Source organism: Saccharothrix sp. DSM 118769 (genome assembly GCF_052936295.1).
On sequence record NZ_CP193627.1, the window covers coordinates 1527807 to 1639318 of the forward strand.

General features: G+C 73.6%; 111 protein-coding genes (2 of these 111 cut by a window edge). 61 read left to right on the forward strand and 50 right to left on the reverse strand.

The annotated features are described in order from the left end of the window. Both ctaC and ACRAKJ_RS07365 read left to right on the forward strand, forming a co-directional pair. A protein-coding gene (ctaC, locus tag ACRAKJ_RS07360; protein ID WP_438920632.1) for an aa3-type cytochrome oxidase subunit II crosses the window boundary here: on the forward strand, window positions 1-495 show its 3' portion. Its footprint begins 441 nt before the window's first position; only the last 495 of its 936 coding nucleotides appear in the window; its start codon lies off the left edge, out of view; its stop codon occupies window positions 493-495. A 12-nt stretch (window positions 496-507) separates the two neighbouring features. Continuing rightward, window positions 508-924, forward strand: coding sequence for a cytochrome c oxidase subunit 4 (locus ACRAKJ_RS07365; protein ID WP_438920631.1), 417 nt, complete (start codon window positions 508-510; stop codon window positions 922-924). An 82-nt stretch (window positions 925-1006) separates the two neighbouring features. On the opposite strand, the gene ACRAKJ_RS07370 is transcribed toward ACRAKJ_RS07365, so the two are convergent. The 4 genes from ACRAKJ_RS07370 to ACRAKJ_RS07385 all read right to left on the reverse strand — a co-directional run bounded on the left by ACRAKJ_RS07370 (window position 1007) and on the right by ACRAKJ_RS07385 (window position 3837). Beyond that, window positions 1007-1690: a 1-acyl-sn-glycerol-3-phosphate acyltransferase gene (locus ACRAKJ_RS07370; RefSeq protein ID WP_438924629.1), complete on the reverse strand. Its 684-nt coding sequence runs from the start codon at window positions 1688-1690 to the stop codon at window positions 1007-1009. 230 nt (window positions 1691-1920) lie between these two features. Then, window positions 1921-2976, reverse strand: coding sequence for an anthranilate phosphoribosyltransferase (trpD, locus tag ACRAKJ_RS07375; protein WP_438924628.1), 1056 nt, complete (start codon window positions 2974-2976; stop codon window positions 1921-1923). 5 nt (window positions 2977-2981) lie between these two features. Further along, window positions 2982-3392 carry a hypothetical protein gene (locus tag ACRAKJ_RS07380; protein ID WP_438924627.1) on the reverse strand — a complete coding sequence of 137 codons (411 nt, stop codon included), beginning with the start codon at window positions 3390-3392 and terminating at the stop codon, window positions 2982-2984. A gap of 52 nt (window positions 3393-3444) precedes the next feature. Then, window positions 3445-3837 carry a hypothetical protein gene (locus tag ACRAKJ_RS07385; protein ID WP_438924626.1) on the reverse strand — a complete coding sequence of 131 codons (393 nt, stop codon included), beginning with the start codon at window positions 3835-3837 and terminating at the stop codon, window positions 3445-3447. Window positions 3838-3921: 84 nt separating this feature from the next. On the opposite strand from ACRAKJ_RS07385, the gene ctaE reads away from it, so the two are divergent. From ctaE to qcrB, 4 genes are read left to right on the forward strand one after another with little or no spacing between them, the layout of a single operon-like run. Beyond that, the gene (gene ctaE, locus ACRAKJ_RS07390; protein WP_438924625.1) at window positions 3922-4530 is read left to right on the forward strand and encodes an aa3-type cytochrome oxidase subunit III; all 609 of its coding nucleotides are present in this window, start codon (window positions 3922-3924) and stop codon (window positions 4528-4530) included. A gap of 44 nt (window positions 4531-4574) precedes the next feature. Beyond that, a complete protein-coding gene (gene qcrC, locus ACRAKJ_RS07395; RefSeq protein ID WP_438924624.1) occupies window positions 4575-5384 on the forward strand; it encodes a cytochrome bc1 complex diheme cytochrome c subunit in 810 nt (269 codons plus the stop codon). Beyond that, window positions 5381-6505 (forward strand): cytochrome bc1 complex Rieske iron-sulfur subunit, encoded by a 1125-nt coding sequence (qcrA, locus tag ACRAKJ_RS07400; protein ID WP_438924623.1) that lies wholly within the window; start codon window positions 5381-5383, stop codon window positions 6503-6505. Before qcrC ends, qcrA begins: the two co-directional genes overlap by 4 nt. Continuing rightward, entirely contained in the window at window positions 6502-8175 is a 1674-nt protein-coding gene (qcrB, locus tag ACRAKJ_RS07405; protein ID WP_438924622.1) for a cytochrome bc1 complex cytochrome b subunit, read from the forward strand. The genes qcrA and qcrB overlap by 4 nt, the downstream gene beginning before the upstream one ends. A 66-nt stretch (window positions 8176-8241) precedes the next feature. Here qcrB and ACRAKJ_RS07410 read toward each other — a convergent pair whose 3' ends face one another. Both ACRAKJ_RS07410 and ACRAKJ_RS07415 read right to left on the reverse strand, forming a co-directional pair. Continuing rightward, a complete protein-coding gene (locus ACRAKJ_RS07410; RefSeq protein WP_438924621.1) occupies window positions 8242-8526 on the reverse strand; it encodes an Lrp/AsnC ligand binding domain-containing protein in 285 nt (94 codons plus the stop codon). A gap of 206 nt (window positions 8527-8732) precedes the next feature. After that, on the reverse strand, window positions 8733-10436 hold the full coding sequence (locus ACRAKJ_RS07415) for a DEDD exonuclease domain-containing protein (RefSeq protein WP_438924620.1): 1704 nt from the start codon (window positions 10434-10436) through the stop codon (window positions 8733-8735). 94 nt (window positions 10437-10530) lie between these two features. On the opposite strand from ACRAKJ_RS07415, the gene ACRAKJ_RS07420 reads away from it, so the two are divergent. The 4 genes from ACRAKJ_RS07420 to ACRAKJ_RS07435 all read left to right on the forward strand — a co-directional run bounded on the left by ACRAKJ_RS07420 (window position 10531) and on the right by ACRAKJ_RS07435 (window position 15746). Further along, complete coding sequence (locus ACRAKJ_RS07420) at window positions 10531-11880, forward strand: NYN domain-containing protein (protein WP_438924619.1); 1350 nt, start codon at window positions 10531-10533, stop codon at window positions 11878-11880. A gap of 298 nt (window positions 11881-12178) precedes the next feature. Further along, complete coding sequence (locus ACRAKJ_RS07425; protein WP_438924618.1) at window positions 12179-13219, forward strand: NlpC/P60 family protein; 1041 nt, start codon at window positions 12179-12181, stop codon at window positions 13217-13219. Between the two features lie 34 nt (window positions 13220-13253). Continuing rightward, window positions 13254-14579: a basic secretory protein-like protein gene (locus ACRAKJ_RS07430; protein WP_438924617.1), complete on the forward strand. Its 1326-nt coding sequence runs from the start codon at window positions 13254-13256 to the stop codon at window positions 14577-14579. A 36-nt stretch (window positions 14580-14615) separates the two neighbouring features. Further along, on the forward strand, window positions 14616-15746 hold the full coding sequence (locus tag ACRAKJ_RS07435; RefSeq protein WP_438924616.1) for a glycosyltransferase: 1131 nt from the start codon (window positions 14616-14618) through the stop codon (window positions 15744-15746). Between the two features lie 165 nt (window positions 15747-15911). On the opposite strand, the gene ACRAKJ_RS07440 is transcribed toward ACRAKJ_RS07435, so the two are convergent. The 3 genes from ACRAKJ_RS07440 to ACRAKJ_RS07450 all read right to left on the reverse strand — a co-directional run bounded on the left by ACRAKJ_RS07440 (window position 15912) and on the right by ACRAKJ_RS07450 (window position 22099). Further along, a complete protein-coding gene (locus ACRAKJ_RS07440; protein WP_438924615.1) occupies window positions 15912-16829 on the reverse strand; it encodes a phosphatase PAP2 family protein in 918 nt (305 codons plus the stop codon). 169 nt (window positions 16830-16998) lie between these two features. After that, entirely contained in the window at window positions 16999-19980 is a 2982-nt protein-coding gene (locus ACRAKJ_RS07445; RefSeq protein WP_438924614.1) for a BTAD domain-containing putative transcriptional regulator, read from the reverse strand. A 313-nt stretch (window positions 19981-20293) separates the two neighbouring features. Further along, window positions 20294-22099, reverse strand: a complete 1806-nt coding sequence (locus ACRAKJ_RS07450) for an AMP-binding protein (RefSeq protein WP_438924613.1) — start codon at window positions 22097-22099, stop codon at window positions 20294-20296. A gap of 111 nt (window positions 22100-22210) precedes the next feature. Between ACRAKJ_RS07450 and ACRAKJ_RS07455 the strand changes: the two genes are divergently transcribed. The 7 genes from ACRAKJ_RS07455 (at window position 22211) to ACRAKJ_RS07485 (ending at window position 27455) form a co-directional block, all read left to right on the forward strand. Next, complete coding sequence (locus ACRAKJ_RS07455; RefSeq protein WP_438924612.1) at window positions 22211-22591, forward strand: polyketide cyclase / dehydrase and lipid transport; 381 nt, start codon at window positions 22211-22213, stop codon at window positions 22589-22591. An 11-nt stretch (window positions 22592-22602) separates the two neighbouring features. Continuing rightward, a complete protein-coding gene (locus tag ACRAKJ_RS07460; RefSeq protein WP_438924611.1) occupies window positions 22603-23391 on the forward strand; it encodes a metallophosphoesterase in 789 nt (262 codons plus the stop codon). Window positions 23392-23418: 27 nt separating this feature from the next. Next, the gene (locus tag ACRAKJ_RS07465) at window positions 23419-23853 is read left to right on the forward strand and encodes an SRPBCC family protein (protein ID WP_438924610.1); all 435 of its coding nucleotides are present in this window, start codon (window positions 23419-23421) and stop codon (window positions 23851-23853) included. Then, on the forward strand, window positions 23854-25047 hold the full coding sequence (locus ACRAKJ_RS07470) for a TRC40/GET3/ArsA family transport-energizing ATPase (protein ID WP_438924609.1): 1194 nt from the start codon (window positions 23854-23856) through the stop codon (window positions 25045-25047). It begins immediately after the preceding gene. 5 nt (window positions 25048-25052) lie between these two features. After that, complete coding sequence (locus ACRAKJ_RS07475) at window positions 25053-25466, forward strand: hypothetical protein (protein ID WP_438924608.1); 414 nt, start codon at window positions 25053-25055, stop codon at window positions 25464-25466. After that, a complete protein-coding gene (locus tag ACRAKJ_RS07480) occupies window positions 25460-26431 on the forward strand; it encodes an ROK family glucokinase (protein ID WP_438924607.1) in 972 nt (323 codons plus the stop codon). The genes ACRAKJ_RS07475 and ACRAKJ_RS07480 overlap by 7 nt, the downstream gene beginning before the upstream one ends. 91 nt (window positions 26432-26522) lie before the next feature. Next, window positions 26523-27455, forward strand: coding sequence for an anti-sigma factor RsbA family regulatory protein (locus ACRAKJ_RS07485; protein WP_438924606.1), 933 nt, complete (start codon window positions 26523-26525; stop codon window positions 27453-27455). Between the two features lie 7 nt (window positions 27456-27462). On the opposite strand, the gene ACRAKJ_RS07490 is transcribed toward ACRAKJ_RS07485, so the two are convergent. Continuing rightward, window positions 27463-27951 carry a hypothetical protein gene (locus ACRAKJ_RS07490; RefSeq protein WP_438924605.1) on the reverse strand — a complete coding sequence of 163 codons (489 nt, stop codon included), beginning with the start codon at window positions 27949-27951 and terminating at the stop codon, window positions 27463-27465. 198 nt (window positions 27952-28149) lie between these two features. Between ACRAKJ_RS07490 and ACRAKJ_RS07495 the strand changes: the two genes are divergently transcribed. The 3 genes from ACRAKJ_RS07495 to ACRAKJ_RS07505 all read left to right on the forward strand — a co-directional run bounded on the left by ACRAKJ_RS07495 (window position 28150) and on the right by ACRAKJ_RS07505 (window position 30593). After that, complete coding sequence (locus tag ACRAKJ_RS07495) at window positions 28150-28905, forward strand: 1-acyl-sn-glycerol-3-phosphate acyltransferase (RefSeq protein WP_438924630.1); 756 nt, start codon at window positions 28150-28152, stop codon at window positions 28903-28905. A gap of 38 nt (window positions 28906-28943) precedes the next feature. Next, window positions 28944-29456, forward strand: coding sequence for a polyadenylate-specific 3'-exoribonuclease AS (locus ACRAKJ_RS07500; protein ID WP_438924604.1), 513 nt, complete (start codon window positions 28944-28946; stop codon window positions 29454-29456). Between the two features lie 111 nt (window positions 29457-29567). Next, window positions 29568-30593 (forward strand): 6-phosphofructokinase, encoded by a 1026-nt coding sequence (locus ACRAKJ_RS07505; RefSeq protein WP_438924603.1) that lies wholly within the window; start codon window positions 29568-29570, stop codon window positions 30591-30593. 151 nt (window positions 30594-30744) lie between these two features. Here the strand turns inward: ACRAKJ_RS07505 and ACRAKJ_RS07510 are convergent, their stop codons facing one another. Then, on the reverse strand, window positions 30745-31758 hold the full coding sequence (locus ACRAKJ_RS07510) for a DUF2891 domain-containing protein (protein WP_447008899.1): 1014 nt from the start codon (window positions 31756-31758) through the stop codon (window positions 30745-30747). A gap of 63 nt (window positions 31759-31821) precedes the next feature. Here ACRAKJ_RS07510 and ACRAKJ_RS07515 point away from each other — a divergent pair, with 63 nt between their 5' ends. Then, on the forward strand, window positions 31822-33213 hold the full coding sequence (locus ACRAKJ_RS07515) for a class II 3-deoxy-7-phosphoheptulonate synthase (protein WP_447008900.1): 1392 nt from the start codon (window positions 31822-31824) through the stop codon (window positions 33211-33213). Window positions 33214-33293: 80 nt separating this feature from the next. On the opposite strand, the gene ACRAKJ_RS07520 is transcribed toward ACRAKJ_RS07515, so the two are convergent. Next, window positions 33294-35465 carry a PASTA domain-containing protein gene (locus ACRAKJ_RS07520; RefSeq protein ID WP_447008901.1) on the reverse strand — a complete coding sequence of 724 codons (2172 nt, stop codon included), beginning with the start codon at window positions 35463-35465 and terminating at the stop codon, window positions 33294-33296. A gap of 185 nt (window positions 35466-35650) precedes the next feature. On the opposite strand from ACRAKJ_RS07520, the gene ACRAKJ_RS07525 reads away from it, so the two are divergent. Beyond that, complete coding sequence (locus ACRAKJ_RS07525) at window positions 35651-36016, forward strand: Rv2175c family DNA-binding protein (RefSeq protein WP_438926335.1); 366 nt, start codon at window positions 35651-35653, stop codon at window positions 36014-36016. A 77-nt stretch (window positions 36017-36093) separates the two neighbouring features. On the opposite strand, the gene mptB is transcribed toward ACRAKJ_RS07525, so the two are convergent. The 3 genes from mptB to ACRAKJ_RS07540 form a co-directional block, all read right to left on the reverse strand. Beyond that, entirely contained in the window at window positions 36094-37617 is a 1524-nt protein-coding gene (mptB, locus tag ACRAKJ_RS07530) for a polyprenol phosphomannose-dependent alpha 1,6 mannosyltransferase MptB (protein ID WP_438926336.1), read from the reverse strand. Between the two features lie 174 nt (window positions 37618-37791). Next, the gene (gene crtI, locus ACRAKJ_RS07535) at window positions 37792-39285 is read right to left on the reverse strand and encodes a phytoene desaturase family protein (RefSeq protein ID WP_438926337.1); all 1494 of its coding nucleotides are present in this window, start codon (window positions 39283-39285) and stop codon (window positions 37792-37794) included. Window positions 39286-39287: 2 nt separating this feature from the next. After that, window positions 39288-40355: a polyprenyl synthetase family protein gene (locus tag ACRAKJ_RS07540; protein WP_438926338.1), complete on the reverse strand. Its 1068-nt coding sequence runs from the start codon at window positions 40353-40355 to the stop codon at window positions 39288-39290. Window positions 40356-40459: 104 nt separating this feature from the next. Here ACRAKJ_RS07540 and ACRAKJ_RS07545 point away from each other — a divergent pair, with 104 nt between their 5' ends. Further along, the gene (locus ACRAKJ_RS07545) at window positions 40460-41344 is read left to right on the forward strand and encodes a methylenetetrahydrofolate reductase (RefSeq protein WP_438926339.1); all 885 of its coding nucleotides are present in this window, start codon (window positions 40460-40462) and stop codon (window positions 41342-41344) included. Window positions 41345-41491: 147 nt separating this feature from the next. On the opposite strand, the gene ACRAKJ_RS07550 is transcribed toward ACRAKJ_RS07545, so the two are convergent. Then, window positions 41492-41935, reverse strand: a complete 444-nt coding sequence (locus ACRAKJ_RS07550) for a carboxymuconolactone decarboxylase family protein (protein ID WP_438926340.1) — start codon at window positions 41933-41935, stop codon at window positions 41492-41494. Window positions 41936-41978: 43 nt separating this feature from the next. Continuing rightward, window positions 41979-42629, reverse strand: a complete 651-nt coding sequence (locus tag ACRAKJ_RS07555; RefSeq protein WP_438926341.1) for a DUF3153 domain-containing protein — start codon at window positions 42627-42629, stop codon at window positions 41979-41981. 105 nt (window positions 42630-42734) lie between these two features. On the opposite strand from ACRAKJ_RS07555, the gene ACRAKJ_RS07560 reads away from it, so the two are divergent. Together ACRAKJ_RS07560 and ACRAKJ_RS07565 are read left to right on the forward strand one after the other, a co-directional pair. Then, window positions 42735-44414 (forward strand): DUF885 domain-containing protein, encoded by a 1680-nt coding sequence (locus tag ACRAKJ_RS07560; RefSeq protein WP_438926342.1) that lies wholly within the window; start codon window positions 42735-42737, stop codon window positions 44412-44414. Window positions 44415-44503: 89 nt separating this feature from the next. Continuing rightward, on the forward strand, window positions 44504-45127 hold the full coding sequence (locus ACRAKJ_RS07565; RefSeq protein WP_438926343.1) for a CHAP domain-containing protein: 624 nt from the start codon (window positions 44504-44506) through the stop codon (window positions 45125-45127). 85 nt (window positions 45128-45212) lie between these two features. On the opposite strand, the gene ACRAKJ_RS07570 is transcribed toward ACRAKJ_RS07565, so the two are convergent. Continuing rightward, window positions 45213-45773, reverse strand: coding sequence for a GNAT family N-acetyltransferase (locus ACRAKJ_RS07570; protein ID WP_438926344.1), 561 nt, complete (start codon window positions 45771-45773; stop codon window positions 45213-45215). After that, window positions 45770-46270, reverse strand: a complete 501-nt coding sequence (locus tag ACRAKJ_RS07575; RefSeq protein WP_438926345.1) for a YbaK/EbsC family protein — start codon at window positions 46268-46270, stop codon at window positions 45770-45772. Before ACRAKJ_RS07575 ends, ACRAKJ_RS07570 begins: the two co-directional genes overlap by 4 nt. A 182-nt stretch (window positions 46271-46452) precedes the next feature. On the opposite strand from ACRAKJ_RS07575, the gene ACRAKJ_RS07580 reads away from it, so the two are divergent. Together ACRAKJ_RS07580 and ACRAKJ_RS07585 are read left to right on the forward strand one after the other, a co-directional pair. Further along, window positions 46453-46590, forward strand: a complete 138-nt coding sequence (locus ACRAKJ_RS07580; protein WP_447008902.1) for a hypothetical protein — start codon at window positions 46453-46455, stop codon at window positions 46588-46590. Next, on the forward strand, window positions 46587-47351 hold the full coding sequence (locus ACRAKJ_RS07585) for a maleylpyruvate isomerase family mycothiol-dependent enzyme (protein WP_438925391.1): 765 nt from the start codon (window positions 46587-46589) through the stop codon (window positions 47349-47351). Before ACRAKJ_RS07580 ends, ACRAKJ_RS07585 begins: the two co-directional genes overlap by 4 nt. Window positions 47352-47357: 6 nt before the next feature. Here the strand turns inward: ACRAKJ_RS07585 and ACRAKJ_RS07590 are convergent, their stop codons facing one another. Then, window positions 47358-47963: a TetR family transcriptional regulator gene (locus ACRAKJ_RS07590; RefSeq protein ID WP_438925392.1), complete on the reverse strand. Its 606-nt coding sequence runs from the start codon at window positions 47961-47963 to the stop codon at window positions 47358-47360. A 77-nt stretch (window positions 47964-48040) separates the two neighbouring features. Here ACRAKJ_RS07590 and ACRAKJ_RS07595 point away from each other — a divergent pair, with 77 nt between their 5' ends. Continuing rightward, complete coding sequence (locus tag ACRAKJ_RS07595) at window positions 48041-48970, forward strand: zinc-binding dehydrogenase (protein WP_438925393.1); 930 nt, start codon at window positions 48041-48043, stop codon at window positions 48968-48970. A 9-nt stretch (window positions 48971-48979) separates the two neighbouring features. On the opposite strand, the gene ACRAKJ_RS07600 is transcribed toward ACRAKJ_RS07595, so the two are convergent. Then, window positions 48980-50563, reverse strand: coding sequence for a DUF7800 domain-containing protein (locus ACRAKJ_RS07600; RefSeq protein WP_438925394.1), 1584 nt, complete (start codon window positions 50561-50563; stop codon window positions 48980-48982). Window positions 50564-50586: 23 nt separating this feature from the next. Here ACRAKJ_RS07600 and ACRAKJ_RS07605 point away from each other — a divergent pair, with 23 nt between their 5' ends. From ACRAKJ_RS07605 to ACRAKJ_RS07625, 5 genes are all read left to right on the forward strand, one after another. Then, a complete protein-coding gene (locus ACRAKJ_RS07605) occupies window positions 50587-51300 on the forward strand; it encodes a VOC family protein (protein WP_438925395.1) in 714 nt (237 codons plus the stop codon). Between the two features lie 36 nt (window positions 51301-51336). Then, window positions 51337-52560 (forward strand): MFS transporter, encoded by a 1224-nt coding sequence (locus ACRAKJ_RS07610; protein WP_438925396.1) that lies wholly within the window; start codon window positions 51337-51339, stop codon window positions 52558-52560. Between the two features lie 53 nt (window positions 52561-52613). Continuing rightward, a complete protein-coding gene (locus tag ACRAKJ_RS07615) occupies window positions 52614-53252 on the forward strand; it encodes an FCD domain-containing protein (RefSeq protein ID WP_438925397.1) in 639 nt (212 codons plus the stop codon). A 1-nt stretch (window position 53253) separates the two neighbouring features. Beyond that, entirely contained in the window at window positions 53254-54249 is a 996-nt protein-coding gene (locus tag ACRAKJ_RS07620; protein WP_438925398.1) for a 1-aminocyclopropane-1-carboxylate deaminase, read from the forward strand. A gap of 133 nt (window positions 54250-54382) precedes the next feature. Further along, a complete protein-coding gene (locus ACRAKJ_RS07625) occupies window positions 54383-55678 on the forward strand; it encodes a hypothetical protein (protein ID WP_438925399.1) in 1296 nt (431 codons plus the stop codon). Between the two features lie 52 nt (window positions 55679-55730). Here the strand turns inward: ACRAKJ_RS07625 and ACRAKJ_RS07630 are convergent, their stop codons facing one another. Next, complete coding sequence (locus tag ACRAKJ_RS07630; RefSeq protein WP_438925400.1) at window positions 55731-60335, reverse strand: ATP-dependent helicase; 4605 nt, start codon at window positions 60333-60335, stop codon at window positions 55731-55733. An 80-nt stretch (window positions 60336-60415) separates the two neighbouring features. Between ACRAKJ_RS07630 and ACRAKJ_RS07635 the strand changes: the two genes are divergently transcribed. Then, entirely contained in the window at window positions 60416-62407 is a 1992-nt protein-coding gene (locus tag ACRAKJ_RS07635) for an Hsp70 family protein (RefSeq protein ID WP_438925401.1), read from the forward strand. A gap of 79 nt (window positions 62408-62486) precedes the next feature. Beyond that, a complete protein-coding gene (locus tag ACRAKJ_RS07640; RefSeq protein WP_438925402.1) occupies window positions 62487-63728 on the forward strand; it encodes an MFS transporter in 1242 nt (413 codons plus the stop codon). Window positions 63729-63748: 20 nt separating this feature from the next. Here the strand turns inward: ACRAKJ_RS07640 and ACRAKJ_RS07645 are convergent, their stop codons facing one another. Beyond that, window positions 63749-63874, reverse strand: a complete 126-nt coding sequence (locus ACRAKJ_RS07645) for a hypothetical protein (protein ID WP_438925403.1) — start codon at window positions 63872-63874, stop codon at window positions 63749-63751. 67 nt (window positions 63875-63941) lie between these two features. On the opposite strand from ACRAKJ_RS07645, the gene ACRAKJ_RS07650 reads away from it, so the two are divergent. From ACRAKJ_RS07650 to ACRAKJ_RS07660, 3 genes are all read left to right on the forward strand, one after another. Further along, window positions 63942-64136 carry a DUF3046 domain-containing protein gene (locus ACRAKJ_RS07650; protein WP_438925404.1) on the forward strand — a complete coding sequence of 65 codons (195 nt, stop codon included), beginning with the start codon at window positions 63942-63944 and terminating at the stop codon, window positions 64134-64136. 169 nt (window positions 64137-64305) lie between these two features. After that, window positions 64306-65349 carry a recombinase RecA gene (gene recA / locus ACRAKJ_RS07655; protein ID WP_438925405.1) on the forward strand — a complete coding sequence of 348 codons (1044 nt, stop codon included), beginning with the start codon at window positions 64306-64308 and terminating at the stop codon, window positions 65347-65349. A 102-nt stretch (window positions 65350-65451) separates the two neighbouring features. Then, window positions 65452-65958 carry a RecX family transcriptional regulator gene (locus ACRAKJ_RS07660; protein WP_438925406.1) on the forward strand — a complete coding sequence of 169 codons (507 nt, stop codon included), beginning with the start codon at window positions 65452-65454 and terminating at the stop codon, window positions 65956-65958. A 174-nt stretch (window positions 65959-66132) separates the two neighbouring features. Here the strand turns inward: ACRAKJ_RS07660 and ACRAKJ_RS07665 are convergent, their stop codons facing one another. Continuing rightward, complete coding sequence (locus ACRAKJ_RS07665) at window positions 66133-66822, reverse strand: YqeB family protein (RefSeq protein WP_438925407.1); 690 nt, start codon at window positions 66820-66822, stop codon at window positions 66133-66135. Window positions 66823-66875: 53 nt separating this feature from the next. Between ACRAKJ_RS07665 and ACRAKJ_RS07670 the strand changes: the two genes are divergently transcribed. After that, window positions 66876-67523, forward strand: a complete 648-nt coding sequence (locus tag ACRAKJ_RS07670; protein ID WP_447008903.1) for an HAD family hydrolase — start codon at window positions 66876-66878, stop codon at window positions 67521-67523. A 104-nt stretch (window positions 67524-67627) separates the two neighbouring features. On the opposite strand, the gene eda is transcribed toward ACRAKJ_RS07670, so the two are convergent. Beyond that, on the reverse strand, window positions 67628-68248 hold the full coding sequence (eda, locus tag ACRAKJ_RS07675; RefSeq protein ID WP_438926078.1) for a bifunctional 4-hydroxy-2-oxoglutarate aldolase/2-dehydro-3-deoxy-phosphogluconate aldolase: 621 nt from the start codon (window positions 68246-68248) through the stop codon (window positions 67628-67630). Continuing rightward, window positions 68245-70110 (reverse strand): phosphogluconate dehydratase, encoded by a 1866-nt coding sequence (gene edd, locus ACRAKJ_RS07680; protein ID WP_438926077.1) that lies wholly within the window; start codon window positions 70108-70110, stop codon window positions 68245-68247. The genes eda and edd overlap by 4 nt, the downstream gene beginning before the upstream one ends. Before the next feature lie 223 nt (window positions 70111-70333). On the opposite strand from edd, the gene ACRAKJ_RS07685 reads away from it, so the two are divergent. The 4 genes from ACRAKJ_RS07685 (at window position 70334) to ACRAKJ_RS07700 (ending at window position 74137) form a co-directional block, all read left to right on the forward strand. Further along, window positions 70334-70630, forward strand: coding sequence for a hypothetical protein (locus ACRAKJ_RS07685; RefSeq protein WP_438926076.1), 297 nt, complete (start codon window positions 70334-70336; stop codon window positions 70628-70630). A gap of 113 nt (window positions 70631-70743) precedes the next feature. Beyond that, window positions 70744-71505 (forward strand): hypothetical protein, encoded by a 762-nt coding sequence (locus tag ACRAKJ_RS07690; RefSeq protein ID WP_438926075.1) that lies wholly within the window; start codon window positions 70744-70746, stop codon window positions 71503-71505. Window positions 71506-71514: 9 nt separating this feature from the next. Next, window positions 71515-73386, forward strand: a complete 1872-nt coding sequence (locus tag ACRAKJ_RS07695; RefSeq protein ID WP_438926074.1) for a fumarate reductase/succinate dehydrogenase flavoprotein subunit — start codon at window positions 71515-71517, stop codon at window positions 73384-73386. 1 nt (window position 73387) lies between these two features. Next, window positions 73388-74137: a succinate dehydrogenase/fumarate reductase iron-sulfur subunit gene (locus ACRAKJ_RS07700; protein WP_438926073.1), complete on the forward strand. Its 750-nt coding sequence runs from the start codon at window positions 73388-73390 to the stop codon at window positions 74135-74137. Here the strand turns inward: ACRAKJ_RS07700 and ACRAKJ_RS07705 are convergent. From ACRAKJ_RS07705 to ACRAKJ_RS07735, 7 genes are all read right to left on the reverse strand, one after another. Beyond that, entirely contained in the window at window positions 74040-74429 is a 390-nt protein-coding gene (locus tag ACRAKJ_RS07705; protein WP_438926080.1) for an ADP-ribosylglycohydrolase family protein, read from the reverse strand. The genes ACRAKJ_RS07700 and ACRAKJ_RS07705 overlap by 98 nt on opposite strands. 121 nt (window positions 74430-74550) lie before the next feature. After that, window positions 74551-76107, reverse strand: a complete 1557-nt coding sequence (locus tag ACRAKJ_RS07710) for a hypothetical protein (RefSeq protein ID WP_438926072.1) — start codon at window positions 76105-76107, stop codon at window positions 74551-74553. A 70-nt stretch (window positions 76108-76177) separates the two neighbouring features. Next, complete coding sequence (locus tag ACRAKJ_RS07715; RefSeq protein ID WP_438926071.1) at window positions 76178-76831, reverse strand: hypothetical protein; 654 nt, start codon at window positions 76829-76831, stop codon at window positions 76178-76180. Window positions 76832-76862: 31 nt separating this feature from the next. Further along, window positions 76863-77075 (reverse strand): type II toxin-antitoxin system HicB family antitoxin, encoded by a 213-nt coding sequence (locus tag ACRAKJ_RS07720; protein WP_438926070.1) that lies wholly within the window; start codon window positions 77073-77075, stop codon window positions 76863-76865. A 186-nt stretch (window positions 77076-77261) separates the two neighbouring features. Beyond that, on the reverse strand, window positions 77262-80123 hold the full coding sequence (locus ACRAKJ_RS07725) for a vitamin B12-dependent ribonucleotide reductase (RefSeq protein WP_438926069.1): 2862 nt from the start codon (window positions 80121-80123) through the stop codon (window positions 77262-77264). 143 nt (window positions 80124-80266) lie between these two features. Further along, window positions 80267-80719, reverse strand: coding sequence for a transcriptional regulator NrdR (nrdR, locus tag ACRAKJ_RS07730; protein ID WP_306746924.1), 453 nt, complete (start codon window positions 80717-80719; stop codon window positions 80267-80269). Window positions 80720-80986: 267 nt separating this feature from the next. Further along, entirely contained in the window at window positions 80987-81490 is a 504-nt protein-coding gene (locus ACRAKJ_RS07735) for a LysM peptidoglycan-binding domain-containing protein (RefSeq protein ID WP_438926068.1), read from the reverse strand. A gap of 247 nt (window positions 81491-81737) precedes the next feature. On the opposite strand from ACRAKJ_RS07735, the gene lexA reads away from it, so the two are divergent. Further along, window positions 81738-82409 carry a transcriptional repressor LexA gene (gene lexA / locus ACRAKJ_RS07740; RefSeq protein ID WP_438926079.1) on the forward strand — a complete coding sequence of 224 codons (672 nt, stop codon included), beginning with the start codon at window positions 81738-81740 and terminating at the stop codon, window positions 82407-82409. A 53-nt stretch (window positions 82410-82462) separates the two neighbouring features. Here lexA and ACRAKJ_RS07745 read toward each other — a convergent pair whose 3' ends face one another. From ACRAKJ_RS07745 to ACRAKJ_RS07755, 3 genes are read right to left on the reverse strand one after another with little or no spacing between them, the layout of a single operon-like run. Continuing rightward, window positions 82463-83482 (reverse strand): hypothetical protein, encoded by a 1020-nt coding sequence (locus tag ACRAKJ_RS07745; protein WP_447008904.1) that lies wholly within the window; start codon window positions 83480-83482, stop codon window positions 82463-82465. A gap of 4 nt (window positions 83483-83486) precedes the next feature. Further along, window positions 83487-84932 (reverse strand): GTPase HflX, encoded by a 1446-nt coding sequence (gene hflX / locus ACRAKJ_RS07750; RefSeq protein ID WP_438926644.1) that lies wholly within the window; start codon window positions 84930-84932, stop codon window positions 83487-83489. A 56-nt stretch (window positions 84933-84988) separates the two neighbouring features. Continuing rightward, complete coding sequence (locus tag ACRAKJ_RS07755) at window positions 84989-85483, reverse strand: helix-turn-helix domain-containing protein (protein ID WP_438926643.1); 495 nt, start codon at window positions 85481-85483, stop codon at window positions 84989-84991. A 68-nt stretch (window positions 85484-85551) separates the two neighbouring features. On the opposite strand from ACRAKJ_RS07755, the gene ACRAKJ_RS07760 reads away from it, so the two are divergent. Genes ACRAKJ_RS07760 through ACRAKJ_RS07770 form a run of 3 tightly spaced genes read left to right on the forward strand, consistent with a single transcriptional unit; the run spans window position 85552 to window position 88868 of the window. Next, the gene (locus tag ACRAKJ_RS07760) at window positions 85552-86808 is read left to right on the forward strand and encodes an MFS transporter (RefSeq protein WP_438926642.1); all 1257 of its coding nucleotides are present in this window, start codon (window positions 85552-85554) and stop codon (window positions 86806-86808) included. After that, window positions 86792-88021 carry an MFS transporter gene (locus ACRAKJ_RS07765; RefSeq protein ID WP_438926641.1) on the forward strand — a complete coding sequence of 410 codons (1230 nt, stop codon included), beginning with the start codon at window positions 86792-86794 and terminating at the stop codon, window positions 88019-88021. The genes ACRAKJ_RS07760 and ACRAKJ_RS07765 overlap by 17 nt, the downstream gene beginning before the upstream one ends. Then, window positions 88014-88868, forward strand: a complete 855-nt coding sequence (locus tag ACRAKJ_RS07770) for an SMP-30/gluconolactonase/LRE family protein (RefSeq protein WP_438926640.1) — start codon at window positions 88014-88016, stop codon at window positions 88866-88868. The genes ACRAKJ_RS07765 and ACRAKJ_RS07770 overlap by 8 nt, the downstream gene beginning before the upstream one ends. Here ACRAKJ_RS07770 and dapF read toward each other — a convergent pair. Genes dapF through ACRAKJ_RS07785 form a run of 3 tightly spaced genes read right to left on the reverse strand, consistent with a single transcriptional unit; the run spans window position 88865 to window position 91283 of the window. Beyond that, complete coding sequence (gene dapF, locus ACRAKJ_RS07775; protein WP_438926639.1) at window positions 88865-89668, reverse strand: diaminopimelate epimerase; 804 nt, start codon at window positions 89666-89668, stop codon at window positions 88865-88867. The two genes, ACRAKJ_RS07770 and dapF, sit on opposite strands and share 4 nt — an antisense overlap. Window positions 89669-89677: 9 nt before the next feature. Then, the gene (gene miaA / locus ACRAKJ_RS07780; protein ID WP_438926638.1) at window positions 89678-90595 is read right to left on the reverse strand and encodes a tRNA (adenosine(37)-N6)-dimethylallyltransferase MiaA; all 918 of its coding nucleotides are present in this window, start codon (window positions 90593-90595) and stop codon (window positions 89678-89680) included. A gap of 4 nt (window positions 90596-90599) precedes the next feature. Continuing rightward, entirely contained in the window at window positions 90600-91283 is a 684-nt protein-coding gene (locus ACRAKJ_RS07785; protein ID WP_438926637.1) for a class III extradiol dioxygenase subunit B-like domain-containing protein, read from the reverse strand. A 187-nt stretch (window positions 91284-91470) separates the two neighbouring features. On the opposite strand from ACRAKJ_RS07785, the gene ACRAKJ_RS07790 reads away from it, so the two are divergent. Beyond that, the gene (locus ACRAKJ_RS07790) at window positions 91471-92829 is read left to right on the forward strand and encodes a DUF349 domain-containing protein (RefSeq protein WP_447008905.1); all 1359 of its coding nucleotides are present in this window, start codon (window positions 91471-91473) and stop codon (window positions 92827-92829) included. A 7-nt stretch (window positions 92830-92836) separates the two neighbouring features. On the opposite strand, the gene ACRAKJ_RS07795 is transcribed toward ACRAKJ_RS07790, so the two are convergent. Genes ACRAKJ_RS07795 through miaB form a run of 4 tightly spaced genes read right to left on the reverse strand, consistent with a single transcriptional unit; the run spans window position 92837 to window position 95134 of the window. Further along, window positions 92837-92959 carry a hypothetical protein gene (locus ACRAKJ_RS07795; RefSeq protein WP_447008906.1) on the reverse strand — a complete coding sequence of 41 codons (123 nt, stop codon included), beginning with the start codon at window positions 92957-92959 and terminating at the stop codon, window positions 92837-92839. Next, window positions 92950-93198: a GNAT family N-acetyltransferase gene (locus ACRAKJ_RS07800; RefSeq protein WP_438923430.1), complete on the reverse strand. Its 249-nt coding sequence runs from the start codon at window positions 93196-93198 to the stop codon at window positions 92950-92952. Before ACRAKJ_RS07800 ends, ACRAKJ_RS07795 begins: the two co-directional genes overlap by 10 nt. Then, entirely contained in the window at window positions 93195-93680 is a 486-nt protein-coding gene (locus ACRAKJ_RS07805) for an Rv2732c family membrane protein (protein WP_438923431.1), read from the reverse strand. The genes ACRAKJ_RS07800 and ACRAKJ_RS07805 overlap by 4 nt, the downstream gene beginning before the upstream one ends. Continuing rightward, window positions 93665-95134: a tRNA (N6-isopentenyl adenosine(37)-C2)-methylthiotransferase MiaB gene (miaB, locus tag ACRAKJ_RS07810; RefSeq protein WP_438923432.1), complete on the reverse strand. Its 1470-nt coding sequence runs from the start codon at window positions 95132-95134 to the stop codon at window positions 93665-93667. Before miaB ends, ACRAKJ_RS07805 begins: the two co-directional genes overlap by 16 nt. 57 nt (window positions 95135-95191) lie before the next feature. On the opposite strand from miaB, the gene ACRAKJ_RS07815 reads away from it, so the two are divergent. After that, complete coding sequence (locus ACRAKJ_RS07815) at window positions 95192-96139, forward strand: TAXI family TRAP transporter solute-binding subunit (RefSeq protein ID WP_438923433.1); 948 nt, start codon at window positions 95192-95194, stop codon at window positions 96137-96139. Window positions 96140-96174: 35 nt separating this feature from the next. Here the strand turns inward: ACRAKJ_RS07815 and ACRAKJ_RS07820 are convergent, their stop codons facing one another. Together ACRAKJ_RS07820 and ACRAKJ_RS07825 are read right to left on the reverse strand one after the other, a co-directional pair. Next, the gene (locus ACRAKJ_RS07820; RefSeq protein ID WP_438923434.1) at window positions 96175-97551 is read right to left on the reverse strand and encodes an ATP-binding protein; all 1377 of its coding nucleotides are present in this window, start codon (window positions 97549-97551) and stop codon (window positions 96175-96177) included. After that, window positions 97552-98223 carry a response regulator gene (locus tag ACRAKJ_RS07825; protein WP_438923435.1) on the reverse strand — a complete coding sequence of 224 codons (672 nt, stop codon included), beginning with the start codon at window positions 98221-98223 and terminating at the stop codon, window positions 97552-97554. Window positions 98224-98384: 161 nt separating this feature from the next. On the opposite strand from ACRAKJ_RS07825, the gene ACRAKJ_RS07830 reads away from it, so the two are divergent. From ACRAKJ_RS07830 to ACRAKJ_RS07845, 4 genes are all read left to right on the forward strand, one after another. Further along, entirely contained in the window at window positions 98385-99113 is a 729-nt protein-coding gene (locus ACRAKJ_RS07830; RefSeq protein WP_438923473.1) for an ATP-binding cassette domain-containing protein, read from the forward strand. A gap of 62 nt (window positions 99114-99175) precedes the next feature. Further along, on the forward strand, window positions 99176-100063 hold the full coding sequence (locus ACRAKJ_RS07835; protein ID WP_438923436.1) for a glutamate ABC transporter substrate-binding protein: 888 nt from the start codon (window positions 99176-99178) through the stop codon (window positions 100061-100063). 75 nt (window positions 100064-100138) lie between these two features. Beyond that, on the forward strand, window positions 100139-100813 hold the full coding sequence (locus ACRAKJ_RS07840; protein WP_438923437.1) for an ABC transporter permease subunit: 675 nt from the start codon (window positions 100139-100141) through the stop codon (window positions 100811-100813). Beyond that, on the forward strand, window positions 100810-101661 hold the full coding sequence (locus ACRAKJ_RS07845) for an ABC transporter permease subunit (protein ID WP_438923438.1): 852 nt from the start codon (window positions 100810-100812) through the stop codon (window positions 101659-101661). Before ACRAKJ_RS07840 ends, ACRAKJ_RS07845 begins: the two co-directional genes overlap by 4 nt. Window positions 101662-101736: 75 nt before the next feature. Here the strand turns inward: ACRAKJ_RS07845 and ACRAKJ_RS07850 are convergent, their stop codons facing one another. Further along, window positions 101737-102834 carry an Rv2629 family ribosome hibernation factor gene (locus tag ACRAKJ_RS07850; protein WP_438923439.1) on the reverse strand — a complete coding sequence of 366 codons (1098 nt, stop codon included), beginning with the start codon at window positions 102832-102834 and terminating at the stop codon, window positions 101737-101739. 47 nt (window positions 102835-102881) lie between these two features. Here ACRAKJ_RS07850 and ACRAKJ_RS07855 point away from each other — a divergent pair, with 47 nt between their 5' ends. The 4 genes from ACRAKJ_RS07855 to ACRAKJ_RS07870 all read left to right on the forward strand — a co-directional run bounded on the left by ACRAKJ_RS07855 (window position 102882) and on the right by ACRAKJ_RS07870 (window position 105053). Beyond that, window positions 102882-103586, forward strand: a complete 705-nt coding sequence (locus tag ACRAKJ_RS07855) for an EcsC family protein (RefSeq protein ID WP_438923440.1) — start codon at window positions 102882-102884, stop codon at window positions 103584-103586. Window positions 103587-103887: 301 nt separating this feature from the next. Beyond that, complete coding sequence (locus ACRAKJ_RS07860; protein ID WP_438923441.1) at window positions 103888-104043, forward strand: hypothetical protein; 156 nt, start codon at window positions 103888-103890, stop codon at window positions 104041-104043. Between the two features lie 34 nt (window positions 104044-104077). Then, complete coding sequence (locus ACRAKJ_RS07865; RefSeq protein ID WP_438923442.1) at window positions 104078-104266, forward strand: hypothetical protein; 189 nt, start codon at window positions 104078-104080, stop codon at window positions 104264-104266. 358 nt (window positions 104267-104624) lie between these two features. Beyond that, complete coding sequence (locus ACRAKJ_RS07870) at window positions 104625-105053, forward strand: CBS domain-containing protein (RefSeq protein WP_438923443.1); 429 nt, start codon at window positions 104625-104627, stop codon at window positions 105051-105053. Between the two features lie 26 nt (window positions 105054-105079). Here the strand turns inward: ACRAKJ_RS07870 and ACRAKJ_RS07875 are convergent, their stop codons facing one another. Next, the gene (locus ACRAKJ_RS07875) at window positions 105080-105607 is read right to left on the reverse strand and encodes an ABATE domain-containing protein (RefSeq protein WP_438923444.1); all 528 of its coding nucleotides are present in this window, start codon (window positions 105605-105607) and stop codon (window positions 105080-105082) included. 64 nt (window positions 105608-105671) lie between these two features. On the opposite strand from ACRAKJ_RS07875, the gene ACRAKJ_RS07880 reads away from it, so the two are divergent. Then, on the forward strand, window positions 105672-106325 hold the full coding sequence (locus ACRAKJ_RS07880) for a maleylpyruvate isomerase family mycothiol-dependent enzyme (protein ID WP_438923445.1): 654 nt from the start codon (window positions 105672-105674) through the stop codon (window positions 106323-106325). Here ACRAKJ_RS07880 and ACRAKJ_RS07885 read toward each other — a convergent pair. Then, the gene (locus tag ACRAKJ_RS07885; protein ID WP_438923446.1) at window positions 106309-107073 is read right to left on the reverse strand and encodes an arylamine N-acetyltransferase; all 765 of its coding nucleotides are present in this window, start codon (window positions 107071-107073) and stop codon (window positions 106309-106311) included. The two genes, ACRAKJ_RS07880 and ACRAKJ_RS07885, sit on opposite strands and share 17 nt — an antisense overlap. Window positions 107074-107267: 194 nt before the next feature. Here ACRAKJ_RS07885 and ACRAKJ_RS07890 point away from each other — a divergent pair, with 194 nt between their 5' ends. Both ACRAKJ_RS07890 and ACRAKJ_RS07895 read left to right on the forward strand, forming a co-directional pair. Then, window positions 107268-108203 carry a DUF3500 domain-containing protein gene (locus ACRAKJ_RS07890; RefSeq protein WP_438923447.1) on the forward strand — a complete coding sequence of 312 codons (936 nt, stop codon included), beginning with the start codon at window positions 107268-107270 and terminating at the stop codon, window positions 108201-108203. Then, on the forward strand, window positions 108200-108832 hold the full coding sequence (locus ACRAKJ_RS07895) for an endonuclease V (RefSeq protein ID WP_438923448.1): 633 nt from the start codon (window positions 108200-108202) through the stop codon (window positions 108830-108832). Before ACRAKJ_RS07890 ends, ACRAKJ_RS07895 begins: the two co-directional genes overlap by 4 nt. On the opposite strand, the gene ACRAKJ_RS07900 is transcribed toward ACRAKJ_RS07895, so the two are convergent. Beyond that, the gene (locus ACRAKJ_RS07900; protein ID WP_438923449.1) at window positions 108820-110049 is read right to left on the reverse strand and encodes a family 4 glycosyl hydrolase; all 1230 of its coding nucleotides are present in this window, start codon (window positions 110047-110049) and stop codon (window positions 108820-108822) included. The two genes, ACRAKJ_RS07895 and ACRAKJ_RS07900, sit on opposite strands and share 13 nt — an antisense overlap. A gap of 39 nt (window positions 110050-110088) precedes the next feature. Then, on the reverse strand, window positions 110089-111108 hold the full coding sequence (gene add / locus ACRAKJ_RS07905; RefSeq protein ID WP_438923450.1) for an adenosine deaminase: 1020 nt from the start codon (window positions 111106-111108) through the stop codon (window positions 110089-110091). A gap of 159 nt (window positions 111109-111267) precedes the next feature. On the opposite strand from add, the gene ACRAKJ_RS07910 reads away from it, so the two are divergent. Further along, window positions 111268-111512, forward strand: the 5' portion of a protein-coding gene (locus ACRAKJ_RS07910) for a Xaa-Pro dipeptidyl-peptidase (RefSeq protein WP_438923451.1). Its footprint extends 1603 nt past the window's final position; the window shows 245 of its 1848 coding nt (coding positions 1-245); the start codon lies at window positions 111268-111270; the stop codon falls past the right edge of the window.

The following is a 111512-nucleotide window of genomic DNA, read 5'->3' on the forward strand; positions in this document are numbered from 1 at the left end:
GACTACAAGACGGGGACCTCCGACCTGCCGGTGAGCACCGTCGGCTCGTCCGGCGAGATCCCGCTGCTGGTCCTGCCGCAGGGCAAGTCGGTCCGGTTCCGGCTGGAGTCGACCGACGTCATCCACTCGTTCTTCGTGCCCGAGTTCCACTTCAAGCGGGACGTCTTCCCGCAGCCGAAGAAGAACAACCAGGACAACGAGTTCCAGATCGACCAGATCGACCGGACCGGGTCGTTCGTCGGTCGCTGCGCCGAGCTGTGCGGCACCTACCACGCGGTGATGAACTTCGAGGTCAGGGCGCTCACACCGGAGGACTTCGACCGGTACATGGAACTGCGCCAGGAGACGAACGAGAAGACCGGCGTCCCCTACACCGCGGCCGAGGCGCTCACCGAGATGGACTGCGGCGAGCTGTGCACCCCCTACGCGGTGACCACCAAGCCCTTCGAGACCGACCGGACCGTCCGCGAGGCGTCGTCCGGCGCGGGTAAGTAGGAGGAGGCTGAGATGAAGGTCGAAGCCCGCATTTTCGACTTGGTGATGGCGTTCTCGTTCCTGATGGCCGTCGTGTACGGCTACTGGACCTGGGCGGACACCAACGCCGTCGAGCCCACCGGCACGGTGGCGCTCGCCCTCACCGGTGGCCTGGCCCTGATCGTGGGCACCTACTTCCGCTTCGTCGCCCGGCGCATCGAGGTGCGCCCCGAGGACAACGCGGACGCCGAGGTCAGCGACGGCGCCGGTGAGCTGGGCTTCTTCAGCCCGGGCAGCTACTGGCCGATCGCCCTGGCCGCCTGCGCGGCGACCGCCGGCGTGGCGCTGGCGTTCTGGCACGTCTGGCTGCTGGTGATCGCGGTCGTCATGCTGCTGATCGCCATCGGCGGCCTGGTGTTCGAGTACCACACGGGCCCGAGCCACGAGTGACGTCCCCTTCACGACGACGAAGGCCACCACCCCGCGGGGTGGTGGCCTTCGTCGTTCTCGGGGTCCTGGTCGTTCCCGGCTCTCAGGCGGCCTGCTGCTGCTCGCCGCCGCCGGCGGCCTGGTAGCTGTCGACGTACTCCTGGCCGGACAGTTCCAGGATGCGGTAGACGATCTCGTCGGTGACCGACCGCAGCACCGGCAGCGACTCGTGCATGCCGGCGTACCGGTCGAAGTTCAGGGGCGTGCCGAACCGGATGGTCACGGGCCTGACGCGAGGCAGTTTCGCGTCCACCGGCTGCACCTTGTCGGTGCCGATGATGCCGACCGGCACCACGGGCGCGCCGGACTCCAGCGCCATCCGCGCCACGCCCGTGCGGCCCCGGTGCAGCCGGCCGTCCAGCGACCGCGTGCCCTCGGGGTAGATGGCGAACGCGCCGCCGCCGTCCAGGATCTCCTTCGCGGTGTCCAGCGAGGCCCGTGCGGCCCTCCCGATGCCCCGGCGCACGGGAACGTGCCCCAGCGAGCCGAAGAAGTACCGGGAGAGCGCACCCTTGAGGCCGGTGCCCTCGAAGTACTCGGCCTTGGCGAGGAACGACACCCGGCGCGGCACGACCATCGGGACGACGATGCTGTCGATGAACGACAGGTGGTTCGGGGCGAGGATCACGGGTCCCTCGGCGGGCACGTTCTCCAGGCCCTCGACCCGGGGGCGGTAGACCATCCGCGCGGTGGGCGCGACCACCCGCTTCATCACCGTGTAGAGCATGGACACAGCATGACCGCCCACTGTTGCGGGGCGGTGAAAAGGTGGTCGGCATCTCCACCGGGCGTCCCGAACGCAGAACTCACCCGTCGCGAACGCAGGACTCTCGGGTCCTGAGCGCAGGACTCGCCCGACCTGGGCGTTGGCCTCTCGGGCGAGTCCAACGCTCGCGACCCGCGAGTCCTGCGCTCGCGACCCGCGAGTCCTGCGTTCGGGGGCCTTGAGTTCTGCGTTCAGGACTCGGTGAGGGTGGCCTTCAGCTCCGTGGAGCGGGCCGCCCAGCGGCGCAGGAGGTCGGCGGACGCACCCGAGTCGACCGCCTCGGCCGCCTTGACCAGGCCGGCCGCCAGGTCCGCGTGCAGGTCGCCGGACAGGCCCGCGTGGGCCGCGACGGCCCCCGCCGCGTTCAGCAGCACGGCCTCGCGCACCGGCCCCGGCTTGCCGCCCACCAGGTCGCGCACGACCTCGGCGTTCAACGACGCGTCACCGCCCCGCAGGTCCTCCGGCAACGCGGCCGCGATGCCCAGCACCGACGGGTCGACCCGGTCCTCCCGGACCACGCCGCCGTCGACCACCCACACGGTCGTCGTGGTGGTCGTGGTGATCTCGTCCAGCCCGTCGTCGCCGCGCACGACCAGCGCCGTGCTGCCGCGCCGCGCGAACACGCCCGCGATCAGCGGCGCCGCGGCGGCCCGCGCGCACCCGATCAGGCCGACGGTCGGCTGCGCCGGGTTCGTCAGCGGCCCGAGCAGGTTGAACGACGTGGGGATGCCGATCTCCCGCCGCGGCACGCCCGCGTGCCGGAACCCCGGGTGGAACACCGGCGCGAAGCAGAACCCGATGCCCAGCTCGGCCACCGTCTCCCGCACGCCCAGCGGCGGCAGGTCGATGGCCACGCCGAGCTCCTCCAGCACGTCGGCCGTCCCGCACTTGGACGACGCCGCGCGGTTGCCGTGCTTCACCACGGGCACGCCCGCCGCCGCCGCGACCAGCGTCGCCATCGTGGAGATGTTGACCGACCCGGAGTTGTCGCCGCCCGTGCCGACGATGTCGGCCACGCGCCCCTCCACGGTGAACCGCCGGGCGTGCTGGAGCATGGACCGCGCCAGGCCGTCGACCTCCTCGGGCGTCTCGCCCTTGGCGCGCAGCGCGACCAGGAAGCCCGCGATCTGCGCCGGGGTCGCCGCGCCGGTCATGACCTGGTCCATGGCCCAGGCCGTGTCGGCCTCGCCCAGGTCGACCCGGTCGATCAGCTGGTTGAGCAGTAACGGCCAGGTGCGGTCCACCACGGTGATCAGCCCCGGACGACGGGCAGGGCCGTCGAGCGCAGCACCTCGGCCACGGTCTCGGCGGCGGCCAGCGGGTCGAGCGGGTGCACGAGCACCGCGTCCGCCTGCGACCAGGTGGCCAGCCACCGGTCGTCCTTGCGCCGGACGGCCACCACGATCGGGGGGCAGTCGGTGATCTCGTTCTTCAGCTGGCGGGACAGCCCCATGCCGCCGGTGGGCTGCGCCTCGCCGTCGAGGATCGCGAGGTCGACGCCGCCGTTGTCCATCTCGTAGAGGACGTCGGCGATGCCGCCCACCTCGACGTACTCCACGCGGCCCAGGTCCGGCGCGGGACGGCGGCCCACCGCGGTGATGATCGTCTCACGCACCTCGGGGCGGTGGCTGAACACCAGGATCTTGGTCGTCTGCGTGCTCATGTGCGCGATCCTCCGGCCGGGTCGGGTGCCAGGTGACGGAGATGTTATCCGCCTACCCGCGTGTGACCTGAAGCGCATCCCACCCGATCCAGTCGCCGCCCAGCCGCTGGGCGAGCCCGGCCATCCGCGCCCGCTCCTGGGCGCAGTGCAGCGCGTCCAGCCTCTGCACGCGCAACGCGTGCACGCGCTCGCCCGCGCGCACGGTCCACCCGTCCTGGGCGAGCAGCTCCCGGGCGCGTTCCACCTGGTCAGGCGGCAGCACGAGGTGGTGCCGCAGCACCGCCGGCTCCTCCGCCCGCCACCCCGCCGACCTGGCCAGCACCGCCGAGTCCGCCTCCACGAGGTCGAACGCCTCGGCGACCACCACCAGACCGGGTGAATCGATCCCCGGTGCAGGTACGCCGCGCCGCGTGAAGCGCTCGCGCAACCGGTCCAGCAATCCCATGGCACCCCGTCCCGCCCGTGTGACCCAGATGACCTGCGGCACCGCCCCGGACCCGATGGGCGGAGCGAAAACCTGCAAGCAATAATGCGTCGTGTGACAACGGCAGCGCCCTCAATCGGCCAGCGCGTGCACTCGCTGAACCGCCCGAACATGGTCAGCGTCGGCACGATCGTCTGGCTGTCCAGTGAGCTCATGTTCTTCGCGGGGCTCTTCGCCATGTTCTTCACGGTGAAGGCCCAGAACGAAGGACCGTGGCCCCCAGCGCCCACGCACCTGAACGTGCCCTACGCCCTGTTCTTCACGGTGATCCTGGTCGCCTCGTCGTTCACGTGCCAGTGGGGCGTGTTCGCCGCGGAGCGGGGCGACGTGTTCGGCCTGCGGCGCTGGTACCTGGTGACGCTGATCATGGGCGCGATCTTCGTGGCCGGCCAGGCGAACGAGTACCTCACCCTGGTCGAGGACGGGACCACCATCCCCAGCTCGGCCTACGGCACGGTGTTCTACCTGACGACCGGCTTCCACGGCCTGCACGTGATCGGTGGTCTGATCGCGTTCGGTTACCTGCTGGTCCGCACGAAGCTGAGCAAGTTCACGCCGGCCCAGGCGACCTCCGCGATCGTCGTGTCGTACTACTGGCACTTCGTCGACGTGGTCTGGATCGGCCTGTTCGCCGTCATCTACATCGTGCCCTGACCAGCAAGAACCCCGAACTCACACCAGCAAGGGTTGCCGCACACATGACCACCAACACCACACGGGCCCGGAAGCGCAGCACCAAGCTGCGCCGGCGGATCTCGGGCCTGCTCGCGCTGGGCTTCGCGCTGCTGGCCGCGGGCTTCCTGTTCAGCGCCCTGGCGCCGCAGCCGCAGACCGCCCAGGCGCAGGACGACCCGGCGCAGGTGCGACTGGGCGAGCAGCTCTACAACAACACCTGCATCACCTGCCACGGCAAGAACCTGGACGGCGTCGAGGACCGCGGCCCCAGCCTCATCGGCGTGGGCGAGGCGGCCGTCTACTTCCAGGTCTCCTCCGGCCGGATGCCGATGGCCCGCCAGGAGGCCCAGGCCCAGCGCAAGCCCACCAAGTTCACCGCGGAGGAGGTGGACGCGCTCGGCGCGTTCATCCAGACCCGCGGCGGCGGCGCGACGACCCCCGAGGAGCGCGGCGAGGCGCTGCGCGGCGAGGACCCGGCCCGCGGTGGCGAGCTGTTCCGGCTGAACTGCGCGGCGTGCCACAACTTCACCGGTCGCGGCGGGGCGCTGTCGTCCGGCAAGTGGGCACCCGAGCTCGACGGGGTGACCGAGGAGCAGATCTACACGGCGATGCTCTCGGGCCCGCAGAACATGCCGAAGTTCTCCGACCGGCAGCTCACGCCGGAGGAGAAGGAAGACATCATCGCGTACATCAAGTCGGTGACCGACGGGAACAACAACCCCGGCGGCGCCCCCCTCGGCGGCCTCGGGCCGGTATCGGAGGGTCTGATCGCGTTCATCGTGGGTATCGCCGCCCTGATCGGCGTGACCCTCTGGATCGGAGCCAAGGCATGAGCGGCGAGAAGCCGACCAACGTGCCCAGCGAGGCAGAGCTCGCCGGGATGAGCAGGGACGAGCTGGTCAAGCTCGGCACGAACCTGGACGGCGTCGAGCTGGTCCACTACGAGGAGCGCTGGCCGGTCAAGGGCACGCGCGCGGAGAAGCGCGCCGAGCGCCTCGTGGCCCTCTGGTTCCTCATCGCCGCCCTCGGCGGCATCGGCTTCCTGGTGGCGTTCATCTGGTGGCCCTGGAAGTACGAGGCCCCGAACACCGAGCACCACTTCCTGTACAGCCTGTACACGCCGGTCATCGGCCTGACCCTGGGCCTGTCGATCCTGGGCCTGGGCATCGGCGCGCTGCTCTACACGAAGAAGTTCATCCCGGAGGAGCTGGCCGTCCAGCAGCGCCACGACGGCGGCTCGTCCGAGGTCGACAAGGCCACCGTGCTGGCCGAGCTGGGCGACGCGGGCGCGCGTTCCACGATCGGCCGCCGGTCGCTCATCAAGCGCACCGCGGGCCTGGGCGCCGGCGTGTTCGGCCTGGGCGTCCTGGCCGTGCCGCTGGGCGGCCTGCTGCGCAACCCGTGGGCCGACAGCGAGTCCAAGGACTCGCTGTGGCACACCGGCTGGAAGGCCGAGAACGGCGAGAAGGTCTACCTGCGCAACTACACCGGCGACCCGCACGAGGTCGTCCTGGTGCGCCCGGAGGACCTGGACGCCGGCGGCTACCTCACCGTCTTCCCGTTCCGGGAGTCCGAGCGGGACGACGAGCACGCGCTCATCCTGGCCACCAAGCGGGTCGACAACCCCGTGCTGTTGATCAAGTTCCGCCCGAACCAGCAGATCGTGAAGCGTGCGGGTCAAGAGGACTTCAACTACGGTGACCTGTACGCGTACTCGAAGATCTGCACCCACCTCGGGTGCCCGGCCTCCCTGTACGAGCAGCAGACCGGTCTGCTGCTGTGCCCCTGCCACCAGTCTCAGTTCGACGTCTTCCACTACGGCAAGCCGCGGTTCGGCCCCGCGACCCGGGCCCTGCCTCAGCTTCCGATCACGGTGGACGAGGACGGATACTTGATTGCCCGCAGCGACTTCATCGAGGCTGTGGGTCCGGCGTTCTGGGAGCGTAAGTCATGAGCGGCATCACCACGCCGACCAAGCGGCAGGGAGCCGCCGGCCGCATGGCCGGCGGTGCCGCGAAGTGGGCTGACGACCGGTTCCACATGGCCGGTGGCATGCGGAAACAGCTGAACAAGGTGTTCCCGACCCACTGGTCCTTCCTGCTCGGCGAGATCGCCCTCTACAGCTTCATCATCCTGCTGCTGTCGGGCACCTACCTCGCGCTCTTCTTCGACCCGTCGATGGAAGAGGTCCTGTACGACGGCGCGTTCACGAACCTCCAGGGCATCCCGATGTCCCGGGCGTTCGAGTCGACGCTGGAGATCTCGTTCGAGGTCAGGGGCGGTCTGTTCGTCCGCCAGGTCCACCACTGGGCCGCGCTGCTGTTCATGGGCGCGATCGTCGTGCACATGTTCCGGATCTTCTTCACGGGCGCGTTCCGCCGCCCGCGCGAGATCAACTGGGTCATCGGCATCGTGCTGTTCATGCTCGGCGCGATCGAGGGCTTCCTCGGCTACTCGCTGCCCGACGACCTGCTGTCCGGCACCGGCCTGCGCGTGATGGCGGCGCTGCTGATCTCGTTCCCGGTCATCGGCACGTGGCTGAACTGGCTGGCCTTCGGCGGCGAGTTCCCCGGCACGGAGATCATCCCGCGGCTCTACACGCTGCACATCCTGGTCATCCCGGCCATCATCCTGGCGCTCATCGCCGTCCACCTGGGCCTGGTCTGGTACCAGAAGCACACCCAGTTCCCGGGCGTCGGGCGCAAGGAGACCAACGTCGTCGGCGTGCGCATCATGCCGGTGTTCGCGGCCAAGGGCGGCGGCTTCTTCGCCATCGTCGTGGCGGTCACCGCGATCATGGGCGGCGTCTTCCAGATCAACCCGGTGTGGAACTTCGGCCCGTACAACGCGGGCCAGGTGTCCGCGGGCGTGCAGCCCGACTGGTACATGGGCTGGACCGACGGCCTGATCCGCCTGTGGCCCGCGTGGGAGCTCTACCTGGGCAACTACACGGTGCCCGAGCCGTTCCTGCCGTTCATGCTGGGCCTGCCGCTGCTCACCGGCATCGCGGCCGTGTACCCGTGGATCGAGCGGAAGCTCACCAAGGACTACGCGCACCACAACCTGCTCCAGCGCCCCCGCGACGTGCCGGTCCGGACGTCGCTCGGCGCGATGGCCATCGCGTACTTCATGGTGCTGCTGATCTCGGGCGGCAACGACATCATCGCCTTCAAGTTCGACATCTCGCTGAACGCGATGACGTGGATGGGCCGCATCGGCATGCTGCTGGTCCCGCCGATCACCTACTTCATCACCTACCGGATCTGCATCGGCCTCCAGCGGGCCGACCGCGAGGTGCTGGAGCACGGCGTCGAGACGGGCATCATCAAGCGCCTGCCGCACGGCGAGTTCATCGAGGTCCACCAGCCGCTGGGCCCGGTGGACGACCACGGCCACCCGCTGCCGCTCGCCTACCAGGGCGCGTCGGTGCCGAAGAAGATGAACAAGCTCGGGTCCGCCGGGCACCCGGTGCCGGGCAGCTTCCTGACGCCGGACGCGCCGGAGGAGACCGCGGCGCTGGCCCGCGCCCGCGCCGCCCGCGGCGTGTCCGCGAACGACGCGCTGAGCGGCGAGAACGCGTCCGCCGGCGAGCTGGCCGGGAAGCCGGCCCAGCCGGAGGACTGACCCGCTGACGACGAGAGCCCCCGCACCAGGCCGGTGCGGGGGCTCTCGTCGTCGTGGGGGGTGCGATCAGGCGTCGTCGAGGCCGATCGCGAACGCCGCCTCCGTGTCGCGCTTGGAGTAGGAGCGGAACGAGATGTGCGTGTCGGTGTTGAGCACGCCGGGGACCTTGGAGATGCGGCCGGGGACCAGGTCGGCGAGGTCCTCGTGGCGGGCCACCTTGACCAGCGCGATCAGGTCCACGTCGCCCGCGCACGAGTAGACCTCGGTGACGCCCTCGATGTCGGCGATCGCCTGCGCCGCGTCCGGGATGGTGTCGGCGGCGGCCTGGATCAGCACGATCGCGGTGATCACGGGGGTCCTCCTGGGGGAGTCGGGGTGTCGACCGCCCACATGCTAGTGGCCCGCCCGGCCGACGACCTGCCCAGCCGACGACCTGCCCGCCTGCCCGGCTTGCGTGCCCGGCCTGCCCAGCCCGGCCCGCCTGCCCAGCCCGGCCCGCCCGCCCGGTCGGCCTGCCCGCCCGGTCTGCCCGCCTGCCTGGTCGCGTGCCCGGCCGGTCAGTGGCCGGTGTCGGCCCGGTACTGGTCGCGCCCCGCCTCGGCGCGCGCCACCCAGTCGCGCCAGGCGCCCGCCGCGCCCGCCGGCGAGGTCCACGGCGTGTCGCAGTGCACGAGGCGGGTACCGGGCTGGTCGAGCCAGCGCAGCACGACGGCGGTCTCCTCCGGCGGCGCGCCGCGCAGCGGTCCCGGGCCGGGCACGACGGTCTCGGCGGCGGCCACCAGGGCGTCCACCACCGGCATGGGGCGGACGCCCCGGGGCGCGGTGCCGGCCGAGGCCAGGCGACCGTGCCGGACGACGGCGAAGTGCCAGCCGCCGGAGCCGTCCGGGCGGGCGGCGACGAGTTCGGGCAGGGCGGCCAGGCCCGCCAGGCGCTGGGCCAGGTCCAGGGCGCGGACCAGCGACGACGCCCGGTCGCGGTGGGTGGCTGCGTCCTCGAACCGGTGCGCGGCGGCCAGCTCGTCCAGGTGCGCGGCCAGGGCGGACAGCGGCGCGGTGTCCTCGCCCGCGACGAGGGCGCGGAAGGCCGCGGCGGCGGGCGCGTAGTCGTCGGGGGACTGCTTCCCCGCGCACGGCGCCTTGCAGCGGCCCAGTTCGAGCAGGGCGCACGGGGACCCCGCCGCGTTGCGCGGGATGCGCTGGGAGCACGCGCGCAGCGGGATGGCCTCCTGGAGGGTCTCCTGGGCCGCCTCGGCGACGCGGCGCGTGCGGAAGGGGCCGAAGGCGCCCTCGCGCGGCGTGCGGACCACGGACAGGCGCGGGAACAGCTCGTCGGTCAGGGCGAGCCACCACGCGCCGGCCTGGTTCTTCGAGCGGCGGTTGTAGGCCGGTTTGTGCGCGGTGATCAGGCGCAGCTCGCGGACCTGGGCCTCCAGCGGGTGCGCGCACTCGACGACGTCCACCCGCACGGCCAGGGCGACCATCTCGCGCAAGCGCTTGCGGCCCTCGCTGGCGGTGAAGTACTGGCGGACCCGGCGGCGCAGGTCGGAGGCCGTGCCGACGTACAGGACCTCCTCGGACGGCCCGCGGAACAGGTAGACGCCCGGCGTGGACGGCAGGTCGGCGGCGAGGGTGCGCTTGCGCCGCTGCTCCGGGGTGACCTCGGGCAGGTAGGCGAGCAGCTCCTCCAGCGAGTGCACGCCGAGGTTGCCGACCCGTTCGAGGAGCCGGTGCAGGACCTCGACGGTGGCCTGGGCGTCGACCAGCGCCCGGTGGTTGGGCGTGACGGGCACGCCGAACAGCTGCGCGAGCGCGGACAGGCGGACGCTGGGCGCCTCGTCGCGGGTGAGCACGCGGCGGGCCAGGCGGACCGTGCAGACGACCGTGGGCTTCGGCCAGGCGTAGCCCAGGCGGGCGCACGCGGCCTTGAGGAAGCCGACGTCGAAGCCCGAGTTGTGCGCCACCAGGACCGCGCCGGCGGCGAACTCCAGGAACGCGGGCAGCACGACGCGCAGCGACGGCGCGCCCGCCACCATCACCTGCGTGATCCCGGTCAGGGCCACGACCTGCGGCGGGATGCCCCGCTCGGGGTCGACGAGGGTGCCGAACTCACCGATCACCCGACCGCCGCGGACCTTGACCGCGCCGATCTCGGTGATGGCGTCCTCGTCCGCCCGGCCACCCGTGGTCTCCAGGTCGACCACCACGAAGGTGGTCTCGCGCAGCGGGGTGCCCAGTTCGTCGAACGTGAGCTGAGTAGTCATCAGCCGGGCACGGTAGCCGGGTGGTCCGACACTCCGGGGGCGACCTCGCGTTACCGGATCGGTGGGTGGTGGGTGCGAGCCGTAGCCTGTACGGGTGCAAGACCCGATAGCGCCCCTCGACGAGGACGACGACCTGGAGCCGGAGCAGGCCGTCGAGTCCACCGTGGACTGGTCCTCGCTGCCCGAGCCGCTGCGCGCGCGGCTGGCGGAGCTGAGCGCGGACGCGTTGGGCGACCTGGCCAAGGTCGACGTGCCGCAGTCGCTGCGCGCGGTGGCGCGGTTCGCCCCCACCAAGCGTGCCAGGCTCGGCAGCGGTCCGCTGATCAGCGGGCTGCGGTCGTCGTCGAACTTCCGCGCGGCGGTCGTGGAGTGGTTGCAGCGCAACCGGCCCGCGGCCCTGGAGACCACCTCGCCGGACCCGGTCGCGGCCGGCGCGGCGGCGATCCTCCAGGGCGAGGAGGTCGCGGCGCACTTCGTGGAGCTGGTGGCCCGGCGGGGCGCGGACGCGGCGCTGCGCACCGAGCGGGACGGCGCCTTGCAGCGGCTCGAACGCCTGGAGGCGGAGCTGGAGCGGCTCCGGGCGGAGCGGGTCGCGGCGGGCGGAGCGGCGGAGAAGGTGCGCGAGGAGGTCGAGGTCGAGCTCGACCGGCTGCGCAAGAAGCACCGCGAGCAGGGCGTGCGGCTCAAGGAGGCCAAGGACCGCGCCGAGGCGGCGGCGGCCGAGGTCGAGCGGGTGCGCGCCGAGGCGGCGGCGGAGGTGCGGCGGCTGACCGCGGAGCGCGACCGGGAGCGCGAGCGGGCCGAGAACGAGCGCGCCAGGGCGCGGCGGGCCGCCGCCGACGCCGAGGTGGCGCGGCAGTCGGCCAAGGAGGCCCGCCAGGCCGACGAGGTGCGGCTGGCGCTGCTGGTGGACACGCTGGACGGCGCGGTGAACGGCCTGCGGCGGGAGCTGGCGCTGGGCGGCGCCGGACCGCGTCCCGCCGACCTCGTGCGGGGCGCCAGCGCGGCGCAGGGCGCGGTCGGGCGGGTGGAGGACCCGGCGGCCCTGGACCGGCTGCTGGCGCTGCCCGCGGTTCACTTGATCGTGGACGGCTACAACGTCACCAAGACCGGCTACCCGGAGCTGTCGCTGTCCGACCAGCGCGACCGGCTCGTGCACCAGCTGGCCGTGCTGGCGGCCCGCACCGGCGCGGAGGTGACGCTGGTGTTCGACGGCGCGGGCGTGGTCGCCGTGCCGACGTCCGCGCCGCGCGGGGTGCGGGTGCTGTTCAGCGATCCGGGCGTGCTGGCGGACGACGTGATCCGGGCTCTGGTGACGGCCGAGCCCGAGGGCCGTCCGGTCGTCGTGGTGACGTCCGACCGGGCGGTCGCGGACTCCGTCCGACGGCGGGGCGCGCACCCGGTGCCGTCCGCGGTGCTGCTGGCACGCCTTGGCCGGGTGTGAGACACATCGTATTTTTCACACTGTCGGGTGACACACGACAAGGTCACAGCCGTGCAGTCCGAGCTTCTGTGGCGACTTTGCGTGTTTAGGGGACCCCGGTGGTGGACGCTGACCCCGGTGTTTCGTAACCTAGCCGAGATCTCGTGGCGAGCATGCCGGCCAGCCTGGCCGGCGACACGGGGTCACCGCCGAATCGGCCTGTCGGGGTGCCGAGCCGGACACGAGCTCAGGGCTGCCGGGTCGCGTCACGCGCCCGGAACCGGCTAGGCGGTTCACACTGAAGGAGACTCACGCGACTGTGGCGTCGCAACGACTCAAGCGCGGCCTGCGCGGGGCGATGGCGGCCACGGCGGTGGCCGCTGCCGCGGTGGGCGTTCTGCCCGTACCCGCCGGAGCCCAGCCCAACACGCCCGCGAACGCCTCCGAGGCGCTGAAGAAGTACAACGAGCTGGCCGAGCAGGCCACCAAGCTCAACGAGGAGCTGTTGCGCGCCGAGGAGCAGCGCAACGCCAACCAGACCGAGCTGGACAAGGCCAACGCCGACCTCGCCCAGGCCACCCAGGCGGGTGACCAGGCGAAGGCCGACGAGGAGAACTTCCGCGGCCAGGTCGACAAGCTGACCGAGGCGTCGTTCGAGGGCGCGCGGTTCAACCAGCTCTCGGCGCTGCTGGTGTCCGACTCCCAGCAGGACTTCCTCAACCGCATGTCCGCGCTGGGCGTGCTCGCCTCGGACAACGAGGAGGCCCTCGCGAAGCTGTCCGGCGCGGTCGACGCCGCCGAGGACGCCCGCGCGAAGGCCGCGGACGCCCAGGGCCGCGCGCAGGCCGCGACCGACGAGGCGACCCGCATCGCCGAGGACGTCAAGAAGCGCCAGAGCGAGCTCAACGGGCAGATCGACGAGGTCAAGACCCAGCTCAACCGCCTCACCTCGGCCGAGCGCACCACCCTGGCCGACGCGGGCGAACGCCCGGACGTGGCCATCCCGTCGGGCGCGGCGGGCGAGGCGCTGGACTTCGCGCTCGCCCAGATCGGCAAGATGTACTCGTACGGCGCGACCGGCCCGAACGTGTACGACTGCTCCGGCCTGACCATGAAGTCCTACGCGGCGGCGGGCGTCAGCATCCCGCGCACCAGCCAGGGCCAGGCGGGCGCGGGCCGCGCGGTCAGCCGCGGCGAGGTCACCGCGGGCGACCTGATCATCTACAACGGCGGCATGCACGTCGGCATGGCGGTCGACAACGGCCGCGTCGTGCACGCCTCCACCGACGGCGTCCCGGTCAAGGTCGTCGGTCTCAACGAGCCCGGCTCCATCTACGCGATGCGGCGCATCGCGGGCTGACGTCGGACCTGCGCGGGGCCATCCTGGTAACGGGGTGGCCCCGTCCCGTCTGCGCGGGTCGTCCGCCGGGCACGTCGACTGGAGGTTCGTGAGCCGCTACCGGGTCCTGCTGGCCCTCGTGGTCGTCGTGACCTTCCTGTCCGGCCTCGCGGTGGCCGTCGTGCCGCCGGGCGCGTCACCGCCGTCGGCCACCGCCTCGGCCCCGGTCGACGCGCCGCGCGAGGCCGCCGTCCGCGCGCTGCTCGACCGGCGGGCCAGGGCGCTGCTGGAACGCGACGAGGCCGCGTTCACCGCCGACCTCGACCCGGGCGCCGACCCGGCGTTCCGGCAGCGGCAGCGCGACCTGTTCCGCAACCTCGCCGCCGTGCCGGTCGAGGAGTGGGGCTACCTCGCCTCCGGCGGCGGCGCGGACCTCGGGTCGGTGGCGCTGCCCGCCGCCGACGAGTCGTGGGCACCCGACGTGCGGCTGTCCTACCGGCTGCGGGGCGTCGACGCGGCGGCCGGCAGCCACCCCATGGCGTACCTGTTCACCCGTCACGGCGACCGCTGGTACCTCAACTCCGACACCGCGCTGGAGGCCGTCGGCAAGCGCACGTGGCGCGGGCCGTGGGACTTCGGGCCGTGCCACGTGATCACCGGGACCGGCGGGTTCGTGCTCAGCCACCCCGGTGGCGAGGTGCTGGCCGCGCGGGTGCTCGCCGAGCTGGACGGCGCGGTGCGCGCGGTCACCGAGGTGTGGGGCGACGCCTGGTCGCGGCAGGTCGCCGTCCTGGTCCCGGGCGGCCCGGAGGAGATGCGGGCCCTGGTCGGGCCGGGGTTCGCCACCGGCACCATCGCGGGCGTCGCCGTCGCCGACCGGGTCGACCCCGTGACGCGCACCGCGCTCGGCCAGCGGGTCGTGCTCAACCCCGAGAGCGCGGGCAAGCTGTCGCCGCTGGCGCTGCGCGTGCTGCTGCGGCACGAGATCACCCACGTCGCGGCGCGCGGCGAGACCGTCGACGGCGCGCCGATGTGGCTGCTGGAGGGGTTCGCCGACTACGTGGGCTACCGGCGCAGCGACGTGCCCCCGCGCAAGGCGGCGCCGCTGCTGGCCGCGCAGGTGCGCGAGTCGCCCCCGACCGGGCCGCCCCCGGACGAGGACTTCCGGGGGGCCGGGATGGAACTGGCCTACCAGCAGGCGTGGTCGCTGAACCTGTACCTGGCCTCGACGCTGGGCGAACCGGGGTTGGTGGCGCTCTACCGGCGGCTGGCGCGGGTGCCCGCGTCCGCGGTGGACGCCGTGCTGGTCGAGGAGACCGGCCTGGACACCGCCGGCCTGGTCGCGGGCTGGCGGGAGTTCCTCCGGGCGACGTTCCCGTAGGGATCGCCCGCGGGGGCCTTCCCGTAACGTGGGCGCGTGCGTCGGACCCTGTTGGTGACCAATGACTTCCCGCCCCGGCCCGGGGGCATCCAGGCGTACCTGCACGCGCTGGCCGTGCGGCTGCCCGAGCTCGTGGTGTACGCGCCGTCGTGGACCTCGCCCGCCGGGTCGCACCCCGAGTTCGACGAGGTGCAGCCGTTCGAGGTCGTCCGGCACCCCGGGACGCTGATGCTGCCGACGCCCGACGTGCTGCGGCGTGCGTCCGACATCCTGCGCGGTGCCCGCTGCGACGCCGCGTGGTTCGGCGCGGCGGCCCCGCTGGCGCTGATGGCGCCGTGGCTGCGGTCGGCGGGGGCGGAGCGGGTCGTGGCGTCGACGCACGGGCACGAGGTGGGCTGGTCGATGCTGCCGGGGGCGCGGCAGGCGCTGCGGCGGATCGGGTCCGGGGTGGACGTGGTGACGTACGTGAGCCGGTACACGCGGTCGCGCTTCTCGGCGGCGTTCGGGCCGATGGCGGCGCTGGAGCACCTGCCGTCCGGTGTGGACACGTCGGTGTTCAAGCCGGACGCGGGGGCGCGGGAGGAGCTGCGCGCCCGGTACGGCCTGGGGGACCGGCCGGTGGTGGTGTGCGTGTCCCGGCTGGTGCCGCGCAAGGGGCAGGACGTGCTGGTGCGGGCGTTGCCGGAGATCCGCAGGCGGGTGCCGGGGGCGGCGTTGCTGGTCGTGGGCGGTGGGCCGTACCGGGGGACGTTGGAGCGGTTGGCGTCGGACGTCGGCGTGTCCGGGGACGTGGTGCTGACCGGGTCGGTGCCGTGGCAGGAGTTGGCGGCGCACTACAACGCGGGGGACGTGTTCGCGATGCCGTGCCGGACGCGGGGGCGCGGGCTGGACGTCGAGGGGCTGGGCATCGTGTACCTGGAGGCGTCGGCGACCGGGCTGCCCGTGGTGGCGGGTCGGTCGGGTGGTGCGCCGGAGACGGTGCGGGACGGTGTGACGGGCCGGGTGGTCGACGGGCGGGACGTGGCGGAGGTGGCGTCCTCGGTGGCGACCCTGCTGGCCGACCCGGGCCTGGCGGCGAAGATGGGCGAAGCCGGCCGCGAGTGGGTGACCCGCGAATGGCGCTGGGACGCCCTGGCCGATCGCCTGGTTGGATTGTTGAACAATTAACCCCGCCCCAGTCGAACCCGGCTGCTCCTGCGCTGACCGCCCCACCTGCTTCGCCTGGGCTGCCTGTTCCACTTGGTCTTGGCAGCCGTTTCCGAGCTACGGGCGTTGGGCGGTCGGCTTCGGCGCGGCGGGCTGCGCGTGGCGACCCGGTCCTCGACCGTTCCTTCAGGTCGCCAGTCGACGCCAGGAAACGAGGAAGACCAGCGCTGCGGTGATCGACCCGGCGGAGGCGAACGACCCCGCCCCGAGGTAGACGACCCACTCGTGGTCGCGCACCGTCCCGGTCAGGCCGACGCGGACGAGCGGCACGCCCCAGAGGATGCCGCCGAGGACCAGCCCGATCAGGGCGGACAGCGCGGCGAGCGATCCGATGACGACCCGGCCGACCCGGCGGCGGCCCTCGTAGCGGTGCAGAGCGCCGCGGCGCACCAGCCACCACGACGCCAACGCCGCCAGGCCCAGCGCGATCGCGTCCGCGGCGAGGGTGTCGCTGAGCCGGTGCCACTTCGCGGTGAGGGTGTAGTGACCGATGCCGACCGCCCACGGCAGCACCAGGAGCATCACCACGCCGCGCCACCGGTGGGGCGCGACGATCACGGCGGCGAACAGGACGGTCATGGCGATCGTGGTGTGCCCGCTGGGCAGGCTGTTGTGGGCGTAGTCGCCCGTCACCTCCACCAGCGGGGGACGCACCAGCACGAACCGCTTGAGGACCTGGACGACGACCTGCCCGAGCACGATCACCCCGACCGACGCGACCACGAGGTCCCAACGCCGCCGCAGCGCGCCGACCAGCGCGATCGCCAGCGTGGCCGCCGCCAACGAGTAGACGGTGATCTCGTCCAGCGCCCCCCACGCCTGACCTGCCTGGGCCTCGTCGACCTGGTCCGCGCCCCGCAAGGCGGCGTTCTCCAGCTCCTGGCCCGCCGTCGTCCACACGGCGAGCACGTAGACCAGTGCCGCCACCGCGAAGGCGGCGACCGCGACGACCTGCCACCGCCGAGAAGTCGCCAGGGCGACCGGCCGCTGGTCCACCCCGCCGTCCACCACCTCGCCGTCCACCACCTCGCCGTCCACCACCACGCCTGCCGCCTCCACTGGTCCGTTCGCACCGACATCGTGGACCAGGAGGGGGTTCGGCGCCCGGCGTGCCGATCAGCGAGGAGGTGAGCAGGGGATTGTTGAACGAGTGAATCTGGTGAATCTTGGGCTGGTTCGTGTTTGTAGGATTGTTGAACGAGGCCGGTGGGGGTCAGGGGAGCCGGTAGCCGGTCAGGTCGGCCAGTTCGGCCGCGCGTCGCAGTTCGGTGGTCGCGGCCAGGTGGTCACCGGCGGCGGTGAGGGTGGTGGCCAGTTCGGTGCGGGCCAGGTGTTCGGTGATGCGCAGACCCAGGCGGGCGGTCAGGGTGACCGCCTGGGTCGCCAGGGCGCGCGCTTCCGGCAACTCGCCCACCAGCCTGCGGACGCCCGCCAGGCCGACCAGGGCCCTCGCCTCACCGGGCCGGTAACCGATGCGGCGGGCCTTGGTCAGCGCCTGCTGGTACTGCTCGTCCGCCACCCGGAGCGAGGCCAGGCCCACGTGGGCGCCCGCCATCGCGACCAGGACGTTCGTCGTGATCCGCTGGTCACCGCCCTCCCGCAGCTCGGCCAGCGCGCGGTCCGCCAGCGCCAGCGCCTCGGCGTGCTCGCCCAGGTCCAGCCGCACCGACGCGGTGCTCTCCAACGCCCTCGCCGCCGCCTCGCGGAACCCGCCCTCGGTCGCCAGGCGGAGCGCCTCGTCCAGGTGCCCCAGAGCCCGCCGCGGTTCGCCCATCAGCTGCGCCGCCACGCCGAGCAGGGTCAACGCCGTGATCCGGCTCCCCCTCAGCCCGTGCTCGACGCTGATCGCCAGCGCGTCACCCAGGAAATCGACGGCCTCGGCCAGCTCCCCGGTCTCGACCGCCAACGCGCCGAGGTCCGTCAGCACGCCCGTCTCACCCGACCTCGGCCCGCCGGCCTCGCGCTTGAGCGCCAGGCACGTCTCCAGGTCGTTGCGCGCCGACGCCAGGTCGCCCGCCTCCATCCGCACCACGCCGAGGCTGCCGCGCACCCCCGCCTCGGACGCCAGGTCGCCCGACGCCCGGTGCAGCTCCACGGCCCGCGTGTAGTGCGCGACGGACGTGGCGAAGTCGCCGAGCCGCCAGTGCAGCGTGCCGAGGTTCTGGTGCATCGCCGCCTCACCGGCCTCGTCGCGCTGCTCGTGCGCGGCGTGCAGGCCGTACCGCGCGGTCGACAGCCAGTCGGCCACGTGCTTGCCGATCAGCAGGTAGCCGCGCAGCGCGTCCGCCAGCCGCCACGACACGGCCGCCGGGCCCCGTTCGGCCGCCGACCGGATCGCCGCGGTCAGGTTCGCCCGTTCCGCGTCCAGCCAGGCGCGGGCCTGTGAGGGGGTCTCCACGCCGGGTAGGCGCAGGCCGGGGGAAGCGGAAGCAGGCGCGGACTGCGACGTGGGCAGGCGCATCAGGTCCGGGTACAGCAGCTCCGCGCAGTGGTCGACCGCCCGCACGTAGAACTCCAGCAGCCGCAGCCGGGCGTCCTCCGCGTCCCCCGCCCCCGGCACCGCGAAGCGGGCCAGGACGTCGTGGAACGAGTACCGCCCGCCCGACGCCCGCACGAGCCGTGCGCCGGCGAGCCGGTCGAGCAGCGACGCCGCCTCGCCCACCGGCAGGTCCGCCACGCGCGCGGCGGCGTCGGCGGTGAAGTCCGGTCCCGGCACGACGCCGAGCAGCCCGAACAACCGCCGCGCCGCCGGCGTGAGGGCGTCGAGCGCCAGGTCGAGCGGGTGCCGGTCGCCCAGCCGGTCCAGGTAGCGGGTCAGCGACCCGCCGCCCACCGACGCCGCCGCCACGGTCAGCGCCAGCGGCAGGTACCCGCAGCGGCGGGCCAGCTCGCGGGCGGCCTGCCCGGTCCGGCCGAGCAGCACCTGCGCCTCGTCCGGTCCCAGCACGTCCAGCGGCACGCGCCGCGCGCCGTCCACGGCGATCAGGCCGCGCAGGTCGTCGCGGCTCGTCACCAGCACCGGGCAGCTCGCCGCGCCCGGCAGCAGCGGGCGCACCTGGTCGGGCGCGGCGGCGTTGTCGAGCACCAGCAGCATCCGGCGGCCGGTGAGCAGGGAGCGGAACAGGGTGGACTGCTCGTCGAGGTCCACCGGGATCTGCTCCGGCGGCACGCCCAGCGCCCGCAGGAACCGGGTCAGCACCTCCGCCACCGACGTCGGCGGCCCCGGCGCGTACCCGCGCAGGTCCGCGTACAGCCGCCCGTCGGGGAACCGCTCCCGCAGCCGGTGCGCCACGTGCACCGCCAGCGCGGTCTTGCCCACGCCGGGCGCGCCCGTCAGCGCCACGACCGGCACGGCGGTGCCCGGCGCCGACGGGGGAGCGACGAGCCGGGAGATCCGGTCCACCAGCTCCTCCCGCCCCACCAGGGCGGGCACGTCGGGCGGCAGGTCGTCGGGCACGTCCCGGTCGACGCGCTCGCCGGGCGCGGCCAGGGCCGGGTCACCCACCAGGATCGCCTGGTGCACCGCGCGCAGCGCAGCGCCCGGTTCGATGCCGAGCTGCTCGTCGAGCAGCCGGTCGACCTGCCGGAACGCCGCCAGCGCCTCGGCCTGCCTGCTGGCCCGGTACAGCGCGACCATCAGCTGCGCCCAGAACCGCTCGCGCAGCGGGTGGTCGGCGGTCAGCGCGCGCAGCACCGGCACCAGCCGCTCGTGGTTGCCCAGTGCCAGCTCGACGTCGTTGCGCTCCTCGTGCACGACCAGCAGCCGCTCGGCCAGCCGCGGCACCTCGTCGGCGCGCAGCGACTCCGAGGGCACGTCCGCCAGCGCCGGCCCGCGCCACAGCGACAGCGCCTCGGCGTACAGCTCGGCCGCGTCGGCCGGTCGACCGGACCGGGCGGCCTGCCGGGCCAGGTCCGCGGTGGTGGCGAACCGGTGCACGTCGACGTGCTCCGGCGGCACGACCAGCCGGTAGCCGTCGGGGGTGGTCCGGATCAGCGACGGGTCGCCCAGCAGCTGCCGCAGCCGCATCACGTAGGTCTGGAGCGTGCCGCGGGTGCGCGCGGGCGGCGAGCCGCCCCAGAGGAACGACACCAGTTCGCCAATCGAGACGACCCGGCCGGCGCGCAGCGACAGCGCCGCGAGCAGGGCCCGGTGCTTGCCCGCCCGGACGGGCACGGCCTGACCGTGTATGCGCACGTCAAGAGGGCCTAGGAGGCCGAACCACGGCCCTTGGCCCATCCGCTCGCGTCCCCTCGTTCCGGCGGTCCGGGCGCAGCGCCGGGCAGCCGCTGACGGCACGAGTCATCGCCGCGTCAGCGATACGACAGCGCTGTGCGGCAGTCTTGTGCCATCCCGGTCGGGGGACCGGGGCGGCAGAACTTCTCGGGTCCGCGTCAGCGGATACGCGATCACTGGGGGTCGGGTGGCCCGCACCGCGAGGTGCGGGCCACTCGTCTTTTGTGTCCCGTTCGGCGGAGGGTAAACCTCCGGCCCGCCCGCCGTGGGCGGATCAGCTGTAAATCGCCTCGATGTCCTGCTTGTAGGTGGACGCGACCACCGAGCGGCGCAGCTTGAGGCTCGGCGTCATCTCGCCGCCGGCCTCGGTGAAGTCCACCGGCAGGATGCGGAACTTCTTGATCGCCTCCGCCTTGGACACCGCCTGGTTGGCCTCGTCCACGGCCGCCTGGATCTCGGCGCGCAGCACCTCGTCGTCCACGAGGTCGGCCACGGTCGTCGACGCGGGCTTGCCGTGCTGCTCCCGCCACGACGGGAAGAACTCGGGGTCGATCGTGACGAGCGCCCCGATGAACGGCTGCGCGTCGCCGACCACCATGCACTGGCTGATCAGCGGGTGGGCGCGCAGGCGGTCCTCCAGCACGGCGGGGGAGACGTTCTTGCCGCCCGCCGTGACGATGATCTCCTTCTTGCGGCCGGTGATCCTGAGGAAGCCGTCGCCGTCCAGCTCGCCGAGGTCGCCGCTGTGGAACCAGCCGTCCTCCAGCGCCTCGCCGGTGGCGGTCGGGTTGTTCCAGTAGCTGCGGAACACCACGTCGCCCTTGATCAGGATCTCGCCGTCCTCGGCGATGCGCACCGCGGTGCCGGCCACCGGGCGGCCCACCGTGCCGACGCGGAACGCGGTCTCGGTGTTCACGCACGCCGCCGCGCTGGTCTCGGTCAGGCCGTAGCCCTCCAGCACCGGCACGCCCACGCCGCGGAAGAAGTGCGCCAGCCGCGCGCCCAGCGGGGCGCCGCCGGACACCGCCGCGATGCACCGGCCGCCCAGCGCCGCCTGGAGCTTGCTGTAGACGAGCTTCGAGAACACCGCGTGCTTGATCTTGAGCCCGAGCGGGGCGCGGCCGGTGTCCAGCGCCTCGCTGTAGGCCACCGCGGTCGCCTCGGCGGCGTCGAAGATCTTGCCCTTGCCGCCGGCGTGCGCCTTCTGCTTCGCGCCGTTGTAGACCTTCTCGAACACGCGCGGCACGGCCACCACGAACGTCGGCCGGAACGACTGGAGGTCCTCGACGAGGTTCCTGATGTCGGCGGTGTGGCCGAGCGTGACCCGGGCGTAGACGCCGCACAGGGCGATGGCGCGGGCCAGGATGTGCGCGAGCGGCAGGAACAGCAGCAGCGAGTTGCCCGCCTGCATGAGCTGCGGGAACGCGCTGATGTCCGCGCGGATCTCGGACAGCAGGTTGTAGTGGGTCAGCTCGCAGCCCTTGGGGCGGCCGGTGGTGCCGGAGGTGTAGACGATGGTCGCCGTGTCGTCCGCGCCGACCTCCTTGCGCCGGGCGCGGGCGTCGTCGTCGGACACCGAGGCGCCGAGCGCGGTCAGCTCGTCGATCGCGCCCGCCGCGTCGCCCGCCGGGCCCTCCACCTGCCACACGTGCCGCACCTCGGGCAGGCCGGACACGACCGAGTCCACGGTGGCGCGGTGGGCGTCGGTCTCCACGAACACGGCCTTGGCGCCCGAGTCGCCGAGGATCCACTCGACCTGCTCCGCCGAGGACGTCTCGTAGATCGGCACGACGACGCCGCCGGCGTGCCAGATCGCGAAGTCGAGCAGGGTCCACTCGTAACGGGTCTTGGACATCAGGCCCACCCGTTCACCGGGCTGGATGCCCGCCGCGACGAGCCCCTTGGCGACCGCGAGGACCTGGGCGGCGAAGTCGCGGGCGGTGACGTCCACCCACGTGCCGTCCACGCGTCGGCGGAAGCTGACGGCGTTGCCGAAGCGCTCCGCGTTCGCCCACACCATGTCGGTGAGGTTCTCCTCGGCAGCCACGGTGGCGGTGGCGGGGACGCTGAACTCGCGCACGTCGACCTCCGGACGTTGTTTGTTACCGGTGGGGAAACTTAGCCTGTGATTCCGGTGATACACCAGGCCGGGGCATGGTTCCGTAACCGTGTCGTGGCACTCTTCCCACCCGTGCCCACCGTCGACGTCGTGGACGAGACCTTCCTCGCGGTGCCCCCCGCCGTGGTCGCCGCCGCTTTCGCGCCCCCCGCCGCGTGGCGGGAGCTGTGGCCCGACCTGGTGCTGGACGTCTACCTCGACCGGGGGACGCGGGGACTGCGCTGGACGGTGGGGGGTGCGTTGGTCGGGACGATGGAGGTGTGGCTGGAGCCCGTCCTCGACGGGACCCTGCTGCATTACTTCCTGCGTGCCGACCTCGCGGGCGGGGCGTCGCCGAAACGCGTCCGGAAGGAGGTGCGGCGCCGCCAACTGGCCGCCAAGGAGGTGTCGCTCGGCCTCAAGGCGACCCTGGAGGCCGGTCGCCCGCCGGGGGTCGCGCCCGCGCTGCCGTAGATTCGACCTCCGTGAGGGTTCACGTCGTCTCGGATGTCCACGGCAACGCGGAGGCCCTCGCTCGCGCCGGGGACGGCGCCGACGCGCTGGTGGTGCTCGGCGACCTGGTCGACTTCGTCGACTACTACGACCACGGCAAGGGCATCCTCGGCCGCGTGTTCGGCCCGGAGAAGGTCGGGGTGTTCGCCCGGCTGCGGCGCGGCCGGGCCGGCGCGGAGACCGTCCGGTACATGCGGTCGCTGTGGGAGGGCCTGGACAACGCCGCCGAGGTGGTCCGCGAGGCCGTCGAGGAGCAGTACGCGGAGCTGTTCGGCGCGATGACCGCGCCCACCTACGCCACGCCCGGCAACGTCGACGACCCCGACCTGTGGCCGCGGTTCGCCCGCGACGGCGTGCACGTGCTGGACGGCGAGGTCGCCGAGATCGGCGGGCTGCGGTTCGGTTTCGCGGGCGGCGCGGTGCTGCACCCCGGGTTCGTGCCCAACCGGCGCGGCCCGTGGCGGCCCTACCTGCGCGCCGAGGAGGAGTTCGGCGCGGCCCTGGCCGGCCTGGGCGCGGTGGACGTGCTGTGCACGCACGTGCCGCCCGCGGTGGCCGAGCTGACCTACGACGTGGTGGCCCGCCGGCCCGAGCTGGGGTCCACCTCGCTGCTGGCCGTGATCGAGCGCGAACGGCCCCGCTGGTCGGTGTTCGGGCACGTCCACCAGCCGCTGGCGCGGCGCGTGCGGGTGGGGCGGACCGAATGCGTGAACGTCGGCCACTTCCAGCGCACCGGCACGCCCCACGTGCTGCGTTGGTGAGGTCAACAACCGGGTAGCCTCCCCGGCATGGCCGACGAGTCCACCCAGTCCATCGTCATCGACGCGACGCCCGAGGAGATCGTGGCGGTCATCGCAGACTTCGACGCGTACCCCGAGTGGGCCAACGGGGTGAAGCGCACCGAGGTGCTGGAGACCGGGGCGGACGGCCGGGCGGCCCAGGTGAAGTTCAACATCGACCAGGGCCCGATCAAGGACGAGTACGTGCTGGCCTACGACGAGTGGTCGCCGGACCGCATCTCGTGGCGCCTCGTCAAGGGGCAGATGCAGAAGTCGCAGGAGGGCAGCTACGCGCTGACCCCCAAGGGCGGCTCGACCGAGGTGGTCTACACGCTCTCGGTGCAGCTCGTGGTGCCGATGATCGGCCTGTTCCGCCGCAAGGCCGAGAAGATGATCATGGACACCGCGCTCAAGGAGCTCAAGCGCCGGGTGGAAAACGCGTAGATGACCGCCCGGCTGCTGCTGTTCACCGGCAAGGGCGGGGTCGGCAAGACCACCCTGGCCGCCGCCACCGCCACCGCGCTCGCCGCCGGTGGCCGCAAGGCGCTGGTCGTGTCCACCGACCCGGCGCACTCGCTGGGCGACGCGCTCGACGTGCCGCTGTCCGCCGAGGTCGCCGAGGTCGACGGGGGTCTGTGGGCCGCCCAGGTCGACCCGCGGGCCCTGGTCGACGACGCGTGGCGCGACCTGCGCGGCCACCTGCGGACCGTGCTCGCCGGCGCGGGCGTGGACGAGCTGGACGCCGAGGAGCTGACCGTGCTGCCCGGCGTCGAGGAGCTGCTGGCGCTGTCGGAGGTGCGGCGGCTCGCCGAGCACGGGCCGTGGGACGTCGTGGTCGTCGACTGCGGCCCCACCGCCGAGACGCTGCGCCTGCTCGCCCTCCCCGAGGCGGTCGCCTCCTACCTCGAACGGCTGTTCCCGACCCACCGCCGCGTGGTGCGCGGCCTGCTCGCCGGGGTGGCCGGCAGCACGTCGGTGGAGAGGTGGGACGCCACCGCCGACGCCCTCGGCCGGCTCGCCGAGGACCTGGAGCGGCTGCGCGCCCTGCTGACCTCGCCGACCACCGCCGTCCGGCTCGTGCTGACCCCCGAGCGGGTGGTCGCCGCCGAGACCCGGCGGACCGTGACGGCGCTCGCGCTCCAGGGCATCCGGGTGGACGGCGTCGTCGCCAACCGCGTCGTGCCCGACCCCGGCGACGACCGCGGCCCGGCCGCCGACTGGCTGCGCACCCGCCGCGCCGAGCAGGACGCCGTGCTGGCCGAGCTGTCCGACCTGGCCGCGCTGCGCACCGTCGCGCACCGCGCCGCCGAACCCGTCGGCACGGCCGCCCTGCTGGAGGTCGCCGAGGGGCTCTACCTCGGGCGCGACCCGCTGGAGGGCGAGGCCGGCGACGGCCCGCTGCTGGAGGTCTCGCGGACCGGCGAGCGCGAGTACACGCTGCGCGTCGCGCTGCCCGTCGGCGACTCCGAGCTGGAACTCGCCCGGGTCGGCGACGACCTGGCCGTGACCGTGGACGGCCGGCGGCGGCTCCTCGCCCTGCCGTCGCTGCTCAAGCGCTGCCTGGTGACCGGCGCGGAACTGGACGACACCGGGTTGGCCGTGCGGTTCGCACCCGACCCCGACCTGTGGATGCGGTGAGGCACGTGGACGCCAAGCTCGCCGAGGAACTGCGCCTGCTGCTCGACGCCGCCGCCGAGAGAGCCCAACCGTGGCTGCACCGGGTCGCCCACCAGGACGAGGACCGGCCGGGCGGCGAGGGCCACGACGCGCGGACCTGCGGCTGGTGCCCGCTGTGCAACGCGGTGGCGCTGGCCCGGGGCGACCGCTCCGAGCTGGCCGCGAAGGCCGCCGAGCACCTGGCCGGGCTGGTCGCCGTGCTGCGCGCCGCGCTGGCCGAACCCGAGCGGGCCGCCGCTCCCGCCGCCGGACCCGACCCGGGGTCGGAGCCGGACGCGGGGTCGGAGCCGGACGCGGGGTCGGAGCCGGACGCGGGGTCGGGGAGGCCGCGCGTGCAGCACATCCCGGTCGTCCGCCGCGCGCGGGGGAGCCGGTGCTGACCATCGGCGTCGACGTCGGCGGCACGAGCGTGCGCGCCGGCGTGGTGGACGGTGACGGCGCGGTGCTCGACACGGCGCGCGCGGCGACCCCCAGCGGTGAGGAAGCCCTGGAGGAGGCCATCGGCGCGACCGTCGCCGAGGTCGCCTCGCGGCACCGGGTGACCGCGGTGGGCCTGGCCGTGGCCGGGTTCGTCGCCCCCGACCGCCGCACGGTGCGGTTCGCGCCGCACCTGGCGTGGCGGCAGGCGCCCGTGGCGGACCGGATCTCCCGCCGCGTCGGGATGCCCGTCGTCCTGGAGCACGACGCCAACGCCGCCGCGCTCGCCGAGCACCGGTTCGGCGCGGCCCGCGGCGCCGGCGTCGCCGCGCTCGTGGCCATCGGCACCGGCATCGGCGGCGCGCTGCTCATCGACGGCGAGGTGTTCCGCGGCGCGCACGGCGTGGCGCCGGAGCTGGGCCACCTGCGGCTCGTGCCCGACGGCAGGCCCTGCCCGTGCGGCAAGAACGGTTGCTGGGAGCGCTACTGCAGCGGCACGGCGCTGAGCACCACCGCGGTCGAGCTGCTGGCCCGTCACCCCGGCGCGTCGACCCTGCTCACCCGCGAGTCGCTGGGTGACTCGCGGGCGGTCACCGGGCGCCGCGTCGCCGCCGCGGCCCGCGACGGCGACCCGCTCGCGCTGCGCGCCCTGGCCGACCTGGCCCGCTGGCTCGGCGAGGGGCTGGCCCTCGTCGCGGACGTGTACGACCCGGAGGTCGTGGTGATCGGCGGCGGCGTGTCCGAGTCCGCGCCGCTGTTCCTCGACGAGGCGCGCGACCGCTACGCGGCCGTGGTGACCGGCGCGGGGCACCGCCCGCTGGCCCGCATCCGCCCCGCGCAGCTCGGCGACGACGCCGGCATCGTCGGCGTGGCGACCCTCGCGCGGGACGTCGTCGGCCGTGCCGCCCGCAACGGTCGGGCCCGCTGAGCGCCGCCCGCGCCGCGTACAGTCGCGTCATGCGCACCCGCGGTGTCCCGGGACCGGACCCGGTGTCACCGCTCGACGTGCCGGGGTCGGCGTGAGGACCGGCGCGGCGAGCGGGCACGCCGGTTACTTCCACGAGACGGCGTTCTACGGCAGCGACGACGGCTTCCTCGACCTCGTCGTGCCGTTCCTGGACGAGGGCCTCGCGCACGGCGAACCGGTGCTGGTGGCGTGCGTGGAGGCCAACGAGCGCCTGCTGCGCGACGCCGTGTCCGACCCCTCGGCCGTCGTGTTCCTGCCGTGCGCCGACCAGTACCGCCGCCCGACGGACGCGATCCTCGCCTACCGCAGGCTGTTCGCCGGGTACGCCGGGGCGCACCAGATCCGCGTGGTCGGCGACGTGCCGCACCCCGGGACCGGCGCCGCGTGGGGCTGGTGGTCGCGCTACGAGGCCGCGGTCAACGAGGTGTTCGACGAGTTCCCGCTGTGGGGGCTGTGCCCCTACGACCTGCGCACCACCCCGGCCGCGGTGCTGGCGGACGTGCTGCGCACCCACCCGTACGTGGTGGGCCCGGACGGCGGGCACGCCGCCAACCCCGAGCACTCGACGCGCTGGGCGTGGCCCGCCGCCGACCCCGACCCGCTCCAGGCCGGCCCGCCCGCCGTGGCGCTGACCGACCCGTCGCCCGCCGAGGCCAGGCACGCGGTGACCGCGGTGGTCGCGACGACCGCGCTGACCGGGGACGAGCGCGACGACGTCGTGTACGCGACCAGCGAGGCCGTGACCAACGCGCTGTGCCACGGCAAGCCGCCGGTGTCCGTGCGCGCCTGGGCCGGCCGCACGCGCGTGGTCGTCGCCGTGACCGACCGCGGCTCGGGGCCGTCGTCGCCGCTGGCCGGGCTGATGCCGACCAAGGACACGACGAGCGCCGGCATCGGCCTGTGGCTCACCCACCGCACGTGCCGCGACGTGGCGATGACGCGCGACGACGAGGGCTACACGATCCGCGTGACCGTGGGCTCCTGAGCGGCGCTCACAGCACCGCCCCGTCGTCCCAGCCGGAGTCCGGCGGCGGCCCGCTGCGCATCCGCAGCACCAGCCACCCGGCGCCCGAGCACATCACCACCAGCGCCAGCGGCGTGCCGACCGCGCCCGTCAGCCCGAACAGGCCGGGGGCGACCAGCACCACCACGCCCAGCAGGATCAGCACCAGCGCCGCGATCGTCCCGGGCCGCAGCGCGGGCAGCGGCGGCGGGTCGGGCGGCACGTAGTGGCTGTCGGGGTCGTCCTCGTCGAGGTCGTCGGGGTCGTCCTCGGCGGTGGCCACCGCCGGTCCGCTCCCGGGGTTCGCCGGCCTCACCGGCTCCGCCTCGTCGTCGGCCTGGTCGTCCGCTGCGTCGTCCGCCTCGTCGTCGGACCAGGCGCGCCTGCCGACGCCCTCGCGCTCCAGGCCCGCGACGATCTCGGCGAAGGTCGCGTCCACGTCCTCCGGCCCGTCGGTCGGGTCGCGTCGGGAGTTCATCGGCGTGCTCCAACCCTCCGAGCCTTCACAGGCGGGTGCCAGGGGTTCCATCGTCCCACGACCCCGGTGCGTTGCGGATCGCGTCAGACGGGCGATCACCGGACCGTACCCCCTCCGCGCGGGTCTTCGTTGTGCCTTGTGGTGTCGGCTCCGTAGGCTGGCGTGGGGATCAAGCACGTCGAGGAGGCGCTCCTACCGGTGCTGTACTGGTTGATGAAACACATCTTTCTCGGGCCACTCCTGAAGTTGTTCTTCCGACCCCGGATCATCGAGGGCGCGGAGAACATCCCCAAGGAGGGCGGAGCCATCCTCGCGAGCAACCACCTCGCGGTCTCCGACTCGTTCTTCCTCCCGCTGAAGCTGTCCCGCCGGGTCACCTTCCCCGCCAAGATCGAGTACTTCACCGGGAAGGGCTTCAAGGGCGCCCTCCAGCGCTGGTTCTTCTCCGGCGTCGGGCAGGTGCCGATCGACCGGTCCAGCGCGTCGGCGGCGCAGGGGGCGCTGGACACCGGCGTGCGGATCGTGCGCGAGGGCAAGCTGCTCGGCATCTACCCGGAGGGCACCCGCTCGCCGGACGGCCGGCTCTACAAGGGCAAGGTCGGCGTGGCCTGGATCGCCCTGGAGTCGGGCGCGCCGGTCATCCCGATCGCGATGTTCGGCACGGACAAGGCCAACCCCATCGGCTCGAAGATGTGGAAGCCCTACCCGATCCGGATCAAGATCGGCAAGCCGTTGGACTTCTCCCGCTACGAGGGGCTGTCCGGCGACCGGTTCGTGCTGCGGTCCATCACCGACGAGATCATGTACGCCCTGATGGAGCTGTCCGGGCAGGAGTACGTGGACGTCTACGCGGCCAAGGCCAAGGAGGTGCCCGGCGGCTCGTCGTCCGCCGGCTCGCCGTCCGCCGGGCAGGTCCCGCCGCCCGACCGGCTGCCCGAGACGAAGGCGGGCTGACCAGGACCCCGACGACCGGCACCCCCTAGGGTGTGCGCGTGCGGTTCTTCTACGACTGTGAGTTCATCGAGGACGGGGTCACCATCGACCTCGTCTCCATCGGCGTGGTCGACGAGGAAGGCCGCGAGTTCTACGCCGTGTCCACCGAGTTCGACCCGGCCAAGGCCGGGCCGTGGGTGCGGGCGAACGTGCTGAACCAGCTGCCGCCGCCCGCCAGCAAGGCTTGGCGCAGCCGGGAGCGCATCCGGGAGGACCTGCTCGACTTCCTCGGCGGCCCCAAGGCCAACCGGGACGACATCGAGCTGTGGGCGTGGTTCGCGGCCTACGACCACGTGGCGCTGGCGCAGCTCTGGGGGCCGATGCCCGCGCTGCCGCGCTGCCTGCCGCGCTTCACCCGCGACCTGCGGCAGCGCTGGGAGGACGTGGGCAAGCCGCGCCTGCCGCAGGCGCCCGCCGACGCGCACGACGCGCTGGCCGACGCCCGGCACAACCTGGCGCGGTGGAAGGTGATCGAGCTGGAGCGCCTGCGCCGCGGGTTCTCCCAGCGTTGACCCGGCGTTCTCCCGTTCGTCACGTCCGGTGGGTGGACCCTGCCTTGCTGCACCGATCCAGCACGTGTCACGCTTGGGTGACCCACGCCACGAGAGAGATTGGCTAAGCAAATGCGTATTGGTGTGCTCACCGGCGGTGGCGACTGTCCCGGCCTCAACGCGGTCATCCGCGGTGTGGTCCGCAAGGGCATCGAGGCCCACGGCTGGGACATCGTGGGCTTCCGCAACGGGTGGCGGGGACCGATCGAGAACCTGACCAAGCCGATCGGGCTCGCCGACGTCGAGGACATCCTGACCCGGGGTGGCACGATCCTCGGTTCGTCGCGCACCAACCCCTACAAGGTCGAGGGCGGTGTCGACCGCATCCGCGAGGTGCTCAAGGAGAACGGCGTCGACGCCCTCATCGCCATCGGCGGCGAGGACACCCTGGGTGTCGCCAAGCGCCTGACCGACGACGGCATCGGCGTCGTGGGCGTGCCGAAGACCATCGACAACGACCTGGGCGCGACCGACTACACGTTCGGCTTCGACACCGCCGTGCACATCGCGACCGAGGCGATCGACCGGCTCCGCACCACGGCCGAGTCCCACCACCGCGCCCTCGTCGTCGAGGTCATGGGCCGGCACGCCGGCTGGATCGCGCTGCACTCCGGCCTCGCCGGCGGCGCCAACGTCATCCTCGTGCCCGAGCGCGAGTTCAACGTCGACCAGGTCATCGAGTGGGTGGAGCGCCGCTTCGAGCGCCAGTACGCCCCGATCATCGTGGTCGCCGAGGGCGCGATCCCGCAGGGCGGCGCCGAGGTGCTGCACTCCGGTGAGAAGGACGCGTTCGGCCACGTGCGGCTGGGCGGCGTCGGCACCTGGCTGGCCGAGGAGATCGCCGAGCGCACCGGCAAGGAGTCCCGCGCGGTCGTGCTGGGCCACGTGCAGCGCGGCGGCGTCCCCACCGCGTACGACCGCGTGCTCGCCACCCGGTTCGGCCTGCACGCCGTGGACGCCGTCGCCGAGGGCGACTTCGGCGTCATGGTCGCGCTGAAGGGCACGGACATCGTGCGCGTGAAGCTGGCCGAGGCGACCGCCGAGCTGAAGACCGTGCCGCTGGAGCGCTACCAGGAGGCCGAGGTCTTCTTCGGCTAAACCCCTCCGCACCACGTCCAGGCCCCCCGAACCCCAGGTCCGGGGGGCCTGGACGTAGAACTCAGGGGTCCTGGGTGTTGGACTCTCGCGAGAGTCCAACACCCAGGACCCGAGAGTCGTACGTGCGGGACCGGTGAGTTCTACGTTCGGGTCAGCCGAGGGCGCCCAGGTGCAGGTAGGTGGCGAACGTGCCCAGCCAGTGCTCGGCGTAGTAGCCGTGGCCGAAGACGTGGCGCAGGCCGGCGGCGCGGTGGTCCGCGGCGGCGGTGCGGGCCAGGTCCGCGTAGCGGTGGGTGCCCGGGAGGGCGTCGGCGACGGCCCGCCACTGCCAGGCGCGGGAGAGGGCCAGGCCCACCAGGTGGGAACCGTGCGGGTCGCCCGGCTCGTCCACCGGCACGGGCTCGCGCAGCACCTTCCAGCGCGCCTCGTCCAGGTCCGGCAGGAACGCCTCGAACCACGCGGTGAACTCGTCGGCCGGCAGCACCCGCCGCACCAGGTCGGCCTCGGTCAGCGCGGGGGACAGGAAGTCCGACGCGTCCGGCTCGAACCCGCCGTACCCGGCGTCCTCGCGGTGCCAGCGCAGCGCCGCCCCCGCGCACGCCGCCGCCAGCTCCTCGTCGCCCACCGCGCGCGCCGCGTCGAGCACGAGCCCCGTCGCGAACGCGGTGTTGCCGTGCGTCCCGGTGCGCACCGGCAGTCGCGCCCCGGCCACCTTGACGAGATAACGGTCACGCAGCACCCCGCTCAACGGCGCCAGCGCCCCCGCCCACGGCGAACCCCACGTGCGCAGCTCCGCGTCCAGCACCAGCAGCCACGCCCACCCGTAGGGCCGCTCCCAGAACCCGCCGTTCGGCCCGTCGAAGAACGCCGCCTCGACCTCGGCGTTGGCCCGGGTGATCAGCCCGTCGAGCACCCGGCGGGCCTCGTCCGCGCCGGCGACGGACGGCCGCACCCGCAGCAGGCGCACCGCCAACCAGGTCTGGTGCACGCACGAGTGCCAGTCGAACGACCCGGCGAAGATCGGGTGCAGCTCCCGCTGCGGCACCAGGTCGGCGTCGGAGGAGACGACGTGGCTCCAGTGCACGGGCAGGTCCCGGCGCACGTTCTCCACCGCGGTCGCCAGCAGGCGCGCCGCCGTGTCGTCATCCAGACGGGTGTCGACCATGCGCCACATCATGCACAGCCGGACCCGCGCCCGTCCTGCCATGTGGACAGCTATCTTTAACGTGTGAACTGGACCGTGGACGTGCCCGTTGACACGCTTCCCGAGCTTCCGCCCCTCCCGCCCGAGCTCCGCGACCGGCTCGACGACGCGCTGGCCCGCCCGGCGGCGCAGCAGCCGGAGTGGCCGGACGCCGAGCAGGTGCGCCGCGTGCGCGCCGTGCTGGAGAGCGTGCCGCCCATCACCGTGCCCGCCGAGATCGACCGGCTGCGCGGCAACCTGGCCGAGGTCGCCCGGGGCGAGGCTTTTCTGCTGCAGGGCGGCGACTGCGCGGAGACGTTCGCGGACAACACCGAGCCGCACATCCGCGCGAACGTCCGGACCCTGCTCCAGATGGCCGTCGTGCTCACCTACGGCGCGAGCCTGCCGGTGGTGAAGATCGGCCGCATCGCCGGTCAGTACGCCAAGCCGCGCTCGTCGGGCATCGACGCGCTGGGCCTGCCGTCCTACCGCGGCGACATCGTGAACTCGCTGGTCGCGACGCCCGAGGCGCGCGTGCCGGACCCGGGTCGGATGATCCGCGCCTACGCCAACGCGGGCGCGGCGATGAACCTGCTGCGCGCCGTGACCACCGCGGGCATGGCCGACCTGCACCGGCTGCACGACTGGAACAAGGACTTCGTGCGCACCTCGCCCGCGGGCGAGCGGTACGAGGCGCTGGCCGGCGAGATCGACCGGGGCCTGCGCTTCATGTCGGCGTGCGGCGTGAACGACACCTCGCTGCACACCACCGAGATCTTCGCCTCGCACGAGGCCCTGCTGCTCGACTACGAGCGGGCCCTGCTGCGCCTGGACGTGACCGACGAGCGGCAGCCGAGGCTGTACGACCTGTCGGCGCACTTCCTGTGGATCGGCGAGCGGACCCGGCAGCTGGACGGCGCGCACATCGCGTTCGCCGAGCTGCTGTCCAACCCGATCGGCCTGAAGATCGGCCCGTCGACGACGCCGGAGATGGCCGTCGAGTACGTCGAGCGCCTCGACCCGCACAACCAGGCCGGCCGGCTCACGCTGATCAGCCGCATGGGCAACGGCAAGGTGCGCGACGTGCTGCCGCCCATCGTCGAGAAGGTCACCGCCTCCGGCCACCAGGTCATCTGGCAGTGCGACCCGATGCACGGCAACACGCACGAGTCGTCCACCGGCTACAAGACCCGGCACTTCGACCGGATCGTCGACGAGGTCCAGGGCTTCTTCGAGGTGCACCGCCGCCTCGGCACCCACCCCGGCGGCATCCACATCGAGCTGACCGGCGAGGACGTCACCGAGTGCCTCGGCGGCGCCCAGGAGATCTCCGACCTGGACCTCGCGGGCCGCTACGAGACGGCGTGCGACCCGCGCCTGAACACCCAGCAGTCGCTGGAGCTGGCGTTCCTCGTCGCGGAGATGCTGCGCAGCTGACCCCCGGACGCGTCGACCCCGGACGTACCGCGGCCCCCGACCTCGCCGAGGTCGGGGGCCGCGGTCGTCCACGGGGGTGCTCAGAGGGCGATCAGCGTGACCTGGGTGTCCTTGGGCACGCGCTGCCCGGCGCGCACGGACTGGTTGACCACGCGGGCCCGGTCGTTGTTGTTGAACTGCACGTCCACCTTGAGGCCCGCCTTCTCCAGGTCCTCCTTGGCGTCCTTGACGCGCTTGCCCTCGACCTGGGGCACGGTCACCGCGTTCGACAGGAACACGGTCACCCGCCGGTCGGCGCCCGACACGTTCGAGCCCGCGGCCGGGTCGGTGCGCACGACCTTGCCCGCGTCCACGGACTCGGAGAACTCGCCGGGCCCCTCGACCGGCTCGAACCCGGCGGCGCTCAGCTCGGCGAACGCCTCGTCCTTCGACTTGCCGGTCACGCTCGGCACCGGCCGCGGCTGCACGCCCTTGCTGAGCACGATCACCACGGTCGAGCCGATCGGCACCGGCGTGCCGGGCGCGGGGTCGAGCGTGACCACCTTGCCCTTGGGCACGCGGTCGCTGAACGCCTCCTTCGCCGGGTCCACCTTCGCCTGGAGCCCGACGGACCTGATCTCCTGCTCGGCCACCGCCGGGTCGACGCCGGACTGCACCTGCGGCACCACGGGCTTGCCCGCCGACACCACGAGCCGCACCAGCTCGCCCTGCGTGGTCTCGGTGCCCGCGGGCGGGTCGGTGCTGATGACCTCGCCGGCGGGCACCGTGTCGCTGTTCTCGGTCCGCACGGTGTGCTTGAGGGAGGCGGCGGTGATCAGCGAGATGGCCGTCGACTCGTCCCGGCCGACCAGCTCGGGCACGTTGGTGACCCGGCCGATCGAGAACCACCAGGTCGTCACGCCGATGACGAGCGCGGCGACGCCGACGACGCTGATCCAGGTGATGAACTGGCGCTTGCTGCGCGCCTGCAGCTCCGCCTGCAACTGCTCGGGCGTCTTCTTCTTCGGCGCCCGCCGGGGGCGCGGCCTCGGCCTGGGCGCGGTCCTGGGCGCCTCCACGGGCGGCACGGGCTGGAAGGCGCCGCGCGGGATGGCCCGCGTGCCCTGCGGGCCGCTGACCGGCGTGACGAGCGGGTTGGGGCGGTGCACGGGCACCGTGGGGTCGGCGAACGCCGTGCCCACGCCCGCGCCGACCCGGACCGGTTGGATGTGCACGGTCTGCTCGCCGGGACCGGGCGCGGGCACCTGCTGGGTGCCCGGCTCGACGAACGCCACGGGCCGGGCCAGCGGGTGGGGCTGGACCTGCGTCGCCTGGTCGGCCGGGTCGGGCGGTGGCGCGGACGGGGACGGGGGCGCGGACGGGGAGGGCGTCGACGCGGCCGGTTCGGCGGCGGCCACCACCGGCACGTCGGCGCTCACCAGGCCGAGCCGGGCCCGCACGGCCTCCACCTCGGACAGGAACGAGTCGGCGTCCGCGGGCCGCAGGAACGGCTCCTTGCGGGTCGCCCGGCGCACCAGCTCCGCCACCTCGGCGGGCACGTCCGGCACCGGCGGCACCTCGTCGTTCACGTGCCGGTACGCCACGGAGATCGCGTTGTCGCCCACGAACGGCGGCGCGCCGGTCAGCATCTCGTACAGCAGCACGCCCGCCGAGTACACGTCGCTGCGGGCGTCCGTGGTGCCGGTGGTGACCTGCTCGGGCGAGAGGTAGGCGACCGTGCCGAGGATCACCGAGTCGCTCGTGACGCCCGCCGTGGACATCGCCCGGACCAGGCCGAAGTCGGCGACCTTCACCGCGCCGCCGCGCCCGATCAGCACGTTCTCCGGCTTCACGTCGCGGTGCACGAGGTCGGCGCGGTGCGCCGCGGCCAGCGGCGAGAGCACCTTCTCCAGCACGGTCAGCGCCAGCGGCACGTCGAGCCTGCCGCGCTCGTTGAGCAGGTCGCGCAGCGTGCCGCCCTCGACCAGCTCCATCACCAGGAAGACCCGGTCCTCGTCCACGCCCTGGTCGTGCACCTGCACGACGCCGGGGTGGTGGAGCTTCGCCGCGGCCCGCGCCTCGCGCTCGAACCGCGCGACGAACTGCGGGTCCGCGGAGAACCTCGGGTCCATGACCTTGATGGCCACGGGGCGCTCCAGGCGGGTGTCCACACCGCGGTACACGGAGGACATGCCGCCCCGCGCCACCAGGGTGCCGACCCGGTAGCGTTGTTCGAGCAGCCCGCCGATCACGTTCGTCGCCGACCTTTCCACAGCCGTGGATCGTACGGTGGGGTGGTGCCGATCGGTGCTGTGCGCTGGATGGTCCCACGCGCGCGTGTGGGCTCCGCGTCAAAGCCCCGCGGAACAGGGGGTGTCCGGCAGGCGACCCGGGGGTGTACCCCCACCACCCGGTTGGCGCAGGGCATCGCTCCCGGCGTTGTGGCATCGTGACGCACGTGAGTGCGATTCCTGCCGCTGCGGATGTGCTGGCTCCCGACCTCGAGGTCCTCGACCTCCCCGAGGTCGGAGAGCGGCTTGGCCTGCCGATCAACCGTGTCCACCAGCTGCTGCGCGACGGCCAACTCCTCGCGGAGCGCCGGAACGGTGTCCTCGTCGTCCCCGCCGACTTCCTCGCCGCCGGAGGCGTGGTGAAGGGGCTGCCCGGCACCATCACGGTGCTGCGCGACTCCGGTTACTCGACCGAAGAGATCCTCCGGTGGCTGTTCACCGAGGACGAGACCCTGCCGGGCACGCCCGTCGAGGCGCTGCGCGGCGACCGGGGCCGCGAGGTGAAGCGCCGCGCCCAGGCGCTGGCCTTCTAGCCGACCGCGCACCACCTCCCCGTCGACCGGCGTCCGGGCGGCCCCAGAGCGGGTCGCCCGGGCGCCGAGCCCCGCGGTCACGCGTACCGGCTGGACAGCTTCAGGGGGTCCGGTCTGGTCAGCGACGCGCAGGCCAGCGCCGACACCAGGGCCGTGCAGGCCAGGTAGCCCCACGAGTACAGCGCCGTGTCGCCGTTGGGGTAGGTGACGAGCAGCATCCAGACGGAGAAGAACGCGCCCGCCTTCAACGCCGTCCCGGACCAGTGGAACGCCGCCGCCATCACCAGCGGCCAGCTGAAGTACCAGGGCAGGGTGGCCGGGGACAGCACCGCGACGGCGAACATCGTGATCGCCGCCCGCCGCACCGCGTCCGGGCCGCCGTCCTGCGCCGCCCACCACTGCCGCCACGCGATGTAGACCAGCAGCAGCGACCCGAGGCCGCGCGCGACGGTCATGAACCAGCCCGGCTCGACCCGGACGAACGCGTCGACCACCGTGTGCGCGAAGTCGCCGACCGCGCTGGGCAGCGACAGCCAGTTCACGATCGTCGACGACGAGCTGAGCGCCGGTATCCAGCCGAGGTCCAGGCCGGAGACCAGGGTGGTGCCGGCGAACACGGCGACGAACACCGCCACGCCGCCGGTGATGGCCTTGCCGAGCTGGGCGGCGCGCGTGCCGTGCAGCCGCCTCGCCCACACCAGGACGAGGAACGGCAGGGCGACGACGGCGGTGGCCTTCACCGCGAACGCGAGCGTGACCACGGCCAGGCCCAGCACGTGCCTGCGGTCGAGCACGAGGAGCACGCCGGCGGCCAGCAGGCCGACCATCAGCAGGTCGTTGTGCGCGCCGCCGATGAGGTGCACGAGCATCAGCGGGTTCGCCGCGGCCACCCACAGCGCGGTCGCGGGCCGCCCGCCCAGGTGGCGGGTGAGGCCGGGCAGCGCCCAGCACAGCAGGAGCAGGCCGCACGCCAGCACGAACCGCATGACGACGACGCCGCCGATCACGCTGGCGCCGGTCGACCAGACGACGCCCTCGGCGAGCATCAGGAACAGCGGGCCGTAGGGGGCGGGCGTGTTCTGCCACACCCAGCTCACGTTGTCCGACAGCGGGCTCTGGAGCACCGCCGGGCCGACCGAGTACGGGTCCAGGCCGTTGAGCGCGAGCTGGCCCTGGGCGAGGTAGCTGTAGATGTCCTTGCTGAACAGCGGTGGCGCGAAGAGCAGGGGCAGCGTCCAGGCGACGATCGCGGTGAGCACGGCGGCGCTGCCCACGTGCCGGTTGCGGACCATCCGGCCGAGCCTGACCCACGACCAGATCACCATGCCCAGGCCGAGGTAGAGGACGGCGGTGGCCAGGTCGTGGCCGTGGCCGTACCTGATCCAGCTCAGCGAGGTGTCGGCGAGCAGCGGGTCGCGCTTGAGGATCGCGCCCGCGCCGGTGCCGCCGAGCGCGAGCAGCATGACGCCGCCCACGCCGAGCAGGATGGTGCGGATCGGGATGCCGCCCGGGTCCGGCCGGTCCTGCGCCTGGGTAGCCGACGACCGCACCGGCTCGACAGGTGCGGCGCTCGATCGGGGGAGGGACGGGGTCGCGGCCATCGCGGGAACATCGTTGCACAAGGCCAGGAGGGACCGGCACGTGATGGTGCAACCCGGTGACGGGCTCGTAACGCCCGGGGCGATCCTCGCACGTCGTGATCACCCGGGGGAGTGACCACATGGAGTATTCGACGTGCGGCGCCGTCCGGTTCGGGTGCCTTTCGCGGCGGCCCCTCAGGAGCGCGCGCGTGCCCGGTGGGCGGCGAGCAGGCGGCGCGGCGCGCGGGCGCTCGCGCCGGTGATCCGCTGCGCGGCCAGCCGGCCGGAGATCAGCACCGGCGGCACGCCGACGCCCGGCGTGGTGCCGCAGCCCGCCAGCACCGCGTTGTCGAGCACCAGGTTGCGCGGCCGGAACGGCCCGGTCTGCGCGACCGTGTGCGCCGCCGAGAACGGGGTGCCCGCGGCCAGGCCCATCCCGGCCCAGTCGAGCGGGGTGACCAGGCGCTCCACCTCGACGGCGTCGCCGAACCCGGTCAGGCCGCGCTGTTCGAGGGTGGCCACGAGCTCGTCGCGGTAGGCCGGGCCGACGCGGGCCCAGTCGACCGGGCCGGCGTGCAGGTTCGGCGCCGGGGCCAGCACGAACATGCCCTGCTCGGGCGGGGCGGTGACCAGCAGCGACGGGTCGCTCATCGGCGTGCCGAGCCGGGTCAGCTCGTCGAACGTCCGCTCCCACGCGGCACCGAAGAAGAGGGTGTGGTGGGCCAGCTCGGGCCAGGTGCGCGACACGCCCGCGTGCAGCACGACGGCCGACGGCGACCAGGTGATCGGGAGCGGCCGGCGCGGGCGGTGGCCGAGCAGCCGGTAGGCGGCGGGCAGGTCCGGGGTGAGCACGACCGCGTCGCACGGGATGCGCTCGCCGCGGGTGGTGCGCACGGCGCTCACCCGCCCGCCGACGCGCTCCAGCCACGCCACCGGCGTCTGGTAGCGCACGTCGGCGCCCGCGTCGACCGCGGCGGCGGCGAGGGCGTCCGGCAGCGCCCGCATCCCGCCGCGCGGGTGGTGCACGCCCGCGACCGTGTCCATGTAGGCGATCACGGCGTAGGCGGCGAGCGCGCGGCGGGGCGGCACGCCCGCGTACAGGGACTGGAAGGAGAAGACGCGCTGCAGGCGCTCGTCGCGCAGGAAGCGGGCGACGGAGGGGCCGAGGCGGGCGAACCCGCGCAGGGCGGCGAGCCTGGCCAGGTGCGGGGTGAGGAGGGAGAACGGCGAGTCGAAGTTCGCCCCGATGAACGAGTCGCGCTCCACCCGGTACAGCTCGGTCAGCCAGCGGCGCAGGTCGCGGTAGCCCGCCGCCTCGCGCGGACCGGCGAACCGGCGCACCTCGTCCTCCATGGCGTCCGCGTCGGCGCGCACGTCGAGGACGGAGCCGTCGGCGAACCTGGCCCGGTAGGCGGGGTCGACCGGGAGGAGGTCGAGCCGGTCGGCCAGCGAGTCGCCGACCGCGTGCAGCGCCTCGTCCACCAGCTCCGGCATGGTCAGCACGGTGGGGCCGGTGTCGAAGCGGTAGCCGCCGAGGTCGAGCCGCCCGGCCCGGCCGCCCGGCACGGCGTCGCGCTCGACCACGGTGACGCGGCGGCCCGCGCCGAGCAGGTGCAGGGTCGCGGACAGCCCGGCGAGACCCGCACCGACCACGACGACGTGGTCGGTGCGGCCGGTGACGGTGCGCATCGTCAGTGGGTCCGTTCGGTGGCGCTGATGGCGAGTTCGGCGAGGCGGTCGGCGGCCGGTTCGGCGACGGGCGCGGCGGCCAGCGCGGCCAGCGCGGACGTGGTCAGCTCGGTGATCCGCCGCTCGACGGCGTCCACCGCGCCGACGTCGCGGAGCTGGGCGCGGGCCAGGTCGACGGTGGCGGGGTCCAGGTCGGGGCGGCCCAGCGCCTCGTGCAGCACGTCCGCGCCGCGCTGCATGCCCAGCGCCACGAGCAGGGTGCGCTTGCCCTCGCGCAGGTCGTCGCCCGCGGGCTTGCCGGTGACGGCCGGGTCGCCGAACACGCCGAGCAGGTCGTCGCGCAGCTGGAACGCCACGCCGATGTCCCGGCCGAACGCGCGCAGGCCGTCGACCAGCTCGGGCGAGCCGCCGCCGATGGCCGCGCCCATGTGCAGCGGGCGTTCGACGGTGTAGGCGGCGGTCTTGAGGCGGTCGATGCGCAGCGCGGCGTCGGGCGAGGAGTCGCCCCGGGCCTGGGTGAGCACGTCGAGGTACTGGCCGGCCAGCATCTCGGTGCGCATGTCCCGCCACGGCAGGCTGAGGCGCTGGAGGGCGTCGGTGGGCAGGCCGGCGGCGAACAGCATGTCGTCGGCCCAGGCCAGGGCCACGTCGCCGATCAGCACGGCGGCGGCCAGGCCGAACCGCTCGGGTTCGCCGAGCCACCCCCGCTCGCGGTGCCGCTCGGCGAACCGGACGTGCACGGTCGGCATGCCCCGGCGGGTCTCGGAGGCGTCCATCAGGTCGTCGTGCACGAGGGCGCACGCCTGGATCAGTTCGAGGGAGCTGACCGCGGTGAGGACCGCCGGCGTCCCCGGGCCCTCCGGGTCGCCGCCCGCGGCGCGCCAGCCCCACCAGGCGAAGGTGGGGCGGATGCGCTTGCCGCCGCCGAGGACGAAGTCGGCCAGCGCGTCGACCGCGCCGGTGAAGTTCTCCTCCATCCGCGCACCCAGGACCCGGCGGTCGGCCAGGTATCCCGCCAACGCCGCGTCGACGTGCTTGGGCAGTTCGAGGTCCAGGGGGTGGAGCGGCACCCGCCTATCGTCGCCCCTGCCCCGGGGGCCTGCCCAACCGGGTGGTCGGTCCCATCTGGTGAAAGGTTCCTCCCACGGGTTGGGGGTGCCTTTAGGCTGGTGGCATGACGTCGGTGGTCGAGCGCCTGAGCGGGGACTCCCCCGTGTTCTCCGTGGAGTTCTTCCCGCCCCGCGACGCGGCGGACGAGACGGTGCTGTGGCGCGCGATCCGGGAGCTGGAGCCGCTGGACCCGGCGTTCGTGTCGATCACCTACGGCGCGGGCGGCTCGACGCGCGACCGGACCATCCGGACCACCGGGCGCGTCGTGCAGGAGACGACCCTGGTGCCGATGGCGCACCTGACGGCCGTGGACCACTCGGTGGCCGAGCTGCGCAACGTCATCGGCTGGTACGCGGCGGTCGGCGTGCGCAACATCCTGGCGGTGCGCGGCGACCCGCCCGGCGACCCCCACGGCGAGTGGGTGCCGCACCCGCAGGGGCTGACGTACGCGGAGCAGCTCGTGCGGCTGTGCCGGGAGCTGGGCGACTTCTGCGTGGGCGTGTCCGCGTTCCCGTACGGGCACCCCCGGTCGGCGAGCCTGGACGAGGACACGAAGTACCTGGTGAGCAAGCTGCGGGCGGGGGCGGACTTCGCCATCGCGCAGCTGTTCCTGGACGTGGAGGACTTCCTGAGGCTGCGCGACCGGGTGGTCGCGGTGGGCTGCGACACACCGGTGCTGCCGGGGCTGATGCCGTTGACGACGCCGCGGACGCTGGCCAAGACGGTGGAGCTGTCGGGCGCCCCGCTGCCGGCCGCGGTGGCGCGCCGGCTGGAGCCGCTGGCGGGGGACGCGGCGGCGTTCCGCGAGGCCGGGGTGGACCTGGTGACGGAGATGGGGGAGCGGCTGCTGGCGGAGGGCGTGCCGGCGCTGCACTTCTACACGTTCAACCGGTCGAGGGCGACGCGCGAGGTCGTCGGGCGGCTGGGGCTGGTCCCGGCGCGGGCCTGACCGACGCGGGCCTGACCATCGCCGGCCTGACCATCGCCGGCCTGACCATCGCCGGCCCGACCGGCGCGGGACTGACCGACGCGGTCAGCCGGTGCGGCCGTCCCCGGTGCCCGGTGCCTCCGGGGAGCGGGGACGGCCGCGCGGCCCTCAGGCGTGCAGGTGCCGCTCGGTGGCCGAGTCGAGGGTCACGGCCAGGCGGTTGAGGCCGTTGATGCTGATCACCAGCGCCAGCAGGTCCGCCAGCCCCTTCTCGCCGAACGCCGCCGCGGCCCGCTGCCACAGCTCGTCGGGCACGCCGTGCTCGCCCAGCCGCGTCACGGCGTCGGTCAGTTCGAGGGCGACCCGCTCGGTGTCGTCGAAGAACCGGGACTCGCGCCAGACGGCGACCGCGAAGAGGCGCTGGGGGTTCTCGCCCGCCTTGAGGGCGTCCTGGGTGTGCATGTCGACGCAGAACGCGCAGCCGTTGAGGACGGAGGCGCGCAGCTTCACCAGTTCGAGGAGCGTGTGGTCCACGTTCTCGGTGACGTAGGTGTTCAGGGCGATCATCAGCTGGTACGCCTCGGGGGCGACCGCGGCGAAGTTCATCCTCATGCCCATGGGACGGGGCGGCCCGGCGAGGTGTGACAGGGGGCCGTCAGGCCAGCGCGCTGCGCCTGTGCGCGACCACCGCCAGGACCACGACGATGAGCGCCGCGCCGCCGGTCAGCCCGGCCACCAGCATCGTCCACCCGAAGTACGAGACGGCGTTGTCGCCCTCGTAGCGGACGGTGGCGTTCAGCATCGAGGCTTGGCCCGGTTTGGGTGACCAGGCGATGGTGGCGTTGTCCTCTTCTCGCCCGTTCGTGTCGATGATTTCACCCGGGAAGCTGATCTTCACCTGGATGTCGGCCCGCTCCGGCGGCACCTGGGTCAGGTCCACCGAGCCGGACAGCGACACCAGGTCGCCGGAGCGGCGGAAGTTCAGCTGGTAGCGGCTGGACGAGGCGCTGGTCGCGATCGACAGGGCCCGCACCTCGTCGAACGCCAGGCCGCTGAAGAACACCTGGGTGCCGACGTACCCGTCCACGGCGTACGGCTTGGTGGTGACCCGGCCGGCCAGCTCCTCCGGCACCTTGAGCTGGGGGCCCGGGTCGTTGTCCCGCGCGGGGGGAGTGGCGGCGGTGATCTCGCCGGACACGCGGTCGTCCTGCGACAACGCCATGGCGGCGTGCAGCCTGACGCACCCCGTCAGCGACAGCAGCGCGAGGAGGAAGACCGGCAGGAGGAGCGCGGAGGCCCTGGGCACGCGGTCATCCTGCCGGCTGCCGTCAAAAGTTGACCGGTGGTCCAGAATCGTGAGCCTCGCTAAATACCTGTCGGTGGTACAGGGGCCGCCGGTAACGTGCGGCGCATGTCAACCTCCCAGGCCGGCGTGCACGGCATCAGCAACCAGTTCGTGGCCGACTACGCGGCGGCGGACCCGCTGGTCGCGACCGCCATCGGCAAGCCCGGCCACGACCACCGGTTGCCCGACTACTCGCCGGAGGGCCACGCGGCCCGGGAGGAACTGGCCCGCAAGGCCCTCGCCGCGGTCGGGGCGGCCGAGCCGGCGGACAAGTCGGAGGCCGACGCCAAGGCCGTGTTCCTGGAGCGCGTCGGCCTGGAGGTGGAGCTGCACGAGGCCGGCCTGGTCGAGGGCAACCTCAACGTGATCGCGAGCCCCGTGCAGTCGCTGCGCGAGGTGTTCGACCAGATGCCGACCTCCACGGAGGACGACTGGGCCGTGATCGCCCAGCGGCTCAAGGCCGTGCCGGAGGCGCTGGCCAACCTGCGCGCCGGCCTGGCGTCGTCCGCGGACAAGGGGCGGGTCGCCGCGCTGCGCCAGGTCACCAAGGTCGCCGAGCAGTGCGACACGTGGGCCGGGCGCGGCGATCGGCCGTCGTTCTTCGCGGGCTTCGTCGCGGGCGCCCCCGGTGACGGCGCGCTGCGGACGGAGCTGCGGGCCGGCGCCGAGGCGGCGGCCTCGGCCTACGGGGACCTGGCGGCGTTCCTGCGCGCCGAGCTGGCGCCCCGCGCGCCGGAGAAGGACGCGGTGGGCGAGGACGTCTACCGCCTCCAGTCGCGCTTCTTCACCGGGTCGCGGCTGGACCTGGCCGAGGCCTACGAGTGGGGCTGGGCGGAGTTCACCCGCATCGAGACCGAGATGCGGCAGGTCGCGAACCGGATCAAGCCCGGCGCCGGCCTGGCCGAGGCCGCCGCCGCGCTGGACGCGGACCCCCGGTACCTGGTGCACGGCAAGGACGGCCTCCAGTCGTGGATGCAGGAGCTGTCGGACAAGGCGCTCCGCGAGGTGCGGGACGTGCACTTCGAGCTGCCCGACGAGCTGATGGCGCTGGAGTGCCGCATCGCGCCGCCCGGCGGGGGTGTGGGCGCCTACTACACGGGCCCGACGCCGGACTTCTCCCGGCCCGGCCGCATGTGGTGGTCCGTGCCGGACGACAAGCAGGAGTTCTCCACCTGGCGCGAGGTCTCGACCGTCTACCACGAGGGCGTGCCCGGCCACCACCTCCAGGTCGCGACGGCGGTGTACCAGGCCGAGCGGCTCAACGACTTCCAGCGGCTGCTGTGCTGGGTCTCCGGCCACGGCGAGGGCTGGGCGCTGTACTCCGAGCGGCTGATGCGAGAGCTGGGCTACCTGGAGGACGACGGCGACCTGCTCGGGATGCTCGACGCGCACCTGTTCCGCGCGGCCCGGGTGATCATCGACATCGGCATGCACCTGGAGCTGGAGATCCCGAGGGGGACCGGGTTCCACGAGGGCGAGCGGTGGACGCCGGAGCTGGGGCTGGAGTTCATGCTCACCCGCACGATCACCGACGCGTCGCACGTGCACGACGAGATCGACCGCTACCTGGGCTGGCCCGGCCAGGCCCCGTCGTACAAGATCGGCGAGCGGCTGTGGCTGGCCGCGCGCGAGGACGCGCGGGCGCGGCACGGGGCCGACTTCGACCTCAAGGCGTTCCACACGCGGGCGCTGGAGATGGGCGCCATGGGCCTGGACACGCTGCGCGAGCGGTTGGCGGAACTCTGACGTTCTGGTTCGATTCCGACCCCGGTGCCTCACGCGCAGGTCACCGGGGTCGGTGTTTGATTGTCGTGCGTACGAGTGAGGGGGGACCGATGGGCGGACGTACGAGGCGCGCCGCGCTCGGGGCGCTGGCGGTCGCGTTGCTGCTCCTCGGGGCGGCACCAGCGCAGGCCCAGCCCGGGGTGGGCGACCAGGCGCAGTGGCGCATCCGGCAGGACATCGTGGACCACGCGCTGCGCGAGGTCGGCCAGCGCGAGGGCAACGGCAACTACTACCCGCAGAAGTACCAGGACGTGGAACCGGGCGTGCTGCGCCCGGCCGAGTGGTGCGGCGTGTTCGTCAACTGGGCGTGGGCGACCGCGGGCGTGGTGGACAAGCCGTCGATGCGGCCCGCGCCCGGCGCGTCCGTGCTGGAGCAGGGCCACTGGGCGACGTACTGGCAGAAGTGGGGCAAGGCCAACGGCCGCTGGAAGGACGTCTCCGAGCGGGACGTGGAGCCGGGCGACGCCGTCGTGTACGGCAACTTCCCCGACTTCCACGCGCACGTCGGGCTGGTGGTCGAGGTCAAGTACGACCGGACCGGGCTCAAGGCCACGCACGTGCGGACGGTCGAGGGCAACTTCGGCGAGCGCGTCGTCTACTCGAAGCTGCGCCCGATCGAGGGGCTGAACGCCGGGAAGTACCTGAAGGCCACCGGGTTCGTGTCCCCGTTCTGACCCGCCGGCCGGTCCGCGGGCCGATCCGGTCCGCGGACCCGGCCCGCGTGGTCCGGTTCGCGGGGTCCGGCCCGCGGGCCGGGGGCTAGTCCACCGGCAGGGTCCGGCCCAGGACGGCGAACGGGCGCGGGTCGCCGGTGAACTGGTAGTGCCGCAGCACGTCCGCGAACCCCATGCGCCGGTACAGGCGCCACGCCTTGCTCGGGCCCTCCGGCGTGGACAGCAGCACGCGCGACGTCGTGACGCCGGCCAGGAGGCTGCGCAGCAGCTGCTCGCCGAGGCCCCGGCCCTGGGCGCGCGGCAGGACGTGCAGCTCGGTCAGCTCGAAGTAGTCGCGCATCCACTCCTCGACCGCGGTCGGCCCGGCGACCGTGGTCAGGCCGTGCCGCACCTGCTCGTGCCACCACTGGCCCACCGAGCCCCGGTAGCCGTAGCCGATGCCGATCAGCTCGTCCTCCTCGCCGAGGGCCACCACGCACCGCCAGCCCTCGCGCAGCATGTGCGCCAACCACATGGGCGCGCGCTGCTCGGCCGTGCCGGGCGGGTAGTCCATGGCGCTCACGTACAGCGCCAGCGCCTCGCTGAGGCGGGCGTTCAGCTCGCGCGCGGACAGCTCGACGAGCCGCTGAGACGGTGCGGCGGTCACTGCGCGACCTCGGCGGGCGTGCCGCCGGTCAGGTCGACCAGGCCGGCGCAGGTGGTGGGGTAGACGGCGTGCGGGTGCCCCGCCGCGGCCCACACCACCTCGTACCGCTCCAGGGCCACGTCGACGAACGTCCGGATGGGCGCGGGGTGGCCGACCGGGGAGACGCCGCCGATGACCTGGCCGGTGTGCTGACGGACGAAGTCCGGGGTGGCGCGGTCGATGCGGTCGACCCCGGCGAGGGCGGCGAGCTTCCCGGTGTCCGCGCGGTGCGCGCCCGAGGTGAGCACGAGCAGCGGGGTGGTCGCGTCGCCCTTCACGGCGGCGAACACGAGGCTGTTGGCGATGGCCCCTACCGGCACGCCCACGGCCTCGGCCGCCGCGGCGGCGGTGCGGACGGCGTCGGCCAGCACGCGGATGCCGTTCGCCGCGTCGTGGTGCCCCGCTTCGGCCAGGGCGGCGGCGACCTTGCGGATGCCGGGGTGGTCGAGTGCGCTCACCCGTTCATGAGACCACGCGCGGCCGGGTTGAGGAGTGCCGGGCCGGCAGGATAGTCTTGGTCGGCTCGAACACCTGTTCGAGCAATGCCTTGGTGGTGGGGCGGGGGAAGCGCCCCACCACCAAGTGCCGCCGTCTCCCCGCGGCGGTCGTCGCCGTCCCGACGCCGCGAGGAGGCCGCGAGATGACTTCGCCCTTCCCCGCCTCCCCCTCCCGCCGGCGTCGGCGGGTGCGCCGAGAGCCGCCGACGACCTCGCGCGCCGAACGGGCGCGGTTCACCGAGCTGGTCCACGAGATCACCTACGAGGACAGGACACAGTGAGCAGGGGACTGGTCGAGTACGACCGCCTGATCGACGTCGTCGAACTGGAGGCCGAACGCCTGGCCGCCTCGGTGGCCGGGCAGCGCCCGGAACGCCAGGTGCCCGCGTGCCCCGGTCTGAACCTGGGCGAGACGGCCCGGCACGTCGGCAGCACCTACCGGATGGTGTCGACCTGGTTGAGGGAGGGCAGGCAACCCCTGGTGTGGCAGCAGGACCCCGGCCGCGGGCAGCCGCTGGAGGAGTACGTGCGCACCGGCGTGCCCGCGCTGGTGCGGGCGCTGCGGGTGCGTGACCCGGACGACTTCTGCGAGACGTGGTGGCCCGCCGAGCGGACGGCCGCGTTCTGGGCGAGGCGGCTCGCGCACGAGTCCACCGTGCACCGGATGGACGTGCAGTCGGCGGCGGGGCTGCCGGTGGACCCGGTGGACGACGACGTCGCCGAGGACGGCATCGACGAGGTGCTGACCCTGTGGCTGGGGCACCGGCTGGACCTCCTCGGCGTGCGGGGCACGCGGCGGGGGTCGGTGGCGGTGCGCACGCCGTCGCGGACGTGGATCGCCGCGGCGGGGCCGGAACCCGCGACGGCGGGGATGCTGCTGCCCGACGAGGCGTCCTCGGCGGACGGCGAGGTCAGCGGCACGCCGATGCAGCTCTACCGCTGGCTGTGGGGCCGCATCCCGGACCGCGAGCTGCCGCCCCCCACCGGTGACCACGACGCCATCGCGCAGCTGTGGGCGTTGCTGCGGTTGGCCACGAAGTAGGGCGCGTCAGGCCAGGGCGCGCGGCAGCGCGTCGAACGTCCTGGTGACGTGCGCGGCGAAGTCCTCCCGGGACGGTCGTCCGTCCTGGGAGGACCACGCCTCCACGGCGACGTGGAAGGCGGCGACGAGGACCTCCAGCGCCAGGCGGGTCGTGAGGGCGTCCGGCAGGCGCGGGCGGTCGTGCAGGAGTTCCAGCGCCGCCCGGCTGGTGCGCTCGCAGAAGTACAGGCCGTGCGCCTCCATCGACGGGGTCCGCGCGGCCAGCCGCCGTTCGGCCAGCACGCGGTCGGCCCACGTGGCGGGCATGGCGGCGACGGCGGCGAGCAGGGCGTCGCGCAGCACCGCGATCAGCGGTTCGGCCGCCGGGTCGGCGGCGCGCAGCTCGTCGAGGAAGCGCGCCCACATGTCCTGGCTGGTCGCGGTGGCCACGTCCTCCTTGCTGCCGAAGTAGCGGAAGAACGTCCGCTTCGACACGTCCACCGCGTCGCACAGCTCGTCGAGCGTGGCGCCGGAGAAACCGCGCTCGGTGAACAGGTCGAGGGCGGTGGCGACGAGCGCGTCGCGCGTGTGCTGCTTCTTGCGCTCGCGCAGCGGCGGTCGCGGGGTGGTCACGGGGTCAGGGTAGTCGAGCACCGGGTGCCTCCCGTAGGCTTATGCCACTGAGTGGCACTTTTTGTGGAGGGTGTTCCATGCGCGCTTTGACCACCGACCCGACCGCGCCCGGCGGCCTGCGCCCCGCCGAGGTCCCCGACCCGGTCCCCGGCCCCGGCGAGGTGCTGGTGAGGGTGACCGCGACCTCGCTCAACAGCGGCGAGGTGACGGGGTTGGCGGGCGCCGAACCCGGCGTCGTGCCCGGCTGGGACGCCGCCGGCGTCGTCGAGCGGGCCGCCGCCGACGGCACCGGTCCCGCGGTCGGCACACCCGTCGTCACCCTCGGCCTCGCGGGGGCGTGGGCCGAGCTGCGGGCCGTGGACACCCGCCTGCTCGGCGCGGTGCCGGAGGGCGCGGACCCCGGCGCGGTGAGCACGGTGCCGGTGGCCGGGGCGAGCGCGTTGCGGGCGCTGCGCCGGCTGGGGCCGATCCTCGGGCGGCGGGTGCTGGTCACCGGGGCCACCGGGGGCGTGGGGCGCTACGCCGTGCAGCTGGCGCGGCGGGGCGGGGCGCACGTCGTCGCGTCCACCGGTGATCCCGGGCGGCACGGTGACGCCCTGCGCGCCCTGGGCGCGCACGAGGTCGTGCGCGGACCGGAGGACCTCGACGGGCACGTGCACGGCGTGGTCGACCTCGTCGGCGGCGCGCAGCTGGTGGCGGCCCACGCCCGGCTCGCCGAGCGCGGCGTCCTCGTGTCGGTCGGGCGGTCCTCCGGCGAGGGCAGCGACTTCCCGCCCGGCGCGTTCGAGGGGATGGGCGCGCACGACCGCGTGATCACCACGTTCTTCCTGGTGGACGGGACGAGCATGGTCGAGGAGCTGACCTGGCTGGCCGGCCTGGTGGCGACCGGCGAGCTGGACCCGGGGATCGCCTGGCGCGGCGGCTGGGACGACGCGGCGGACGCCGTGGCCGCGCTGGTGGGCAGGCGGCTGCACGGCAAGGCCGTGCTCGACCTGCCCACGCCGTGACCGGCCTGCCTACAGCGTGATCGACGTCACCTCGCGCAGGCCGTCCGTGAACGCGGTCTCCAGGCGGAAGCGGGACTCGCGGCCCTCGAACTCCAGGATGCCCACCGAGTTGCCGAAGTGCGGGCCGCTCAGCTTGTGCCACGCCACCGGGTCCGGCGAGATGCCCCGGCGGTCCGCCAACCACCGCAGGGCCCGCGCGATCGGCTTCGACCACGACAGGCGGAACGCGGGGCGGAAGATCCACGGCGGGTCGTTGTGCACCGGCGAGCACACCAGTTGGTAGACCTTGGCGTCGACCTTCGACGCGAACGACGCGCGGGCCGCGTAGCTGTGGTGCACGTCGCCGGACAGCACGCACACCGTGCCCGGCGCGTCCTCGGCCTTCGCGACCCGCTCCAGCAGCCGCGCCAACCGCTCGAACGACGCGCGGAAGGCGGGCCAGTGCTCCAGGTCCGACACCTGGCGCACCTTCTCGCCGATCCGGCCGCGCAGGCCCGGCAGGCCCGCCATCCGCTCGTTCAACGACTGGAGGTGGCTCAACCCGTGCGGCATCAGCCACGGCAGCGAGGAGCCGATCAGCAGGTGCTCGAAGTCGCCGGTGGCGTTCTCCTCGATCCACTCGAACTCGCCGTTGCCGACCATCAGCCGCTCCGGGCCGGACAGGATGCGCCCGCTGCGGGTGTCGATCACCAGCAGCCGGATCGGGCCGAAGTCGCGCTTGTAGCTCCACCGCGTCGACTTGTGGCCGTCCACCTCCTGGTCGGCCTCCTCGGCGAAGTCCTCCAGCAGCTGCTGCACGTCGCCGCCCGTCGTGCGCACCTTCTGGTACAGCGGGTCGCGCGTCAGCTCGTCCGGCGACAGGTTGCCCAGGTGCTGGTACACCCAGTACGACGCCAGCCCCGCGCGGATGCGCTCGGGCCACCACCTCTTGGTCGCCATCTGCTCCCGCCAGGTGCGGGAGGTGTTCCAGTCGTCGCGCACGTCGTGGTCGTCGAAGATCATCGACGTCGGCACCACCGACATCAGCCAGCGGATCTCCGGGTCGGCCCACGACTCGTGGTACAGCTCGGCGTACTCGCGGAACGACACCACCTCGCCCGCCGGCTCCGGCCGCCGCTCCGCCAGCCACTCCGTGATCCGCGGCGTCGGCTCGTCCGCGTACACCTGGTCGCCCAGCAGCACGAGCGCTTCGGGCCAGCGCTCGACCGGCTCGTCCTTCATCCGCAGCGCGTACGAGTCCAGCGCGTCCACGCCGAGCTTGTCCGCCTTGGTGGGGTTGGGGATCGCCTTCGCGGCGCGGCAGGAGCCGAACAGCATCCGCCGCACCGGACCCGTGCGGATCATCGGCGCGGGGAACGGCGACTCCGGCGGCGGCCACACGACGTCGCCGCCGATCCGCACGTCGTAGGGGGTGGTGGTGCCCGGTTCCAGGCCCTCCACCACCACCAGGGCGAAGTGCTGCTCGCCCACCTGGAACGTGGCCGCGCGGTGTCCCGCGATCTCGACCTCACACCCCGTGTCCGTCTCCACCCAGAGAGTGGCCGACGTGGAGTCGACGTGCCTGAGCACCGGACCGAGCACCAACTCCGCCATGGCGCAGACGTTACCTTCGCACCATGAGCACGAGGTGGACCTCTGTGGTGATCGACTCCGCCGACCCGGCCGCGCTCGGCCGCTTCTGGTCGGCGCTGCTGCGGACGGAGGTGGTCTTCGAGGAGGAGGGCGGCGAGGTCGACGTGGCGGTGGCCGCCGGGCTGGAGCTGGTGATCGTGCCGGTGACCGACCCGAAGGAGGGCAAGAACCGCGTGCACCTGGACCTCGCGTCGTCGTCGGCCGAGGACCAGGCGGCGATCGTGGAGCGCGCGCTCGGGCTGGGCGCGCGGCACGTCGACGTCGGGCAGCGCGACGTGCCGTGGGTGGTGCTGGCCGACCCCGAGGGCAACGAGTTCTGCGTGCTGGAACCCCGGGAGGTGTACGCCGCCAACGGTCCGGTGGCCGCGGTCGTGGTGGACGCGCTCGACCCGGTCGCGCAGGCCGCGTTCTGGGCGGGGGCGACCGGCCTGCCGGTGGAGCGGGAGGACCCGCGCTTCGCGTCGCTGCGCCGGGAGGCCGGGCCGTGGCTGGAGTTCGTCCGCGTGGCCGAGCCGAAGAGCGGCAAGAACCGCGTGCACCTCGACGTCGCGCCGTTCGCCGACGACGACCAGGCGGCCGAGGTGGCGCGGGTCGAGGCGGCGGGCGCGACGCGGGCGGACGTCGGGCAGGCCGACGTGCCGTGGGTCGTGCTGACCGACCGCGAGGGCAACGAGTTCTGCGTGCTGACGCCCCGCTGAGCGCTCGTCGTCGGTGGGGGCCGGCAGGGTGGGCGGGTGATCCGCCCGGTGCCCGCCCCGCTGCGCGACCCGGCGTTCCGCCGGTACTTCCTCGCCCGGACGTCGTCCCACCTCGGTGACGGCCTGATCACCCTCGCGCTCGCGTTCGGCGCGGTGCGGCTCGGGGCCTCGCTCACCGAGGTGGGGCTGGTCGTGCTCGCCGGCCGGCTGCCGGTCGTGGTGCTCACGCTCGTCGGCGGGGTGGTGGGCGACCTGGCGCCGCGCCGGCTCGTCATGCTCGCCGCCGACGTCGTCCGCTGCGCCTCGCAGGGGCTGACGGCCGTGCTGCTGCTCACCGGGACCGCGACCCTGTGGCACCTGGCCGCGTTGCAGGCGGTCGCGGGCGCGGCGAGCGCCTTCTTCGAGCCCGCCGCGGCGGCCCTGGTCGCCGACGTGGTGCCCGAGGAGCGGCGCGGCCAGGCCAACGCCCTGGTCACCACCGCCCAGAACGCCGCGACGATCCTCGCGCCGGTGCTGTCGGCGACGCTGGTGGAGACGGTCGGCGCGGGCGCGTCCTTCGCCGTGGACGCCGCCACGTTCGCGGTCAGCGCCGCCGCGCTCGTCGCGCTGAAGGTGCCCGACCGGCCGGTGCCGCCGCGGCCGGCGCTGCTCGACGCCGTGCGGCACGGGTGGCGCGACTTCCGCTCCCGCCCCTGGTTGCAGGCCACCACCGTGCAGCTCGCCGTCGTCAACGGCGCCTGCCTCTCGCCGTACCTGGTCCTCGGCCCGGTCATCGCCGAGGAGCGCCTGGGCGGGCCGCTGGCGTGGGCGTTCGTCGGCAACGGCTACGCGGTCGGCGCGCTGCTGGGCGCCGCGGTCGCCCTGCGGTGGCGACCCCGGTACCCGCTGCGGGTCGCCGTGACCGCGCCCCTCGCCCTGGTGCCGCTGCCGGTCCTGCTCGCCGTCGGCGCGCCGGTGCCGGTGCTCGTCGCAGCGGCCGTCCCGGCGGGGGTGCAGGCGGCCCTCTACGCCGTGTTCACCACCACCGCCCGGCAGGTGCACGTGCCCGTCGACCTCATCGCCCGCGCCACCGGCTTCTCCACCGTCGTCGGCCTGGCCGCCGTGCCGGTGGGCATGGCACTGGCCGGTCCCGCGGCCGAACGCGTCGGCCCGGGGACCGTGCTCGTGACCGGCGCGCTGGTCGTCCTGGTGAGCGTCCCATCGGTGTTGACGGTGCGCTCCGTCCGGCGGCTGCCCGCGGAGCCCGCGCGTCGGGGGTGACCCCGGGAAAACCGGTGCTGTGACTTCGGGGTCCCGTCGTCTAGGGTGCCGATATGCAATATATCAGTCGGGAGCTGTACCGGGACCAGGCGCTGAGCGCGATCCGCGAGGCGATCCTGGGCGGCGACCTGGCGCCCGGCGCGCCGATCAAGGACGTCGACCTCGCCGAGCGCCTCGGCCTGTCCCGCACCCCCGTGCGGGAGGCGCTGGCCCGGCTGACCGACGAGGGCCTGGTCGAGACCAAGCCGCACAGCTACACCCGCGTCACCCCGCTGGACACCGCCGCCGTGCGGGACGCGCACGTCGTGGTGCAGGCCATGCACGCGCTGGCCGCGCGCCTCGCCGTGCCCCGGCTCGTGCCCGCCGACCTCGACGCGATGCGCGCGGCCAACGCGGCGTTCGCGCAGGCGCTCGCCACCGGGGACGCGTCCGCCGCGCTGGCCGCCGACGACGCCTTCCACGCCGTCACCGTGCGGCGCGGCGACAACTTCGCGGTGGTCGCGACGATCGAGCGCTACACGCCGCTCGTGCGCCGGCTGGAGCGCCTGCGCTTCGCCGCGCCCACCGGCCGCCACTCGGTGGCCATGCACGACGAGATCACCGCCGCCTGCGCCGCCGGGGACGCCGACCTGGCGTCCCGGCTCGTCGAGCGCAACTGGGCGACCCTGCTCGACCTGCTGGAGGAGAACTGAGATGGCGCTGTCCGACTTCCCCCGCTACCCGCTGACGTTCGGCCCGTCGCCGGTGCACCCCCTGGAACGGCTCACCCGCCACCTCGGCGGCGCGTCGGTGTGGGCCAAGCGCGAGGACTGCAACTCCGGCCTCGCCCACGGCGGCAACAAGACCCGCAAGCTGGAGTACCTCGTCGCCGACGCGCTGGCCACCGGCTGCGACACCCTCGTCTCCATCGGCGGCGTGCAGTCCAACCACACCCGCCAGGTCGCGGCGGCGGCGGCGCGGGCCGGGCTGAAGTGCGTGCTGGTGCAGGAGAGCTGGGTCGACTGGCCCGACGCGGTGTACGACCGGGTGGGCAACATCCTGCTGTCCCGCCTCATGGGCGCGGAGGTGCGGCTCGTGGAGGCGGGCTTCGGCATCGGCGTGAAACCCGCGTGGGAGCAGGCCGTCGAGGACGTCCGCGCGGCGGGCGGCACGCCGTACCCGATCCCGGCGGGCGGGTCCGACCACCCGCTCGGCGGGTTGGGCTTCGCGGGCTGGGCCGCCGAGGTCGAGCGGCAGGAGGCCGAGCTGGGGGTGTACTTCGACACGGTCGTCGTCTGCTCGGTGACCGGCAGCACGCAGGCCGGGATGGTCGCCGGGTTCGCCGGGAGCGGCCGGCAGGTCATCGGCGTCGACGCCTCGGCCGAGCCCTGCGACACCCGCAACCAGGTGCTGCGCATCGCGCGGAACACCGCCGACCTGCTGGGCGTGGAGGTGGCCGAGTCGGAGGTGGTCCTCGACGACCGGTGGCACGAGGGCGTCTACGGCGTGCCGGGCGAGTCCACCGTGGACGCCATGAGGCTGGGCGCGCGGCTGGAGGGCATGATCACCGACCCGGTCTACGAGGGCAAGTCCCTGGCGGGGCTCGTCCAGCTCGTGGAGACCGGGGAGATCGACAAGGGGTCGACGGTGCTCTACGCCCACCTGGGTGGGCAGCCGGCCCTCAACGCCTACAGCTCCCTGTTCCGCTGATGATTCCGTCCCGCCAGGGGATCGGCTTTCGCCCGAAGCTTTCCGCATTTATCGTAAATAAATGCTCTTGGTTGCTCCGATAGCTTTTCGGGTACTCCCGCTCCGGTGATCGACAGCGATCTTCGGAGGCGTCGTGGCCAGGGGTGGAACTCAGGACGGGCAGTCGTCGCACCAGGACGAGGGCGAGGGTGTCAACGGTCGGGAAACGAAGAAGCCCTGGTACAAGAAGGTTCTGGTTCAGGTAACCGCCTTGCTGGCCGTCCTGGCGACGGCGTTCTTCACCGGAATCGGTGACCGTCTTGTCGATGTTGTGCACAAGGCGTTCGCCGACGAGTACCGGGTGGACGCGGAACTGGACCGCGATCAACTGATCGTCCTGAACAAGAGCATGGAGGGGATCGGCGGGGAGTACTTGTTCACCTCGCCGATCCGGGAAATCGGAAAACCCCCGGATGGGCTGGATTCCTGCGACGGGCGGCACAAGTGGGCACGCGGCAAGGGGGGCGTGGACGTCAACGCCACAGTCGGCCGGATCAGCGTCTACGCGGCCCCGGGGCGAAGTGTGGAGCTGAAGGCCGTGCAACCGAAGCCGACAGCCGAATCCCGGGACCCGGCTCCGGGAGCGATCGCCACCTGTCCGGGCCGGGGCGGTGGGCCGCGGGTGCTCGGGATCAACCTGGACACGAAGAAGACCGGCTGGGGCAGCGACTTCGACGAGGCGAGCGAGGAGACCTTCGTGTCGTTGCCGGTGCCCGCCGGGGAAACGCTGGTGTTCGACTTCGCGGCCTTCACGCAGTCGCGACACTGGTCGTACAGGATCGATCTCGTGCTGAGCGTCGATGGGGAGGAGGAGGTCGTCTCGGTCGACGACGGGGGCAAGCCCTTCCAGACGACCGCGCCGACCGGGGGCAGGTCGTACCAGTGGGTCGACGATGACTGGCTGGACGTCACACCGGGGCAGCAGGACCCCGGAGTGGCGGACCTCCCCGATGAGCGAAACCCCTGCCTGCTCGTGACGAGCCAGGACGTCGCCGCCGAGTTCGGGGCTCCTGTGCGAACGGCGAACCCGTTCGGTTCCACCGGGACGGACATCGCCGGCAACGAGCAGGCCGCTTACGTGTGCCCGTACACCGATGCCAACGGGTCCGGCCTCTCGGTCGGGTTCAGCGTCCACGAGTCACCGCAGAACGCACGACTGCAGTACGAGAACCTGAAGAGCTTCTACCTCCGGAGCGCCGGGGAGACGGCGCGGAAGGTCAACGAGTGCGGCGACGATGCGGTCTACCTGGAGAAGACGAGGCGCTTCCTGGTGGTGACGGAGAACCGCATGCTCGATCTCTCGATGCCGCCGACGACGGCCCTCGTGCCGGTCGACGCCGCAGCCACGCTCGAGCGCTTGGCGAGGAAAGGACTGACCCGACTCGAGTAGCCGCCACGGGGCGGAGCGAGCTGTGGTCCACCCGCTGCCCGACCGTCCCGGGTCACGCCCGCAGGCGCAGGCCCTTCGGCGTGGCCCGGAAGCCTGCCTCCTGGAGGACGGTCGCCAGCCGGGAGCCCAGCGCCACCTCCCCGTCCGCCCGCTGCACGGCCAGCCGGCCCAGCCAGCCGTCGCGCACCGCCCGGCCCAGCGCGCCCGCGGCGGCGTGCAGGGCGGTCTCGTCCTCGGTGAACGAGAGCAGCGACCGGCCGCCCCGCTCCACGTACAGCGCGGCCACGCCGTCGACCAGGACGACGAGCGCGCCGGACTTGCGGCCCGGCCGGTGCCTGCCCTCGCCCAGCGGCTCCGGCCAGGCCAGGGCCGCGCCGTACGGCTGGGCCGGGTCGGCGGCGGCGAGCACCGCGGCGTCCGGCGTGCCCGCGTGCTCCTGGCCGGGCGGGCGGGACAGGGCGCGCAGGCGGTCCACGGCGCCGCGCGCGGCGAACTGGGCCGCGCCCAGGCCCTCGACGACGTAGCCGCGCACCACCTGGCCGGACTCCTCCATCGCCCGGAGCACCCGGTACACGCCGCTGAAGCCGCCGGTGACGCGCTCGGTGTCCAGCGCGCCGCGGGTCAGGACGCCGTGGCGCTCCAGGAACGCCTCGGCGCGGGCGTGCGCCCGGCGGGTCGGGTCGGTGGCGGGCACGACGGCCAGGGACCAGCGGCCGGCGACCGTCGGCGGGCCCGTGCGGCTGGGCATGTCCGGGCGGCCCGTGCGCATCCGCGCGTACCGGCCGCGCGGCGCGGCGCGGCGGGGTTTGTGCGCGGTGCCGCCGCCGGCGACCAGGGCGCGCAGCGGGGCGAGGGTGTCGTTGGTGACGAGGCCCGCCCACACCAGGTCCCACAGGGCGCCCACGACCTCCGGGTCGGTCGTCGGGCCCTGGAGCGACACGCGGTCCACCACCTGGCGGAAGAACAGCGCGCCGCCGGCGAGGGCCTCGACCACCGCGGTGTGCAGCGGCGAGTCGGGTGCGGCCTCGGGCACCAGGTCCGGCAGCAGGAGGTCGGCGACGTCCGTCGGCGCGAGGGCGATCCAGCCGTCACCGCCCGCCAGGGAGCCGCAGCCCGTCCACGTGACCTCGCCGGCCGCGGTCAGCTCGTCCAGCAGCGCCGGGGTGTAGCCGGGCAGCCGGGCGGGCAGCAGGAGGGACTCGACGGCGCTCGCGGGCAGCGGCGCGCCGGCGAGCTGCTCGACGACCGAGTAGACGTCGTCCGCGGTGGGCGCGCCGCGCAGCCGGCGGCCCACGCCGTGCCAGGCCGGCAGGAAGCGGCCCAGCGCGGCGGGTTCCACCGGCTCGACCTCGGCGCGCAGGCGGGCCAGGGACGCCCGGCGCAGCCTGCGCAGCACCTCGGCGTCGCAGTACTCGGTGTGCGTGCCGCCCGGCCGCAGCTCGCCGCGCACCAGCCGGCCCGCCGCGGCCATCCGCTCCAGCACCCCCGTGACGACGGCGACGCCCAGCCCGAACCGCCCGGCCGCCTGAGCCGCCGGGAACGGGCCCCGGGTGCGGGCGTAGCGCGACAGCAGGTCGCCCAGCGGGTCGGCGACCGGTTCGGTGAACACCTCGGGCACGCCCACGGGCAGCGCCACGCCCAGTGCGTCGCGCACCCGCCCCGCGTCCTCGATCCCGATGACCCGGTCCTCGCCCGCGATGCGGACGCGGATCGCCCGGCGCTGCGCCACCAGGTCCGCCAGCCACTCCGGCCGCACGCCCCGCTCGGCGGCCTCGGCCTCCGTCAGGTCGCCCAGGAACCGCAGCAGGTCGGCCGCGTCCTCGGCGTCGCGGGCGTGCCGGTCCGGGACGAGGCGCTGGAGGGCCAGCTCGACCTCCTCGACGACCTCGGGGTCGAGCAGCTCGCGGATCGCCTCGGAGCCCAGCAGCTCGGCCAGCAGCGTCGAGTCCAGCGACAGCGCGGCGGCCCGGCGCTCGGCCAGCGGCGCGTCGGCCTCGTACAGGAACATGCCGACGTAGCCGAACAGCAGGCTGCGCGCGAACGGCGACGGCGACGGCGTCTCCACGTCGACCACGCGGACGCGGCGCGCCCGCACGTCGGTCATCAGCTCCTTCAGGCCCGGCACGTCGTAGACGTCCTGGAGGCACTCGCGCATCGCTTCGAGCACCACCGGGAAGCTCTCGTACTTCGCCGCCACGGACAGCAGTTGCGCGGCCTTCTGCCGCTGCTGCCACAGCGGGGTGCGCCGCTTCGGGTCGCGGCGGGGCAGCAGCAGGGACCGGGCCGCGCACTCCCGGAACCGGGCCGCGAACAGCGCCGAACCGCCCACCTCGGCGACGACGACCTGGTCGATCTCCTCCGGGTCGAGCAGCACGTCCTCCGCGCCCGCGACGACCGGCGCCCCGTCGAGGTCCACCGCGTCCGGCAGCCGCACGACGATGCCGTCGTCGGAGTGCGCCGCCTGCGCCTCGATGCCGCGCCGCTCGCGCAGCCGCGCCGCGATGGCCAGCGCCCACGGCGCGTTGACCTGCGCCCCGAACGGCGAGTGCACGACCAGCCGCCAGTCGCCCAGCTCGTCGCGGAACCGCTCGACGAGGACGGTGCGGTCGTTGGGCACGTGCCCGGTCGCCTCGCGCTGCTCGCCCAGGTAGGCGAGCAGGTTCGACGTGGCCCACGCGTCCAGGCCCGCGGCGGCGGCGCGCTCCTCGGCCCCGGCCCGGTCCAGCGCGGACACCTCGCGCAGGAACCTGCCCAGCGCCCGGCCCAGCTCCAGCGGGCGGCCCGGCGCGTCGCCCTTCCAGAACGGCATCCGCGCGGGCTGGCCGGGCGCGGGCACCACGATCACCCGGTCGTGGGTGATGTCCTCGACGCGCCACGACGACGTGCCGAGCAGGAACGTGTCGCCGACCCGCGACTCGTACACCATCTCCTCGTCCAGCTCACCCACCCGCGAGCCGGGGCCGCGCTCGGACGGCGGCGTCATCACCGCGAACATGCCCCGGTCGGGGATGGTGCCGCCGGAGGTCACCGCCAGCCGCTGCGACCCGGGCCGGCCGCGCAGCTCGCCGCCGACCCGGTCCCACGTGACGCGCGGGCGCAGCTCGCCGAACTCCTCGCTCGGGTAGCGGCCGGACAGCATGTCGAGCACGGCGTGCAGCGCCGACTCGGGCAGGGCGGAGAACGGGGCCGCCCGCCGCACCAGCCCGGCCAGCGCCTCGACCGTCCACGTCTCCATCGCCACCATGGCCACGACGTGCTGCGCGAGCACGTCGAGCGGGTTGCGCGGGTACCGCACCGCCTCGATCGCGCCGTCCCGCATCCGCTCCGCGACCACCGCGCACGACACCAGGTCGCCCCGGAACTTGGGGAACACCACCCCGCGCGACACCGCGCCCACCTGGTGACCCGCGCGGCCGACGCGCTGCAACCCGGAGGCCACCGTGGGCGGCGCCTCCACCTGCACCACCAGGTCGACCGCGCCCATGTCGATGCCCAGCTCCAGCGACGAGGTGGCCACCACGCACGGCAGCCGCCCCGACTTCAGGTCCTCCTCGACCGCGACGCGCTGCTCGCGCGACATCGAGCCGTGGTGGGCGCGGGCGACGGCGGCGGTGCGCTGCGTCGTCACGCCGGACTGGCCGACCGCCTCGGCGGGGAACCGGCCGGGCCCGGCGTCCGGCCCGGTGCCGGGGTCGGCCCCGGCGTCGAGGTCGGGTGCGGCGGACAGCTCCGCCTCCTCCTCGGCCAGCTCGTTGAGCCGGGCCGTGAGCCGCTCCGCCAGCCGCCGCGAGTTGGCGAACACGATCGTCGACCGGTGCTGCCGCACCAGCTCCAGCACCCGCCGCTCCACCGACGGCCAGATCGACGCCCGCTGCTCCGCGCCCGCCGCCGACCCGGACACCTCGCCGGTGCGCTCGCCGAGCACCGACATGTCCTCCACCGGGACCTCGACGCGCACCTCGATCGTCTTCGCCGACCGCGGCTGCACGACCCGCACGGACCGCCCGCCCGCGAGGAAGGCGCCCACCTCCTCGACCGGGCGCACCGTCGCCGACAGCCCGATCCGCTGCGCGGGCCGCTCCAGCAGCGCGTCGAGCCGCTCCAGCGACAGCGCCAGGTGCGCGCCGCGCTTCGTGCCCGCCACCGCGTGCACCTCGTCGACGATCACCGTCTCCACCCCGCGCAGCGACTCCCGCGCCGCCGAGGTGAGCACCAGGAACAGCGACTCGGGGGTGGTGACCAGCACGTCCGGCGGTCTCCTGGCGAACGCCCGCCGCTCGTCCGCCGGGGTGTCGCCGGTGCGCATGCCCACCGTGGTGCCGGGCTCGGGCAGCGACAGCCGGTGCGCCGCCTGCCGGATGCCCGCCAGCGGCGCCCTCAGGTTGCGCTCCACGTCGACCGCCAGCGCCTTGAGCGGCGACACGTACAGCACCCGGCACCGGCGCCTCGGGTCCTCCGGGACGGGCGTCGAGGCGAGCCTGTCCAGGGCCCACAGGAACGCCGCCAGCGTCTTGCCCGAACCGGTGGGGGCGATGACCAGCGCGTGCTCCCCCTCGGCCGCCGCCTCCCACGCGCCCACCTGCGCCGCCGTGGGCGCGGCGAAGGCCCCGGCGAACCACTGCCGGGTCGCGGGGGAGAAGCGGTCGAGGACGTCCATGCCGACCATCCTGAACCAGGGGACCGACATTTTCCGGTTGTGGCACGATCACCCCGTTCGAACCGAAGGGGTGAACCTCTGTGCGCGTCCTGTCCGTCGACCTGGGCACTTCCAACACCGTCGCGGTGCTCGCCGCGCACGGCAGGCCGCCCCGGGTCGTGGAGGTGGACGGGTCGGCCACCATGCCGTCCGCCGTCTACTGCGAGGAGGACGGCACGCTGGTCGTCGGCCGCGACGCCGAGCGCCGCGCCCGCCTCGACCCGGCCCGCTTCGAGCCGAACCCCAAGCGCCGCGTGGACGACGGCGCGCTGCTGCTGGGCGACAACGTCGTGCCGGTCGCCGACGCGCTGGCCGCCGTGCTGCGCCGCGTGCTCGACGAGACCACCCGCCAGCTCGGCGGCGAACCCGTCGACGAGGTGCGCCTCACGCACCCCGCGCAGTGGGGGCCGACGCGGCGCAACGTGCTGCTGTCCGCGGCCCGGCTGGCCGGCGTCACCGGGGAGGTCGTGCTGGTCCCCGAGCCGGTGGCCGCCGCCTCGCACTACGCGTCGCTGGCCGTGGGGCAGGCGCTGGCCGTGTACGACCTGGGCGCGGGCACGTTCGACGTGGCCATCGTCGGCGCCACCCAGAAGGGCTTCACCGTGCTCGCCGAGGACGGCCTGACCGACCTCGGCGGCCTCGACGTGGACCAGGCGCTGCTGGAGCACGTCGGCCGCCAGGTGTCGCACCGCGACCCGGCGGCCTGGCAGCGGCTGCTGCGCCCGGAGTCCACCGCGGACCGCCGCGCGCGCCGCGCGCTCCAGGAGGACGTGCGGGCGGCCAAGGAGTCGCTGTCGCGGCACGCGCACACCGAGGTGCCGATGCCGGAGCCGTTCGAGGACGTGCTGGTCAACCGGTCCGACCTGGAGGCGCTGGTCCGGCCGAGCATGCTGCGCAGCGCCGAGCTGCTGGCGTCCACGATCCGGTCCACCGGCCTCGCGCCCAACCAGCTCGCGGGCATCTACCTCGTGGGCGGCTCCAGCCGCATCCCGCTGGTCGCCACCATGATCACCGAGCAGGTGCGGGTGGTGCCGACGAGCCTGGACCAGCCGGAGACCGCCGTCGCGCTCGGCGCGCACCACGTGCCCAAGGACGGCGTCACGCCCCGCTCGCAGGAGCCCGCCAGGCCCCAGGAACCGGACACCGTCGTCACCGGTCCGGTGAACCCCGGCGCGAGCGGCCCCTACCAGGTGCACACCGGCCCGAGCCCCGTGCACACCGGGCCAAACCCGCTCCACACCGGCCCGAACCCGCTCCACACCGGCCCGAACCCGCTCCACACCGGGCCGAACCCGCTCCACACCGGCCCGAACCCGCTCCACACCGGGCCGAACCCCCTGCACAGCGGGCCGAACCCGGTGGTCAGCGGCCCGTACCAGGTGAACCCGGCGGTCAGCGGGCCCTACCCGGTCACCCCGGCGTCGGGCGCCCCGCAGCAGTTCAACTTCCCCAGCACCACCCCGCGCGCGGCGAAGAAGAAGCCGAACCGGAACGTGCTGGTCGCGGTGGGCGCGGCCGTCGCGGTGGCGCTCGCCGGGGTCGGCGGCTGGCTCGCGTTCGGCGGCGAGGGCGTGCCCTCCGCCCAGGACTGCAAGACCGACACCGAGCAGGACGACAAGGGCTTCACCAAGTGCCTGCGGCGGCTCGCGGGCGCGGTCCCGGACACCGGCACGTGCAAGGCGGGCGGTACGCCGGGCGTGGGCGGCGTCAACGGCATCAAGGGCACCGTGGTGAGCTGCGCCGTGAAGGACGACTACTCGGTGCAGTACGTGTTGACCGAGACGACCACGGGCGCGGAGCAGGGCGCGGTGGCCGTCGTCCGGTCGCTCAAGAGCGACGTGGTCGAGGCCAGGTGGGCGGGCAACGGGTTCGCGGGCAAGTACCAGGCGGCGGCCGACGGCGGCCTGGGGCTGCTGGTGTTCACCGTCGAGGGCCGCCCGCTGCTGGGCATCATGACCAAGAGCGGCGGCGGCGAGCTGACCGCGGACGAGGTCGCGGACTTCTTCGAGGGCTCCGTCCAGCCCGGCACCTGACCGGTCACCTGATCGGGTAGCGCGGCCAACCCGGACGGCTGCCGGCCGAACCGGTCGCCCCCTGGCACGATCCGTGGTCGTGACCGTCGTGGGGGTCGTGCAGCGCAGGGTGCTGGGTGTGCTGGCCGCGACGCAGGTGCTCGGCTCGGCGGGCGTCACCATCGGGCTCGCGGTGAGCACGCTCATCGCGGCGGGCCTGGCCGGTTCCGACGTGGTCGGCGGCCTGGCGCAGACCGGCGCGGTGCTCGGCGCGGCCCTGTTCGCCCTGCCCGCCGCCCGGTTGGCCGGTCGGCGCGGGCGGCGCCCGGCGCTGGTCCTCGGCTACGGCTCGGGCGCGGTCGGCGCGGCGGTGGCCGCGTGCGCCGTCGCCCTCGGCTCCTGGCCGCTGCTGCTGGCCGCGCTCGTGCTGTTCGGCGCGGCGTCCGGCGCGAACCTCGCCGCCCGGTACGCGGGCACCGACCTCGCCCACCCGCACCGCCGGGCCCGCTCGCTCGCGCTGGTGGTGTGGGCGGCCACGCTCGGCGCGGTCGCCGGCCCCAACCTCGCCGACCCGGCGGGGCGCGCGGCCACCCGGCTCGGGCTGCCCGTCGGCGCGGGCCCCTACCTGCTGTCCGCCGCCCTGTTCGGCACCGCCGCGCTGGTCGTGCTGCGGTTCCTGCGCCCCGACCCGCTGGTCGTCGCGCGGTCCGCCGCACCGCCCCCGGCCGCGCACTGCGCGGGCGGCCTGGGCGACACGCGCGGCGCCGCGGCGCTGTGGCGGTCGCTGCCGGCCACCGCGAAGCTCGCCCTCGCCGGCGTCGCGCTGTGCCACACGGCGATGGTCGGCCTGATGTCGATGACCCCGGTGCACATGGACCACGCGGGCTCGTCGCTGCGCGTGGTGGGCGTCGTGATCAGCCTGCACGTGGCCGCGATGTACGCGGCGAGTCCCCTGTTCGGGTGGATGGCCGACCGGATCGGGCGCGTGCCCGTGCTGGCGATCGGCGCGGCCCTGGTGGTCGGCGCCTCCGGCGTCGCGGGCATGGCCCCCGCGCACGACGCGCCGCAGCTCGGCGTCGGGCTGGCGCTGCTGGGCCTCGGCTGGTCGGCGGGCGTGGTCGCCGGGTCCGCGCTGCTCACCGAGTCGGTCCCGGTGGCCGACCGGACGGCCGCCCAGGGCCTGTCGGACCTGTGCATGAACGCGGGCGGCGCGGTCGGCGGCGTGGCGGCGGGCCTCGTCGTGACGGCGTGGTCCTACGCCGCGCTGGGCCTGGTCGTCGGGTTCGTCGCGCTGCCGCTGCTCGGGGCGTGCCTGTACTCGTCGTTGCAGCGGGTCCGCTGAGCCGCCCCGGTCGGCCGGGGTCAGCGCTTGCGGTTGTGCCAGAGGGCGCGCACGCCGACGACGATCGCCGCGACGAGGGCGGCGATCACGGCGATGGTGCCGATCGGCGAGGACAGGCCGGTGGTGTCCACCTGGAGCAGCAGCACCCCCCGAGGTTAGCGCGCCCGGACGGGGGCCCGCGGCCCGCGCCGCCGGCGCGCTAGCCTGGTCGCGATGCGCAACACGGTCTTCCGCAAGCTGATGGCGAACGAGTTCGGCCAGGTCCGGGCGGAGATGGTGGCCCGGGACCACGTGATGTCGGCGCTGGGCGGGCGCACCGCGGACGAGGCGCTGGAGGCCGGCTACCCGGCCAAGGAGGTCTGGCTCGCCGTCTGCGACGCGTTCGACGTGCCCGAACAGCGCCGGTGACGCGGCGTGTCGGTCCGGTGGTCGAACACCTGTTCGGCTATGCTGCGCGTCACGACCGGGTGATGCATCCCCGCTGGTGACCTGGTCCCTCCCGAAATTGTCGGACCCCGCCCGTACCGTCGGCCCCGACATGGCACAGAGAACCAAGACAAACCGAGGTGGACCCCAGATGGCACCCCAGGCACCCGACCGGGACAAGGCTCTCGAACTGGCCCTGGCCCAGATCGACAAGCAGTTCGGCAAGGGCTCGGTCATGCGGCTCGGCGAGGAGGGCCGCGCGCCGATCGAGGTGATCCCGACCGGCGCCATCGCGCTGGACGTGGCCCTGGGCATCGGCGGCCTGCCCCGCGGCCGCGTCGTCGAGATCTACGGCCCGGAGTCCTCCGGTAAGACGACCGTCGCGCTGCACGCCGTGGCCAACGCCCAGCGCAACGGCGGCATCGCCGCGTTCATCGACGCGGAGCACGCGCTCGACCCCGACTACGCGAAGAAGCTCGGCGTCGACACCGACGCGCTGCTGGTGTCCCAGCCCGACACCGGTGAGCAGGCGCTGGAGATCGCGGACATGCTGGTCCGCTCCGGCGCGCTCGACATCCTGGTCATCGACTCGGTGGCGGCCCTGGTGCCCCGTGCCGAGATCGAGGGCGAGATGGGCGACAACCACGTCGGCCTCCAGGCCCGCCTGATGAGCCAGGCGCTGCGGAAGATCACCGGCGCGCTCAGCTCGTCGAACACCACCGCGATCTTCATCAACCAGCTGCGCGAGAAGATCGGCGTGATGTTCGGCTCGCCCGAGACCACGACCGGTGGCAAGGCGCTGAAGTTCTACGCGTCCGTGCGCCTCGACGTGCGGCGGATCGAGACCCTGAAGGACGGCGGCGAGCCGGTCGGCAACCGCACCCGGGTCAAGGTCGTGAAGAACAAGGTGGCCCCGCCGTTCAAGCAGGCCGAGTTCGACATCCTCTACGGCCACGGCATCAGCCGCGAGGGCTCGCTCATCGACATGGGCGTCGACCAGGGCATCCTGCGCAAGTCGGGCGCCTGGTACACCTACGAGGGCGACCAGCTGGGCCAGGGCAAGGAGAACGCGCGGAAGTTCCTGCGCGAGAACCCGGACGTGGCGAACGAGATCGAGAAGCGGATCAAGGACAAGCTCGGCATCGGGGCCACCCTCGACGCCGACGAGACCGCGCCCGCGCCGGTCGAGTTCTAAGCGGGCGTGGCGGGACGAGGTGGCCGTGGTCGCGGGGCGCCCCGCGACCCTTCGGCCGACCACGGTTCCGAGGTCGACGGGGAGCAGCGCCCGGTCGACCCGGTGAAGGAGCAGCGCAAGGCGACGGACATCTGCTACGCGCTGCTCACCGCCCGCGCGCGCACGCGCGTGGAGCTGCGTGACGCCCTGCTGCGCAAGGGCATCCGCGAGGAGACGGCCGACCTGGTGCTCGGCAAGTTCGACCGCGCCGGCCTGATCGACGACGCGGCGTTCGCCGAGGTGTGGGTGCGCTCGCGGCACACCCACCAGGGCCTGGGCAGGCGGGCGCTGGCCCTCGAACTGCGCCGCAAGGGCGTGGCCGACGAGGTGGCCGCCGACGCCGTCGCGGCGGTCGACGACGAGGCCGAGGAGCAGCGGGCGCGCGACCTGGTGCGCAAGAAGCTGCGCGCGATGTCCGGCCTGGACGACACGACCAGGATCAGGCGGCTGGTCGCGGCACTGGCCCGCAAGGGCTACGCCGAGGGCCTCGCCTACCGCGTGGTGAAGGACGAACTGCGCCGCGCGGGCGAGGACGCCGAGGCCCTGGACCACCACCTGCCCCAGGACTGACCCGCACCGGCCACCCGGCACCGACCACGCGCCGGTGCCGGCCGCACACCGTGCCGGCAGTGGGTGCCGTGCCGGTGGTGGGGTGCCGTGCCGGCCACGCACTCCGACCGGCGGCCAGTCGGGCCGAGTGGGCCGGGGTCAGGTTCGGGGGCAGACCCCCGGGATCGGGTCGGATCAGGTCCGGGCCCGGGTGAGGCGCCAGAACTGGCGCTTCCTCTCCTCCCGGACGACCACGCCCAGCTTGCCGAGTTCCTCGCGCAGCTGGGCGGCGTCCTCCTTGTCACCCTTGCGCAGCGCCTCCGCGCGCACCTTCAGCAGCGCGTCGCCGCCCGGCGGCATGTCCGGTGTGCCCGCCACCCAGCGCCGGTAGTCGCCGGCGTACGGGTCGCCGTCCAGCCACTGGTAGCCGTGCGTCTGGAAGGCGTCGGCCAGCGCGGCGGCCTCCAGGTCGTGGCTCTCGCGGGCCAGCTCGCCGGTGTCCACGCCCAGCAGCACCAGCTTCTTGCCGTCCAGGAAGACCCCGGACACCAGCGTGCGGTCGACGTTCCACGTCTTGCCGCCGCGCTTGAGCTCCACGCCCTCGTTGAACACCTCGACGGTCAGCCGCTCGTGCGCGGCGATGGCCGCCACCACCAGCCCCAGCAGCAGGCCGACGCCGAGCGACCCGACCGTGCCCCACGGCTCCGGGACCTGCGCGACGAGCTGGAACAGCCCCTTCGCGGGTGCCACCGGCAGCTCGACCACCCACGCCGCGATGGACTTCAGGCCGAACAGCACACCGGCCCCGAGCAGCGGGAACCCGACCGACACCAGGGCGACCTGCCAGCCGGGTTCGGTGACCGCGGTGATCCGTCGCACGTCCATGACCCACTCCCTCCCCGAAGTGAGCACCCAACCTATCGCCGTAGGCTCCGCGCGTGGGCATCAGGGCCGAGCACGTGGTGTGGGACTGGAACGGCACGCTGCTCGCCGACAACGACGCGGTCCTGGCGGCGGTCAACCGGGTGTGCGCGGACTTCGGGCACGACGCCGTCATCACCCTCGACCAGTGGCGCGAGGTCTTCGGCCGGCCGGTCAAGGACTGCTACGAACGCCTCCTGGGCCGCCCGCTGTCCGCGCCGGACTGGGCGCGCGTGGACCTGCTCTACCACGACGAGTACCGCTCGCTGCTCGACCGCTGCGCGCTCGCGCCCGGCGTGCCCGACCACCTCGTGCGGTTGCGCCAGACCCAGTCCCTGCTGTCGATGTGGTTCCACGACGAGCTGGTGCCGCTGGTCACCGGCTTCGGCCTGCACGACCTGTTCACCCGGGTCGACGGCCTGCGCGTCCTCGACTCGGGCGGCAACTCGAAGGCCGAGCACCTGGCCGCGCACCTCGACGCCCAGCGCCTGCACGCCCGTGACGTCCTGGTGGTCGGCGACGTCCTGGACGACGCCGAAGCGGCCCGCGCGGTCGGCGCCCACGTGGTCCTGGTGGCCACCGGCACCAGCTCCCGCCGGGTCCTCGAAGCCGCGGGCGTCCCGGTCGCCGACTCGATCCCCGAAGCCCTGACCCACCTGGCCTGAACGCGGAACTCACCGGTCCCGGGTGTTGGACTCTCGCGAGAGTCCAACACCCGGGACCCGAGAGTCCAACGCCGGGGACCCGTGAGTTCCGCGTTCGGGGCGGGTCAGAGGGCGGCGGCGGCCCGGGCCAGGGACTCGACGCGGTCGAAGTCGCCGGCGGCGAGGGCGTCCTTCGGGGTCAGCCAGGAGCCGCCCACGCAGCTGACGTTCGGCAGCGCCAGGTAGCGCGGGGCCGACTCGGGCGTGATGCCGCCGGTCGGGCAGAACCGCAGGCCGGGCAGCGGGCCGCCGATGGACTTGAGGTAGTCCACGCCGCCCGCGGCCTCGGCCGGGAAGAACTTCAGCGCCGTCAGGCCGCGCTCGGCCAGCCGCATCGCCTCGGACACGGTCGCCGCGCCCGGCAGGAACGGCAGGCCGGTGTCCTCGGCGGCGGCGAGCACCGCGTCCGTCGAGCCCGGCGTGACGAGGAACGCGGCACCGGCCTTCGCGGCCTGCTCGGCGTGCTCCGGCGCGGTCACGGTGCCCGCGCCGATCACGATCTCCGGCACCTCGGCGGCCACCCGCTCGATGGCGCTCAGCGCGGCGGGCGTGCGCAGCGTCAGCTCGATCACGCCGATGCCCCCGCGCAGCAGCGCCCGCGCCAGCGGCACGGCGTGCGCGGCGTCGTCCACGACGACGACCGGGATGACGGGGGACAGCGCCAGCAGCTCCGAGCTGGTGGTCACCGGGACACCTCCTGGTTGAACTGGCCTTCGAAGTGCGAGGCCGCGATGGGTCCGAACACGCTGGCGCCCCGGTCCGCCGGGCCGACCGCGCGCCGCAGCGCCGCGAACAGCTCGCGCCCGGTGCCGGTCCACGCCTGCGCGTCCGGCGGGAAGTCCACCAGCTCGCGCGCGGCCAGCTCCGCCGGGTCGACGAAGACCTCCAGCGTCCCGGTCTCGGCGTCCAGCCGCAGCACGTCGCCGTCGCGCACGCGGGCCAGCGGGCCGCCGACGGCCGCCTCGGGCGTGAGCTGGATGGCGGCCGGGATCTTGCCCGACGCGCCGGACATGCGGCCGTCGGTGACCAGCGCGACCTGGAAGCCCCGGTCCATGAGCACGCCGAGGGCGGGGACGAGCTTGTGCAGCTCGGGCATGCCGTTGGCCTGCGGTCCCTGCTGCCGCACGACCACGACCACGTCGCGCTCCAGCTCGCCGGCCTTGAACGCCGCGCTGAACGCCTCCTGCGAGGTGAACACGCGCGCGGGCGCCTCGACGACCCGGTGCTCGGCCTTCACCGCGGACACCTTGATCACGGCGCGGCCGAGGTTGCCGGACAGCATGCGCAGGCCGCCGTCGGCGGCGAACGGCTCGGTCGCGGCCCGCAGCACGTCGGTGTCCAGGGAGCGGCCGGGGCCGTTCCGCCAGGTCAGCACGCCCTCGACGAGCACGGGCTCCCGCGTGTAGCGGGACAGGCCGGGCCCGGCGACGGTCTGCACGTCCTCGTGCAGCAGCCCGGCCTCCAGCAGGGTGTGCACGAGGAACTGCACGCCGCCCGCGGCCTGGAAGTGGTTGATGTCGGCCGACCCGTTCGGGTACACCCGCGCCAGCAGCGGCACCACCGAGGACAGCTCGGCGAAGTCGTCCCAGCCCAGCTCGATGCCCGCGGCGGAGGCGATGGCCACCAGGTGCATGGTGTGGTTGGTCGAGCCGCCGGTCGCGAGCAGCGCGACCACGCCGTTGACCACGGACTTCGCGTCCACGACCCGCCCGATCGGGGTGTACTCGTCGCCCCGGCTGATCTCCACGGCCCGGCGCGCGGCCTCCTCGGTCAGCGCCCGCCGCAGCCTGGTGCCCGGCGGCACGAAGCTCGCGCCCGGCAGGTGCAGGCCCATGACCTCCACGACGAGCTGGTTGGAGTTCGCCGTGCCGTAGAACGTGCAGGTCCCGGGGCTGTGGTAGGAGGCGGACTCGGCCTCCAGCAGGTCCTCGCGGGTGGCCTTGCCCTCGGCGAACAGCTGCCGCACGCGGGCCTTCTCCGAGTTCGGCAGGCCGGAGCTCATGGGGCCGGCGGGCACCAGGATCGCGGGCAGGTGCCCGAACGACAGGGCGCCGATCAGCAGGCCGGGGACGATCTTGTCGCACACGCCGAGCAGCAGCGCCGAGTCGAACATCTCGTGCGAGAGCGCCACGGCGGTGGACATCGCGATGACGTCCCGGCTGAACAGGGACAGCTCCATGCCCGCGCGGCCCTGCGTGATGCCGTCGCACATGGCGGGCACGCCGCCCGCGAACTGCGCCACGCCGCCGACGGCCCGCGCCGCGTCCTTGATCCACGCGGGGTACTCGTTCATCGGCTGGTGGGCGGAGAGCATGTCGTTGTAGGACGACACGATCGCCACGTTCGGGCGACGCATCGCCCGAAGGAGGTCCTTGTCGCCGCCGGTGATGCCGGCGAAGCCGTGCGCCAGGTTGCTGCACGCCATGTCGCGGCGGGCGGGGCCGTCCTGGTGGGCCTGGGCGATGCGGTCGAGGTAGGCGGTCCGGGCGGCGGCGCTGCGGGCGGCGATTCGGGCCGTCACTGCGGCGACGACGGGATGCACGCTCATGGTTCGCTGTCTCCGGGGGTGATCACGGGCCGTGGTGGGCCCGGTGGGACGGCAGCGCTGGCGTCGCACGGACGGACGTGACAGCCCACACATTATGTCACGACACATGATCGTCACAAAAACGATTCAGATCCTGGGACGCGCCGTGGATACTTGTGGTGCTTGTCACAAGGGCGCCGACCGGGCAGAGTCGGCACACGGAACCCCAAGGGAGGTGCTGACCATGACGTCCTCGGAGATCGTGGAACTGCGCCGCGCGCTCGGCCGGCTCCGCCAGTGCGTCGGCGGACTGCGGGCGCGCTACGGCGACGTGGCCGCGGTGCAGAGGCTGGCCAACGACGTCGAGCGCATGGACATCGACGCGACCGAGCTGGTCGACCTGGACAGCACGCCCCGGCAGCGGGAAGCGCCGAGGATCGAGCGCGAGGTCGTGGTGGTGCCCGACACGCCCTACGACCCCCGGCTCTGGCACGACGCCGACGACGAGGGTCTCGGCGGCTACCGCAGCCACCGCACCTGACCCACCCCGGCCCGGCCCCCGCGTGACGCACCACGCGGGGGCCGGTTCGGTTTTGCCCGAAAAGATCGGTCCTTGATCGACCCCGCCACAGCGACGTGGAACCGAGGTGAGGTATGAGGGCGCAGATCGCCCAGCGCACGTTGCGGACCGACCGGTGGTGGATACCGCCGCTGGCCACCTTCGCCGGTCTGCTGCTGATCTCGGTGTACGCGGCCGTGCGCACGTTCATGGGCGACTTCTACTGGGTGGACGAGTACCGCTACCTGACGCCCATGTACTCCCCGTGCCTGAGCCAGGAGTGCCTGCCCGGCGCGGCGCACTTCGGCCGACCCCTGCCCGAGCTGCCGGGGTTCCTCACCCCGCCGGTGATCATCATCCCGTTCCTGCTCGGCTTCCGCGTGACCTGCTACTACTACCGCAAGGCGTACTACCGGGCGGCGTGGATGTCCCCGCCCGCGTGCGCGGTGGCCGAGCCCCACGCGAAGTACACGGGGGAGACCCGCTTCCCGCTGGTCGCGCAGAACCTGCACCGCTACTTCTTCTACGCCGCCTCGCTGCTGCTGCTGGTCAACGTCTACGACGCGGTCTACGCGTTCACCACCGGCATCGGCCTGGGCAACGTCGTGCTGCTGGTGAACGTGGCGCTGCTCGGCGCCTACACGCTGTCGTGCCACTCGTGCCGGCACATCGCCGGCGGCCGGTTGAAGCACTTCTCCAAGCACCCGGTGCGGTACTGGGCGTGGACGAGGATCTCCAAGCTCAACGCCAAGCACATGCAGCTCGCGTGGGCCTCGCTGATCTTCGTCTGCGTCACGGACCTCTACGTCGCGCTGGTCGCCTCCGGGACGATCACCGACCTCCGATTCGTCAACTGAGGAGTGGTTTTGCCCGAGCTGGAACGGCATCAGTTCGACGTGCTCGTGATCGGTGCCGGCGGCGCGGGGCTGCGCGCCGCGATCGAGGCCCGCGAGCACGGGATGCGCACGGCGGTGCTGTGCAAGTCGTTGTTCGGCAAGGCGCACACCGTGATGGCCGAGGGCGGCATCGCCGCGGCCATGGGCAACGTGAACTCGAACGACAACTGGCAGGTGCACTTCCGGGACACCATGCGCGGCGGGAAGTTCCTCAACAACTGGCGGATGGCCGAGCTGCACGCCAAGGAGGCGCCCGACCGGGTGTGGGAGCTGGAGACCTACGGGGCCCTGTTCGACCGCACGAAGGACGGCCGGATCAGCCAGCGCAACTTCGGCGGCCACGAGTACCCGCGCCTCGCGCACGTCGGCGACCGCACGGGCCTGGAGCTGATCCGCACCCTCCAGCAGAAGGTCGTGTCCCTCCAGCAGGACGACCACGCGCGGACCGGCGACCACGAGTCCCTGCTGCGGGTGTTCCAGGAGTTCACCGTCACCGACCTGGTCCTGGACGGCGGCAAGGTCGCCGGCGCGTTCGGCTACTGGCGCGAGTCCGGCCGGTTCGTGCTGTTCGAGGCGCCCGCGGTGGTGCTCGCGACCGGCGGCATCGGCAAGTCGTTCAAGGTCACGTCCAACTCGTGGGAGTACACCGGCGACGGCCACGCGCTGGCCCTGCGCGCCGGGGCGTCGCTGGTCAACATGGAGTTCGTCCAGTTCCACCCGACCGGCATGGTCTGGCCGCCGTCGGTGAAGGGCATCCTGGTCACCGAGTCCGTGCGCGGTGACGGCGGCGTGCTGCGGAACTCCGAGGGCAAGCGGTTCATGTTCGACTACGTGCCCGAGGTGTTCAAGGACAAGTACGCCGACAACGAGGAGGAAGCCGACCGCTGGTACGCCGACCCCGGCGCGAACCGGCGGCCACCGGAGCTGCTGCCGCGCGACGAGGTGGCCCGCGCCATCAACTCCGAGGTCAAGGCCGGTCGCGGGTCCGAGCACGGCGGCGTGTTCCTGGACGTCTCCACCCGCCTGCCCGCCGAGGAGATCATGCGGCGGCTGCCGTCGATGCACCACCAGTTCAAGGAGCTGGCCGACGTCGACATCACCGCGCAGCCCATGGAGGTCGGGCCGACCTGCCACTACGTGATGGGCGGCGTGCAGGTCGACCCGGACACCGGCGCGTCGTCCGTGCCCGGCCTGTTCGCGGCGGGCGAGGTGTCCGGCGGCATGCACGGCTCGAACCGGCTGGGCGGCAACTCGCTGTCCGACCTGCTGGTCTTCGGCCGGCGGGCGGGCCTGGGCGCGGCCGACTACGTGGCGAGCCTGTCCGAGCGGCCCGCGTGCTCCGACGAGGCGGTGGTCGACGCCGAGCGGACGGCCCTCGCGCCGTTCTCCGGGGAGAGCGGCGAGAACCCGTACACGCTGCACGTGGAGCTCCAGCAGGCGATGAACGACCTGGTCGGCATCATCCGGCGGGCCGAGGAGATGGAGCAGGCCGTCGCGCGGCTCGACGAGCTGAAGCGGCGCGCGGCGAACGTCGTGGTCGAGGGGCACCGGCAGTTCAACCCGGGCTGGCACCTCGCGCTCGACCTGCGCAACATGCTGCTGGTCAGCGAGTGCGTGGCGCGCGCCGCGCTGCTGCGCACCGAGAGCCGCGGCGGGCACACCCGCGACGACCACCCCCGGATGGACGCCGACTGGCGGCGCAGGCTGCTGGTCTGCACCGCGTCCGGCGACGGCGTCGCGGTGGACGAGGAGGCGCAGGTCCCGATCCGTGCGGACCTGCTCGACCTGTTCGAGCGCTCGGAGCTGGACAAGTACCTGACCGCGGACGAACTGGAGGGGTGACGTGGGGTACCAGGGGCACTTCCGGGTGTGGCGCGGTTCCGCCGAGGGCGGCGGCCTGGAGGACTTCACCGTCGAGGTGAACGAGGGCGAGGTCGTCCTCGACGTGATCCACCGGTTGCAGGCCACCCAGACGCCCGACCTGGCCGTGCGGTGGAACTGCAAGGCGGGCAAGTGCGGTTCGTGCTCGGCCGAGGTCAACGGCAGGCCGCGGCTGCTGTGCATGACCCGGATGTCGACGTTCACCGAGGACGAGACGATCACCGTGACGCCGATGCGCACGTTCCCGGTGATCCGCGACCTCGTCACCGACGTCTCGTACAACTACCGGAAGGCGCGGGAGGTCCCGGCGTTCCAGCCCCCGGAGGGCGTCGCGCCGGGGGAGTACCGGATGCAGCAGGTCGACGTGGAGCGCTCGCAGGAGTTCCGCAAGTGCATCGAGTGCTTCCTGTGCAACGACACGTGCCACGTCATCCGCGACCACGAGGAGAACAAGGAGTCGTTCGCCGGGCCGCGGTTCCTGATGCGGGTGGCCGAGCTGGAGATGCACCCGCTCGACGGGGCCGACCGGGTGCGCGAGGCGCAGTCGTCGCACGGGCTGGGGCTGTGCAACATCACCAAGTGCTGCACCGAGGTGTGCCCGGAGCACATCAAGATCACCGACAACGCGCTGATCCCGATGAAGGAGCGCGTCGCCGACCGCCGCTACGACCCGATCGTGTGGTTGGGCACCAAGCTGTTCCGCCGCGGCTGAGCGTTCCCGGTCCGTGTCGCCCCCCGATGGGGTGACACGGGCCGCTCAGGGCGCGGAGGTCGGCTCGGGGTGCGGAGGTCGGCAGCGGCTCGCGGCGCGACAGCCACTCCCCGGGCACGGGAGCGCGCACGACCCCGCCCGTGATGGCGGCCGTCGTGTCCGCGTCGCCGCCCGCCGCCACGCACGCGGTGACCGCGGCCCGGTAGTCGTCGGCGGCGAGCTTCGTGAACCGGCCCGGACCCGGTGCAGCACCACCACCGCGCCCGGCCCGTACCCGCGACGGGGGTCGCAGCGCTCGGCGAACGCCGCCGCCAACCGGTCCTGGTCGACCTCGCCGTGCGCGCGCAGCTCGTCGAGGGAGCGGAGTGCGTCCGAGGTCGACATGCGCCCCCGGCCTGCCACGTCCCGGGCCCCTAGGGAGTCACGGCGCAGTCCAGCACCGAGCCCTGGAACGTGCCGATCAGCAGTCGTCCGCCGCCGGCGGCGCACAGCGACAGCGGCACGACCGGGTGACCCGCCACCTCCGGCCGCAGGCGTGCAAGCTCCGCGCCGTCGTCGTTGCGCAGCACCACCACCTCGCCGGACGCGAACGCCACGTACGCGTGGTTCTCGTCGGCGTCCAGCGCCACCGGCGCGTGGTCGGCGGTGACCACCCACTCGGCCTTGCCCTTCGGGTAGCGGCGGCGGGCGACGAACGCGTTGCCCGGCAGCAGGCCCGCGCCGTCGTGGACCGTCCCGGCGTGCACGATCGACCCGCCGGTCCCGTCACCACCGCCGGCCAGCCACGCGCCGGGGCCGCCGAACAGGTGCCCGTCGCGCCGCTCGTCCCACTCCAGCGGAAACAGGTACCGCAGGCCGCCGTCGACCGGCGTGACCACCCACTTGCGCCGCCACGGCTTCGGCGAGGTGCCGCGCAGGAACAGCAGGTGCGGCGAGCGGCGGACGTCGAAGTAGTGGTTGACGAGGTCGTAGTGGCCGACGACCACCTCGCCGACCCGGCGCCCGTCCGGCGCGAGCAGCGGGCCCGGGTGGTCGCCGCGCGTCGCCGGCCGTGCCGCCACCAGGCCGTCTGCCCGGTCCACCAGCACGACGTGCGAGTCCACCGGGACGTCCCGCAGCGGGCGGCCGGTGGTCAGGTCCACCGCGGTGACCGCGCTCGGCCCGTCGTGCCGGCCCACCGCGTTGGTGAGGGCGGTGCGCTCGTCGGGGGAGACCACGACCTGCGTGCCGTGCCCGTCGACCGGGAGCGCCCAGTGCCCGCCGGCGCGGTCCCAGCACTCCACGGCGACGCCGTCCAGCGCGGCCAGGACCCGGCCGTCGCGCAGCGCCCGCACCGCGCGCACCTGGCGGCGCGGCGACCACACCACGCCCCGGTCGAGGCAGGCGCGTTCGACGGCGAGCCGGGCGCGCACCGGGTCCGGTCGCCCCACCAGCGGCGCGGTCGACATGCGCGAGGGGAAGAAGGTCAGGTCGGGTGACCCCCAGTCGTCGCGGACCGCGGTGAACGCGTGGGCGACCTGCTCCTCGTCGTCGGTGGACGGCGTGAGCACCACCCGCAGCGACCGCGCGTCCAGCCACGCCACGTCCAGCACCTGCGTGCAGGACTCGACCACCGACCTCGTGCGGCCCGTCACCAGGTCCGCGAGCAGCAGCTCGCCCTCGTAGAAGTAGCCGCCGTCGTACTGCCCGGTGCCCGCGGCCAGCAGCGGCAGCTCCGGGTGGAACGACAGCGAGCCCACCGGCCACCGGGTGTTCACGAGCAGCACGCACGCCAGGTCGGACGTCCGGTAGACCGCCAGCGGCAGCCGGCGCACCCCCGGGTCCCACACCGGCGACCCGGCGTGCCCGAGGTCACCCGCGACGGCCAGCAGCTCCCCGTCGGGCGACGACGCCACCGCGGTGGGGTGACCGACCTCGTGGAACGCGCCGGCGCCGAGCACCCGTGCGACCACGAGCCCCGCTCCGCTCACCCGGTCCACCCGTCCCGGTCGATCACGCCCTCACCATCCCACAGCGCGGGACGAGGCGGAACCGGCCGGTTCAGCGTTCCGCTCGGTCGCCCACCCGGTCGAGGTGCTCGCACGGTCCGCCGTCCCCGTCCCCGTCCCCGCAGGCGTCGACCAGGAGCGCCGGGACCCACAGGAAGACCTTCGGGTCGCCGAGCCCCGACGCCGTCAGCCACGTCGCCGCCCGACGCGCCTCCCGCCCGTCCCGGACCAACCCCCACCTCCCCGGTCGCACGCCCGTCGCCCGCCGGACGTCGTCGACGAGCCCGTCGAGGCAGGTCCAGGTGTGCCACCCCCCGCTGTCGAAGCCGACCAGCTCGAAGCCCAGCACCCGACCGGGGCGGGGGTCGGGGAAGGCGTCCCGCCGGGCCAGGCGTCCCGCCACGCCACCCGCGTCCGGGTGGTGGCCCGCGCCGGCCATCTCCCGGAGCAGGCCCGGGGCGTCGGCCGCGGCCACGCCGACGGCCAGCACGTGCAGCCCCGCCCGCCCCGCGCGAACCCGTGACCGCCCGGCCGCGACCGGGTCGTCGAACCAGTCGTCCCAGCCGTCGCGGTCCGCCGGCAGCACGTCCACGACGCAGTCGCTCATCGAGACCAGGTCGGGGCCCGACAGCCCCGCGTCCCGCCAGTCGGCCCTGGCACCTCGCGCGGCCACCGGGTAACCGGCCAGCAGCAGGTCGGTGTCCATCGGAACTCCCCCGTGAGCTGCGGTCAGGAGGTCACGGCGCGCTGCCGACGAGCCAGGCGCGCAGCTGCGCGTCGTCGCTGGAGCCGATCAACCGCACCAGGTCCCGGTTGCCGCGGTGGCTCGGGGCGTCGAGCAGGCGTTCCCGCCAGTCCTCCGCGTACTCCCGCAGGGCGTCGACCATCTCGGCGATCGCCTCGTCGAACGACGCGCCGTCCGCGGCCACCGGCAACCCCGGGACGAACACCGACCAGCCGTCGTTCTCGCGGACGACCCGGGCACGCGACAGCGGACATGCCTGCCTCCCGGTCGATCATCACCGGTACCACGACCTCGTGAAAGTACGTCACGTACGTGGTGGTGCACCGCAGACGCGGCGGAGCCGGGGCGGTGGTGGTCGCCCCGGCTCCGCCGGTCCCGGACTGCCGTCAGGTCAGCTGCAACCCGACGTGGAGCCGCAGCCCTCGCACAGGTAGCAGGAGCCGGCCGGGCGCATCTTCGTGCCGCACGTCATGCACAGCGGCGCGTCGGCGGCCTTGCCCAGGTGCAGTTCGAGCAGTTCCGTGGAGCTGCCGACCCTGATGTCCTGCGGCGCGGGCTTCTTCTCCGGCGCGGGGGCCGGGGCGTTGGCCGGCGCGGCCGGGGTGTCGGAGTCGACGGACGTGCGCAGGCCCTCCAGGTCGACGTCGCCGCCGCTGTAGTCCGCCGCCACCTGGGCGGTGCGCTCGTCGGCGGTGAAGATGCCGAGCTGCGCGCGCTTCTCCACCGGCAGGTAGTCGAGCGCCAGGCGCCGGAACAGGTAGTCCAGGACGCTGGTCGCGATGCGCACGTCCGGGTCGTCCGTCATGCCCGCCGGCTCGAAGCGCAGGTTCTGGAACTTCGAGACGTAGAACTCCAGCGGGATGCCGTACTGGAGGCCGACCGAGATGGACATGGAGAACGCGTCCATCACGCCCGCCAGGGTCGAGCCCTGCTTGCCGAGCTTGACGAAGATCTCGCCCAGGCCGTCGTCCGGGTACGAACCGGCGTGCAGGTAGCCCTCGGCGCCGCCGACCGTGAACGACACCGTCTGCGACGGGCGCTTCTTCGGCAGGCGCTTGCGCACCGGGCGGTACTCGACGACCGTCTCGGTCTTGACCTCGGGCGTGGCGGCGACCGACGCCTTGGCGGACTTGCCCGCCGACAGCGGCTGGCCGACCTTGCAGTTGTCGCGGTAGATCGCGAGCGCCTTCAGGCCCAGCTTCCAGCCCTGGTAGTAGATCTCCTCGACGTCCTCGACGGTCGCCGTCTCCGGCATGTTGACCGTCTTGGAGATCGCGCCCGAGATGAACGGCTGCACCGCGGCCATCATCCGGACGTGGCCCATCGGGGCGATCGACCGGTCGCCCATGGCGCAGTCGAACACGTCGTAGTGCTCGGTCTTCAGGCCGGGGGCGTCGACCACGTGGCCGTGCTCGCCGATGTACTCGACGATCGCCTCGACCTGCTCCTCCTGGTAGCCCAGGACGCGCAGCGCGCGCGGCACGGTCTGGTTGACGATCTGCATGGAGCCGCCGCCGACCAGCTTCTTGAACTTCACCAGCGCCAGGTCCGGCTCGATGCCGGTCGTGTCGCAGTCCATCATCAGGCCGATGGTGCCGGTGGGCGCGAGCACGGACGCCTGCGCGTTGCGCCAGCCGTTGCGGGCGCCGACCGCCTGGCACTCCTGCCACGCCTTGGTGGCCACCGAGCGCACGGCGGCGTCGTTGGCGTGCAGCGTGCGGATCTCGTCGTTGGCCGCGGCGTGCTTGCGGATGATCCGCTGGTGCGCCTCGGCGTTGCGGGCGTAGCCGTCGTACGGGCCGACGATGCCGGCCAGCTCGGCGGACCGCCGGTACGCCACGGCCTGCATCAGCGACGTGATGGTCGCCGCCAGCGCCCGGCCGCCCTCGGAGTCGTACGCGTGGCCGGTCGCCATGAGCAGCGCGCCCAGGTTCGCGTAGCCGATGCCGAGCTGGCGGAACGCGCGGGTCGTCTCGCCGATCGCGGGGGTCGGGAAGTCCGCGAAGCAGATGGAGATGTCCATCGCGGTGATGATCACCTCGACCGACTTGGCGAACAGCTCCGCGTTGAACGAACCGTCGTCCTTGAGGAACTTCATCAGGTTCAGCGACGCGAGGTTGCAGCTGGAGTTGTCCAGGTGCATGTACTCCGAGCACGGGTTGGACGCGGTGATGCGGCCCGACTCCGGCGTGGTGTGCCAGTCGTTGATGGTGCCGTCGTACTGGATGCCCGGGTCGGCGCACTCCCACGCGGCCTGCGCGAGCTTGCGGAACAGGCCCTTCGCGTCGACGTGGTCGATGACCTCGCCGGTCATCCGGGCGCGCAGGCCGAACTGGCCGCCGCTCTCGTAGGCGTGCATGAACTCGTCCGACACGCGGATCGAGTTGTTCGCGTTCTGGTACTGCACGGACACGATGTCCTTGCCGCCCAGGTCCATGTCGAACCCGGCGTCGCGCAGCGCGCGGACCTTGTCCTCCTCGCGCGCCTTGGTCTCGATGAACTCCTCGACGTCGGGGTGGTCCACGTCGAGCACGACCATCTTCGCCGCGCGGCGGGTCGCGCCACCGGACTTGATGGTGCCCGCCGACGCGTCCGCGCCGCGCATGAACGACACCGGGCCGGACGCGGTGCCGCCGGAGGACAGCAGCTCGCGGGACGAGCGGATGCGCGAGAGGTTCAGGCCCGCGCCGGAGCCGCCCTTGAAGATCAGGCCCTCCTCGCGGTACCAGTTCAGGATGGACTCCATCGTGTCGTCGACCGACAGGATGAAGCAGGCGCTGACCTGCTGCGGGGAGGTGGTGCCCACGTTGAACCACACCGGCGAGTTGAAGCTGAACACCTGGTGCAGCAGCATCCAGGTCAGCTCGTGCTCGTAGATCTCGGCGTCCTGCTCGGAGCCGAAGTAGCCGTGCTTGACGCCCGCCTCGACGTAGGTCTTCACCACGCGGTCGATGAGCTGGCGCAGGCTGTGCTCGCGCTGCTGCGTGCCGACCGCGCCCCGGAAGTACTTGCTCGTGACGATGTTCGTCGCGTTGACCGACCAGAAGTCCGGGAACTCGACGCCGCGCTGCTCGAAGTTCACCGAGCCGTCGCGCCAGTTCGTCATCACGACGTCGCGGTGCTCCCAGGTGACCTCGTCGTAGGGGTGCGTGCCCTCCGTGGTGTAGACGCGCTCCACCTTCAGCTTGGCGTTCTTGCTTCCCGCGCCGTTGCGGGTGGCCGTCTTCTTCGAGCCACCGACGGTCTCGGTCATCCGGGGTCCCTCTCGATCACATGGTGTGGGTGTGGAACGACCACGTCCGGGCTCCCCGTCCGAGGCGGTCGCTGTGGTGTTCGCGATGTGCTGTTCGCGGTGTGGTTCTCGGTCGCGGCGGCCGGCGCCGACCAGTCGGGGGACTAGTCGCGCTGGGCGTCGCGGAGATCGGCGATCTCCTTCTCGAAGTCCTCGACGGACGAGAAGGAGCGGTAGACGCTGGCGAAGCGGAGGTAGGCGACCTCGTCCAGCTCGCGCAGGGGGCCGAGGATGGCCAGGCCGACCTCGTGGCTGGGGATCTCGGCGACGCCGCCGGAGCGGATCGACTCCTCCACGCGCTGGGCGAGCTGCTGGAGCGCGTCCTCGTCGACGGGGCGGCCCTGGCACGCCCGGCGCACGCCGACGACGACCTTGTCGCGGCTGAACGGCTCGGTCACGCCGGAGCGCTTGACCACCGCCAGCACGGCCTCCTCGACCGTGGTGAAGCGGCGTCCGCAGGCCGTGCACGACCGGCGGCGGCGGATGACCTGGCCCTCGTCGACCTCGCGGGAATCGACGACACGCGAGTCCGAGTTCCGGCAGAACGGGCATCGCACGGCTGGTCTTCCCCTCCCCTGGGCAGCAGCCATCGCGTCAGCCCCGCTCGTGGGGAAAACCCCAACCTGTGGACTGACTACGACGGTGTAACCACTAGATGTAGGGGTCAACCTATGCCCAAGCCCTACGGGCCTGCAAGTCGGGGGGTGGCGTGTCCCGTCACTCGGACGGCGGAACCTCGGGCGACGCCCCGAAACGCCCGGACCGCGCCACCGGTGGTCGGGTGGCGCGGTCCGGGGAGTGCTCGGGAGGGGTCCGGGCGCGGGTCAGGGGCCGGCCGCGCCGTCCGGGACGACGAGGGCCTGGCCGGGCCTCACCTCGGCGTCGGGGAGCGCGTTCAGCTCCCGGATGCGGGCCGCGACGGCCTCGGGGTCGCTGTCCGGCGCGCTGCGCCCGGCGACGTCGAGGAGGGACTCGCCCACCTGGACGTGCACGACGGCGGTGCGCTCGGGGACGGTGGTCGCGCCGGTCGCGTACAGGTAGAACAGGCTCAGCGCGGCGGCCACGACGGCCGCGACCGCGACGTGGGCGGCGAACCGGAGGGCGGGGTGCCGCCGGGGGCGGACCCCGGGGGCGGCCGGCTCGGGCGGCGCCTCGCGCGCCGCGAGGGGGAGGGGGCGGCCCGCGGGCCGCCGGTCGTCGCGCTCGGGTACCTCGAACCGGCGAAGCACCCGCGGTCCGGGTCGCAGTCCCTCGCCGAGGGCGACATCCTCGACACCGGCGCCGTCGACGAGTTCGAACCCGTTGCGGGTGCCAATGACCACCGCCATGCTGCCCTCCAACGCAGGTCATCCGATCATGATCGAACCTGTGTTCGATCGAACGTCCGTGCGAATGTCTACCACTAAGTGCCGCATAATTGGAAGGACACGCCGACGCTTACTTCGAACAGGTGTTTGATCTGGGCGTCGAACGCGACTACCGTCCACAGTCGAAGATCGACGGATAGCCGGCCTGGGCAATCTGAGCCGGTGAGGAGGAAGCACCGTGGTGCGCAAGACCAACGACGACGCGGGCATCGCCGCAGATGCGCCCTCCGCCCCCCCACCGGCGGACATCGCGGGCAACGCGGGGCTCACCCTGCGGCAGCGCAAGGTGCTCGACGTGATCCGCGACTGGCTGGACCGGTTCGGCTACCCGCCCAGCGTCCGCGAGATCGGCGAGGCGGTGGGCCTGACGAGCACGTCCTCGGTCGCCCACCAGCTGCGGGCGCTGGAGAAGAAGGGTTTCCTGCGGCGGGACCCGAACCGGCCGCGCGCGGTGGGCGTGCTGCCGACGGAGATCGTGACCGGCCTCGACCCGGCGTCCAAGCCGACGCCCGCGTACGTGCCCATGCTGGGCCGCATCGCCGCGGGTGGGCCGATCCTGGCCGAGGAGTCCATCGAGGACGTGTTCCCGCTGCCGCGCGAGATCGTCGGCGAGGGCGAGGTGTTCCTGCTCAAGGTCGTGGGTGACTCGATGGTGGACGCCGCCATCACCGACGGCGACTGGGTCGTGGTGCGCCAGCAGCCGACGGCCGACAACGGCGACGTGGTGGCCGCCATGATCGACGGCGAGGCCACGGTCAAGACGTTCAAGCGCCGGGACGACCACGTGTGGCTGATGCCGCACAACCCGGCCTACCAGCCGATCCTGGGCGACGAGGCGTCGATCCTGGGCAAGGTCGTCGCGGTGCTGCGCCGCCTCTGACGGACCACCGGGGAGGGCTTGGGCGGTTCGCCGCCCGGGCCCTCTTCGGCGTCTCAGGCCCTCCTGCGCGACCGGCGCACGAGGCCGCCGATCAGCACCAGCGCGACCGCGCCACCCCCGATGACCAGCCACGGGGGCGCGTCGTCGGTCGGCGCGGGCGGGGGAGGGGCCGAGGTGTCGAGGGGTGCCGGCGCCTCGGTGGTCGTGGGCGCCGGGGGCACGGCCAGGGCCGTCGCGCCGGCCACCGCGCGCACCGTCGAGGACGCCGCCGCGTTCCCGAACTCCGAGGCCGACAGCAGCGTGCCGTCCGGGGCGAGCGCGATGGCCTCGCCCTGCGGCTCGTCCGGCAGCGGCACGCGCACCGGGTCGCCCTCCAGGGCCTTCGCCAGGTCGCCGTCCGGCACCGGGAACAGGTAGGCGTCGGTGTAGGTCCGCAGCGCCGCCACCCGGCCGTCCGCGCTCGTCGCCGCGCCCGTGACCAGGCGCGACACCACGCGGTTGGCCAGCGGCCCGCCGGGGGTGTCCGTGCCGGCGATCGACACCCGCGCCACCTGCTCCAGCGGGGTCGGCGCGTTCTCGTCCAGCGCGCCCGCGGGCCGGTACACGAGGGCGGACCCGATCGTTTCCTTGGTGACGATGTGCGGAATTCCCGAGCCGTCGATCAACAACGCTTCCGCGTCGTGCTTTCCGTCAGGATACGTGAGTCGGTACAAACGCGCCGAACCGTTCGGGGAAACCGCGTGCAATGCCACGGTCTCGCGCGTCTTGCCGTTGTCGCCGGTGTCCGCCGCCCACAGGGTTCCGTCAGGTGCCAATGCGAGGTCTTCGACGTCGAACGGGTTGATCCGGGTGGTGATCGTCCGGGTGATCGCGCATTCGCGGTCCATCACCTGGACGGCCAGCACACCGTTGTCGCTGTCGTTCACCGCGAACAGCTCGGCACCGCCGGCGGCGAGCCCGGACAGCTCTGCCAGCCGCTCGTCGGTCACCGCGCACAGGTCGGTGACGGCCGGCTCCGCCGAAGCGGAGCCGGCCGTCACCAGCAGACCGAGCGTTACCAGGAGCGCGCGCAAGGGCTCAGGCGCGGCTTCCGTCCACGGCGAACTGCTCCAGCAGGCCGGCCAGGTCGGGCCGGACCCGGGCGGACAGCTCGGTGCCCTCCTCGGTGTGCCGCTCCTTGAGCACCTCGCCCTCGCGGTGCACGCGGGCGACGACCTCGCCGCGCGCGTACGGCACGAGCGCCTCCACGACCACCTCGGGCCGCGGCGTCTCCACCGCGATGCGCTCGCGCAGCGCGGCGATGCCCTCGCCGGTGTGCGCGGAGACGAACACCGCGGTCGGGAACAGGTGCCGCAGCCGGGCCATGCCCAGCTCGCCCACCGCGTCGATCTTGTTGACCACGAGCAGCTCGTGCGGCATCGGGTCGTCGTGCCGCGACGAGATCTCGCCGATCACCTCGCGCACCGCCTTGACCTGCTTCTCCGGCATCGCGTCGGACCCGTCGACCACGTGGACCAGCAGGTCCGCGTCGGCGACCTCCTCCAGCGTCGACCGGAACGCCTCGACCAGCTGGTGCGGCAGGTGCCGCACGAAGCCGACGGTGTCGGTCAGCGTGTAGGGCAGGCCCTCGGGGGTCTCGGTGCGGCGCGTGGTCGGGTCGAGGGTCGCGAACAGGGCGTCCTGCACCAGCACCCCCGCGCCGGTCAGCGCGTTGAGCAGGCTGGACTTGCCCGCGTTCGTGTAGCCCGCGATGGCCACGTTCGGCACCGAGTTCGCCACGCGGCGGTGCCGCTTGGTCTCCCGGATGACGCCCATGGCGGCGATCTCGCGGCGCAGCTTCGAGATGCGCGCGCGGATGCGCCGTCGGTCGGTCTCCAGCTTCGTCTCACCGGGACCGCGCAGGCCCACGCCGCCGTTGCCGCCGCCGGCACGGCCACCGGCCTGCCGGGACAGCGACTCGCCCCACCCGCGCAGGCGCGGCAGCAGGTACTGGAGCTGCGCCATCTCGACCTGCGCCTTGCCCTCCTTGGTGGAGGCGTGCTGGGCGAAGATGTCGAGGATCAGCGCCGTGCGGTCGATGACCTTGACCTTGAGCTTCTCCTCCAGCTGCCGCAGCTGGCCGGGGGAGAGCTCGCCGTCGGCGATCACGGTGTCCGCGCCGGTCGAGATCACGATGTCGCGCAGCTCGGCGACCTTGCCGGCGCCGATGTAGGTGGCCGGGTCGGGCCGGTCGCGCCGCTGGACGAGACCTTCGAGGACCTCGGAGCCCGCCGTCTCGGCGAGCAGGGCCAGCTCGGCCAGGGAGGCCTCGGAGTCCGCCGCGGTGCCCTCGGTCCACACGCCGACCAGCACGACGCGCTCCAGGCGGAGCTGCCGGTACTCGACCTCGGTGACGTCCTGGAGTTCGGTGGACAGCCCGGCGACGCGGCGCAGCGCCGCGCGTTCCTCCAGCGCGAGGTCGCCGGTCGACAGCTCGTCGTCCTGGTCGGGCCAGTCGTTGCTTCGGTACGTGTTGTCCGTCATTTGCCCTTCATCGTCCCACGTCACCCCTCGCCGGACCGAGTGGTTATCACCCGCGGTCAGTCCCCCGGGTACAGCGCCAGGTAGACCGCGACCCGCTCCCCGTCCGGGGTGGCCGGCGTCGACGCCAGCTCATCGAACAACGCCTGGAGACGCCGTTTTAGTTCCCGCGGGTCGGTCCTGACGACCAACCGGACCTGCTTGAGCGCGTCGACGCCGTGGTCGGCGACCTCGCCGAGGAACGCCTGGAGCACGGCCTCCTGGGTGGCCAGCGGTTTCTCGTCGTCCTGCCAGGTCAGCCGCCAGGACAGCCCGGTGGACAGGTAGGGGACCTCGCGCGCGCCCCGGTTGCCCGAGCGGGCGGGCTGCGCCTCCAGGAAACCCGCGGCCACCAGCTTGCGCACGTGGTGGAGCGTGGTGGCCGGGTCCTTGCGGAGGCGCTCGGCGATCTCCTTGTTGGTCAGCGGCGTGTCGTAGGTGAGCCGGATGATGCGCAGCCGCACGTCCGAGGCGAGGGCCGCGGCCTGCTCGGCGGTGCCGATCTGTCGCTCCACCGGCCAAGGATACGCCGTCGCGGGTAAGTGATTGACAGTTTCAAATCACTCGCGCGAGACTCCCCGCCATGTCCCTCTGGTCCCACCGCGACTTCCGCCTCCTGTGGGTGGGCGACACCGTCAGCCAGTTCGGCGCCACGATCGGCCGCACGGTCCTGCCGCTGCTCGCGGTGGGCGCGCTGGCCGCCACGCCGTTCCAGATGGGCGTGCTCTCCGCCGCGGGCTCGGCCGCGTTCCTGCTGATCGGGCTGCCCGCCGGGGTGTGGGTGGACCGGATGAGCCGCCGCCCGGTGATGCTCGTCTCCGACGTCGCGCGCGCCGCGCTGCTGCTGTCCGTCCCGGCCGCCTGGTGGCTCGGCGCGCTCACCCTCGCCCACCTGGTCGTGGTGGCGCTGCTGGTCGGCGCGGCCACGGTCATGTTCGACGTCGCCTACCAGTCGTACCTGCCCGCGCTGGTCGGCCGGGAGCAGCTCGTCGAGGGCAACTCGAAGCTGGAGTCCAGCCGGGCGGTGGCCGAGGTGTCCGGACCCGCGCTGGCCGGCGGGGTGGCGCAGGCGGTCGGGGCGGCCGTCGGCGTGCTCGCGACCGGTGCCGGCTACCTCGTGTCGGCGCTGTTCCTGCTGCGCATCCGCACCGCCGAGCCGGTGCCGGCGCGGGCCGGGCGGACCGGGCTGCGGCACGAGGTCGCCGAGGGCCTGCGGTTCGTGTTCGGGCACCCGTCGCTGCGCGCGATCGTCGCCTGCACGGGCACGGCGAACTTCTTCGGCGGCATCGCGGCGGCCGTCACGGTGCTGTTCCTGGTCCGCGAGCTGGGCCTGTCCGAGGGCGTGGTGGGCGTGCTGCTCAGCGCGGGGGGCGCGGGCGGCGTGCTCGGCGCGCTGACCATGGGCCGGTGGCACGCCCGGTTCGGCCCGATCACGCCGATCTGGCTGTCCGCCCTGGTCACGTTCCCGTTCGGGCTGCTCATCCCGCTCGGCGCGCCGGACTGGCGGCTCGTGCTGGTGGCCCTCGGCGAGGCCGTCGTCGGCTACGGCGTCATCGTTTACAACGTCGCCCAGCTCAGCTACCGGCAGTCGATCTGCCCCGACCACCTGCTCGGCCGGATGAACGCGAGCATCCGGTTCGTGGTGTGGGGCGCGCTGCCGCTGGGCGGGCTGGCCGGCGGCGCCCTGGGCACGGGCGTCGGGGTCACGGCGGCGCTGTGGGTGGCCATGGCGGGGCAGGCGCTGTCGGCGCTGTGGGTGGTGCTGTCGCCGCTGCGCCGCGGGCGGGTCCACGCGGAGGAGGAAGAGGGGGAGGAAGAGGGGGATGTCGTCACGAGGTGACTTCCGGCGGTTCTGGGGCAGCGACGCGGTCAACCAGTTCGGCACGGCGGTGTCGGCGTTCGTGCTGCCGGTGGTGGCGATCGAGGCGCTGGACGCCTCCGAGTTCCAGGTGGGGGTGCTGGCGGCGGCCGGGACGGCGGCGTTCCTGCTGATCGGCCTGCCCGCGGGGGTGCTGGTCGACCGGGTGCGCAAGCGCCCCCTGCTGGTCTGGAGCACGACCGGCCGGGCGCTGGTGCTGGCCACGGTGCCGGTCGCCGGGTGGCTCGGCGGCCTGACGTTCGCCCACCTGGTGCTGGCCGCGCTGCTGGCGGGCGTGCTGACGGTGTTCGTGGACGTGGCGGGCCAGGCGTACCTGCCGGTGCTGGTCGACCGCGAGGGGCTGACCGCGGGCAACGCCCGGCTCGTGTCGTCGCAGCAGGTGGCCCGGCTCACCGGGGGCCCGGTGAGCGGACCGCTCGCGCAGCTGCTGGGCGCGGCGAACGCGGTGTCGGCGGTCAGCGCCTCCTACCTGGTCGCCGCGCTGCTGCTGCGCGGGGTGCGGACCGCCGAGGAGCCCGTGCCCCGGCGTCCCCGGGCCCTGCGGGCGGAGATGGGGGAGGGCCTGCGGTTCGTGCTCGGGCACCCGCTGCTGCGGCCGATCGCGCTGTGCACGACCTCGTTCAACCTGGCCAACGCCGTGTGGGTCGCGGTGAGCGTGCTGTTCCTGCTGCGCGACCTGGACCTGTCGCCGACGGCCGCCTCGGTGCTGCTGGGCGCCGGCGGCGCGGGCGGCGCGCTGGTCGGCCTGGTCGCGGGCCGGTTGCGGCGGTTCGGCACGGCCCGGCTCGTGTGGCTGCCGATGCTGGTCACGCAGCCGTTCTGGGCGCTCGTGCCGCTGGCCGGGCCGGACTGGCGGCTGGCGCTGCTCGCCGTCGGCACGGTGGTCACCTCGGCCGGGGCCGTCGTCCACAACGTGGCCCAGGTCAGCCTGCGGCAGGCGCTGTGCCCGCCCGGCCTCCAGGGGCGGGTGAACGCGACCGTCCGCTTCCTGGCCTGGGGCGCCACCCCGCTCGGCGCGCTGGCGGGCGGCGCGCTCGCCGGGTGGATCGGGGTGCGGGGCACGCTGTGGGTCGCGGCGGCGGGCATGGCCCTGTCCGTCCTGTGGGTGGTGCTGTCACCGCTGCGGGCGATGCGGGACGCCCCCGTGATCACTAGCGTCGGGCGCCATGGTTGACACCACCGTGCTGCGCGACGGCCTCCGGTTCGGCGAGGGACCCCGGCGGGGACCCGACGGCAGGCTGTTCTACTCGGACTTCTACGACCACGAGGTGCGCGCGCTCGACCTGGTCACGGGGGCCGAGGAGGTCGTCTGCGCGGTGCCGGGCCAGCCCTCGGGCCTGGGCTGGCTGCCCGACGGGCGGCTGCTCGTGGTGTCGATGCGCGACCGCCGGGTGCTGCGCCTGGAGGACGGCGGCCTCGTCGAGCACGCCGACCTGGGCGGGATCGCCACGTTCCACGCCAACGACATGCTGGTCGACGCGCACGGCCGCGCGTACGTCGGCAACTTCGGCTTCGACCTGCACGCGCTCATCGCCGAGCACGGCGAGGCGGCCCTGCTGGCACCCGGCTGGACGGCGCCCGGCGCGGCGCTGGCGCTGGTCGGCCCGGACGGGGCGGTGTCGGTGGCCGCCGAGGACCTGAGGTTCCCCAACGGCATGGTGCTGCTGCCGGACGGCAGGCTCGTCGTCGCCGAGACCCTGGCGTTCGGGCTGACCGCGTTCGACGTGGCCGACGACGGGACGCTGTCCGGCCGCACGACGTGGGCCGACCTGCGCGAGCACGGCGTCGCGCCCGACGGCATCGCGGTGGACGACGAGGGCGGCGTGTGGGTCGCGCCCGCGCTCCAGGCCGCCGCCTTCCGGGTCGAGGACGGCGTCGTCACCCGCCGGGTCGAGACCGGGCAGCCGTGCTTCGCGGTGGCGGTCCTGGGCGACCGGCTCGTCTGCTGCACCGCGCCCACCTCCCAGCCGGAGGTGGTGGCCGGGGCGCGCCTGGGCAGGCTGGAGGTGGTCGACCTCTAGAGCGAGTCCCACCACGCCTGGTCGAGCTCGCCCCGGGCGAGCAGCACGGCCGGGCCGGTGAGCGTCGAGCCGTCCTCCTCGATCACCACCGCGAGCTGTCCGCCGGGGACGTCCACGGTGGCCTTGCCGGTGCGCTGACCGGTCCCGTACAGCCACGAGGCGACCGCGGCGACCGTGCCCGTGCCGCACGAGCGGGTCTCGCCGACGCCGCGCTCGTGCACGCGCATCCGCAGCGCGCCGTCGCCCAGCACGTTGACGAACTCCACGTTCACGCCGTGCGGGAACAGCACCGGGTCGTGGCCGGGCGGCACGCCCAGGTCCAGCTCGCCCACCGGCACCTCGGTGACGCACGCCAGGTGCGGGTTGCCGACGTCCACCGCGACACCGCCGAACGCGCTGCCGCCGACCGTGGCCGTGCCGGTGCCGGTGACCAGGACGCGGCCCATGTCGTTGGTGACCGTGCCGTCCTCGTGCGCGACGACCCGCCGTTCACCCGAACGGGTGCCGATGGTGAACTCCTCGCCGCCGGGCGCCAGGCCCGCGTCGACCAGGTAGCGGACGAACACGCGCACGCCGTTGCCGCACATCTCGGCGATCGAGCCGTCGCCGTTGCGGTAGTCCATGAACCAGGGGCCGAAGTCGGGGCGCACCACCCGCAGCACGCCGTCCGCGCCGAGGCCGCGCCGCCGGTCGCACAGCGCGCGCACCCGCTCCTCGGTGAGGTCCAGCGCACCGTCCGGATCGGGCAGCACCACGAAGTCGTTCTCGGTGCCGTGGCCCTTGAGGAATTCGACGCCCACGCCGGCAGTCTACGGCGCGACGTGCCGGAGGACGCGGCCGGCCAGGTCGGGCGAGGACGCGTCGAACCAGGTGACCCGCCGGTCGCGGCGGAACCAGGACCGCTGCCTGCGCACGAACCGCCGGGTGCCCAGGGCGGTCGCCCCGAACGCCTCCTCGACCGAGTACTCGCCGTCGAACGCGGCCAGCACCTGCTGGTAGCCGAGCGCGCGCGACGCCGTGCGGCCCTCCCGCAGCCCCCTGGCCTCCAGCGCGCGCACCTCGTCGACCAGGCCCGCGTCGAACATCCGGCCGACCCGGGCGTCGACCCGCTCGTCCAGTTCGGCCACCTCCCGGTCCAGGCCGACCAGGACCGCGCCCCACCGCGCCGGGCCGGGCTTGGGCAGGGTCGCCGAGAACGGCCTGCCGGTCAGCTCGATCACCTCCAGCGCGCGCACCACGCGCCGGGCGTTGGACGGCAGGATCGCCAGGGCCGCGGCCGGGTCGAGCTGCGCCAACCGGCCGTGCAGGGTCTCCGCGCCGAACATCGCCAGCTCCCGCTCCAGCTGGGCGCGGACCGCCTCGTCGGTGCCGGGGAACTCCAGGTCGTCGAGCACCGCCTGCACGTACAGGCCCGAGCCGCCGACCAGCACGGGCGTGCGCCCGGCGGCCAGCAGCCGCTCCACGACGGCGCGCGCCTCCCGCTGGTAGGCGGCCACCGAGGCGGTGTCGGTCACGTCGAGCACGTCGAGCAGGTGGTGCGGCACGCCGCGCCGCTCCTCCTCGGTGACCTTCGCCGTGCCGATGTCCATGCCCCGGTAGAGCTGCATCGCGTCGGCGTTGACCACCTCGCCGCCCAGTTCGGCGGCGAGCCGCACGGCCAGGTCGGACTTGCCGGTCGCGGTGGGGCCGACGACGACGACCGGGACGACCCCGGAGGAGGTGCTCACGCGCTCAAGCCTCCCAGACGGCCCAGTGGTACCCGACCCCGTAGGGGGCCAGGAACGCCGACCGGGTGCACCGCCACGCGCCCGGCACGGCCGCCGCGACCTGCCACGCGGCCCGCCCGCCCGCGCCCAGCTCCGCCGCCAGCGCCGGGTCCAGCGCGCCCAGCGCGTCCCGGTCCGCCGAGGCCAGCGCCCGCCGCACGCCGTCGTCGAACGCCCCGGCCCGGTCGTCGGACCGCCCCACGGCCAGCTCGCCGTGCCGGTGCGACCCGTCGCCCAGGACGAGCAGCGCGGGCGTGCCCGCGAGCCGCGCCCCGAGCGCCGCGCAGTCGGGTCCGGGCAGGTCGGGCGGCACGAGGTGGACGCGCACCCGGCGCGCCCCGGCGCGCTCCCGCAGCCAGCCGGCGACCAGGGCGGGCAGCGGCAGTTCGTCGTCCACCCGGGTCGCGCCCTCGGTGAGCGACACCGGCACGTCCACCCCGAAGCCGCGGAAGCTGCCGGCCACGTCCTGCACCACCCTCGGCCCGGACGGGTCGACGCCGACGGCCACCCACTCGTCCGAGTGCGCCGCCAGTTCCCGCGCCGCGGCCAGGCTCGCCGCCCGCACCGGTTCGGTCTCCGGCGCGGCGCCGGCGACCAGTTCGGGCACCAGGAGCGGGGGGTGCGGCACGACCGCCAGTCGCGAGATCATGACAACCCACGCTACCGATCGGCCACCACAGGTACCGATGCGAGCCCTGACCTGTTTGAATGCGCGCGAGGTACTGGCGACCCTTCAGGTGGGTCGCGCGGTACCCGGGTGCTGGGCCCCGCCGCTGGCGGGGCGCCCGTGGTCGGCACGGGCACCACGAAGTGGGCAGGCGAGGAGGAAGCCGGCGATGACGGAGCACGAGACGACACCGGAAGCCACTGGTGACAGTGGTGCGGGGGCGGTAGTCGAGGAGACCCCGGTGGCAGCCGCGCCGGTCACGGCCCCGGCCGCACCGGTCACGGCCCCGGCCACACCGGTCCCCGTGGCGTCGGACCACCCTGACCGCTGGGGGCGCGTGGACGCGGACGGCACCGTCTACGTCAAGACGGCCGACGGCGAGCGCGTCGTGGGCTCGTGGCAGGCGGGCGAGCCCGCGGAGGGCCTGGCGCACTTCGCGCGCCGGTTCGACGACATCCGCACCGAGGTCGAGCTGCTGGTGACGCGGCTGACCGCCGGGACGGGCGACCCCAAGCACGCGATGACCAGCGCCAAGCACGTCCAGGAGAGCCTGGCCGACGCGGCGGTGGTCGGCGACCTCGCGGCGCTGGCGGCCCGCGTCGAGCACGTGCTCGCGCTGGCCGAGAAGGGCCTGGAGGCGGCCAAGGCGGCCAAGGACGAGGCGCGCGCCGCGGCCGGGGCCCGCAAGCAGGAGCTGGTCGAGGAGGCCGAGGTCCTGGCCAACGAGTCGACGCAGTGGAAGGTGGCCGGCGACCGGCTGCGGCAGATCCTGGACGAGTGGAAGACCATCCGGGGCGTCGACCGCAAGACCGACGAGCAGCTGTGGCGTCGGTTCTCCAAGGCGCGGGACGCGTTCAACCGCCGGCGGGGCTCGCACTTCGCCGACCTCGACCGGCAGCGGGGCGTCGCCAAGAACCGCAAGCAGGAGCTGGTCGAGGAGGCCGAGAAGCTCGTCGAGTCCGACGACTGGGGCCCCACGGCCGGCCGGTACAAGGACCTGATGGTCGAGTGGAAGGCCGCCGGGCGCGCGCCCAAGGAGGCCGACGACGCGTTGTGGCAGCGGTTCCGCGCCGCCCAGGACGCGTTCTTCGCCAAGCGCTCCGAGGCGTTCAACGAGCGTGACGCGGAGTTCGCGACCAACGCGAAGCTGAAGGAGGAACTGCTCGCCGAGGCCGAGCGCATCGACCCCTCCGGCGACCTGGAGACCGCCCGCCAGCAGCTCTACAAGATCCAGGAGCGGTGGGACGCGATCGGCAAGGTCCCGCGCGAGCGCATCCGCGACCTGGAGGGCAAGCTCCGCGCGATCGAGGAGCGGGTCCGCGGCGCGGTCGACGCCCAGTGGCGCCGGTCCGACCCGGAGGCCGAGGCCCGCGTCGCGCAGTTCCGCGAGCGCGTCGAGCAGTTCGAGGCCCAGGCCGAGAAGGCCCGGTCGGCGGGTGACAAGCGCCGTGCCCAGCAGGCCGAGGCCCAGGCCCAGCAGTGGCGGGAGTGGCTGGCCGCGGCCGAGCAGGCCGTCGCCTCCCGCTAGCCGCGGGTCAGCGCCCCGGCCCCCGCCCCACCGGTGCGGGGGCCGGGGCGCTGACGAACAGCAGGTCGGGGCCGTCCTCGCCGTCGCGGTCGAGGTGGTCGGCGCGGACGAGCCCCGCTTTCAGCGCCACGCGCGCCGGTCGTCCAACCGGGTGGGCCTCAGCCCGCAGAAGCCGAACCCGCGCCAGTGGGCGAGCCACCGCTCCGGCAGCGCGACGGCTTCCTCCGGGGTGCGCAGGGCGTCGGACGGGTTGTGCTCGCACGCCCGCGGGTCGCGGTGGACCGCGTGCACGGCCGCCGCGTCACCGGGCACCGGCGGGCGCAGCACGAGCCGCGCCGTGCCCAACTCCCCGGCGGCCGGGCGGGTCACGGCAGGTCGGGGCGCGACGCCGCGAGCCTCAACCACTTCACCAGCAGCACGACGACCGCCACCACGGCGACGACCAGCCCGATGCCCGGCCCGGGCCCCGGCGCGTGGCCGGTCGTGGTCTGCGTCGTCCAGATCGACAGCACGCCCGCCACCGACGCGGCGAACGACGCCAGCGCGGACACCCAGGCCAGCGCCCAGCGCCGCAGGGCCAGCGTCAGCGCGGGCAGCAGCACGCCCGCCACCAGCGCCGCGTAGCCGAACACCTTGGGCAGCGCGGGCGCGTCGTCGAACAGCACGCGCAGCCCCGGCTCGCCGCCCACCCAGGGCAGCACCAGGGACACCAGCACCGCCAGCACGGCGACGGCGATCGTCAGGGCACCCGAGCCGGGGTCGACGCGCCTGGCCGCCGAGCGGCCCACGTCGTCGATCTCCTCGCGCAGCCGGGACAGGTCGTCCGGTTCGGCGTTCACGCGACCGAGCACCCGCCCACGGCAGCGGGCAGCGGGGCCGGCGTGCCGAACGACGGCAGGCCCAGCGTGACGCCCGGCGTCTTCGGCCTCAGGCCCGCCTCGGACCGGTCGCCCGCCTTCGTGCGGCGGTGCGACAGCAGGGGGCCGTCCGCGATCAGGTTGTGCGGCGCGCCGTAGGTCACGACGGTCTCCACCACGTCGCCGGGGCGCACGTGCGCGTCGCCGGGCGTGAAGTGCACCAGGCGGCCGTCGCGGGCACGCCCGGTCATCCGCTTGGTCTCGGTGTCCTTGCGGCCCTCGCCGGAGGCGACCAGCAGCTCGACGCGCCGGCCGACCTGCTTGCGGTTCTCCTCGTGCGCGATCTCGTTGACCAGGGTCACCAGCCGGTCGTACCGCTCCTGCACGACCTGCTTGGGCAGCTGGTCGGGCAGCTCGGCGGCGGGCGTGCCGGGGCGCTTGGAGTACTGGAAGGTGAACGCGGAGGAGAACCGGGCCTCGCGGACGACGTCCAGGGTCGCCCGGAAGTCCTCCTCGGTCTCACCGGGGAAGCCGACGATGATGTCGGTGGTGATGGCCGCGTCCGGCATGGCCGCGCGCACCTCGTCCAGGATGGACAGGTACTTCGCCGTCCGGTACGAGCGGCGCATCTCCTTGAGCACGCGGTCCGAGCCCGACTGGAGCGGCATGTGCAGCTGGTGGCACACGGCGGGCGTCTCGGCCATCGCGGCGATCACGTCGGAGGTGAAGTCCTTCGGGTGCGGCGAGGTGAACCGGACCCGCTCCAGGCCCTCGACGCCGCCGGTGGCGCGCAGCAGCTTGCCGAACGCGAACCGGTCGCCGAACTCGACGCCGTAGGAGTTCACGTTCTGCCCGAGCAGGGTGACCTCCAGCACGCCCTCGTCGACCAGCGCCCGCACCTCGGCCAGCACCTCGCCGGGGCGGCGGTCCTTCTCCTTGCCGCGCAGCGACGGGACGATGCAGAAGGTGCACGTGTTGTTGCAGCCGACCGACACCGACACCCAGCCCGAGTAGGCCGAGTCGCGGCGGGCGGGCAGCGTCGAGGGGAAGGTCTCCAGGGAGTCGAGGATCTCGACCTGGGCCTCCCGGTTGTGGCGGGCGCGCTCCAGCAGCACCGGCAGCGAGCCGATGTTGTGCGTGCCGAAGACCACGTCCACCCACGGGGCGCGCTTGACGATCTCGCCCTGGTCCTTCTGGGCGAGGCAGCCGCCGACGGCGATCTGCATGTCCGGGTTGGCGGTCTTCGCGGGCGCGAGGTGGCCGAGGGTGCCGTAGAGCTTGTTGTCGGCGTTCTCGCGGACGGCGCAGGTGTTGAAGACGACGACGTCGGGCGCGGTGTCGCCCTCGGCAGGCGTGTAGCCCGCGTCCTCCAGCATGCCTGCGAGGCGTTCGGAGTCGTGCACGTTCATCTGGCAGCCGAACGTGCGGATCTGGTAACTGCGGGTCACTGCACCTAGTCCTTCCGTCGGGTCCAGGGTAGAGCCTGGACGTGCGACGATGCGCAGGTGTCGGGAACGCTGCTGCGCTTGCACGCCGTGGGGGCCGCCTTGGCCCTCGCCGCCCTGTCGTCGACCGCGTGCGGCGACGACTTCGACCAGGTCAAGCTCACCGTGGCGGCGGGCAGCCCGGTCGGTGTCTACGCCAAGTTGAGCACGGCCCTGGCCGACGCGTGGACCCGGGACCCCGGCATACCGCGCCCGCAGGTGACCGAGACGTCCGGGTCGGTGGACAACCTCCAGCGGCTGCGCGGCAACCAGGCGCAGGTCGGCTTCTCGGCGGCCGACGCGGCGGCGGACGCGGCGGCCGGCACCGGCGGCGGGCACAAGCTGTACGCGCTGGCCCGGATGCACGACGACTACCTCCAGCTGGTCGTGCGGGCCGACGTCCCGGCGACGAAGCTGTCCGAGCTCAGGGGCATGAGGGTGAGCCTCGGCGCGCCGGACTCGGGCGTGCGGCTCATCGCCGAGCGCCTGCTGACGTCGGCCGGCATGTCGGTCGGCGACCTCCAGCCCAGCTACCACGACCTCCAGGCCAGCACCGACCGGATGCGCGAGGGGGCGCTGGACGCGTTCTTCTGGTCCGGCGGCGTGCCCACCGACGCGGTCACCGACCTGGCCACCACGGTGAAGCTGCGCATGCTCGACCTCGGCGACGTGCTGCCCGCCCTGCGCCGCACCTACCAGGTGTACGGCTCGGCGACGCTGCCCGCGTCGGCCTACCAGCTCGGCGGCGGCCCGGTCGTCACGCTCGTCGTCCGCAACTTCCTGCTGGTCAACGACACGATGCCGGACGACGTGGCGGAAGCCCTGGTCAGGGGTCTGTTCGCGGCCCAACCGGCGCTGGTCGCGGCCAGCCCGGTGGCCAGGTCGATAGAGGTCCGCTCGGCGATCGAGACCACACCGGTCGAACTGCACCCCGGCGCGATGCGGTACTACCGCGACGTGAAGGTCTGACCACCACCCCGGCCACCCCGGTCACACGGCACCGGTCACACGGCGGGGAACTCCACCTCGACCCGCAGCCCCTCCCCGGGCGGTGACAGCAGCCGGACCGTGCCCCCCACCCGTTCCACGATCTGCCGCACCAGCGCGAGCCCCAGGCCCGAGCCCTGCACGTTCTGGTGCGCGGGGCTGCGCCAGAACCGGTCCGTGGCCCGTTCCAGCTCGTCGGGGGCCAGGCCGGGGCCCTCGTCCCGCACGGCGATGCGCACCACGCCGTCGCGCCGCCGCACGTCCACGTGGACGAGGGTGCCCTCGGAGGTGAACTTCAGGGCGTTGTCCAGCAGCGCGTCCAGCACCGTCTCCACCCCGCGCGGCGGGACCAGCGCGGTGCCGCCGGGCTCCCCGTCGAGCACGAGGTGCACCTCGCGGGCCGCCGCCGCGGGCTGCCACGCGGACAGCCGCCCCGCCACGGCCCGGTCCACGTCCACCGGCACGGGGTCCACCGACGGCGCGCCCGCGCGGGCCATCGACAGCAGCTCGTCCAGGATGCGGTTGAGCCGGTTGGCCTCGTCCAGCGCCGCCACCTGGTGCTGGACCCCCTCGCCGACCACGTGACCCTCCAGGTTGGACAGTCGCAGCTTCAGCGCGGTCAGCGGGTTGCGCAGCTGGTGCGAGGCGTCGGCCACGAACGCCCGCTGCGCGGCCAGCACGTCGCCCACGTTGGCCGCCATCTGGTCGAACGAGCGCGACAGCCGGCGCAGCTCCGGCGGGCCGTCCGACGCGCCCACCGGCGGCGCGGGTTGCCCGGACACCACCGCCGCGAGCAGCGCGCCCGTCGCGTCGTCGAGCCGCTTCACCGGCCGCAGCGTCCAGCGCACCAGCGGCAGCGCCGCGAACACCGCCGCGACCAGCACCAACATGCCCGCGACCAGGATCACCGTCCACCACACCAGCACCTCGAACCGGGTCTTCGAGGTGGGCGAGAACGTCACCACCGCGCCCTGGACCTCGCCGGCCTCCAGCACCGGTTCGGCCAGCACCAGCTCGGAGGCGTCCCACGGCACGATCAGCCCCGGCGCGGCCGGCTGCCGGCCCGCGAGGGCCCCGCTGACCAGGTCGGCCACCTCCTCGGAGGAGACGTCGACCGCCCCGGACGTGGCCACCACCTGCCCGTCCCGGCCGAGCAGGGCCACCCGGACGCCGTACAGCTCGTGGTAGCGGCGCAGCTCGCTCTCCAGCACCCACGGCTGGTCGTCGATGAACGGCCGCTGCGCCAGGGAGGCGAACCTCGTGGTGTCGGTGAGCCGGTCCAGGAACATCTCCTGCTGCTCGGTCTGCGCCACGCCCCGCCCCAGCGGCACGCCCATGCCGACCAGCACGATGACGATCAGCGTCACCACGATCCCCAGCAGTCGCGACCGCACTCAGCCCCCGCCCAACCGGTACCCGACCCCGCGCACCGTCTCCAGCAGCGACGGGCGCCCCAGCTTCGTGCGCAGCGTCGCCACGTGCACGTCCAGCGTCCGGTTGGCGCCGGCCCACGTGCGCCCCCACACCTCCGCGAGGATGCGCTCGCGGGTGCACACCGCGCCACCGGCCGCCACCACCAGGGCCAGCACCTGGAACTCCTTGCGCGACAACGCCACGGGTTCACCCCCCACGGTGACCTCGTGCCGGGCCAGGTCGACCCGCACGTCGGACGCCTCGAACACCTCGGTGCCGGTCCCGCCGGCCCCGACCGGGTCGCCGCGCCGCCGCCGCACGGCGTGCACGCGGGCCACCAGTTCGCCCACGTCGTAGGGCTTGACCAGGTAGTCGTCCGCGCCGGCGTGCAGGCCGAGGATGCGGTCGTCGATCTCGCCGCGGGCCGACACGACGATGATCGCCACGTCGCTGGCGGCCCGGATGTGCCGGCACAGCGTGACACCGTCCACATCGGGCAGGCCCAGGTCCAGCAGCACGACGTCGACCCCGGCCAGCCGATCGAGCGTCCCCCGACCGGTTGCTTGGCGGTCTACGCTGAAGCCGCGCCGGGTCAGCGCCGGTACCAGCGCTTCTGCCACGCGGTCGTCGTCCTCGACCAACAGCACGCGCACCGTGGGGCCTCCCGATAAGTGTCGCCACCCTGTGACAGAGTTGAGACCCTAAGTCTTGCTCAATCGCCTGGACTGGTGTGGGGATTCACACCTAGGTTTCCGCCATCGCTCAGGAACCCCCTACTGGAGGACTGATGACCGCCGCCACTCCTGCTCCGCCCATGATCCGGATGGCGGGCGTGGACAAGTTCTTCGGCCCCTTGCACGTCCTCAAGGACGTGACGCTGGAGGTGCCGAAAGGCCAGGTAGTCGTCGTGCTCGGTCCTTCCGGGTCGGGCAAGTCCACGCTCTGCCGCACGATCAACCGCCTGGAGCCCGTCAACTCCGGCGTCATCGAGCTGGACGGTCAGCCGCTGCCCGCGGAGGGCAAGGACCTCGCCCGGCTGCGCGCCGACGTCGGAATGGTTTTCCAGTCTTTTAACCTGTTCGCCCACAAGAGCATCGTCGACAACGTGATGCTCGCGCCCGTCAAGGTCCGCAAGACCCCCGCGGCCCAGGCCCGCAAGACGGCCATGGAGCTGCTGGAGCGGGTGGGCATCGCGAACCAGGCCGAGAAGTACCCGGCCCAGCTGTCGGGTGGGCAGCAGCAGCGCGTGGCGATCGCGCGCGCCCTGGCGATGCGCCCGAAGGTGATGCTGTTCGACGAGCCGACCTCCGCACTCGACCCCGAGATGGTGCAGGAGGTGCTGGACGTGATGACCACGCTGGCCAAGGAGGGCATGACCATGCTCGTGGTGACCCACGAGATGGGCTTCGCCCGCAAGGCCGCGGACCGCGTGATCTTCATGGCCGACGGCGAGGTCGTCGAGGACTCGACGCCGGAGGCGTTCTTCTCCGCGCCGAAGTCCAACCGCGCGAAGGACTTCCTTGGCAAGATCCTGACCCACTGAAGTCCCCCGACCGCGGCGCTGAGCCTGGCGCCGCTCTATCCCGAAAGAGCAGGAGACAGACGATGAGGGTTCGCACCCTTGCGGTGGTGCTGCTGGCCGGCGGCCTCGCCCTGACCGCGTGCGGCAAGGAGGGTGGCCCCGGCGACGGCGGCGCGGCCCCCACGCAGCAGGCCGCGGCCGACGTGAAGGTGGACGGCTCCGCGACGTTCGAGAAGATGAAGAACCGCGGCAAGGTCGTCATCGGCGTCAAGGAGGACCAGCCGGGTCTGGGCTACAAGGACCCGACCAGCGGCAAGTTCACCGGCTTCGACGTGGAGATCGCGAAGCTGGTCGCCGCGAAGCTGGGCTTCTCGGACGACAAGATCGAGTACAAGGCCATCGCGTCCGCCGGTCGCGAGCAGGCGCTGATCAACGGTGACGTGGACTACTACGTCGGCACCTACACGATCAACGCCAAGCGCAAGGAGCAGATCGCCTTCGCCGGCCCGTACTTCACCGCCGGCCAGGACCTGCTGGTCGCGAAGAGCGACGACTCGATCACCGGCCCGGAGACCCTCAAGGGCAAGAAGGTCTGCTCGGTGACCGGCTCCACGCCGATCCAGAAGGTCAAGAACGAGGGCCTGACGGAGCCGGAGAACATCGTCGAGCTCCAGAACTACTCGCAGTGCGTCACGCAGCTCCAGCAGGGCGCCGTCGACGCCGTCACCACGGACGACGCGATCCTCAAGGGCTACGCGTCCCAGGAGCCCGAGAAGATGAAGGTCGTCGGCAAGCCGTTCTCGAACGAGCCGTACGGCATCGGGCTGCCCAAGGACGACAAGCCGCTGCGCGACAAGGTCAACGACATCCTGGACGAGGCCATCAAGGGCGGTGACTGGCAGAAGGTCTACGACGTGACCCTCGGCAAGTCGGGTTCCACGGCCCAGAAGCCGGTCCTGGACCGCTACTGATCACCCGGGGCGGCCGGTCGTCGGGCCGGCCGCCCCGCCACCAACCTCCCGAGGAAGCCTGCCCAGAGGAAGCCCATGGACGTCCTGCTCGACAACCTCGACCTGTACGGGCCCGGGTTCCTCAACACCGTTGAGCTGTTCCTGATCTCCGCGGTCGGGTCTCTGGTGTTGGGAACGATCCTGGCGATGCTGCGCGTCGCCCCCGTGCCGGTCTTCAGGTTCGCCGGCGCCGCGTACGTGACGATCGTGCGCAACACCCCGCTCACGCTGGTGTTCTTCTTCTTCGTGTTCGCGTTCCCCCTGCTAGAGATCGTCGACGCGGGGACGTTCGGCGGCTCCGCCGCCAGCTACTACTGGGCCGCGGCGCTGGCCGCGCTGATCCTCTACACGTCCGCGTTCGTGTGCGAGGTCATCCGCTCGGGCATCAACACCGTCCCGGTCGGCCAAGCCGAGGCGTCCCGCGCGCTGGGCCTCACGTTCGGTCAGATGCTCGGCTCCGTCGTGCTCCCGCAGGCGACCCGCGCGGTCGTGCCGCCGATGATGAGCACCCTGATCGCGCTGCTCAAGAACACCACCATCGCGGCGGGGTTCTCCGTGTTCCAGGCCGGTTCGATCAGCCTGAACCTGGCCGACCGCGGTGAGAACCAGCTGATCGGCCTGCTCTGGGTCGCGCTGTTCTTCGTGGTGCTCGTCATCCCCATGACCCTGCTGCAGCGCAGCCTCGAGAAGCGGTGGAGCGTCGCCCGATGAGCTCGGTCCTGTTCGACGTCCCGGGCCCGCGCGCCCGGACGCGCCACCGCCTGTACGCGGTCGTCGGCATCGCCGCCCTGGTCGCGATCGTCGGCTTCGTGGTCTACCGCTTCGCCGAGAGCGGCCAGTTCGACGGCTCGAAGTGGGACTGGATCCAGTACGAGAAGGTCCAGCTCGACCTGCTCAGCGCCCTGGGCAACACGCTCAAGGCGTTCGCGGCCGGCGCGGTGCTCGCCCTCGTCTTCGGCGCGATCTTCGCCGCCGGGCAGCTGTCGGACCACGCGGTCTTCCGCGTGCCGTCCATGGCGGTGGTCGAGTTCTTCCGCGCGGTCCCGCTCGTCGTGCTGATCTTCGTGTTCCACTACGGCGTGTCGCTGGGCGCGCCGTTCTACTCGGTGGTGCTGGGCCTGACCCTCTACAACGGGTCGGTGCTCGCCGAGGTCTTCCGCGCCGGCGTGCTGTCGCTGCCCCGCGGCCAGAGCGAGGCCGCCTACGCCCTGGGCATGCGCAAGACCCAGGTGATGAACCTGGTGCTGCTGCCGCAGGCGGTCCGGGCCATGCTGCCCGCGATCATCAGCCAGCTCGTCGTGCTGCTCAAGGACACCGCGCTCGGCTTCCTCATCACCTACGAGGAGCTGCTGTACTACGCCCGCTACCTGGGCTCGATCTTCGAGTTCGGCCGCCCGCTGGTGCCGGTCACGATCGTGGTGGCCACCCTCTACATCGTGATGTGCCTGCTGCTGACGTGGCTGGCGAACACGCTGGAGAAGCGGAACCGGCGCAGCAAGAAGGTCATCGAGACCGAGCTGCCGCAGAAGGCCGAGGACGTGGTGGCCGCAGCCGTCTGACCTGCGCGAACAGGTTTGGCACGGGTTGTCGGAGGGGCGTGGCGCCGGTCGGTGCCACGCCCCTCCGGCGTCCGGTCAGCGGTGCCGCAGGATCGCGCCCACGCCCTCGAACAGCGACGCCCGGTCGGTGACCAGCACCTGCGCGCCGGTCGCGGCGGCGGCGTTGGGCAGCACCTCGTCCGCGCGGTGCTCCTCGACGCGCTCGACGCCCAGGCCGCTCAGCTCGGACTTGCGCAGCGCGACCAGCGCCGGGTCGTCGCCCGTCCACAGCGTGCGGTCGCCCAGCGCCGGGTCCGCGACCAGCAGCGCGGCCACGTTCGCCTCGCGCAGCGCCTCGACCACGGGCTCCAGCCCCTGCACGGCCAAGCCGCCGTCGCGGCCCGACTCGGTGGCGAACCGCTCGACCAGCTCGTTGTCCCGGTTGAACTGGTGCTCGGCGACGAGCGCCCGCACGGCGCTGTCGAACGCCTCGTCGTCCGACCCGTCGGCCAGGCTCGCGCCCTCGACCTCGACCAGCACCTCGCGGCACCGCGTGGTCAGCTCGTCGCGCACCGCGGCCCGCGCCTGCGTCTCGCCGCCCAGGACGAGCAGCCCGGCGCCCAGCTCGCCGACCAGCTTGTCCACGGCCTCGGCGACCAGGGCGGCGTTGCGCTTGGCGTTCTCCTCGACCGAGTGCTGCATGCGCAGGTGCGACCAGCCGCCGCCGCGCACCTTGTGCACGGGGTGCTCCTCGCCGCGCACCTCCTCGGCCGCCACCTCGCCCTGCCGGCCGACCTGCCCGTCGTAGCCGTGCACGTCCGCGCCCTTGCGGTCGGCGAGCACGACGACGTGCGGCACGCTCGTGCCCAGCGACGCGGCCAGCGGCAGCACGTGCGGCAGGTCGGACCACCGCGCGGTGGTCGTGGCCGGTGGCCGCGGCATCACCCGATCGAGAAGCACGGCGCCGTGCGCGGCGATCAGCGCCCGGCCCGCCTTGCCCACGACCGGCGTGAGCGCGACGGCCTCCAGCGCGTCCAGCGTCGCCTCGTCCGCACCCTGCCGGGCCAGGTCGTCACGCACCCCGCGCCAGCGCAGCTCGACGGCCTTGGCAGCGTCCTCGGTGTCGTGCGAGGCGTCCAGGTAGACCGACGCGAACGGACCGCGTTCCCTGACCAGCTCTCCCAACGAAGACATGTCCATTGGCGGGGTTTACCCGCTGCCGCGCCGCGTAACCTCGGGGCATGGCGGACGAACCGGGAGCACTCACGAAGGTGCAGCAGAACATCGTCGGCAACCTCCTGCGGGTGGGGATCAACGGGTTCGGGCCGTTCAAGAGCGCGACCGAGATGGCCCAGGACGCCCTGGAGAAGGCCGAGACCCCCGCGGACGCGGTGAAGCACCTGATCAGGACGCACGTGACGGCCGCGGGCGTGCAGGGGTTCGCGACCAACGTCGGCGGCCTCCTCACGCTGCCGATCGCGCTGCCCACGAACGTGGCGGCGGCGACCCTCGTGCAGGCGCACCTCATCGCCTCGATCGCCGCCGTGCACGGGCACGACCTGGAGAGCGACGAGGTGCAGACCGCGATCATGGTCTGCATGCTCGGCAACGCGGGCACGGACGTGCTGAAGAAGGCGGGCATCCGGGCGGGCTCGAAGCTCACCATGGCGTTGATCAAGAAGATCCCCGAGCAGCTCATCAAGGAGATCAACAAGCGGATCGGCTTTACCCTGCTGGCCAAGTACGGCAGCACGAGGGCGACCGTGACGCTGGCCAAGGGCGTCCCCCTGGTGGGTGGTGTCATCGGCGGCACCTTCGACGCCGTGACGACCCGAGCGGTCGGCACCTTCGCCGCCCGCTTCTTCGCGGGGGAGGACGACGGGCCGCCGCGCGTCGTGGACGGGACCGTGATCGACGGCGAGGTCGTGGACGTCACCACCGACTGACCGGGCGTCACCCGGACGGGGTCGGCGGGGGTGCCGGCGGTCGCACCGGCCGCCCGCCGGCCGGTCCGAAGTGGACGCTCACCCGCCCCCGCCGGGTAACGGGTTGGCACGGCGGGCGATTCGCGCTAACGTCATCCGCATGTTCTTCCAGATCTACCTCTGAGGACTTCTTCCTCCAGCGCCGCACCGGCCGAGCGCCGTGCCGCGCCTTCTCCTGGTGGCCCCAGCGGCTCTCTTCGCCGACCCGTCTGAACCGGGTCGCGCCCCCTTGCACGCCTCGACCCATCGAGGAGGCGGACGCATGCCCACCATGCGCAACGAACCACAGCACGACGACGGTCAGCCGATGAACCGCGCCACCCGGCGCGGCGCCCGCTCGTCCGGTGCGGCACAGCCGCGCTACGGCGGCGGCCGACTCGTCGTCTCCCCGCGCCAGTACGCGATGCGACGTCGCTGACCAGCGACGACGTCACACCTCAGGAGGTAGTCCGATGGAGAACCACGAGCACGGCGACGGTGAGCAGGAGCAGGAGCAGGAACAGGGGCCGACCGTCGTCCCCAACCGCCGCGAGCGCCGGGGCCACGCCCAGAAGGCCGGCGGCGTGCAGGCGTCGCAGGGCAGGCCGTTGCAGAGCGGCTTCGCCGGCCGCCGGGTCTTCCGCCGCAAGGCCGGTGGCTGACCCGGGCCCCGACGCCGGTCCGGGCCCCGGACGCCGATCCGGCCGTTGACGCCGGACGCCGGTCCGGGTCGCCGACGCCCGACCACGACCCGCCGGACGCGCACCCCGCGCCCGGCGGGTCGTGCGCGTCCACGGTGGACGATCACGTCACCGCGCCGCCGCTCCGCTGCTCCGGCCGGGTGACGCCCGGGGCGTCCCGGCCCACCGGCGCCCGATCGCCGCACGCGGTGTGCCGGGCGCGGTAGCCCGACTGCACCAAGTGTGGGTTCCTTCGGGCGCGTGACCTGTCGGTCACCCGTCCGGGCAACTAGCGTGAGCCGGGTAGCAACCGGATCTGCCGTGGATCGGGAGGCGCCCCATGAGGATCGCTGACGTGTTGCGCAACAAGGGTTCGGACGTGGCCACGGTCGGGACGGGTGCGTCGGTGGCGGAGCTCCTCGCCGCGCTCGCGGAGCACAACGTGGGCGCGATGGTCGTGACCGGGCCCGAGGGCATCGCCGGGATCGTGTCGGAACGGGACGTCGTGCGCGGGCTGCACGACCGGGGCGGCGAGCTGCTGGGCGCCGCGGTGTCGGAGATCATGACGAGCGAGGTGCTCACCTGCGCCCCGAGCGACCCGGTGGACAGCCTCACGGTGCTGATGACCGAGCGGCGCGTCCGGCACGTGCCGGTGCTCGACGGCGGCCGGCTGGTCGGCATCGTGAGCATCGGCGACGTGGTGAAGAGCCGCATCGACCAGTTGCAGACCGACCACGACCAGCTCGCGGCCTACATCGCCCAGGGCTGAGCGGGGACCTGCCGGGGTGGGACCGGTCAGTCCTGGGACCGGTGGTAGTGCCTGCTCACCCGGGCCCGGTTGCCGCAGGACGGCTTGCACCACTCCTGGCGCGGGTGGGCCCTGACGAAGTAGCGGACGCAGCGGGGCGCGGGGCAGGCGCGCAGGGCGCGGGCCTCGTCGCCCGCCAGGAACTCCGCGACGGCGGTGGCGAGCGCCGCCGCCAGCCGGTCGCCCGGCTCGGCGTCGTCCACGTGGCGCAGCACCGGCCGTTCGCCCCACTCCAGCCGCACGGTCCGCGGCACGCGCGCCGCCGTCTCGTTGACCAGCGCCAACGCCTGCTCGAACGGCATGAGGCGGGGCGTGTCCAGGCGTTCGGGGGCGTCCGCGGCACGGGCGCAGAGCGACCGCGCGGCCCAGCGCAGCTCCACCACCCGCAGGCGCAGCGCCTCGTCCGGCTCGACGCCCGCCCACGCGGCGAAGCCCTCGGGCGTGGCCAGGTCGTCGACGAGCCCGCCGTGCCCGTCGTGCCGGACCGTGCTCACGAACTCCAGCGCCAGTGCCACGCCGGCGAGTCTAGTGATAGGTTCCTAATGGCTTTAATCGTGTAAGGCATTAGGGGGACTTCCGATGACGATCCAGGCGGACGCGCTCGACGCCCACCGCGGGCTGGCCGAGCGCATCGCGGACCTGACCGACGAGCAGGTCGCGGCCCCGTCGGCGCTGCCCGGCTGGACCCGGGGGCACGTGCTGGCGCACCTGGCCAACGTGACGGTCGCCCTCGCCGGCCAGGCCGAGCACGAGGGCGAGCGGGTCGAGGTCTACCCCGGCGGGCGGCCCGCGCGGGACGCCGCGATCGAGGCGGGCGCCGGTCGTCCGGCGGCGGAGCACCGGGCGGCCCTCGCGGACGCCGCCGCCCGGCTGGAGGCGGCGTGGGCGGGGGTCCGCGACTGGGACAGCCCGGTCTTCTACCGCGACGGCACGCTGACCGGCACGGCGTACGCGCTGTGGCGCGAGGTGGAGATCCACACCCGCGACCTCGACCTGGGTCCCGTGGCGTGGTCGCCCGGGTTCCACGAGCACGTCGTCGACTTCCTCGCCGTGCGGGTGCCCGACGGCACCAGGCTCGTGCTCGCCGCCGCCGACGGTCGCGAGTGGACGATCGGCGACGGCCGGGAGGTCCGGCTCACCGGTGCCGCGGACGACCTCGTCGCGTGGCTGGCCGGCCGCGAACCGGTGGGCGTCGTCACCGGCGAGCGGCCCGCGCTCAACCCCTGGCGGTAGGCAGCTCCAACCCGAAGTCCTCGCGCAGCGCGGCGTCCAGCTCGTCGGGCGTCAGCTCGCGCTTGACGACCGAGCCGTCCGGCCGCGCCTCGGTGAGCGTGCGGTCGGAGAGGGCGTGGCGGGCGCGCTCGTCGGTCCGCTGCACCACCAGCCTGCCGAGGAACGCGGACTTCGGGTGCGTCGCGAGGTAGTGGCTGAGGACCTCGTAGTCGGCGGGCGTGCGCGGGTCCTCGGTGAAGTCGTACAGGGCCACCCACTCGCCGCCCTGCGCCGAGTTCAGCGTCCAGACGCCGTCGCGGTGGTCGAGCCGGAACTCCCAGTCGCCCTGCCGCTCGACCACGCCGGGCACCAGCGGCACGGGGGTGAGCAGCCCGCCGCCGCCGAACCCGACGTCGACCAGCCACCGGTCGTCCACGCGCAGGACGGCGTGCGTGCGCGGGATGTCGCCCGAGCGGCCCAGCAGCACGCGCGCCGCCATGCCGGTCACCCGGTGGCCGAGCCGGTCGAGCACGGCGGCGAACAGCAGGTTCTGCTCGAAGCACCAGCCGCCGCGCCGCCGCCGGACCAGCTTGTCCTGCAACGACGGCACGTCCAGGCGGATGGGCACGCCGTCGCGCACGTCGGCGTTCTCGAAGCTGATCGCGGCCAGGTGGGCGCGGTGCAGCCGGTGCACTGTGGGGTCCGGGTCGTGGGGGAGGCCGATGCGGCCGAAGTACGCGTCGAGGTCGATGAGGTCGCCGTTCCACACGGCTCCAGCATGTCACCAGCGGGTCACGGAGGGGAGTCGCGGGACGATCTCCACCTTCGTCCCCGAAGGCACGCCGCCGGCTCTCGCCCTGCTCGCGGTCGCGGGGGTGTTGACAACGGCGTGCCCGGTGGACGACCCTCCCGGACCGCGCGGAACGTGCTGCCGCGCGGTCCCCGGCCGGATAGGTTCGGGGGATGCTGCACGAGATCGCCGAGGCCACGCGCGGCTTCCTGGACACCCTGGACGAGGTGCGCCGCGCCGAGGCGGTGCGCCCCGCCACCGACGACGACCTGCGCAGGCGGTGGGCGTACACGCCGGGCGCGCGGCCGGGTGTGGTCTGCGGCGCGCTCGACCGCGACCAGCGCAAGGCCGTGCACCGGCTGCTGTCGTGCGTGCTCAGCCCGCACGCCTACGCCCAGGCCGCGGCGGTCATGGCGCTGGAGGACGTGCTCGACGACCGCGAGGGCGGCCACCGCGACCGCCACCAGGGCGACTACTGGACCGTGCTGCTCGGCGAGCCCGGCGACGAGCCCTACGGCTGGCGGGTCGAGGGCCACCACCTCTCGGTGAGCGTGGTGGTCGCCGAGGGCCGCGTGTCGGCCACCCCGTTCTTCCTGGGCGCGAACCCCGCCCGCACCACCTACCGGGGGCGCACGGTGCTCCAGCCGCTGCGGCTGGAGGAGGAGCTGGCGCGCGAGCTGCTCGACCGGATGGGCCCCACGGCGCGCGGCCTCGCCGTGGTCGCGGACCGGCCGCCGCCGGACGTGCGGACCGGCAACGCGCCCCGCGTCGGCGACGTGGAACCCGCCGGGGTGACCGCCGCGCAGCTGGACCGGTCCTCGCGCGGCCTGCTCGTGGGGCTGGTCCGCTACTACCTCGACCGGCTGCACGGCGACCTCGCCGACGAGGAGTTCGAGGCGCTCGACCTCGACCGGCTGCACTTCGCGTGGGAGGGCTCGGCCAGGCGCGGCGAGGGCCACTACTACCGCGTCCAGGGGCCGGAGCTGCTCATCGAGTACGACAACACCGCCAACGACGCCAACCACGCGCACTCGGTGTGGCGGCGGCGGTCCGGGGACTTCGGCGAGGACCTGCTGGCCGCGCACCGCGCCTCGGTGAGGCACTCGTGACGCCGGAGGAGGCCGTCGCGGAGCAGGAGCGGCTGCGCCCGCTGGTCGTGACGCGGACCGACCCGGACCTGGTGGTGCGGCACGTCGCCGGGCTGGACGTGTCCTACGCCGACGACGACCGGCTGGCCGCCGCCGTCGTGGTGCTCGACGCCGACTCGCTGGCGACCGTCGACACGGCGGTGGTGCGCGGCAAGGCGGACTTCCCGTACGTGCCGGGCCTGTTCGCGTTCCGCGAGCTGCCGTCGCTGCTGGGGGCGCTGGAGAAGCTCTCGGTGCGGCCGGACCTGCTGGTGTGCGACGGGCAGGGCCTGGCCCACCCGCGCCGGTTCGGGCTGGCCTGCCACCTGGGTGTGCTGACCGACCTGCCGAGCGTCGGGGTCGCCAAGACGCCGATGGGCCCGTTCGACCCGCCGGGGGAGGAGCGCGGCGCGGCCCGCGACCTGGTGGACGACGGCGAGGTCGTGGGCCGCGCGCTGCGCACCCGGGCGGGCGTGAAGCCGGTGTTCGTGTCGGTGGGGCACCGGATCGACCTCGACCGGGCGTGCGCCGAGGTGCTGCGGCTGTGCCTGCACCGGCTGCCGGAGACCACCCGCCGGGCGGACTCGCTGGGCCGCGCTCACCTCAGGTAGGCCAGCTCCGGGTGCCGGGCGGCGTAGGTGTCGAGCAGGCTGCGGGCGGTGGCGACCGAGTCGACCAGCGGGTGCAGGGCGAACGCCTTGAGCGCGGCGGCGCGGGTGCCCTCCGCGACCAGCCGGTCCACCGCCTTGACCGACGTGACGAGCCCGGCCGCGTGGTCGGGCAGCGGGCTCACCGGCAGCGGGCGCGGGCCGGCCGCGTCCACCTCGCACGGCACCTCGACGATCGCCTCCGGGTCCAGTGTGGACAGCGTGTGGCCGTTGGGCACGTCGAGGATCAGCGTGGCCTTCTCGTCGTCGTGGATGGCCCGCATGAGCGCCGCGGCGACGTGCTCGTACCCGCCGCCCTCCAGGCTGTCGCGCTCGCCCTCGCGGTCGTGCGCCATGTAGGTCGCCTCGCGCTCCAGCCGCGTGGTCTCCCAGTCGACCTCGCCGTCGTAGAAGCGCTTCTGCTGCGCCAGCAGGAACGCCCCGCGGTCGTCGCCCAGCGACTCCCGCGTCGAGTAGTAGTAGTGCAGGTACTCGTTGGGGACCACGCCGAGCGCGCGCAGCCACTCGCCGCCGAACAGCCTGCCCTCCTCGAAGCCCGCCAGCGCCGCGTCGTCGGCCAGCAGGGTCGGCAGCAGGTTGTCCGAGCCGCCCTCGCGCACGCCCTGGAGCCAGCCGAGGTGGTTGAGGCCCGCGTAGTCGAACACCGGGTCGTCCAGGCGCAGCGCCCGCGCGACCCGGCGGCACAGCCCCACCGGCGAGTCGCAGATGCCGATGACCCGCCCGCCGAGGTGCCTGGCCATGACCTCGGTGACCAGACCCGCCGGGTTGGTGAAGTTGATCACCCACGCGTCCGGGGCGAGCTCGGCGACCCGGCGGGCGATCCGGTCGGCCACCGGCGCGGTGCGCAGGCCGTAGGCGACGCCGCCCGCGCCGACGGTTTCCTGGCCGAGCACGCCGTGCGCGCGGGCCACCTCCTCGTCGATCGCGCGACCCGCCAGGCCGCCCACCCGGATCGCGGAGAACACGAAGTCCGCGCCGCGCAGCGCCTCGTCCAGGTCGGTGGTCGCGGTCACCGGCGGGCCGCCGCGCAGCACGTCGCGGACGGCGCGCAGCCGGTGGGCGTCCACGTCGTGCAGGACCAGGTCGGTGACGCGCTCGTCGAGCGCCTTGTGCACCAGCGGCACGCGGAAGCCGCCGCCGCCCAGGATCACGAGCCTCATGCGCCCCATCCTGCCCCGGCGGGCGGTCCGGGCGCCGGTTCAGCGGGGCGGCCCGGCCGGGCGGGTCAGCGCGTCGATCCCGTCCAGCAGCGACCGCTTGAGCGCCTCCGGCGCGAAACTGGCCCGCACCCCGGTGCGGGCCAGGTCGGCCAGCTCGTCCCGGCCCAGGCCGAACCGCTCGTGCACCAGCAGGTACTCGGCGTTCAGGTCGGTGTGGAACATCGCCGGGTCGTCGGTGTTCAGGCACACCGGCACCCCCGCGTCGAGCAGCCGGGGCAGCGGGTGGTCGGCGAGGTCGGGCACCGCGCCCGTGCGCAGGTTGGACGTGGGGCTGATCTCCAGCGTGACGCCCTCGTCGGCCAGCCGGCGCAGCAGCTCGGGGTCCCGGGCGGCGCCGACGCCGTGGCCGATCCGCTCGGCGCGCAGGTCGTCGAGGGCTTCGCGGACCTGGTCGGGGCCGGTCGTCTCGCCCGCGTGCGGCACGCAGTGCAGGCCCGCGTCCCGGGCCAGCGCGAACGCCTCGCGGAACGCCCGGCGCGGCGCGTCCGCCTCGAAGCCGCCCAGGCCGAAGCCGACCGTGCCCGGCGGCCGGTGCCCGGTCGCGTACCGCGCGCTGGTCAGGCCGAAGTCGAGGTCCCACACGCCGGGCACGTCGAACACCCAGGCCAGCTCGACGCCGTGCTCCGCCCGCGCCCGCTCCCGGCTCGTGGTCAGCGCCTCGTCCAGCTCGTCCGCGGCGATGCCCGCGCGCAGGTGGCTGGTCGCGCTGACCGTCACCTCGGCGTACCGGACGTTGCGCCGGGCGTGCTCCTCCGCCAGGCCGAGCACCAGCGCCTGGACGTCCTCACCGGTCGTGACCAGGTCGTTCACCGTGCCGTAGACCTTGATGAAGTGGCCGAAGTCGGTGAACTCGTAGAAGCGGCGCAGCTCGGCCCGGTCGGTCGGCACGCCGTGCTCCGGGTGCCGGCGGGCGAGGGTGAGGACGGTATCGGGGGAGGCTGACCCGACGAGGTGGACGTGGAGCTCCACCTTGGGCAGCGCGGCGATGAAGTCACGCATGGCGCGGGCGAGTCTGCACATGTCCCCGCCGCTGGTCAAGGGGCCGTTCGTCGGGTCTTCACGTTCTATCCACTGTGGACTGTGGACGCCCTTGACAGGGGTGTGCGGCGAGGGGAGGGTCTGCCCGAAACCTGTCCTGGACATGATGGGGGTTCGGTCGTGAAGGCTGTACGGAGAGCCGCCGTCGTCGCGGCTCTGGTGACGCTGCCGCTGGGGCTCGTGCCCGCGGTGGCCGGCGCCGCGGCGGAGGGCCCGGTGTTCGTCGGCGGCGAGGCGCAGCCCGTCTTCGACCCGAAGGACGTGGTGCGCGAGAGCGTGTGGGTGCGCGCCCCGGTCGACAGCGACCGCGACGGTCGCGACGACGAGGTCTACACCGAGGTGGTGCGCCAAGGGGCGACCAACCG

What these genes read in the sequence shown, in the direction of transcription:
- hflX (WP_438926644.1), bottom strand. Translation starts at nt 84,932, where the DNA reads ATGACGGACAACACGTACCGAAGCAACGACTGGCCCGACCAGGACGAC.
- ACRAKJ_RS07760 (WP_438926642.1), top strand. Translation starts at nt 85,552, where the DNA reads ATGTCCCTCTGGTCCCACCGCGACTTCCGCCTCCTGTGGGTGGGCGAC.
- ACRAKJ_RS07630 (WP_438925400.1), bottom strand. Translation starts at nt 60,335, where the DNA reads ATGGACGTCCTCGACCGCTTCTCCCCCGCGACCCGGCAGTGGTTCGCC.
- ACRAKJ_RS07725 (WP_438926069.1), bottom strand. Translation starts at nt 80,123, where the DNA reads ATGACCGAGACCGTCGGTGGCTCGAAGAAGACGGCCACCCGCAACGGC.
- ACRAKJ_RS07565 (WP_438926343.1), top strand. Translation starts at nt 44,504, where the DNA reads ATGGGCGGACGTACGAGGCGCGCCGCGCTCGGGGCGCTGGCGGTCGCG.
- qcrA (WP_438924623.1), top strand. Translation starts at nt 5,381, where the DNA reads ATGAGCGGCGAGAAGCCGACCAACGTGCCCAGCGAGGCAGAGCTCGCC.
- ACRAKJ_RS07550 (WP_438926340.1), bottom strand. Translation starts at nt 41,935, where the DNA reads ATGAGGATGAACTTCGCCGCGGTCGCCCCCGAGGCGTACCAGCTGATG.
- ACRAKJ_RS07380 (WP_438924627.1), bottom strand. Translation starts at nt 3,392, where the DNA reads ATGAGCACGCAGACGACCAAGATCCTGGTGTTCAGCCACCGCCCCGAG.
- mptB (WP_438926336.1), bottom strand. Translation starts at nt 37,617, where the DNA reads ATGGCCGCGACCCCGTCCCTCCCCCGATCGAGCGCCGCACCTGTCGAG.
- qcrC (WP_438924624.1), top strand. Translation starts at nt 4,575, where the DNA reads ATGACCACCAACACCACACGGGCCCGGAAGCGCAGCACCAAGCTGCGC.
- ACRAKJ_RS07365 (WP_438920631.1), top strand. Translation starts at nt 508, where the DNA reads ATGAAGGTCGAAGCCCGCATTTTCGACTTGGTGATGGCGTTCTCGTTC.
- ACRAKJ_RS07850 (WP_438923439.1), bottom strand. Translation starts at nt 102,834, where the DNA reads ATGTCTTCGTTGGGAGAGCTGGTCAGGGAACGCGGTCCGTTCGCGTCG.
- ACRAKJ_RS07490 (WP_438924605.1), bottom strand. Translation starts at nt 27,951, where the DNA reads ATGAACTCCCGACGCGACCCGACCGACGGGCCGGAGGACGTGGACGCG.
- ACRAKJ_RS07880 (WP_438923445.1), top strand. Translation starts at nt 105,672, where the DNA reads ATGACGATCCAGGCGGACGCGCTCGACGCCCACCGCGGGCTGGCCGAG.
- ACRAKJ_RS07600 (WP_438925394.1), bottom strand. Translation starts at nt 50,563, where the DNA reads ATGGCGGAGTTGGTGCTCGGTCCGGTGCTCAGGCACGTCGACTCCACG.
- ACRAKJ_RS07855 (WP_438923440.1), top strand. Translation starts at nt 102,882, where the DNA reads ATGGCGGACGAACCGGGAGCACTCACGAAGGTGCAGCAGAACATCGTC.
- ACRAKJ_RS07890 (WP_438923447.1), top strand. Translation starts at nt 107,268, where the DNA reads ATGCTGCACGAGATCGCCGAGGCCACGCGCGGCTTCCTGGACACCCTG.
- ACRAKJ_RS07735 (WP_438926068.1), bottom strand. Translation starts at nt 81,490, where the DNA reads ATGGCGGTGGTCATTGGCACCCGCAACGGGTTCGAACTCGTCGACGGC.
- add (WP_438923450.1), bottom strand. Translation starts at nt 111,108, where the DNA reads ATGCGTGACTTCATCGCCGCGCTGCCCAAGGTGGAGCTCCACGTCCAC.
- ACRAKJ_RS07385 (WP_438924626.1), bottom strand. Translation starts at nt 3,837, where the DNA reads ATGGGATTGCTGGACCGGTTGCGCGAGCGCTTCACGCGGCGCGGCGTA.
- ACRAKJ_RS07785 (WP_438926637.1), bottom strand. Translation starts at nt 91,283, where the DNA reads ATGATCTCGCGACTGGCGGTCGTGCCGCACCCCCCGCTCCTGGTGCCC.
- ACRAKJ_RS07510 (WP_447008899.1), bottom strand. Translation starts at nt 31,758, where the DNA reads ATGGTCGACACCCGTCTGGATGACGACACGGCGGCGCGCCTGCTGGCG.
- ACRAKJ_RS07665 (WP_438925407.1), bottom strand. Translation starts at nt 66,822, where the DNA reads ATGGACGTGCGACGGATCACCGCGGTCACCGAACCCGGCTGGCAGGTC.
- ACRAKJ_RS07900 (WP_438923449.1), bottom strand. Translation starts at nt 110,049, where the DNA reads ATGAGGCTCGTGATCCTGGGCGGCGGCGGCTTCCGCGTGCCGCTGGTG.
- ACRAKJ_RS07465 (WP_438924610.1), top strand. Translation starts at nt 23,419, where the DNA reads ATGGCCGACGAGTCCACCCAGTCCATCGTCATCGACGCGACGCCCGAG.
- ACRAKJ_RS07595 (WP_438925393.1), top strand. Translation starts at nt 48,041, where the DNA reads ATGCGCGCTTTGACCACCGACCCGACCGCGCCCGGCGGCCTGCGCCCC.
- crtI (WP_438926337.1), bottom strand. Translation starts at nt 39,285, where the DNA reads ATGCGCACCGTCACCGGCCGCACCGACCACGTCGTCGTGGTCGGTGCG.
- ACRAKJ_RS07865 (WP_438923442.1), top strand. Translation starts at nt 104,078, where the DNA reads ATGGAGAACCACGAGCACGGCGACGGTGAGCAGGAGCAGGAGCAGGAA.
- ACRAKJ_RS07715 (WP_438926071.1), bottom strand. Translation starts at nt 76,831, where the DNA reads ATGGACACCGACCTGCTGCTGGCCGGTTACCCGGTGGCCGCGCGAGGT.
- ACRAKJ_RS07870 (WP_438923443.1), top strand. Translation starts at nt 104,625, where the DNA reads ATGAGGATCGCTGACGTGTTGCGCAACAAGGGTTCGGACGTGGCCACG.
- ACRAKJ_RS07830 (WP_438923473.1), top strand. Translation starts at nt 98,385, where the DNA reads ATGATCCGGATGGCGGGCGTGGACAAGTTCTTCGGCCCCTTGCACGTC.
- ACRAKJ_RS07770 (WP_438926640.1), top strand. Translation starts at nt 88,014, where the DNA reads ATGGTTGACACCACCGTGCTGCGCGACGGCCTCCGGTTCGGCGAGGGA.
- ACRAKJ_RS07505 (WP_438924603.1), top strand. Translation starts at nt 29,568, where the DNA reads ATGCGTATTGGTGTGCTCACCGGCGGTGGCGACTGTCCCGGCCTCAAC.
- ACRAKJ_RS07790 (WP_447008905.1), top strand. Translation starts at nt 91,471, where the DNA reads ATGACGGAGCACGAGACGACACCGGAAGCCACTGGTGACAGTGGTGCG.
- ACRAKJ_RS07615 (WP_438925397.1), top strand. Translation starts at nt 52,614, where the DNA reads ATGCAATATATCAGTCGGGAGCTGTACCGGGACCAGGCGCTGAGCGCG.
- ACRAKJ_RS07650 (WP_438925404.1), top strand. Translation starts at nt 63,942, where the DNA reads ATGCGCAACACGGTCTTCCGCAAGCTGATGGCGAACGAGTTCGGCCAG.
- ACRAKJ_RS07845 (WP_438923438.1), top strand. Translation starts at nt 100,810, where the DNA reads ATGAGCTCGGTCCTGTTCGACGTCCCGGGCCCGCGCGCCCGGACGCGC.
- ACRAKJ_RS07545 (WP_438926339.1), top strand. Translation starts at nt 40,460, where the DNA reads ATGACGTCGGTGGTCGAGCGCCTGAGCGGGGACTCCCCCGTGTTCTCC.
- ACRAKJ_RS07580 (WP_447008902.1), top strand. Translation starts at nt 46,453, where the DNA reads ATGACTTCGCCCTTCCCCGCCTCCCCCTCCCGCCGGCGTCGGCGGGTG.
- ACRAKJ_RS07370 (WP_438924629.1), bottom strand. Translation starts at nt 1,690, where the DNA reads ATGCTCTACACGGTGATGAAGCGGGTGGTCGCGCCCACCGCGCGGATG.
- ACRAKJ_RS07835 (WP_438923436.1), top strand. Translation starts at nt 99,176, where the DNA reads ATGAGGGTTCGCACCCTTGCGGTGGTGCTGCTGGCCGGCGGCCTCGCC.
- ACRAKJ_RS07860 (WP_438923441.1), top strand. Translation starts at nt 103,888, where the DNA reads ATGCCCACCATGCGCAACGAACCACAGCACGACGACGGTCAGCCGATG.
- ACRAKJ_RS07415 (WP_438924620.1), bottom strand. Translation starts at nt 10,436, where the DNA reads ATGACTACTCAGCTCACGTTCGACGAACTGGGCACCCCGCTGCGCGAG.
- ACRAKJ_RS07560 (WP_438926342.1), top strand. Translation starts at nt 42,735, where the DNA reads ATGTCAACCTCCCAGGCCGGCGTGCACGGCATCAGCAACCAGTTCGTG.
- ACRAKJ_RS07620 (WP_438925398.1), top strand. Translation starts at nt 53,254, where the DNA reads ATGGCGCTGTCCGACTTCCCCCGCTACCCGCTGACGTTCGGCCCGTCG.
- ACRAKJ_RS07685 (WP_438926076.1), top strand. Translation starts at nt 70,334, where the DNA reads ATGACGTCCTCGGAGATCGTGGAACTGCGCCGCGCGCTCGGCCGGCTC.
- ctaE (WP_438924625.1), top strand. Translation starts at nt 3,922, where the DNA reads ATGCGTCGTGTGACAACGGCAGCGCCCTCAATCGGCCAGCGCGTGCAC.
- edd (WP_438926077.1), bottom strand. Translation starts at nt 70,110, where the DNA reads ATGAGCGTGCATCCCGTCGTCGCCGCAGTGACGGCCCGAATCGCCGCC.
- ACRAKJ_RS07765 (WP_438926641.1), top strand. Translation starts at nt 86,792, where the DNA reads ATGTCGTCACGAGGTGACTTCCGGCGGTTCTGGGGCAGCGACGCGGTC.
- recA (WP_438925405.1), top strand. Translation starts at nt 64,306, where the DNA reads ATGGCACCCCAGGCACCCGACCGGGACAAGGCTCTCGAACTGGCCCTG.
- ACRAKJ_RS07690 (WP_438926075.1), top strand. Translation starts at nt 70,744, where the DNA reads ATGAGGGCGCAGATCGCCCAGCGCACGTTGCGGACCGACCGGTGGTGG.
- ACRAKJ_RS07470 (WP_438924609.1), top strand. Translation starts at nt 23,854, where the DNA reads ATGACCGCCCGGCTGCTGCTGTTCACCGGCAAGGGCGGGGTCGGCAAG.
- ACRAKJ_RS07840 (WP_438923437.1), top strand. Translation starts at nt 100,139, where the DNA reads ATGGACGTCCTGCTCGACAACCTCGACCTGTACGGGCCCGGGTTCCTC.
- qcrB (WP_438924622.1), top strand. Translation starts at nt 6,502, where the DNA reads ATGAGCGGCATCACCACGCCGACCAAGCGGCAGGGAGCCGCCGGCCGC.
- ACRAKJ_RS07605 (WP_438925395.1), top strand. Translation starts at nt 50,587, where the DNA reads ATGAGCACGAGGTGGACCTCTGTGGTGATCGACTCCGCCGACCCGGCC.